Origin of the sequence: Neolewinella lacunae (assembly GCF_014349155.1) — a bacterium.
Classification (GTDB): domain Bacteria; phylum Bacteroidota; class Bacteroidia; order Chitinophagales; family Saprospiraceae; genus Neolewinella; species Neolewinella lacunae.
Genome location: NZ_JACSIT010000034.1, coordinates 1 through 104,737 on the forward strand (window position 1 = coordinate 1; position 104,737 = coordinate 104,737).

Below are 104,737 nucleotides of genomic sequence, written 5' to 3' on the forward strand. Positions count from 1 at the left end.
CGCCCCACCACCGGGTCCAGCGTCCGGTAGAGGGCCATGTTTACGTCCAGGTCAAAAGCGTCCAGGTGCTCAATGCCGTTGTATTGGTAGGCGGACTTTGCACCTGCGGTCGCGCCCATCCAGGGGCCGGTCATCTTCATCCCAAATGGGTAATAATGCTCCTCCTGAATAATCTCGCTCGGCACCTCGGGGATGCCGTTGTTGTTCAGGTCGGCGTACATTATTCTGGTATTTCCCAGATGGTCCGTCAGCACATATTGCCATTCCTGGGCCGCGCCCGTGAAGCGGATGCGCCCCTCGGCGTGGTGGATGGATTCGAGGGTTTTGGCCCCCACGCCATTTTGCAGGTATTCAATACCCCCGACGTAATCCCGCGTTTCTTCCGGGCTCCCAAAACTCGTTTTCTTTTCCCGCCTCAGGAGCGTGCCCGCAGCATCGTAGGTGAGGTCCAGCCGCTGGTTATTGGCCCACACGATGCTGGTGGGCAGGTCTTGGTGGTTATAGGTAATGGTGATGCCCCGGCTGGGGTCGGTTCTCAGGTTTCCGTTTCCGTAGGTATCGTAAGTATAATTGGGGAGCCCTGGCTTGTAGCCCAGGGTGGTGGAGCCGGGGGTGGTTTCGTTGATGTCACCATCCGCCCAGAACCCCAGCGGGCCCAGCCCAACAACGAGCAACAACAGCAAACGGAGCAGCAGCATGAGACGAAGATAAGGTTTTTTTGGGCGCGGGCGCAGGTGCAAAGTACAGGATGCTAGAGCGATGTGAGCCCCCGGTGAAAGCCCCCGCCTTTTCAGAATCAGAGAATCAGTCCAGCTACGCAAACAACTATAAGTACAGTGCAGGGTCCTCGCTATGGCCATCAATAATGAAAAGAGAATTATGAATCCACTTAACGTTAGACAGAATATATTTCAAATCAACTAGGTCCTAGCGAAATGGGACAAGAAAATATGCCCCTAATACATTACTTTCCGACTTTTGACAAAACTTATGGATTCGACTATTGTATTTTGTTCAGCGTAATTAGGGAACCAGAGTATAGTTGTCATGTCTCTAAACACGAAAGGGCACCCTAATCGGGTGCCCCTTCAATCTTTTTAGCAGTCAAGTTACTTCTCTCTGGCCCAACGGTCATAACCAAAGTCAAAGAGCTCCTTTAGCGCATCACTATTTAATTCTTCATGCTTCTTATAATTTTCATCAGTAAGAAAATTTTTGTTTTTGGCCAAAATTTCACGAGCCGCGCTTGCCAATTTACTGCCATCTATTCCGCTACTCTGTAACTTTTTTAGTAGAGAGACCGCCACTCCTGGCTGATTAACAAAGTCCCGATGCGAAATTTCAGTTAGGTAGAATAACTGGTCTTCTGTCGGAGCGCTCGCTAAAAAGTCAGTATTCTCCATCAAAAAAGAAATCGTAGCCCATTGGAGGTTATCAAAGTAGACTTCCTTACTTTGAGCAAGAACATCCTCTCGATAAAGTTTATCGTACGCACCCCAATCTGTCTGTCCCGACATCATTAGAGTGTTAAGCTTGGAATCTGCGGGGATCCGCTCAGGAAAACCCAGTACCGGAGAAATATCATCCGAAAGTACAGTACCTTCCGTCACTGAGTTTTCGCTTTCGCACGAAAAAAGGGAAAGGGCAAGCACACTGGCAACGAAAAGGTAAAGCAAATTAGATTTAAACATAAAACATGAATTTTTAATTGAGCCAAACAAAAAAATGTTAGTAAATTTAAACCATCACATATTAAATTGTTCGGTTTATGGTATAAGAGATTAGTAGAGATGGGATTCTCAATAATTCTAATTGGGTGCCAGTAAATCAGACGGCCCTCATTGGAATGAATTAATCGGGACCTATTGGAGGAATAGCGACGTCACAGCAATCACTTTGCGCATCTGCCCCACTTACTATGGTCGACCCCGTGACTGACCACACGCCTTCGTTTTCCTCATAAGTGTGTCGAACTCCACTCCCAACTACACTGCCTGAACAACAACCACTTCCGGACACGGTGTAAGCGGTGATTCCGCTAGAGTGGGTGCCGCACTCACAACTTATGTAGGCATTGAGGTAACTGGTAAGTAAAAGCAAAGGGAAAACTAGCAATAATTGTTTAGCAACTTTCATAAAACAGGTTTATAAGTTTTAGTGAATTAATAGCGAAAATCTAAAAGACTACAATTTTTACTTCAAGGCAACCAAGCCCCTTAGAAATTAAGCACCAAAATAATTTCCGCGATTACAATATGCTTCCTCGGTATTGTGAAGCTCGAAAGCTAAAATAGAGATTAAACATCAGGTGGCAAAAAAAATTACCTTTAACAAAATTTTAACATACCATCCTTTTGGTCGGACGCCAACTTACTGGGAGTCTAACATAGACAGCCATACATCAAAAATTACCCCCCCAAAATGACAACGAGCCCCCCAGGGAAATCCCCCAGAGCGCTCGTTGTCATTTTTAGCAACAGCACCGAAGTGCCGGTAAGGATCGATTAATCACGCCGATCACGACGGTCACGATCGCGGCCACCACCACCGCCGCCGCCACTGCGACGGTCGCCGCGGTCACCACGGTCGCGGCCACCACCACGGCGATCACCGCGGTCTCCACGGTCACCGCGCTCGCGGGTTTTGCTGGCTTGGCGCTCTTCCTCGAGCTCCTCGTCGGTCATGATGCTGCCGTCAGCACGGGGCATGATGGCTTTGCGGCTCAGGCGGAGCTTGCCGGTGCGCTCGTCGATGTCGACGATCTTGAAGGTCACTTCATCGCCTTCCTGGAAGACGTCCTCGACGTTGTCAATGCGGCTGTGGCTCATTTCTGAGACGTGGAGCAGGCCATCTTTGCCACCCTCAAAGCCTACGAATACGCCGTAAGGCACAATCGTTTTGACCGTTCCGGTGTAGACGCCGCCCACCTCGGGGGTGAAGGTGATCTTCTTGATGCGGGCAACGGCGTCTTCGATGTTCTCCTTGTTGCTGGAAGCAATGGAGACGTGGCCTTTGCCGTCGATCTCGTCGATGTTGATCGTCGTTTTGGTCAATTCCTGGAGCTCCTGGATGATCTTACCGCCGGGTCCGATGACGGCACCGATGTAGCTCTTGTCGATGATCAGCTTCACGATCCGCGGAGCGTGGGGCTTCAGATCGGGGTTGGGCTTGGCAATGGTTTTGTTCATCTCGCCGAGGATGTGGAGGCGACCAACGCGGGCCTGCTCCAGGGCCTGCTCGAGTTGCTCGTAGGGCAGTCCGTCGATCTTGATGTCCATCTGGCAGGCGGTGATTCCCTTTTCGGTACCCGTCAGTTTGAAGTCCATATCGCCCAGGGCATCTTCGTCGCCCAGGATGTCGGAAAGAATGGCAATGTCACCTCCTTCGGCCACCATGCCCATGGCAATACCGGCAACGGGGCGGGTGATTTGCACGCCACCGTCCATCAGGGCCAGGGAGCCCGCACAGACCGTAGCCATGGAGCTGGAACCGTTGGATTCCAGGATGTCGGAAACGATGCGGATCGTGTGGGTCATCTCGGCGGGCAGTACCTGCCGGATGGAACGGGCGGCGAGGTTGGCGTGGCCAACTTCGCGGCGGCCGGGACCCCGCATGGGCTTAGACTCCCCTACCGAAAAGGCGGGGAAGTTGTAGTGCAGGATGAAGTCGGTGTAGCTGTTCTCGTGGGCGATGTCCACCATCTGCTGGTCGGTCTTCGTGCCCAGCGTAAGGCTGGTGAGCGACTGCGTTTCGCCCCGGTTGAAGATGGCCGAGCCGTGGGCGGAGGGCAGGTAGTCGATCTCCGTCCAGATGGGACGAATCTCGTCAAAAGCCCGCCCGTCGAGGCGCTTCTTCTCCTTGAGCATCATGGCCCGGATGGTCTTCTTCTGGATCTTGTCGTAGGCCGCAGACATCCGGGCTTTGTTTTCCGCCACCCATTCTTCGCCTTTTTCTTCGAGCACGGCGGCTTTGAAGTTTTCCTTCACCTGGCCAAAAGAATCTTTGCGGGTCTTCTTATCGAGGCCAGCGCGGGAAACTTCCATCACGGCGTCTTTGACTTTGCCTTCGACGTAGGCAATCATTTCTTCCAGGTCTTCGGGCTCCTCCACCGGGCGGGTGGTAACCCCAACCATCTCGCGGAGTTTGAGCTGCACCTCGCACATCGGCTTGATGGCGGCGTGGCCGGCCTTCAGCGCACCGAGCAGGGCCGCTTCGTCCACTTCTTTGGCTTCCCCTTCCACCATCATGATGTTGTCCTTATCGGCAGCAACGATGACGTCGAGGTCCGCATTTTTCAGCGCACTCCGGTCGGGGTTAATGACGTACTCTCCGTCGATGCGCGCCACCCGGCACTCGGAAATGGGGCCGGCAAAGGGCACGTCCGAAACCATCAGTGCCGCGCTGGCGGCCAGGCCGGCCAGTGCGTCGGGCATCACCTCGGGGTCGAGGGAAATCAGGTTGATGATGACCTGGGTATCGAACATGTAGCCCTTAGGGAAGAGCGGGCGGATGGCCCGGTCGACGATGCGGCTGATGAGGATCTCGTAGTCGTTGAGGCGGGTTTCGCGGCGGAAGAAGTTCCCGGGAATGCGGCCAGCGGCGGCAAATTTCTCCTGGTAATCGACGCTGAGCGGGAAGAAGTCTTGCCCTTCGCGCACGCTGTGGGCAGAAACTACGGAGCAGAACAACATCGTGTTGCCGCACTTTACTACTACTGCACCGTCGGCCTGGGTGGCCAGTTTGCCGGTTTCGATGGTGACTTCCCGCCCGTTTGGCAGATCAAAGCGCACCGTCATTGGGGTCTTGTTACCCATTGTTGTATAGAATGACTTGGTTAATTATTCAATGTTGGTTCGCGAACTCCCCTCCTTCCGGGGGGATTCCCCTTCGGAAGGGCGGGTCGGACGTCCCTGGCTCCCCCCTTCGGGGGGTTGGGGGGGGATGCCTCACCCTGCACCTGCGGCCGCGCCCATCCTTAAAAAACGGCAGTGGCCGGACAAAAAGGAAGCGCACGGCACCCATTGGGCCCGCGAGAGACAGACAAAACAGCCTTGGCAAGGAGGGGAGGGATGGGGCACGGGAAGCTCCGCACCAGGCAACACCAACGCTGGCGCTGCTGCATTTCTTTACTCCCGCCGGTGGTCCGCTTTGCGACCGGCGGCAGCCACACGTTTGCGGCCTGGTCTTTTTTAGTCTTGTTTCGTCGCAAAGATACGAAAGGATTGCGAGATTTATTGCTCGGCCGCGTGGGGCTTACAAGAGCTTACGCAGGGCCAGCATAGTGCCCAGGTGCATCGCTTCGTGCATATTGTTGAAGGTCAGCGCCTCGTCGATGTTGTGCAGGGTCACACCAAAGCTGGTGGTGTACACCTTGAAGTTGGAAAAATCCAGGCTTTGCAGGTCTTCTTCCAGCCGATCGACGCGGTGGAGGAGACTCTCGCCAATCAGGCCATAATCGCTCTCCGGCTCCTGCCCGTCGGGGCGGCTGCCCTTGCGGTAGCGCGCCACCAGGCCCGGGTCGGAGGGCAGCGGCAGCCCCGCCAGGCCGTAGGTGAGCAGGTCCAGCGTCACCATCACGTGGCCCGCGTTCCACAGCAGGTTGTTGCTTAAACCGGCCGGAATGGAGTTGAGGTGGTCGTAATCGTAACTGTTGTAAATGCCCAGGATGTTGTTCCGGGTCGCGCGCAGCATCGCCAGCGTCATTTGTCTTTGCTCATTCATGGGGGCTAAGGTAATGAGCGAATGCGTGAATGGGTGAATGCGTGAATGAGCGAATGCGTGAATGAGCGAATGAGTGAATGGCTACCGCACGAGGCAGGCTACCGCATTGCTGCCCGATGAGGCGGATAGCTAACGCTACCTCATTATGACTTACTTTAATATGCTTTTCCTTCCATGTTGATACGGGTTTTCGGAATACACTAAAGTCTGGTTGAGGGTGTCCCCACCCGAATGTACAGGTTTCGGGTGTCTCTCCCCTCAGCCGAGAATTTTCGGGAGGGGATACCCACATCCGGGACTTTTGCTTCGCAGTATTTCATGCTCCGGGAAAGGGGTTAACTCTGCCCTACTGTTTCACCGCCTGCCTCGCCTGCCTCTCCTATCTCGCCTATCGCGTGCGGCAGCTCATTCACTCATTCACCCATTCACGCATTAGCTACGCTGCTGCCTACGGCGGTCACTCATTAGCAAAGCGAAACCAAGGCACCACCTCCCGCCGCCCCGCATTCAACTCAGGCAGGCGCAAAAGCGACCGTTGCAGGGGCAGGCTGCTGCCGGTGGTAAAAAAGTGATGGGCGCGGCCGCAGGTGCTCCCCCCCGGCCCCCCGAAGGGAGGAGTTAAGACATCCCCCCGACCCCCAAAGGGGGAGAGCAAGGGAAGGCCGAGCCCCCGCTCCACCAGCAAGCGCTGTACCTGCCGGGCCGCAGCGGGCGAGGGGTCAATCACCCGCACCCCGGGCCCACACACGGCCTGGATGTCTTCCAGCACCATCGGGTAATGCGTACAGCCCAACACCAGGGTATCGATGCCCGCCGCCAACATGGGCGCGAGGATGCTTTCTAACTTGTCCCGCAACAGTAAACTGCCCGGCGCTTCCCGCTCAATAAGGGGCACCAGCCCCAGGCAAGGATCTTCCAGCACCGGTCGCTCCGGCAGGTAACGTGCCCGCAGTGCGTGGTAGCGCGGGCTGGCCAGCGTGGCGGCGGTGGCCAAAACCCCCACCCGCTCGCCCGTACTGGCCGGCTTCACGGCGGGCTCCAGGCCCACGAATGGCACCTCCGGGAAGCCTTCCCGCAGGGCGTCGATGGCAATGCTCGTTGCCGTATTACAGGCCACCACGATGAGCTTCGCCCCCGCCGCCAGCAGGAAGCGGGTAATCTCCTGACTGTAAGCGAGGATATTTTCCGCAGGCTGTGGCCCGTAGGGCGCCCGCGCATTGTCGGCCACGTAGAGCATCGACTCCGCCGGCAATAGCCCAGAAACAGCATTGGCGACCGAGAGGCCGCCAATGCCGGAGTCGAAGACTCCGATGGTTCCGGAAAAATAGTTGCGGGGAATGGGCTGCATCACCGAAAAGAAGGAGGTTTCGGGTTCGGCAAGTCACGCCTTCCCAGCGGGGTTTCCCCCGGCCGGGCGCAACCAGCGCAGGGCGGTTTAGAGGCCGAGCTTGGCTTTTACGTCGGAACTGACGTCGGCAGATTCTTCACCGTAGAGCAGTACCTGCTGGTCGAAGATGAACAGGAAGCCTTTTTCCTTAGCGACGGCCGCGATGGCCTCGTTGACGGATTTGTAGATGGGCTCGAGGAGTTCGGCCCGCTTATCCTGGAGGTCTTTTACCATCTGCTGCTCGAAGTCGCCAATTTCTTTTTGGCGGGCTTCCAGCTTAGCGGCTTCTTCCTGCTGCTGCTTGGGGGCCAGGGTGCCTTCCTGTACTTTCTGCTGGAGGGCCAGGTAGTCGGCCTCGAAGGTCTGGACCATCGCCTGGCCCCGCTTCTGAAGCTGCTTCTGGAGGCCTTCCAGGTTAGACTCTGCCGCCTTCATCTCGGGCAGCTCGGAGAGGATCTCGGCGGAGTTGACGTAGCCGAACTTCTGGGCCGAAGCCGTAGCAGCGGCGGCGAAAACCAGGACGGCTACCAGTGCGATTTGAGTGAGCTTTTTCATTGTTTGCGTTGGTTGAGGAGTAGTTGTCTTAAATACGGGGCGCAAAGGTAACATAATTGCAGCACCCGTTAAAGCGTGAGAAAGAGGTCTGGATGGGCCAGACGGTTGGTGGGATGATTAGTTTTTGAGGGCGCGGAGGATGTCGTCCGTCTTATCGTAGGTGGGGCTGCTGAAGATGATGCCTGCGCTGCCCGCCCGGTCGAAGATGAAATCGTAGCCCCGGGTGGTGGCGTAAGATTCAATGGCTTCGTAAACGGCGTCCTGGATGGGCTTGACGAGTTCCTGCCGGCGCGCAAACAGCGACCCCTCGGGGCCAAAGCGCTCACGCTGCATATCACGAACGGATTTCTCCTTGGCAATGATCTCGTCTTCGCGTTGCTTGCGCTGGTCTTCGCTCAGCAGGACTTGCTCCGCCTGGTACTTGTTGTACATGCCTTTGATGGCGTCGTACTGCTGGTTGATCTCCTGCTGCCACTTGGCGGCCAGCTGGTCCAGTTGCTCCTGGGCGTCCTGGTATTCAGTGATGCTGCTGAGGATGCGCTCCATGTCCACGGAGGCAATCTTTTGGGCTCCGAGGGTGGAAGTGAAGCCCAAAACGGCAAACAGCAGGATGAAAAGGGAAGTACGGATACGCATGACGTGGTTCTTTTTTAGGGTCCAAAAGTAATTCCGGCCCCGCGGACCGGCTGTAGGTAAAGACGTTCGCCCGCTGGCGAAGTTACTCAGGGGCCACAACTTTAATATTTCGATTCAGCCCGCAAAATACTGCTATTCAAACGTTTAAGCCAAAATCACTCCCCCTACCCCACCCCCTGTTTAACTAATAATTAACGAGCGAAACGGCCAGAACTTCTTGCGCCGGAAGAAAAAAAAGAAGGCCCCGCCCGGGTAGATATGCAACCTTCGGCCCCCTCAGGGCGCTTTTCTGGCCAGGCGGCAAGTCCTGACCAGCCCTTATCTTCGCCCCCCGATATGATATTTCAGATCCGCGATAATGAGAGGATGATCTTTGAGGTCATCAGCAAGGCCGCCGCCGCGCTGGGCTCCCCCACCTACGTCGTGGGCGGCTACGTGCGTGATCGCCTGCTGGCCCGGCCGAGCAAAGACCTCGACATCGTCTGCGTAGGCAGCGGCATCGAACTGGCCCAGCGCGTAGGCGATAGCCTGCACCCCCGCAGCCGCGTCACCGTCTACAAGCGCTTCGGCACCGCCGCCCTGAAGTACCGCGACCTGGAAATCGAGTTCGTCGGCGCCCGCAAGGAAAGCTACCGCTCCGACAGCCGCAAGCCCACCGTAGAATCCGGCACCTTGGCCGACGACCAGAACCGCCGCGATTTCACCATCAACGCCCTGGCCATCAGCCTCAACGAGCACGACTACGGCACCATCATCGACCCCTTCAACGGGCTGGAAGACCTCGAAGCCAAGCGCATCATCACCCCGCTGGAGCCCGGCAAGACCTTCAGCGATGACCCGCTGCGCATGATGCGGGGCGTAAGGTTTGCCGCCCAACTAGGCTTCGAAATCGATCCTAAGACCCTCCGCTCCATCCGCGACAACAGCGAACGGCTCAAGATCATCAGCTGGGAACGCATCGCTACCGAGCTCAACAAGATCCTGCTCTCCCCCGTACCCAGCGTCGGCCTCAGGTTGATGTTCGATACGGGCTTGCTCAACTACGTCCTGCCCGAACTCGCCGCCCTCCACGGCGTCGAAACCCGCAACGGCCGCAAGCACAAAGACAATTTCTACCATACCATCAAAGTGGTCGATAACCTGGCCGAACGCAGCGATAAACTCTGGCTCCGCTGGGCTGCCCTCCTGCACGACATCGGCAAGGCCAAAACCAAACGCTGGGAAGATGTGGCGGGCTGGACCTTCCACGCCCACGACGCCGTAGGAGCCAACATGGTGCCCCGCATCTTCCGCCGCCTGCGCCTGCCCAACGAACAACTCAAGTACGTCCAAAAGCTCGTCGCCCTCCACCAGCGGCCCATCTCCCTTACCCAGGAAGAAATCACCGATTCCGCCGTCCGCCGCATCCTCTTCGATGCCGGCGAAGACATTGACGACCTGATGACCCTCTGCCAGAGCGACATCACCAGCCGCAACCCCGTCAAGGTCAAAACCTTCCGGGAAAACTACGATTTCCTCCGCCAGCGCATGGCCGAGATCGAAGCCCAGGATCACCTGCGCAACTGGCAGCCCCCCATCACTGGCGAGTACATCATGGAAACCTTCGGCATTCCCCCCAGCCGCCAGGTAGGCCTCATCAAAGACGCCGTCCGCGAAGCCATCCTCGACGGCGAAATCCCCAACGAATTCGAAGCCGCCAAAACCCGCATGCTCGCCGCCGCCGAGGCGATGGGGCTGGAACCAGTTGGCGGATAAAAAGAGCAAGCCCGGCACCAGAGTGGTGAAGAACGCAAGCCCACTACCGCTGAGCCGTTCCAACGGGTTCGCCCCTGCCCTACCCTCCAGCTACCGGAAGTAGCCGGAATATGACCCACCGACAGCAATTCTTAGTTTAGTCATTTCTAGTGTACTATCCTGCTACAACCAAGGGGAAACCCTCCTCTACTGGTTGTAAAAGCTACCCTGGCGAAATAAAATTTTGCTCTTTGCCAAAATTTAGCTCGAAAGGTCATCCCTCTCCCTTGGAGAGGGACCGAGGGAGAGGGATCAAAGGCTAAACTGAGTGCACGAAGTACTGCAACGCAAATTACAGCTCTACCGAGCACTTTTTCAAGTCAACCAACTTGAACAACTAAACGTTTTCCAAGTCAACTGACTTGAAAATGGACAGACTAAAGCTATTGAGCGCTGCTGCGGCCAGGCGGGTAAGCCTGGACTTTGTCCGGCCACTCTACCACAATATCGACTGGGAAGGCAACCTCACGGCACTACTTGGCGCACGGGGTGTAGGAAAAACCACCCTGTTGCTCCAACGGCTCAAAGTGCTTGACTTGCCGCCGGAAACCGCCCTGTACGTGGACCTTGGGGATCTTTATTTCCAGGAAAATCGCTTGCTTGACTTCATCGTCTCCTTTGTCGAACAGGGAGGCCGCTATCTATTTCTCGACGAGGTACACCGCTACGGTTATCAAACCTGGGCCCAGGAACTTAAACAGGCTTACGATCTCTACCACGGCGAACTGCGCATCGCCTTTACGGGATCTGCGGCCATTCGCATCCTCGACCAGAAAGCGGACCTGAGCCGGCGCGCGCTTCAGTTTCGGGTGCCGGGCTTATCCTTTCGGGAGTACCTCATTTTAGTACACGGCATTGAATTACCAACTTACACCTATTCGGATATTTTACAGCACCATCAGGCTATCGTCCAACAACACCTCGGCCTGACGGGATTTCATCCCCTCCCGCTCTTGCAGCGTTACTGGCAAGAAGGGTACTATCCTTTTATGTTAGCCGACCCGGCGGGCTATCTGCGCCGCGTCAACGTAATGATTCAACTGGTGCTCGATAGCGATCTCCCCGCGGTAATCAAGACGGGCCGGGTGGACTACCAGAAAATTAGCCGCTTGCTGTACGCTATTGCCTCATCCGTACCCTTTACCCCCAACATCGCTAAACTGGGGGAGCGACTCGGCATGGCACGGGAAACCATCCTTCAGTACCTTCACCTGCTAGAACAATCGGACCTGATCAGCACCCTGCGCAGTGAAGCAAAAGGCATCTCTTTCCTGACCAAACCCGATAAGATCTACCTCAACAATCCGAACCTCATGCACGCCCTTGCTCCCGGTCAAGTTGAGGTCGGCACATTGCGGGAAACCTTCTTTTTAAACCAGTTGCTTCATACCACCTACGAATCCCATATTTTACCACCGGAAATCCGCCTGCCAAAAGTTGGTGATTTTGCCTTGCTGGATAAGGAAACGCATTTCCTTTTTGAGGTTGGAGGACCAAACAAGTCCAGTAAACAGATCGGCCCCGGCGCTAACCATTTCGTGGTGCGGGACGTGGAAAGCAGCGTCGGGCAGCGCATCATTCCGCTGTGGTTGTTTGGCCTGTTGTACTGAGCACCCTGCGCAACTGGCAGCCCCCCATCACCGGCGAGTTCATCATGGAAACCTTCGGCATCCCCCCCAGCCGCCAGGTAGGCCTCAGCAAAGACGCCGTCCGCGAAGCCATCCTCGACGGCGAAATCCCCAACGAATTCGAAGCCGCCAAAAAACGGATGCTCGCCGCCGCCGAAGCGATGGGGCTGGAACCCGTGGGGTAGATAGCCGCTGATCACCAACGAGAATACCTATGGATAGATCATCCACAGGCATCCCAAAATTTTCTCGGCAAGAATTAGCAGCTGCACTTATTGTTGGTTGCCGCCCTCACATTTCTTGCGTTGCGCAGGGTACGCATTAAATGCTGCGTTTGTGTAGGTCCTCTGCCGCTAGCCCCCTACCCTTGGCTAAACCAATCCCAATAGCGTTCGTCACGGGTAAATTGGCAATCACCTCATCTTTACCCGTGGTATTTACGTGGAAATAGTAGACTTTCTTTCCCGCCAGGTCGTCAATAATCAATTGGTTTTTCAGAAAAACCACCTTGACATTTTCGAGGTGGGTTGGAAAATCCATTGCTTCGTCCAGTTGCACCTCAAAGATGGCCGTTCGCACCAACTCTCCTCCCTGGTTTTCCTTCATTGCCATCCGGAGGAAAGGGGATTGCTGTTCCTCATCAAAGCCACGGTAACTCTCCAGCACTGCGTTGCGCTGAAAGGCGGCGTTTGGATCATCTGGGCTAGCGGGTCTTCCGCGGTTGGCTTGGGAAACCAAAGTCTCGACTTCACCCGTTGCAAGGGGCTCGTACTGAGAGGAGATGGAGGTTAGCGTTTTAGCTCCCCCACAAGCGAAGAGGAACAAAGAAAATAAAGGGATACATAAAAGAGCACGCATGCGAGAGGGTTTGCGGGGTGAGCGTTTTTGGAGCGTTTGCCCTAACCATACCCCTGGTGATCAGATGTCTTCAAAATTAGGACACCAACCCATTTAACGCAAAAAAAATGCTAAGCGGGGCACTTTAACAATTCGCAAAACTCACTTCGCCCCCCCTTCACTCCCGCCAATTCCACACCACCAGCAACCAGTCTTTACCACTGGCCCCGGTAAAGCGGTCTAGCTCCTCAAAACCCGCCCGCTCGTGTACGCGGCGCGAGCGCAGGTTGCGGGCGTCAATGGCCGTCACCAGGTAAGGATAATGCAGGCTGTAGCAGGAGCGCATGTAGCGGTACATCCGGTCCACCAGTTTCTGGCCCCGGGCTTCTTCCGCTACGCACACCTGCCCCATTACCAAGTAGCCCGCGTCAATCATCCGTACGCCGTTGTAAGTGGCATTGTCTTTGCGTTCAAACAGCTCGGTCAGGGCGGGCACGTCTTCGGCAAATTCCCGCTTCATCGTCAGGGCGTAGCCTACTACACGCGTGCCGTCTTTGGCAATGACGGAGGCCGCCGCGTTGTTCATCCGCGTCAACACGTCGAGGGTGTGAACGGCGGTGACAAAGCCTTGCTCCTGCGCCACCCCTTCGGATACGGCAGAAAGGTGATTGCTTTTTTGCAGAGCGATGATCTGCTCCAGTTCCGTCTTCTTACGCGCCAGCGTGATGCGGATGTCCATCATTGGTCCTTATTCTGGTTTTGGGCCCATGGAGTTACTTGGAGTTGAGCATGGAGTTGCATGGAGTTTTACTGGATCTTGACCTTCGGTCAAGCTTTTCATACAGGTTCCGAACCTCCGGTCCGGCACCCACCCTCATCCTGCCGCCCCCCAACAATTAGGCTTTGCCCAGCGCCCGCTTGGCGGCGGCGATGATGTCTTTGACGCCCAGTCCGTATTTTTCCAGCAGCTCTTCCGCTTCGCCCGATTCGCCGAAGGTGTCGTCGGTGGCGACAAATTCCTGGCGGGTGGGGGCGTGCTTGGCGAGGCATTCGGCGATGGCGCTGCCCAGCCCACCGTACTTATTGTGCTCTTCGCAGGTCACTACCGCGCCGGTCTTTTTGGCGCTGGCTACTACGGCTGCTTCGTCCAGGGGCTTGATCGTATGAATATTGATCAGGTCTACGCTGATGCCTTCCTTGGCCAGTTCGCGGGCGGCTTCGATGGCGTACCAGACGAGGTGGCCGGTGGCGAAGATCGAGACATCGGTGCCAGCGTTCAGGTGCAGGGCTTTCCCGATCACAAATTCCTGGTCTTCGGGGATGAACACGGGCCAGCTGGGCCGACCGAATCGGAGGTAAACCGGTCCGTGGTGCTCCGCAATGGCCACTACGGCCGCCTTGGTCTGGTTGTAGTCGCAGGGGTTGATGACCGTCATGCCGGGCAGCATCCGCATCATGCCGATGTCTTCCAGGATCTGGTGGGTAGCACCGTCTTCGCCCAGCGTGAGGCCGGCGTGGCTGGCGCAAATCTTGACGTTCTTATCGCTGTAAGCCACGCTCTGCCGGATCTGGTCGTAGACGCGGCCGGTGGCGAAGTTGGCAAAGGTGGTGGCCATGGGGATTTTCCCGGCGGTTGCCAGGCCCGCCGAAACACCAATCATGTTGGCTTCGGAAATGCCGCACTGCACGAAGCGGTCGGGGTAGGCATTGATGAAGTCTTCCGATTTCATGGAGCCGCGCAGGTCGGCCGTCAGCATCACCACGTTGTCGTGGGCGTCGCCAGCGGCTTTCAGGCCAGCGCCGAAGCCATCGCGGGTGGCTTTTTTGCCCGTTGATTGAAGTTTATCCAGGTTCAGCATCGCTGTAGTATTCTGTAAAGGTTAAGGAAAAAGGGCGCGGCCGCAGGTGCTGCGCGGTGGACAAGAAGGAGCAAGGACCGGCTAGATCCCCTCGGCGGGAAAATCTCCGAGGGTTTCTTCCAACTGGGTCAGGGCTTTTTGCGCCTGGTCTTGGTTGGGGGCTTTGCCGTGCCAGTGGTGGGTGCCGACCATAAAGTCTACCCCCTGGCCCATTTCGGTTTTCATCACGATGCAGGTCGGTACGCCGTTGCGCTTGGCCTGGGCCTCCTGCAGGGTCTTGATGGTTTGCTCCAGGTCGTTGCCGTCCATGCGCATCACGTCCCAGCCAAAGGCGGCGTATTTCTCGCCGAAGTCACCCATGCGGAGCACTTCCCTGGTGGGGCCGTCAATCTGCTGCCCGTTGTCGTCGATGATGAGGACGAGGTTGTCCAGCTTGTGGTGGGGGGCAAAAAGCGCGGCCTCCCAGATTTGTCCTTCCTGCTGTTCGCCGTCGCCGGTCAGTACGAAGACCGTGCGGTCATCACCGTCCATTTTCTTGGCCAGGGCCACACCACAGGCGGCGCTCACCCCCTGCCCCAAAGAGCCGGAAGCGATGCGGATGCCGGGCAGCCCCTCGTGGGTGGTGGGGTGCCCTTGCAGGCGGGAGTTGAGGGCGCGGAAGGTTTTCAGTTCCTCTACGGGGAAGTAGCCGGCGTGGGCCAGTACGGAGTACCAGACGGGACTGATGTGCCCGTTGGAGAGGAAGAAGACGTCTTCGCCCTTAGCATCCATGTTGAACTTCGGGTCGTGCTTCATTACCGCAAAGTACAGCGCCACTAAGAGATCGGTATTGCCCAGCGCACCACCGGGGTGACCGCTTTGGCACAGGTATACCTGGCGAATGATGTCGCGCCGCACCTGGCTGGCAATGCGCTTGAGTTCCTGAATATCTGCCATGAATGGGGATTTTTTATGGGTGCCCTCCCGCAGGAGGAATAAGTTTAGTTGCAAAGCTAAGCTGTTCTGACTTAACCGTTGGGAGAATTTTGGCCAATCTATCGGGTCCAGACACCCGGGGCTCTTGCCGGTTTGGACCTGGGAACAAACCTTGGAGCAGCTGCTTACGTATGCCCCGTGTCGAGTCTGGAATGTGCAGCCACCGCTTAAACCCACTGTCCAAGCTCAGGGTTCGTTTAGCGGAAGCAGGTCCAAACCGGTGCACAAGGACGTCTCCTCCCGCCCGAAACTAGGCAAATTCTGTACAGCGCCCAAGTTAAATCTTCCGCCACGTCTTTCCCCTAAACGAAAACGACCCGCCCGGGTAAGGAGCAGGTCGCACATTTTCAGCGGTTGCTGGAATCTTAGTTGATGCTGTCGGTCAACTTCTTGCCGGGCTTGAACTTAGCGACGGACTTGGCAGCAATCTTGATCGTTTCGCCGGTGCGGGGGTTACGACCCTCACGGCCGGGGCGCTGGCTCACCGAGAAGGTGCCGAAGCCTACGAGGCTGACCGTGTCACCGTCCTTCAGGGCAGTTTGAATGCTATCAATAGTGGCGCTGAGCGCGGCTTCAGCCTGGCTCTGCGTGATGCCGGCTTTTTCGGCGATGGACGCCACGAGATCTCCTTTATTCATTGGTTCAGGATTTAAATTGGATTAAGGGCGGCAAAGATTGGTCGGGAGCTACTCCCTTGCAACATTTTCGCCCGGAAAAATGAGTTTCTCAGGGGAATTCGTGCGTAAACGAACGATAATTGCGTTTTAGTGCTTACGCAGCAATCCTTCCAACGCATGAAACAGTCCAAAGTTTACCTTTTTTCCCTCCTCCTTTTTGTGGGCATCCCGCTGATTTCCACGGGTTGCGCCCGCAAATCAGGCTGCGCAGCCATCCAGAGTACCGTGCGTCAGGATCTGCGCAAAGACGGTACGCCCAAGCAAAAGTCGTCGTCCAGCTTGTTCGATAAGAAGACCACCCGCAAAATGGGGCGTGGCCGCTAAGCGCATGGCCTACCCCGGGTTAACGGGATAGATGGGGCGTTCCAGATGGGCCTCGGTCGCCGTAGGGTCCGCCAGCACCACCGCGCTCCCCCTTTTGATTTCACGGATGCGGTAGGGTCGCTTGTTCTGGCTTTCGTAGTAGGTCCGCATCAACACTTCCACGATGATGCCGACCGTGACGAGCTGAATGCCCGCCAACACCAGCAGTACGCCTAAAATCAGCAAGGGCCGACCCCAGACATCGTTGCCAAAAAGCTTCAGCACCAGGAGGTAGACGTTAATGGCTGCCCCGACGCTGAAGAGCAGGAGCCCCGACTGCGCAAAGAGGTGCATCGGCTTCTGGAGGTACTTCTTGAAGAAGAGCATCAGGAGTAAGTCGCTCACCACCTTAAACGTCCGCCCCAGCCCGTATTTGCTGACACCGAATTGCCGGGCGTGGTGCCGTACGGGAATCTGGGTAATCCGCGCACCTTCGAGGCTGGCCAGGACGGAGATGAAGCGGTGCAGCTCCCCGTAAATGCCCATGTCTTTGGCGATTTCGGCCCGGAACACTTTCAGGGCACAGCCGTAGTCGCGCAGGTGTACGCCACTCAGGTTGCGGATGATCCAGTTGGCAATGCGGCTGGGGATTTTGCGGAGCAGCGCCCCATCCTGTCGGTTGACGCGTTCACCGACCACGAGGTCCCACTCGCCGTGGGCGACCAGTTCGAGCATGGCCGGAAGGTCCAAAGGGTCATTTTGCAGGTCGCCGTCCATGGTGGCGATGTAATTGCCGCGCGCCACGTCAATGCCCGCCATCAGGGCCAGGCTTTGGCCGTAGTTTTTGCGGAATTCCACGACTACCAATCGCGGCTCATCGAGGGACTTCAGCTCCTGGAGGGTGCCATCGGTGCTGCCGTCGTCGACGTAAACGATCTCGTAGTCCATCCCCGCCAAAGCAGCATTGATGCGGCTGATGAGGGGCCGGATGTTTTCGCGCTCATTGTAAACGGTAACGACAACGGATAGTAGCATGACCGCAAAGGTACGGGACCTGGGGGGGAGTTTTGTAGTTCAGTAGTTCATAGTTCATAGTTCATTGCATTGACTAGTGAACTAACGACTAGTGAACTAACGACTACTGAATTAGTGAACTAACGCCTCCCCAAGCCCCGTCCCCATGCCATCGCGCAGGGGTTCTTCCAGGGGGATGGGTCCGGCGGGTGGGTTGGGGAGCGTGCCCAGGGGGTAGTAGGTGCGCAGGTGCCGGAGGTAGATGCTGTCCTGGGGCAGCACCTCCACGCCGGGATACTGGAGGGGTGAGATGATGTACAAGGTCTGGGGAGCAAAGTCTTGCCACTGCCGGGGAATGACGCGGCCCCGGGCCATGCTCAGGTAGTAGCCAGTGGCGGGTTCGATGAGGGTGTAAGCAAAAATGGCGACCGAATCCTGGGGGTGCGCGCGCATGGCGGCGGTGGCCGTTTCCCGCACTGCCAGGGCCCGTTCGCTGCTGGCCGCGCGGGTGGGCAAGACGAAGAAATTGAACCCAATCCGCAACAAGAGCAGGAAAATGGCGAAGAGCAGGAGCAATTGACTTTCCTTGCGCCACGCTGCGACGCACACCGCACCTGCGGCCGCGCCCACCGTCAAACTCTTGACCCAGGCCAGCGGTACCCCTTGCGTAGCCTCCAGAAGGGGAACGAAGGGCATCACCACCGCGCAGAGCGTCATCAGGCCCAGCAGCAGATAGCGCAAGGCCCGGTACGTGCGCGTACGGCGCGCCTGATGGCCCACGTGCAGGTGCAAAAGGCTGCCAAACAGGAGCGGAAAGAGCATCAAAAGGTAGCGGGGGTACACGTTGGGCGAAAGCCAGTACACGGGTAGATTGGCCAGAAACACCACCAGGCAAAAGGCCGCAAAATCATTTTTCCTGAGCCGCCGCCAGCTACCCCGCTGGAAGAGATAGACCAGCAGAAGGGTCCAGGGCAGAAAATGGTAGCTCATCTCGAAGGGAAAAGCCAGCAGGTGCTGCACCAGGTCACCCACGCCGTGGGCGACGGCCGTCCGCTTCCCACTTTCCAAAAAAAGCCGTTCGAAGACCTTCGGGAGATCAACGTAGTAGCTGTACTGCCAGTAGTAAAGCCCCAGCACGGCCAGGCAACCCAGGCCGCTCAGCAGGTGGGCGGGCCGCAGGAGTTGCTTCCACGCCCGCGTCCAGGCCAGCAGCGCCAGCAGCGTAATGCCCTGGAAGACGAAAGCGGGTAAGCCCTTGAGCAGGAAGCCAACCGCCGTCAGGGCGTAACTCCAGGCAAAAGCCCTGGTCCACTCCCCCCGCCGGCCGTAGGTGTACAGCAGCATCACCTGGGCGTACACCACGAAGCTGAAAGTGACGTCGATGAGGGCCAACATGCTGTCCCAAAACAACATGCGCCCGCAGGTGATGACCGTCAGGGCGTGCACGGCGGCCAGGTACTGCGAAAAATGCTGCCGGCTGAAGTGGTAGGCAGTGGCCGCAAAAGCCACCAGCGCCAGCGTCGTAGGCAGGCGTGCAGCCCACTCACTCGCCCCACCGTGGAGGTAGAAACTCAGGGCCAGCACCCAGTTCCAGAGCGGGGGCTTGTTCAGGTAAGCGTCGGCGTGCAGGGTAGGAAAAATAAAGTTGCCACTCCAGAGCATTTCCTGTGCGACCAGAGAACGGATGGCCTCATCATCGATGAAGACCACCGCCCCGAGGTGAATCAGCAGGGCGGCGGGCAGCAGGAGCAGCGCAAGGAGAAAGAGTTTCTGGCGCACTACTTAACCATTACTTCGTAAAGATGACTGGCGCTGACCAGCTGTCCTGTGGCGGAGCGGGCCACCACCACTACGCGGTAGTTGCCATAATCGTCGGTGGCCGGAAGCTCAAAGGTGGCCGAAGCGGTACCGCTGCCCGTCGTCCAGTACAGCAGCGGGGAAAGGGCCGGGACGTCATCCTCCGCCGGACGGCGTACGGGAAAGTCGAGCGAGGGCTGAAGGCCTTTTACGGTCAGCAGATCGTCGGCATCAGCGGCGGGGAATTTCTGGGCGGGCCGCAGGGTTTCGATCTGAACGACCCCGTTGTTGCCCAGGGCCGGGAAGTCGCGCCGCAGTTCGGCACCCACGTAGTAAAACGCCAGGTAGCTGACCTCGGCGGGCGAGAGGCGATTGACGTAATTGTCGTCCCGCGTAAGCTTTCCGTCGACGATGTAAAGCGGGTTTTCGGCGAAGAAGCGCTGGTTGGGGGCGTTGTAAAGTTGGGCGGAGTACTGTTCTTTTTTCAACCGCACGCGCAGTTCCCCGGCCACCTCTTTAAAGAAAGTGTACATATCGGGGAAGGCCTTGTAGTCCTGCACGGCAAAATCGCGGTTGGGCTTGAGCGACTTGCGTTTTTCGGCCGCCGGGCTGGCCTCGAGTTCCGTTTCGACGGTGGCGAAGAGTTGGTAGATTTTCTGTCGGCGGCGGTAGAGATCGAGGTAGGTGGCCACGGTTTGCGTCAGCGGCGGAGCCTGGGTCAGGGCGGGCAGGCGGAGGGTCAACAGGCTTGGGCGGAGATCGATCCCCTCCAGGGCCCGGGCCTGCACCGTCTTTTGTCCTTCGAAGCCGGGCAATTCCAGGGAGAAGTCGCCGTTGGCTTCCGTTTTTGCGAAGCCGAAGGCGAACCTTGCCGGGTCGAAGACGGGCAGCAGGTTGGTTTGGAAAGGTTCAGCAGCGGCGGTCAGGGCCCGGGCGGGGTAAAAGAGGGTGTCCCGCCAGGGTCCGCTGCCCTGCGTGGTGCTTTCTACGACGGTGGCGGCGTTGGTTCCCAGCAAATCGGCGTTGAACACACTGACGCTATAGGCTCCGTTTTCCAGTCCGTCAATCGTCACCCGGTTTCCCGCTAAGGTCAGTTTAAGGGCACCAGCCGTCGGGGGCACGGGAGCCGGGTCGGCCACCAAAGCCCCGGCCTCCGGGCGTTTGTTTTCGTAGACGGGGTGCTGAAAGGTGCCCAGATCGGCCGTCGTCGCGGCGCCGGTGCGCGCACTCAGGGCCAGGCGGTAGTAGCCTGTTTTCAGGGCGAAGGGCCAGCGGTAGTGGCCAGCGGCGCGGCCGGCGGCGTCGGTAGCCAGGAAAAAATAGTCGATCTCGCTGCCGTCGGGTGCATAAATCCCCACGCGCACCTTCGGAGGAGCGGGCTGGGGCAGGTAGACGGAGAACCAGGTGACCTCACCGGCAATGTGGAACGGACGATCGAGGTGGAGTGCCGACTGGGCCGGCAATGCCGCCGCAACCAGCAGCAAAAACAGGAAGAAGACGTAACGCATGGCGGGATATTTTTCCACGGTGGTATGGATGGGTAGGCGGATCAGCTTAAGCCAGGGCTAAACCCCGGCGGCGCTAAAAGGGGAACCAGACCGGGCGCGGTAGTTCCGAACCCTCGATCCGCAGGCAGTCGTCGCAACTGTTGGGCTGGGGGTTGGGCGAGGGCGAACGGACCAGCGGGCAGAAGCGGCCGGGGTTATCCGCCTGGGCCGGAGAAATGGGTACCCGGACTTCCGAGCGGCTGGTTGCGTAGAAAAAGCCGAAGACATTGGAGGTCAGTCCGTTCACGTCGCGGGCGTTGCCGACGATGGGTCCACCGGGTGGCTCAAAGATGCTGGATTCGGTACTCGCGATGCGGCGGACCTGATCAAAGTATTCGTAAGCCGCCCGGCTCAGGGCTTCCTGGTAAATGGTCATTACGTTGCCTTCAGCGTAGCGGAAGTCGCGGGCTTGGGCGGCGAGGGGAAAATTGTCCACCCGATTGGCGGGAACGTCGAGGCTGTTGAGCAGGAAGAGGTCGTTGCCTTCAAAAGGCTGGGTGACGTAGCAGACCTTGGGGTCGTTTTCGTTGAAGGGGAAGATTCCCGGTTCGTCGGTCACCTTCCAGGTTTGCTCCAGGGTCCAGCGGATGAAGGCGGGGCTGCCGTCGGGGTAGCGGATGGGCCCGGAAATGTTGTACGCGAAGCCGGGGACCATGATTTCGTCACCGGCAGCGTTGAGCCGCGTCACGGTGCTTGGTTCTCCGCTGGCGCCGTCGGGGGCGAGGGGGGCGGGTAAGACGTCAAAGTCGGTCTCGTAGGCTTCGCCCTCGCGGGTGGCCACGCGTACGCGGTAGCCCAGGCCCGGCGCGACCAGGAAGTCGGGGTCTCCGGCGGGGATGGTAGCGCGGTAGGCACCGTCGCGGAAGGGAAGGCTCAAAGTCTGCCCTTCGCTGTTCTCCAGCACCACGGTGGCGTTGGCGACTTGGTCCGGGCGGTTGGAGTTTTCGAAGCGGAAGAGGCGTTCGAGGCGGATGCGCACGTCGCTGGGCGCACCCGCGTTGATGCGGCCCTGCAAGACGATGCCCTCGGGGAGGGCGGCGCCTTGGTTGAGGTCAATTTCGTCGAGGCAGGAAAAAAGCGCCAGGGCGAGCAACAGAGCTGGCAAAGCGTGGCGGAGGGCGAAGGGGAAGTGCTGCACGGGCATCGGGAGTTGGGGTTGGGCGCTTAGCGCGTTTCGATGTTGAAGGTGACGGCGGGAAAGACGGTGCCCAAAACAGCCAGCTGGTTGGCCACGTTGGTTTGGTCGGGGGCCTGGGTGTAAAAGACGGAAAAGGCGTTCCTGCGGCCGTAGACGTTGTAGAGGGAGATCGTCCAACTGGTCTGGAAGTTTTTCGTTTTGTTGTAGCCTTTGCCCAGGGTGTAGGCCAGGTCGAGGCGGTGGTAGTCGGGGATGCGCACGGCGTTGCGGTCGCTGTACACCGGAACGGTCAGGCCGTTTTCCACGCGGTAATTCCCGACGGGTGCGGTTACGGGCCGGCCGGTGCGGTAGGTAAAGTTCGCCGTCAGGGTGTTCCGCTGGTTGGGGTTCCAGTTGATGGTGGTCACGAAATTGTGGGGTTTATCGAAGTTGCTGTTGTAGTAGTTGCCGTTGTTGATGCCCGCAATCTTGCGCTGGGTGGAAGAAAAAGTGTAGCTGACCAGGCCATTGAGCACCCCCACCTTGCGCTTGGCGCTCAGCTCCAGGCCGTAGGCACGCCCTTCGCCGATCAGGATTTCCGTTTCCAGGGTGGGGTTGACGATCACCTCGGCAAAGTCGCGGTAATCCCAGAGCTGGTCGATCCGGCGGCCGTAGACTTCAGCGCCCAGCTCAATGTTGTTGTCTTCCTGGTTGAGGAAGTAGCCCAGGGAAAAGTTGTGGGAGAGGAAAGGCGGAATGTAGGTCGTACTCAGCTGGTACTGCGAACTGGGCGTAGGGGAATCGCTGACGAAAATCTGGTTGAGGAACTGGGCAGTGCGGCTGTAGCCCCCCCGGATGGAAGCGTTGGCGTTGAGGCGGAAGCGCAAGCTCACGCGCGGTTGCAGGCTGTTGTAGGCCGCCATGACCTCACCCGCACCGTAGCGGATGGAGTCGGTCAGCCGCCCCCGCCGCGGAACACCGTCTTCGTACTGGAATTCCGTGCCCGGCCCCAGAAAGCGGTAATTGGTAAAGCGCAGCCCGCCGGAAATGCTGAAGCGGTTCGAGACCGTGTAATCCGCACTGGCAAAAAGGCTGGCTTCCATGCCCTGCTCTTCTTCCAGGGCCTGCCCGGGCGTCAGGGATTCGGGGGTGGCCGGACTGCGATCACCGGGGTTGACCCAGAACTGGTTGATGTCCAGCCCGCCCTGCAATTGCAGGTCTTTGGAGGCTTCGTAAAAGAAAGTGGGTTTCACCGTCAGGTAGCGAATGCCGTTGTTGACCACTTCGGCCGTCAGGCTGCGCAGGTCGCTCTGGCTGCTCTGGTAATCGTTGTACACCAGGCTGAAATCGGCGTAAAACTGGTCGCTAAAGATCTGCTTCCAGGTGGCCTGGCCCATAACCGTGCCGTAGTCGAAGGCAAAAGTATTGTTGTAATTGAACTCATCCTGCGAGCCGTAGCCCTGGAGGATGAGGGTGGATTTATCGCCAATGCGCTGCGTCAGCCGCAGGTTGCCATCGAAGAAAAACGTTGCGCTGTTCTTCACTTCTTCTACGCTAGCCAGTTTGATGGCCCAGTTGGCGTAGCTGGAACGCGCGCCGAAAATGAAGCTGCTTTGGTCTTTCACGATGGGCCCTTCCACCATAATCCGGCCAGTTACCGGCCCGATGCCCGCTTTGACGCGGTGGCGCTCGAAATTGCCATCGCGCATTTGCACGTCGAGCACCGAGGCCAGCCGCCCCCCGAAACGGGCGGGAATGTTGGCCTTGTACAGGTCTACGCTCTTGATCAGGTCGGCGTTGTAGGTACTGAAAAAGCCCAGGGCGTGGCTGGAGTTGATGAGCGCGCCGTTGTCCATCAACAGCAGGTTCTGGTCAATTTCACCGCCCCGGACGTTGAACCCCGAAGCGCCTTCGCCAATGGAGCTGACGCCGGGGTTGAGCAGCAGGGCCTTCACCACGTCGGTTTCCCCCATGAAGGTGGGGAGCTTTTCGAGCTGGGCCATATCCAGGCGTTGTACGCCGGCCTGTACGCGGCCGACGTTGGCATCGACGGCCTGCTCGGTAACCACAATTTCGGTCAGGTTGGTAGCGCTGGCACCGAGCGCAATATCGAAGGTTCCGCTGCCCTGGACGCGTACCGGACGCAGGTTAGTGCCGAAGCCGACGTAGCTGATGACCAGGGTATAGTCTCCCGGGCGGAGCCGGAGTTCGTAATTGCCCTCCGCGTCCGTCACCGCCGCCGTGGTGCTGTTCTCCACCTGAATGGTGGCCCCGATGAAGGTTTCGCCGCTCTGCTGGTCGGTCACTTGGCCTTTGACGGTGGCCAGCCCGTCGGTTTCCAGCGTTTCCAGCGCGCCAATGTAGGCGGGGCCTTCCTGCCCTTCGCGGGTGGGCGGCGCGGCGGTGCGGGCGGCCACGGCGGCGTAGTAGGCCGCGTCAAACTCGGTACCGATGGTGATGGCCGGGCCAACCACGAAGATGCGCTCGCGGTAGTCGATAAAATCCAGCAAGGTGCCCTTCAGGATGGCGTCGAGGGCCTCGCGGACGGTCGCCTGCCGTAAGTCCAGGTCAATAGCCCCCTTCGGCACCTGGTCTTCCTGGAAAAAGATCGTCACGGGCAGGCCGTCGTTGATCGTCCGGAGCGCCTCGGTCCGGGTAATGGCCGTGCGTTTCAGGTCCAGGGTCAGGGCTTCCTGGGCGCTGACGCAGGTGCAGAGCAAGGTGACAAGAGCAAGGCAGAGAAAGTGTTTCATACTAGTGCGGGTGGGGCTATTGGTCAATGTGCGCGATCTGGTCCACGCGGATGGAACGTCAGGGGGGTATTGCTCCCCGCCGGGCGGGCCAGCGGAACCCCCTCCCCGGAGCAGGGTACCCGGCAAAGCTAAGGATTCATCCGGGCTATTTACGCCGCAGGCCCCACCCGCGTGCCTCTTTGCGTACGGCGACGGACGAAACTACCCGCCCCAGACCCTTTCATCGCCGTTCAACCGGGCCCCGGCACCTGCGGCCGCGCCCGTCCAGCGCGGAGTAAAATCTGGTTAAAACGCCGTTAAAGCCAGGTGACTTCCCCGCCTTACACAACCCAAACCCCCTCTGAAACATTTAATATCCGGATTTTGCAAAGACCGCTACCGATTGGGTTGGCCAAGCCGCCGCTGCAACTTAAATTTGTCGCAGCTGGCTCCAGACCGAATAAAGATGGTCGTCTTTGCGTTCTCTCGTTCCGTACCCCAGCCTTCTTTCGTTGGGTAACCGGCCATCCATCCGCTACCCTTTCAAAAAAAGCACGTATGAAATTTCGCGGCACCATCCTTTTTTCTGCCCTCTTTGTTGTCGTAGCCGCTTTCTACGCAGCCTACCTGCCCCAAGCGACGCCTCCCGGAAACAAAGACGCCGTCATCATCCAAACGATGATGGCCAATCTCCAGCGTTTTCACTACCAGCCCAAAGCGATCGACGACGAGTTCAGCCAGAAGGTTTTCGATTACTACATCGATGACATGGACGGTGCCCGCCTGTTCTTCACCGCCGAAGACCTGGCCGCCTTCGCCCCCCACAAAACGCGCATCGACGATGAGGTGAACGAAGGCTCTTACGCCTTTTTTGACCTCATGCAGGAGCGCTGGACCGCCGCGCTCAACAAAACCCAGGGCTACTACCGCGAAATTCTCGCGCAGCCCATGGACCTCAACCGCGGCGGCGAGATCAGCCTCCGCGACGAAAAATCGGACTGGGTTAAATCCGACAAGGAACTCCGCCAGTATTGGGCCGATTACCTCAAGCGCGACGTCCTGAACCAGGTCGTAGACAAGCTCGAAGAAAACGAACAGGACGAGGAATTAACGGAAAAACCGACCGCAGCCGAGATTGAAGTGGAAGTCCGCGCCAAAACCCTCGAACGCTACGACAAGTGGTTTGAGCGGATGCACAAGGCCAACATCTCCATCCGCCGCAGCCAGTACCTCAATGCCCTGACGGCCATGTTCGACCCCCACACGAGCTACTACCGCCCGAAAGACAAAGAGAGTTTCGACATCTCTTTCAGCGGTCGCCTCGAAGGCATCGGGGCAACGCTCCAGACCTTCGAAAACTACACCAAGGTAGCCACCATCGTGGTGGGTGGCCCCGCCTGGAAAGGCAAAGACCTCCAGGAAGATGACGTCATCCTCGCCGTCCGCCAGGGCAACGAAGAAGAGTCTCTGGACATCAAAGACATGGAAGTTGAAGACGTGGTCCAGTTCATCCGCGGCGACAAAGGCACCACGGTGCACCTGAAAGTCCGCAAGCCCGACGGCACCATCAAAGAAATTTCCATCGTGCGCGACATTGTGGTGATTGACGACCGCTTTGCCAAGTCGCTCATCGTCGATGGCCCGGGCGAAGGGGAAAAGATTGGCTACATCAATCTGCCCAGCTTTTACGCCGACTTTGAGCACGAAGACGGGCATTTTTCCGCCAAAGACATCAAACTGGAGCTCGATAAGCTCAAAGACCGCGACGTAGACGGCATCATTCTCGACTTGCGCAACAACGGCGGAGGCTCCCTGAAAGATGTGGTGGACATGACGGGCTTCTTCATCCCCCAGGGCCCCATCGTGCAGGTAGCCGGCCGGGGTGGCCAGAAAGAAGTGCTGCGGGACACCGACCCGAAGGTGTACTACGACGGTCCTCTGGTGGTGCTCGTCAACCAGTACTCCGCCTCCGCCAGCGAAATTTTGGCGGCGGCCCTGCAAGACTACCAGCGGGCCGTGATTGTGGGCAGTACTTCCACTTTTGGCAAAGGCACCGTCCAACGCTTCATCGACCTTGACCGCACCATCCCCGGCCTGGCCGAGGTAAAACCCCTGGGCACTGTCAAACTGACCATGCAGAAATTCTACCGCATTGACGGAGGCTCTACGCAGTTGCGGGGCGTGGTGCCCGACATCGTCTTGCCCGACAGCCGCTCGCTGATCGAAACGGGTGAGCGCCAGCAGACCGGGCCGCTGGCCTGGTCAAAAATCGATGCCGCCGAATACTACCAGGATGTGTACCGCATTGACTTTATGGATGACCTGCGTGAGCGCTCCAACAACCGGGTAGCACTCAACCCCACCTTCCAGCGCATCCAGGAAAACGCCAAGCGGGTTAAGCGCCAGAGCGACCAGAACACTTACCCACTGTCGCTGGCCGCCTACCAGGCGCTGGAAAAAGCCAACCAGAAGGAAGCGGAGCAGTACAAAGACCTCTACGACCAGGTTGTGATCCCCGGCGTGTACAACCTCGACGTTGACCTGGAAGAGATTCAGGTGGACGAGAGCAAAGACGCCCGTAATACCGACTTCAAGAAAGGCGTCAGCAAAGACGTTTATATCCAGGAGGCGCTCAACATCATCCACGATATGCGGCAGTTGCGCAAATAAACAGCGCGGCTTTTTCCGCTCCTGGAAACGGCCGGACGCTCCCCGCAGTGGGGGGCGTCAGGCCGTTTTGCGTTGGGGCCAGCGGGAAGCGACGAGGGGGGCGGATAAAATTTGCCAACGGTTGCCCCGGCCGTCTGCTACCGGTGGAATGGTTTATCTTCGCCGCCACTTATGACGGACTTACTCTTACAGATCGGCCTTTTCATCGTTAGTTTAGCGGCCTTGTTGTGGGCCAGCGACCGCTTCGTGGAGGCTGCCGAGCGCATTGGCCTTTCCCTGGGCATCTCTCCCTTCATCATTGGGGTAACGATTGTGGCTTTTGGCACTTCGTTGCCGGAGTTGGCCACGAGCATCGTAGCGGTTTTGGATGGCACGCCGGAGATTGTAATTGGCAACGTGGTAGGGTCCAACATCACCAATATCGCCCTGGTCTTGGGGCTTACGGCCGTGGTGGTGAACAACATTGAGCTGGAGTATAACCTGTGGCACATCGATATCCCCTTCCTGTGGGGCAGCGCCTTTTTGCTCTATTTTGCGGTATCCGACGGGAACCTTTCGATGTTTGAGTCGCTCCTCTTTCTGGGCGGCATCGCTATTTTCCTGGCCTACAGCCTCAAAGACCAGGACCGGCCCAGTAAAGAAGACCGCCCCTTGGCTTCCTGGAAAGATTATCTGCTGCTGTTGGTTGGCGCAGCCATCGTCAGTTTATCCGCAACCGGAGTGATTGAGGCCATCACCAACATCAGCACCATCCTGAACATTGCGCCTACCGTGATCGCGCTTTCGGCGGTAGCCATTGGCACGAGTTTACCCGAAGTGGCCGTCAGCCTCGCTGCGGCCCGGAAGGGCAAGGCCTCCATCGCCGTAGGCAACGCCATTGGCTCTAACGTTTTCAATACCTTCGTGGTAATGGCGATCCCGCGGTTTTTCGGCCCCCTGGCGATCCCTACGGAGATCCTCAGCATCTACCTCCCCTTGATGATTGCGATGACAGTGCTCATCGGGGTGATGAGTAATAACCGCAAAATTACCCGTTGGGAAGGCTGGATGCTGCTGCTTTTCTTTGGCTGGTATTTGGGGGTTTTAATTGGAGGACCAGCCTGATTGTCCGCCAGCGCGTGCATTTAGACGGATTCTAAATTCAGGACAACAATTCGACCTTTCCGTATTATATGGTGTTCAATGGCCGAAAAGATTCTGCTATCGGAATAAAAAATATCCTTTCCGATATTTTGCGCACTATAATTTTGTTTGCCATAATTTTTCCCTTGCACCGTTGAAATGGTTCCAACGTTTAATATAACCGATTCGTGACAGAATCAAGGGTGCCCTCAAATTACCTTTGCGCCCAGCGTTCACTGCTCTATGCTCAATCACGTTCACTTACTCACCCTTTCCCATCGCCACGCCAAACTCAAGGAGATTGGGGAGATCGTCGCGGCCTTTGAAGGAGGCGGGCGCTTGCGGGACCGGCTGACGGCCATCCGCCAAAGCCAGAAGGTTGATGAGTTGCTGTATCTGGCTACCTGCAACCGGATTGTCCTGCTCTTCACTACCAGCCGGGAGGTCAACGCTGCCTTCCGCCAAGGCTTGCTGGGCGAAGAGTCGGTAGCGGCCATGGCCGAAATGCAGCACCTGACGGGCATGAACGCCATCTACCACCTTTTCGAGATCAGTTCTTCGATAGATTCGCTCGTCGTAGGGGAGCGGCAGATTCTCGGCCAGTTCCGCGATGCCTACCAGCAGTGCCGCGATTGGGACCTGGTGGGCGACGACCTGCGCATCATCTGCGACCGGACCGCCCTGGCGGCCAAAGACGTGTACAACAACACCCGCATTGGCGAGAAATCCGTTTCCGTCGTTTCCCTTTCCATGCAGCAGTTGCGCAAGTTCCGTCCCGCCCCCGCGAGCCGGGTGCTGATGATTGGGGCGGGACAGACCAATGTGCTGGTCGCCAAGTTCCTCAAGCAGGCCGGGCACCAGCATGTGACGGTAGCCAACCGCGACCGCCGCCGCGCCGAAACCCTGGCCAGCACTTTCCCCCACGGTGAAGGCATCGCCCTGAGCGACCTGGGCAGCTACGCAAAAGGCTTTGACATTCTGGTCATCTGTACCGCCGCCGCTGAGCCCATCATTACCCCCGAAATGTTTCACTGGCTTTTGGCCGGAGAAGCCCCCGAAGACAAAATTGTCGTTGACCTGGGCGTACCCGCCGACGTCTGCGAAAGAACCATCGCCACCCACCCCTTCCACTACATCGGCATGGAGCAACTGCGGGTTTTAGCCGACGAAAACATGGGCTTCCGCCGCGAAGAAATCAAACGCGCCCACGGCGTCTTGCACAAGCACCTCGGTGAACTGGAAACCACCTACCGGCAGCGCCTGCTCGAACGCGCTCTGGCGCACCTCCCCGAGGAAATCAAAGCCGTCAAGGATTCCGCCGTCAACCACGTCTTCGCTAAAGAGCTCGGCCAACTGGACCCTGCCACGCACGACCTGATGTTGCGCATGCTCACCTACATGGAAAAACGCTGCATCGGCATCCCCATGAAGGCCGCCCGGGAGGCGATTCTGGGGTAGTTTATAGTTCACTGGTGCATAGGGCACACTGGACGCCTATTTTATCACCACCTCCTCCAAATACTCTTCGCCAAACTCCTCGTTGAGGCGGGTGCGGATGCCTTCGCGCACCATCAGCAGTTGATTGCGCAGCGGAGCGTTGGAGACGTAGACGTAAAGCTTGCGGTTGCGCACCATCAGATCGCGGGTGTTATCGGCTACGTGCTTGCCGAAAAATTTCTCCCACACCAGGCGGGTACGGGCCTTGAAATAACCCGCCTCGTTCTTGTTCGTCCGCAGCAGGCGCATGAAGGCATCCTTCAGGGCGGTGGTATTATCGGGGGCTTTTTTCATCGTTGCGGGGTTGGGAGGGTGGCGGAGGAGCTTTCCCGCCGCAGCTAATTTACGGCGCTTTAGTGGCTTAGGGCTGCTTAATTAGCTACCTTTTCGGGGGGCTTTGACTGGAGTCCCGTAGCCCCACCTTGCTCCCAATCCAGACTCCCCCCTTCGGGGGGTTGGGGGGGAGCACCTGCGGCCGCGCCCAAAAAATCCAGGGGCCTTATCCCGTCACGCGTCCGTCCGCTACCAAAAAGCGCCGCCAATCGAGCGCTGGGTTGCCCTCAATGAGTTGTGTGACGCGCTCGGGATCGGTGTCGGAGATAAAAACCTGCCCGTAGGCGGAGCCCAGCACGAGGGTGAGGAGTTGGCGTACGCGGTCTTGGTCGAGCTTATCGAAAATATCGTCGAGCAGCAAAATGGGCGTGCGTTGGGTATCGCGTTCCAGCAGGCGGTACTGGGCGAGTTTGAGGGACAGGACGAAGGATTTCAACTGGCCCTGGCTGGCTACCCGGCGCAGGGGGTGGCCGTCTTGGCTGAAGACCAGATCATCGCGGTGGATGCCCGCCGTAGTGCGTTGCAATACGCGGTCTTTTTCGCGGTTGGCCTCCATCAGGGCGGCCCAGGATTGCTCTTCCAGTTGGCTTTTGTAGCGGAGTTCGACCTGCTCTTTTTCGCCGCTGATGGCCGCGTAGGCTTCCAGCAGCAGTTCCGTGAAGGGGCCGCTGAAGCTTTGGCGGCGTTGGTGCAGGTAGGTGGCGGCGGGCTCCAGTTGTTGGTCATAGACGGAGAGCAGGCCCGAGGTGTCGCTGCGGCCGGCGAGTTCCTTAAGCAGGGCATTGCGGTTGGCCAGCAGGCGATTGTAGTGGATGAGGTGGTTGAGGTAGGCGGGGTCGGTTTGGCTCAGGCTGTTATCGATCAGGCGGCGCCGCACCTCGCTGCCCTCCAGAACCAGGGCACTGTCGTCGGGCACGATGATGACTACGGGGTAGCGGCCAACGTGGTCGGCCAGGCGATCGTAAGGGGTGCCGTTGCGTTCGATGACCTTGCGCTGCCGTTTGCGGAGTTTGACCACCGTCTTATCGCGCTCGCTGGCGTCCAGCAGGAAAATGCCCTCCAGACGGCTGCCGTCTTCGCCGTGGCGGATGGCGTACTGATCGGGGTTGCCCGTGTGGCTTTTCCCCATACAGAGGTAGTAAACGGCCTCCAGCAGGTTCGTTTTCCCCGCGCCATTGGGGCCCACAAAACAGTTCAGCCGCGGGCTCAGCTCCAGTTGCTGGCTGCCGTAATTTTTGAACTGGGTAAGCGTCAGGGAAGAAAGATACACGGGCGTTGGATGCGGAAATGGATAATTACCGGGCAAGTTTGGGCGCTGCCGCAGGTGCAAGGTAGGGCGTTTAACAGCAGGGGGAAGTCCGCGCCGGCCTACTCCATCTCCATGCCCAGAATGCGTCGCTTGCTGCCCACCCCTTCAATGCTCTCCAGCAGGCCTTCCGCCTTCTCGATTTCCCGCAGGCTGTAGAAATTGAGCGTCAGGGATACGGATAGAACTACCCACACCACACCGTACAGCACCAGGTAACTGAAAGTTTGCAGTATCACATTGAAGTTATCAATCGTGACGGGGTCAGCGTACACTATCCAATCCAGAAAAGCAAAGAGCAGCCCCCCGATCGCCGTATCCAGCACCCACATCGAGGGGATGGCCATGGTGAGGATGAGCAGAAAGTTGCTGTACGAACTGCTCAGGTTGGTGTACACAAACTGGAAGGTCTCCTTGGTCGTGGCCAGGCCGGAATAACCAGCGTAAGCCCAGGTCATCACAAAAGGCAGGGTGAGAAAGGCGAAGAAAGACGCTACCACCCCGTTGAAGGCCAGCCCCACCGCCAACACCAAAGACACCAGGTACAGGTAGGCTTCCGAGCGCCAGTTAGCGGGGCGCAGCCTGGTCTTCAACGCCCGCCAGAATACTTCAAAAGCCAGTCGCTGGAGCGCGTACAAAACCCCCGCTACCAGGAAAAGGTACAGCAACCCGCGGTTGCGCGAAAAGGTCGTCAGCAGCTCGTGAAAATTGCTGAAGTCAGCAAAAAATGAACCGTCAATGATGTTGGTCCACGGCGTCCCCCCAAAAAAGTAACGGGTGGCGGGGGCAGCATCGTAGAACCAGAACGACAGGACGCAGGTTCCCAGGGCAATAAGCCCAATCCACCGGAAGAGCATCCCCGGACTGCGTCGCAGCACGCTGAAAGTCAGCGATAGGTTTTCTCCCGCCGTCCGGACTTTCCCCAGCTCTAATGCCTCTTCGCCCGCGTCGGCTCCCCGCGCCAGGTCTTCCTCCTCCAGTTGAGGGCGCCGGGCTACCCGCCGCGGGTAAAGCACGTAATACCAAAGGATAAAGGCAAAGCAGAGCAGGATGAAGAGCGCCCGCACCGCGTCCGGCAACTCCGTATGCCGCGTGAGGTAGCCCTCCAGAAAGCCCGCGATGATGAAAAGGGGAACCGTCCCCAGCATAATTTTCAGGCCATCCCGGGCCGAAGCCTTAAACGCCGTAAAGCGGGAAAGGGTACCGGGAAAAAGCAAGCCCTTACCCATGGCCAGTCCCGCACCGCCCGCAATGACGATGCTGCTGATTTCCAATGCACCGTGGATCCAGATGGTCAGAAAGCTTTCCCGGAAAATCCCCTGGTCGTAAAAGAAGTACTGGAATACCCCCAGCATTACTCCGTTGCGGATCAGTTGCACAATTGAACCCACCGCAAAAAAAGCCCCCGAAACGAAGGTCAGCAGCGCCACAAAAATATTGTTGAGCGTGATGCGCAACGACATATTGAAAGGGGCCATCTGTTTGTACACCGCCATGGGGTCTCCATTATCGATGTTGGCCCGGGTCATGTTCATGTACTGCTCGCCCATGATCGTTTCCGCAAAGCCCGGGTCGATCCGGTAGCTGATCACGCCAACGAGCATCGCCAGGCTGAAAACGAGCAAAGAAATGACAAGCGGCCGCCGCTGGGCAAAGACAACGCGGGGCAGTTCGTCCGTCCAGAAGGAGAAAAAACGGCTGCTTTCGCCCCGCCGCCCGCGGTAGATCTGGAGAAAAGTGCGCTGCGCCAGGCTGTTCAGATAAACCCGCACCGAACGGTTGGGGTAGAAAGTACGCGAGAAGGAAAGGTCATCCGTGGTATGGACGTACAACTGGTTGAGCAGCTCGGGATCTTGGTCCGCCCGCTCCAGGGCCCGCTCGTAGCGCTGCCACTTTTCCTTGTTTTTCTCGATGAATTCGGTTTCCCGCACGGGCTCGGTGATTATGGCGTAAACGGAGGCCACCAACGGCGCGCCCCGCAATGGCGTGAAGATACGTTCCGCCGCAGAATTACCGAAGCACGCTTACAGGGTGCCCGCTGCCTCCCGGTAAACGACGGCCAGGACGACCTGCCCGACGGCCTGTAAAGTGTTTCGATCGATCACGTCGAGGCCATCGTCGCCCGTATGCCAGTGCGCGACGAAACCCGTTTCGGTATCGGCCCGGTAGTTGATGATGTCAATCATCGGGATGCGGGCGATGGTGTTGACGAAGTAGTGATCGTCCGTTACCCCCTTGCCCTGGATTTTGGGAAAGTAGGTGCCGTAGTTCATCCGCTCTGCGAGGTTCCATACCTTATCGACGATCTGCGGAGCGCTATTGAGAGAAACCAGTTCCTGCGCAAAACGGGCGTCCTTGGCCCCAACCATATCCAGCAGGATGCCGTAGCGCGGGCGATTGGGAGGGAGGTTGCGGGAGTAGTACTGCGCCCCCAGGCCCCAGGAATCGAGCTGGCCGGAGTCTCCGTAATCTTCGGCGTCAAATAAGACGATGTCCACCCCAATGTAGGGCGTTGAGGCTCCCAGTTGCCGCGCGATTTCCAGCAGCACCCCTACCCCACTGCCGCCGTCGTCGGCACCTTCTACCACCGCCCCGGGGTCAGTTTCCAGTGGGCTATCCGCCACGTGGCGCGTATCCCAGTGAGCGGCCAGCAGGACGCGGTCCGTCAGGTCGGGATTGTACCGGGCAATGATGTTGAAACTTTTCAGGGTCGTTCCGTCGTAGGCCGTGGCGGTGAAGTCCTGCCGGGTCACTTCTGCTCCGAAGCTTTCCAGCTTGTTGATCAGCCAGGCCCCGGCAGCGTCGTGGGCGGCAGTATTCATTACCCGCGGACCGAAGGCCACCTGGGCGGCCACGTACGCGTAGGCACTATCGGCCACGAAGCGGGGGACGGGTTTGGCCTCCGGGCGCGGCACGGGGGCGGCGGCCGGTTCAGTGGTGCCGGCATCGGGTACGTCAGCCCCGCAGGCGCTCAACAGCAGAAGGAGCAAGAAGGCTCCGGACAACGGAAAAGGGAAACGGAGGAACAAAGTCAAAGCATTTTCAAGAGAAGGAAAGCCCGGTGCATTACCGGTGTGCTGCTCAATTCCCGGCGCTGTCTCCGTTGCCCGTCACGAGCTCGGCGTCAATGAGCACGTACATCAGGCGGTTAATGTCATCGTCGTTCAACAACAGTTTACCGCGCAGGCGGATGCGCTCGGTGCTGTATTTCACTGGCGCTTTGCTGGTCACTTCCATGACCGTCTCCGGGCCAGCGCCACCGCAGAAAAAGCACATATTGTAGGGGTAGGCGCTGAAGACAAATTCCGTGTGGCTCTTGTAGCCTTCTACCGGGACGATGTAGCCCGTCACCTCCACCACTTTGCCTTCCAGCGCTTTGATCTCCGGCGCAAACACCGGAACATCTACTTTGAAGCCCAGCAAATCATCAAAACGTTTCTCGTAGGTGATCTTGGCCAGGGTCGTCCAGAGGTTGTTGCTCTGGGCGGAAAGCGTCGCCTGACCAGCGAACAGCAAGGCGCAAAAGAGAAGGAGGGTACGCATGAGTGGGGTAGTTTGATGAACTTCCGCAGGGGAGAAGTGATGCAAAGATAACAACGTCAGAAGCGCTGGATAGATGTATAAGGTGGCGTTAAAGTCGGGCCGATGCTCAGTTGCCGCAATTAAAAGTCCACCCTCAGTCGCAGGTTGATGCGCCGGCCCGTCAGGCGGTTGGGCACCGCGTACTGCTGTTGGCCGATGGTTTTGATCCAGGTATTGCCCGCCTGGTTGGCCACTTGCATCAGATTGAAGACTTCCAGGCTAAGGAAGGTCGAGCGGGTAAAGCGCAGGAAATGCGTGCTGGCCCGGCGGCTTTTTTCCCGGTCGTAGAGCCGGAAGCTGAAGCCGATGTCAATCCGGTGGTAAGTATCGAAGCGCAGCGTGTTGCGAAATTCCCGGTTGTTGTTCAGGATGCCGAAGGGCAGCCCGCCGCCCACCGTCAGGTTGACGTGCGTGCGGAAGGCCTCGTTATTGCGCAGGTAATCCTGGAAAAAGAGGCTCAGCTGAAAGAGCTGGTCCGTAGGCCGGGGCACGTACTCAACCACCTCACTCAGCGTCTCCCCTTCCGCGCTCCGTCCCGTCACTTCACGGTGTTCCACCCCCAGCAGGCGTTCCCGGGCCTGCAACAAACTCAGGTTGAGCCACGAATCCGCCCCGGGTACAAACTCCCCATTGAGCCGCAGATCCAGCCCCGCTACGTATCCGCTGGCGTCGTTGAGGCCAGAGTAGCGGATGCGGACGTTCTCGATTTCGTAACTCACCAGGTCCCACAAGGATTTGTAGTAAGCTTCGGCAATGAAGCGGAACTTCTTAGGGTTGCGCCGGCCGTAGTAGAAATCGGAAGTAAAGCCACCAACGATGTGGGCTGATTTCTGGCTCCGCAGGTTCGTATTCACGGTGCCGTCCGCGCCGCGCATCTCCCGGTAAAACGGCGGTTGGGCGTAGAGTCCACCCGCCAGCTTGTAGGTAATGTCGGCCGTCCCCCCCAGCGGTTTAAAGAGGATTTGGGCGCGGGGACTGATGAGGAATTCCTCGTTCAAATCCCAGTAGGCCGCCCGGAGTCCCGCGCTGATCCGCCAGTCTGCCCGGTCTTCGCGCCGCCAGGTCCAGGTATCCTGTAAAAAGGCGGTGTAGCGCAGGCTGTTGAGCTCGTTTTCGGTTTTCAGGACGGAGAAGAGTTCAACGGCATCCTCGTTGTAGGGCAGGCTGTAGCCCGCTGAATCGAGGCGCTCCCACTCGTTGATGAAGTCATTTACCCGTTCGTTCTGGATCTTCAGGCTCCACTGTAAAAAGTGGGCGGTACTGAGGTCACCCCGCTGCTGGTTCATCTCCAGTCCACCGCGCAACTCAGCGTTGTAGACCTGGATATCGAGGAAGTTCCGGACGAATTGCTGCTGCGTCCCCGCGCCCAGTTCATTGATGACTTCGCCGAAAGTGCTGCTGCCCAGGTCGGTGTCCAGCTGCCCCAGCCGGTACTGCCCACCGATGGAAATGGCCTCGTTTTCGTCGCTGCGGAAGGCCGACGTCAGGAGCTTAAGGAACAGTGGGTTGCGTTCGCGTTCGGGGATGAAGGTCAGCGACAGTCCACCCATGCGGGTCAAAAAATCGTCCCGCTCGCCCCCTTCAAAACTGGTGAAGAGTTGCAGCGTTTCGAAAAATCCCCCGAAGGCGGTGGTCCGCGAAACGGGGTCAAAATCATACACGCTGCGGTTGTAGTTGGCCAGGAGCCCGAGTTGAAGCTGGGGGCTGAAGTCGTACGTCAGGTAAGTCTGGACGTCGGCAAAGTTGGGCAGGTATTCGCCCGTTGTTTCCAGGCTGCCCAGGAGGTAGCGCGTCGTTTTGTAGCGGGCTCCAACGAGGTAGCGGAATTTCTTGAGGCCTACGGCGTTGGCCCGGGAGCTGCCTTCCAGGTAGGCGGAGCCCCCCAGAAAACTCGCCTGCAGGCCCGCCCGGAGGCTGTCCGGCCGCTTGTACTTGATGTCGAGCACCGAGCTGAGCTTATCCCCGTACTGCGCATCGAAGCCGCCGGAACTGAAACTGAGGCTGCGCACCATATCCATATTGGCAAAGGTTAGCCCTTCCTGCTGCCCGGCGCGGATGAGTTGAGGACGGTAGATTTCGAAGCCATTGACGTAGACGAGGTTTTCGTCGTAGTTCCCGCCGCGCACGTTGTACTGGCTGGTCAGCTCTCCGCCGGAGCCGCTGCTGACGCCGAGGGCCAGGTGGGGCAGCAGGCTTTCCAGGTTGCCCGTTGTGGACGGCAGCAGACGCAGCGCCTCGGGTTGTTCCCGTATCATCCCGCCTTCCTCAATCTTGCTTTCGCGCACGATGACCTCCAGGGTCGACTCGGTCGGCGCCATGGCCACGTCAATTTGTTTAATGCTGCCTTCGGGCAGGGCGGCAACGTTTACCGCCGTTTCGCGGTAACCCAGGCGACTAAAAACCAGCACGAAGTCCTCCCCCGCCGGCACGTTAATCAGGTAGCGCCCCGTATTGCCGCTTTCCACGGCCCGCATGGTGCCCCGGATGTAAACCGTCGCAAAATCCACGGGCTGCTCCGTGAGCAAATCCGTCACTTTACCGCTGATGGAGGCGGTGGCGACCTGGCCCAATAATCCGGCGGCGGGCAAGAGCAGCGCCAGGAGCAGGCACAGGCGGGCAGCAAATGCTTTTTTGGGCGCTAAGACGCAGGTGCGGGGGGAGGTAGCCGCAGCAAAGGAGGTCAGTACATTCATCGGGGCGGGCTTAGCCGGAAAAGGGGAGCAAGAAGATGGACAAAGGTAGCGCGGCAAGATTACCTTTTTTGCCCGCTCCCTGACTTTCTGAGCCACCTGGCCCATTCCTTGCACTTGTCCTTTCCCGTGCACCTGCGGCCGCGCCCTAAGCAATAAAGAGGCTGGTTGGCCTACTAGATCTCTGACATCACCTCCCGCAGCGTTTGCTCCAGCATGGTTTTTTCCGGGAAGTCTGCAGTAGCCTGCAAAATGGTGGTCGCCTTTTGGAGCATCAGTTTGCGGTATTGCTGGCGGCGGATCTTTTCCTGGTTGAGGGACCGGCGTTCGTCGGCCTTAGCCAGGGCGTTGACCACGCTGCGTTCCAGGGCTTCCAGGTGATCTTTCAGTACGTAACCATTCGCCCCCTGCAGGATGGCCTCGGCCGCCTTTTGCTCGCTGTTGAGCGTGCCGGTAACGAAAATGAAGGGGAGGTAGGGGAAGTGCTCGCGAACGTGCAGCAGCGCCTGCAAGCCATTATAGCCCGGCAAATTGTAATCGGCCAGCAGTACATCGTGTTCTCCCCACTGGATTTTTTGCAGAAACTCTTCCTCCGTAGCCGCCATAGTGAACATGGCATTGGGGGCAAATTGGAGCACTGCCCGTTTGGTGAGCTCTGCTTCCATTGGCTGATCTTCCAGGATAAAGACTTTGAGAAGACGGTCTTTCATGCGTATAAACTTCGGGGAATAGGGATAATGGTAAGTGCGCGGAAACCAGGGCCAAAGAAAGAAGTCTGGGTGACCCCTACAAGCACCCACGTGGCCACCCTTTCGGCCAGATCAGTTCTTGAAGATGATAGCAGCCCCATTTGTTCGGTGTCGGGATGACTTAATTTTACCATGCTACCCCCCTTTTTTGTGGTTTGGTCGCCAAAGAATGCGTTTGGCTTCGCTTTTTGCAAGCCTGGCTGGCGGACCGAAAATAAGGCCCAGCCACTTACCCTGGTATGCGCGCGTGATTTATATTTTTCCTATCCCCCCCCGGCTCGTGGGCAAGGGGCTGCGCAAAACCCGGAGAACGTTCCTGGGGAATAGCGCTGATTCACTATTAAAAATTGTGTTATGCGCACAAAATCAACAGTTTGCGTTTTTTAGCCTGGTGGCAACCACTCGTTCATCCGTTGCATCACCACTTCCATTCCCGCGCTTCCGCCCATTTCCAGCAGGTGGATATTTCGGCGCCGGCGCAGTTCATGACTGATGGTTGGTCGGGGGTCGATGTAGATGATGGGCGCGTCCGCAGGTGCATAGTCCACCAGGCCAGCGGCGGGATAAACCTGCATGGACGTCCCGATGATGAGCAACAGATCGGCCGCCGCCACCGTCTGAGCAGCGCGGGGGATTTCGGGCACCTCTTCACCGAACCAGACGATGTGGGGCCGGAGCTGGTTGCCCTTGTCGTCGGTATCGCCCAGGTTTAAGTCGCCCGTCCAGGGCAGGATGGGCCAGTCGGCATTGACCGGGCGTACTTTTTTAAGCTCGCCGTGGAGGTGGATGATGTTGGTGCTTCCCGCTCTTTCGTGCAGGTCATCAATGTTTTGGGTGACGATGTGGACGTCGTAATCTTTTTCCAGCGCGGCGAGGAGTTGGTGGCCCCGGTTGGGCTGGACGGTGAGGAGTTGGGCGCGGCGCAGGTTATAGAAATTGAGGACGAGGGAGGGATCGCGGTAAAAACCCTGGGGGCTGGCCACGTCCTCCACGCGGTGGTTTTCCCAGAGGCCATCGCTGGCCCGGAAGGTGGGGATGCCCGATTCGGCGGAGACCCCAGCACCGGTGAGGACCACAATTTTTTTCCTTTCGCGCAGCGGTTTAGCGGACATAGGAGGGCTTATTTACCTTTGAATTTGGCCAAAGCGGCGCGGGCCTCGGGGGTCAAGACCAGTTTACCCGAAACTTCCGCCCTTTCTTCCAGGAGTTTGGGCCAGTGGCTGGTGCCGTGCCAGAGGGTGGTTTTGAGTTGGCTGGATGCCTGGGGGCTGTAGGTGGCCAGCTTAGTGGCCAGGGCTTCGGCGGCGGCGTACATTTCCTGGGGGGTGGCGAAGACGCGCTGGTAGAGGCCCGCAGCTTTGGCCCAGTGGGCATCGTGCCACTCGGCGTCCAGGCTGAGTTCAGCGGCGGCGGCGGTGCCCATCTTGCGGATCAGGGCGGGGAGAATCACGAACGGGCCGATGGCAATGGCCAATTCGCTCAGTTTGATGCTGGCCGCTTCGGTGGCCAGGCAGTAGTCCGCCGCAGCGGCTATCCCGACTCCCCCGCCGATGGCTTTGCCCTGCACGGCAACGACGATCGGCTTGGGGCAGCGGCGCATGGCCAGGATGAGGTTGGCAAAACCCATGAAAAAGGCCCGCCCCCCGCGTTCGTCCTGGATGGTGAGCAGTTCATCGAAGTTGGCTCCGGCGCAGAAGGTACCCTCCCCCTGGCTGCGCAGCAGGATGCAGCGGGTGTCTTCGTCGTCTCCCGCCGCGTCAATCGCTGCAACGGTAGCCGTCAGTTGCCCCGCCGGGAAACTGTTGTGCGCCGGGTGCCCGAAGGTGATGGTCCGGACGCCGGTAGGATGTAAGATGCTGGAGAGTTCGCCACTTGCTTTCATGGGGGCGAAGATAAGGTAAAGCCCCGCCGTGGCCCAGTTGCCTTCGGAGGCCGCCCCACGTAATTTTCGTCGTTTCCGTACCGTTTAGCATTATTCGCTCTGCCAGCAGGAAGCCACGGAACATTTCAGCTCCGGGTCCACATTTAAAATGTACACATGCACGAAAATGCGCTGCGCGGGCTTATTTTACCGGCCGTTAATCCCAAATTATGCACGTTTTTACACTGAATCGAACACTGCTCATCTGTTTATTTGTCTTGCAATCCGGTTTTTCCCTCCAGGCCCAGAAAATGGAGGGGATCGCCAGTTTTTACGGCGACCGCTTTGACGGGAAAAATACCAGCACGGGCGAGACCTTTCGCCAAAAACTGTACTCTGCGGCCAGCAACGACTTTGCCTGGGGGACCATCCTGGAGGTGACCAACGTAGAAAACGGTAAACAAACCCAGGTGCGGGTCAATGACTGCGGCCCGCACAGCCGGGGCCGGATCATTGACCTGAGTAAGGCGGCGGCCAAGGACCTCGGTTTCATCAAGCAAGGCGAGGCCAAGGTGCGCTTGCGCGTGGTGCGCGACAGCGACGCCGGGCCAACCTGCGGGCGCTCCGCCTGGGCCAAAAAACTGAAAGCGGCGGGCAAGCCCATCCCCCCTCCTCCACCGGCCTGGGACCCCAAAGAAACGGCCGAACTAAAGAACGCCGCGCTCTTCGTAGTCCCGGAACCTAAAATTTTGGACCTCGGGCCGCTGCCAGCGGGAGCCGTTGAAGGCATGGCCACCTACTACGCCGATCGCTTCGACGGCCGGCCCACCAGTACGGGCGAGACCTACGATAAGGACGCGCTTACCACGGCCAGCAAAACTTATCCCTACGGCACCGTCCTTCTGGTTACCAACGTAGTGAACGGCAAACAAGTGGAAGTGCGGGTCAACGATTGCGGGCCCCACAGCCCGGAACGTATTTTAGAACTCAGTCGCGCGGCAGCGGCCCGGATCGATATGCTTTCGGCCGGTACTGCGGCGGTACGGGCCACGGTAGTAAAGATGGGCACCGATGGCCCCACCTGCAACCGCGCGGATTGGGCCAAAGCCAGGCAGGAAGCCGCCGCACCGGCCACTACGCCCACCCCCTCTGGCCAGGTACAGCCACCACCCCCTACCGTCCCCGGAGCCAAAGCTGCCACCACGCCCCCCAAAACTGCGCCCGCCAAACCAGCTCCCGCCCAGCCTGCCCCCGCAGATGTCCCCACCGTCATGATTTACGGCATCCAGGTAGGCGCGTACGGCAGCGAAGTCAACGCCGATCGGGTGGTTAAAGAGCTGGCGGATAAAGGCTTCTCTGCGGGTTACGCCCAGCGCAAAGACAACCTGAGCCGCGTCTACGTCGGTAAATACCCCACCGAAGCGGAAGCCGAAAAGGCCTTGGCCGACGTCCAAAAGGCGGGATACCCCAAAGCTGCGGTGAAGGAAGTGTCCGTCCCCGCCAACCAGGTGAGCTTCCCCATCCCCGCCCGGACCAGCAGCCCGGCCCAGGCGACCAAGCCAGCTACGCCCGCCAGCCAACAGCCTAAGCAAGCAACGCCCGCCAATCAGCCAACCACCTACGGCAGCACCGTCCAGCCACCGCAGCCCGCTCCCCTGCCCAGCCCCAGCGTTCCGCAGTACGATCCTACGGACATCCTCTTCGGCGTACAAATCGGCACCTTCACCACCCAGGCCAATGCCGATAAGGCCATGGTGGGCCTGCGGGCAAAAGGATTCACGGAAGTGTACAGTGCCCGGGTCGATAAAAAGTACCGGGTATTTGCGGGCAAATTTTTCTTCCAGCACCAGGCCGAAGAAGAAAAGACCAGATTGCGCGAGGCGGGGTTCAATGACGCCGTGGTCCGGCGCGTCCAGTAAACATCAGGCACTCACCAGCGAGAGCAGCAGTGCAGGCGTAATCAGCAGAAGGATGATGACGAGTAATCGCCAGGTTTTTGCCGTAGTATTCATGCGGGTATTTACGTTGGCGCTTACCCCTAAGTTACTTTCCAATGACCATTTAAACCTTTGCTAACGCTCCGTTGTCTAGCCTTAACGCCCGTTTAACGACGGCGGGCCAACGCACACTTCCCCCAATCTCCAGCGATGATTCTTTACAAAACCAACGGCGACTGGTTCGGCGACATCCGTCACCTCTTCACATCCTACACGATGCAGAAGATCGTGCGCTCGGTCATCGGAATAGGGATTTACGCAGCCGTCTTCGTGTGGCTGGTGGAATTTTTCCGGTTGGAGGATTTTCTGGTGATGGACACGATGATGTTTTCGCTGCTGGGGGTGATCCTTTCCTTGTTCCTGGGCTTCCGGACCAACACGGCTTACGACCGCTGGTGGGAGGCCCGCAAGCAGTGGGGGGCTTTGGTCAACAACTGCCGCAACCTGGCCATCTACGTGGACAGCATGTGGCCTGAATCCGATACCGGCATCCGCCGCTTCATGGCCAAGCACATCGCCAACTTTTGCATCGGCCTGGCCTGGCATCTCCGGGCGGGGGTGGATCTGGATAAACTCGTCTACCTTAGCCCCGAGGAAGAAGCCTACTACAAAACCAAAGACCACGTTCCCAACTTCATTGCCCTGCGCATCTTCCAACGCATTGCTGCGGCACACCGGGACGGGACGATCAGCGAGGGCGACTACCTCAACATCAAGGCCCAGCACCAGAGTTTGCTCGATATCCTCGGGGCCTGCGAACGCATCAAGAAAACGCCCATCCCCTTCAGCTACAACGTCTACCTCAAACTCTTCATCTCCGCCTACGGCCTGCTGCTGCCCTGTGGTTTGCAGGAAAGTTTTGGCTGGACAACCGTGCCGCTGACCATGCTCGTCTTTTTTGCGCTGCTGGGCATCGAACTGATGGGTGAAGAAATTGAAGATCCCTTCGGCCTGGATTGTAATGACCTCCCGACGGGAGACATTGCCCACACCATCAAGCGCAACGTCTTCGAAATCCTGGAAGACCGTACGCCCGCCGACCGGGAAAACAAAGAACTGTACACCAAGGTCTTTTGAGGCCCAGACGGGTTTTCTCAAGCGAAAGGGCTTCGCTGCTCGCAAGGGCATTCCTTGCTCCTTACGACGGCCCCCGCACCTGCGGCCGCGCCCCGTTCCCCGCTGCCGGTCTTCACCCCCAAGGGCCCTGCTCGGTTGTTTCCCCGCCGAGCGGTTCGAGGTGATCGAGGAACTGCTGGCGGGTGATGGGCTGCCCCCCGAGGCTGCGCAGGTGCTGGGTTTCCTGCTGGCAATCGATGAGGCGGTAGCCGCGCTCCCGCAAGCGATGGACGAGGGTGATGAAGCCAAATTTGCTGGCGTTGGAGCGGTACTGGAACATGCTCTCCCCGAAGAACACCCTCCCGAGGGCCAAGCCGTAGAGCCCCCCCACCAATTCTTCCCCTTCGTAAACCTCCACGCTGTGGGCCAGGCCCATTTCGTGGAGTTTAACGTAGCTGGCAATGAGGTCTTTGGTGATCCAACTGCCCCACTGCCCGGGCCGGAAGCGCTGTTTGCACTCCTGCATAACCCGTTCAAACTGGGTATCGTAACGGACGGTAAACTTACGCTGGTTGAAGTAAGGCCGCATGCTTTTGCTGACCTTCAGTTCCGCAGGAAAAAGCACGAAGCGGGGGTCGGGGTGCCACCAAAGTATGGGTTCCCCCTCACTGAACCAGGGAAAATAGCCGAGCTGGTAGGCGTAGATCAGGCGCTGGGGGGAGAGGTCGCCGCCGAAACAGGCGGGTCCGTTGCCACTGGTCTGGAGAGGATCTGGAAAAAGTTCGGGAAATCGTGGGTCGAGGCGAAACAGGGGCATGCCGTTTAGCGTCCTTCGATCACGGCGGATAAACCGCGGTCCACGAGGGCCTCCCGTTTGGGCCGTAACTCCGCCATGGCGGCAGACTTTACGGTTGCCTTGCCTTTAAAGTGGATCAATAGCGCCAGTTGCTCGCTTTGGGCGGAGCTGTGACCGAGGATTTCGATGAAGCTTTTCATCACCCAGTCAAAGGTATTGTGGTCGTCGTTGTACACGATCAGGTCGGCGGGGTCGCCGGTCCCGATGTCGATGTCTTCTTCGAGCAATACGTCTTCCTGTCCGTCGTGCGCGTGCAGCATACCTGTTATCCGTGGTAAATTTCCTATTGCCTGAGAAACGGCTACAGCGCAGCCAAAGTTTCCCGGATGGCCGTAAAGTTAGGCAAATCCCCGGCAGAATCCAGCACTTCGGCGTAGCGGATAACCCCTTCGCTGTCTACTACGAAGGCGGAGCGTTTGGATACGCCCTCCATGCCGAAGACGAAAGTATCGTAGAGGGAACCGTAGGCGCGGCTGACGTCTTTATTAAAATCGCTCAGCAGGGGGAAGTTGAGGGATTCGCTTTCCTTGAACTTGGCCAGGGTGAAGGGGGAATCTACGCTGATGGCCAGCACATCGGTGTTCATGCCATTGAAGTCGGCCAGCGCATCGCGCATGGTGCACATCTCTGCGGTGCAAACGCCGGTGAAGGCCAGGGGAAAGAACAAGACCACCACGTTTTTGCCGGCGTAATCGCTCAGGCTGACGGGCTGGGTATCGGAGGCGTGGAGGGTAAAGAGTGGGGCTTTGTCGCCAGCTTTCAGGGCCATGTTGGATGCTAGATTAATGGATTGTAGTGGATACACAGCCGGCGGAAAATTGTTGACCTCCGCCACTGGAAAACCCGGTAGAGTGTGGCAAAAAAAATCGCCCGCCGGGGTACTACTTTTGCCCCGCCGCCCTGCCCCGGGGAGGAGCGGCAACCATTCTCCCGCCCCTCAGAACTCCCGCCGCCATCAAGCCTGCTTATTCCGATTCCCGCGCCTACGTAGAACTCCACCTCACGGTTGTATTGTGGGGCTTTACCGCCATTCTGGGCGACCTCATCCAGCTTTCGGCCCTGCCCCTGGTATGGTGGCGGGTTCTGCTGACCAGCCTGAGTTTGGTGGCCTTCGTGCGGGTGGGCAAAATGGTGCGCGAGCTGGGCCGCCGGCAGCTCCTTGTCTTTACGGGCATCGGCATTCTGGTAGCTGCTCACTGGGTGACTTTTTACGGAGCCATTAAGCTGGCCAACGCCAGCGTGGCGCTCATCTGCCTGGCCACCACTTCCCTTTTTTCGAGTATGCTGGAGCCCTTGATCGTCCGGCGGCCCTTCAATTGGTACGAGTTGTTGCTGGGCCTGTTCATACTTCCGGGCATCTGGCTGGTCATCGATGGAGTAGAAGCAGGGATGAACCAGGGCGTGATCATCGGCTTGGTATCGGCCCTGCTGGTGTCTGTTTTCACCTCCCTCAATAAGCGCTACGTGGATAAGACCGACCCGCTGCGCATTACCTTCGTGGAACTGGCGGCGGCAACGGTTTTTCTTACGCCTTTTCTGCTCCTCCTCGGCTCAAACGGGTTCTGGCCGACGCCCCTGGACTGGGTTTACCTGATTGTGCTGGCCCTGCTTTGTACGACCCTGACCAACATTCTTTTCCTGCGGGCGCTCACCCGCCTCTCCGCCTTTGCGGCCAACCTGACGGTTAACCTCGAACCCGTCTATGGCATCTTTCTCGCCTATTTCCTGCTGGACGACGCCCAGGAGTTGACGCCCAGGTTTTACCTCGGTACGCTGCTCATCCTCATCGCCGTTTTTGGCTACGCCGCCGTCAAGCGCTGGTTCCGCCTGCGGGGTACGGTACCACGGGGATAAATGGCCGTGGCGGACCGGAACTCCGCCCCCCGGCAACACTGTGTACCAACAAGATTATACCTTTGCGGCATGGAAAAAACTGCCTTTGATACCTACCTGGAAACTGCCGGGACAATGATCATCGAATACGCGCCCAAGGTAGCGGCCGCCCTGGTCATCCTGCTCGTGGGTTTCCGGATCATCAACCGCCTGGTGCGGCTGGCGGTCCGGTCAATGGCGGCCCACCGGATGGGTTCGGACCTGGCGCCGTTCCTCGGTTCGGTCATCGGCATCGGGCTTAAAATCATGCTGTTGTTTACCGTCGCGGGCGTGTTGGGCATTGACGTGGCGTCTTTCGTGGCGGTGCTGGCTGCGGCGGGTTTTGCCGTGGGCCTCGCCCTGCAGGGCAGCCTCAGCAATTTCGCGGCGGGCATCATCATCGTCCTTTTCCGTCCCTACCGGGTGGGCGACTGGATCCAGGTGCCCGGCGAATTTTTCGGACAGGTAGAGGAAGTCCAGATTTTCAACACCGTTTTGGCGACGCCGGGTAAGAAAACCCTCATCGTTCCCAACAGCGAAGTGATCAGTGGCGTCGTCACCAACTACAGCCGCAAGGGCCACATCCGCCTCGAACTTACCGTTTTGATGGGCTACGCCGAAAGTTTCCCCCGCATCAAGGCCATCATTCTGGAAAGCCTGCGGGGCATTGACCTCATCCTGCAAGACCCTCCCCCTCAGGTGGGCATCGAGTCTTACGACAGCCACAACCTCATCATCGCCGTGCGGCCGTTCGTGCGGCCCGATGACTTCTGGCTGGCCACGTTTGCCGTCAACGAGGCCATCAAAGCCGCCCTTTCGGCCAACCAGGTGAAAATGGCCTACAGCGAAGGGGTCGAGCTGGGCGACATCGGCAACTGATCATTTTTTGGCTGCGCAGTAAATTCCGCCGGGCGCGGCCGCAGGTGCAAGGCCCGGGACCCGGAGCAAGGGAAGTTCCCAGCCGCAGGATAATCCCCCATCCTAAAAATTATAGTTGATGCCCGTGCGGAACTGATACGGGCTGTCTCCGATCCGGTCCGCCTGCGTAAGCCGAAAGAGGATCAGGATTTCGAAGCCCGTCAGGCCCGGTCCGCCGCCCTGGCTGATGCCGCCTCCCAGAAAAGGGATGGCGCGGGTGCTGCGCAGGGGGTCGCCGTTGATGTCGAAGCTGTTTACCTCGCTGAGCAGGCTGTATTCGGCGTGGGCAAAAAAGGTGAACCCGATCTTCGCCCGGGCGAAAGCTCCGGCAGACCAGGTCCAGTACTTGGCCTTAAAATCGGGGACTCCGCCGCCCAGGGTTTGCCGGTAGGCATTGTAAGCGAAGCTGCCCCGTGGTCCTACGCTAAAAATGTTATTGATCTTGTAGCCCACAATCGGGGAAAGGCCGATCTGAAAAATGCTCTCAAAATTATTGGAGAAAAAGCCGAGTTGAGCTCCTGCGCCGTACCACAGTTGGCCGCCGAAGCTGCCGCCGTTGTCGCTTACCTGGCCGTTCCGGTCTTGGTTGTAGTAGTCCAGGTCGCGCTGGGCTTCCCGCTCTTCGGTCGTTTGGGCGCTTAAGGGGAGCGCAACGGCGCAGAGTACGAGGAGAAGGAGTAGTTGCTTGAGCATGGGTATTTTGTCGTTTGTTGCAAAGATAACGGAGGGCCTTAGCACGGAGTTTAACCTTAAGATTTCGCTAACCTCGGGTGTTGGGTGAACGACGTTTCGCGCCTATCTTCGTCCGGATGACGGATCGTAAAAAAACGGGCATAATCGGCGAAGCCATTGCCCGTGAGCACCTGGAGGCCCTGGGCTACACCATTGAGGTGGCCGGCTACCGTTACCGGCGGGTGGAGTTGGACCTCGTTGCCCGCCTGGGGGAGTGCCTGGTGTTTGTGGAGGTAAAAACCCGCCGTGGCCTGGACTACGGGCATCCCTCGGCGGCGGTCTCCCCGGCGAAGGAGAAAAACATCTGCCGGGCGGCGGCGGCCTACCTGGAGGAAGTCAACCACACCTGGGAGATCCGTTTTGACATCATTGCCATCCTGCTGCACCCCGACGGCAGCCACGCCCTGGAGCACATCGAAGACGCCTTTTTTCCCGGCCTGTTCTGACCTTACACCGCCACGTCGTGCTCCCGCAGGGCCTGGTTGAGGCTGGTTTTTTTGTCGGTGCTCTCCTTACGCTGCCCGATAATGAGGGCGCAGTTGACCTGGTAATCCCCGGCGGGGAAAGTCTTGGTGTAACTGCCGGGGATGACGACGGAGCGGGGTGGCACGTAGCCGCGGTGGATGACGGGTTCGGCACCGGTTACGTCGATGATGTGGGTACTTTTTGTCAGCACCACGTTGGCCCCCAGCACTGCCTCGTGGCCTACCCGCACGCCTTCCACGATGATGGAGCGGGAGCCGATAAAGCAATCGTCTTCAACGATCGTGGGGGTTGCCTGGAGCGGCTCCAGTACGCCGCCGATACCGACGCCGCCACTGAGGTGGACGTTGCGGCCGATCTGGGCACAGCTGCCCACGGTGGCCCAGGTATCGACCATCGTCCCACCGCCTACCCAGGCACCGATGTTGACGTAGCTCGGCATCATGATGACCCCGCTTTCCAGGTACGCGCCGTAGCGGGCAACGGCCGGCGGAACTACCCGGACTCCCTGGGCGGCGTAATCTTTTTTGAGGGCCATCTTATCGTGAAATTCGAAGGGGCCCAGCTCAATCGTTTCCATTTGCCGGATGGGGAAGTAGAGCACTACGGCCTTCTTGATCCACTCATTGGCCTGCCAGGATCCATCGGGGGTCGGTTCGGCGACGCGGAGGCGGCCTTTGTCCAGCGCTTCGATGACTTCGTTGATGGCGGCCTGGGTGGCGGGGTCTTTGAGGAGTTCGCGTTGTTCCCAGGCGGCTTCGATGCGGGCTTGTGCGTCTTGCATGGCGTTGATTTTTTTTTGCGGGGCGAAGATAGTACCTGGCTCCTCCACCGCTCTATGTCTTGACTCCCCCCTTCGGGGGGCCGGGGGGGAGTACCTGCGGCCGCGCCCGATACTTATGGCTGAACTACCCAAGCTCTGCGGGTTAGAACGTATCTTTAAGCCCCCCTTCCTAGTTGATTTGCTCTTTCCCTATGAAAAAAACGTACCGTTGCACCGGTCGGCCGTGGGTATGCTTGCTGCTGCTATTTCTGGCGGGGCCCTTGCTGGCCCAAACCCCGGAATCCCTGCTGGCCGCCGAGGAATACGCGGCGGCGGCGCAGGCATTTTCCGCCCGCGGAGCGCGGCCCGATCACCTGGCGGCGGGGGAAGCCTGGCTGAAAATCGACTCTTTTGACCGGGCCAGGGACGCCCTGCACCGCGCCGTGGCGGGGGCCAGCGACAGCCTGAGCGGACTGGCCTGGCACAAGATAGGCCTGAGCCATTACTACGAATTTGACGATGCTGCGGCCAGCACCGCCTACCTGAAGGCCATTGCCGTACGCGACCGGATTTTCCCCGCCGACCACCTTGACCGTGCGCACACGCGCAGCAACCTGGCCGGCTCCTACCTCTTTCTGGGCAAGGTCGATTCCGCCGGCCTCCTCCTGCGCGAAGCCATTGACATTTACGCCGCCGCACCGCAGTCCGACACCCTGAACTGGCTGCGCAGCCTGATCGACCTGATGAACGTCTCGGTCCACCTGCGCGATTACCAGGTGGGCGTCAGCTCCGCTGCCGCTGCCCTCGACCTGGAGGGCCGGGCACAGGACTTGCGACCGCGCGACCGACAGAGCACTTTCTACAGCGCGGCCCTGACCTACCTTACCTTCAGCCAGGCTACGGAGGCCCTGCCCTACGCCCAAAAAGCCCTCGCCATGGCGGAAGATTTACAGCGCCCGGAAGACGTCGTTCAGTCCCTCAACCTGTTGGCGGCCATCAGCGACCAGCGCGGGCGGACGGACGAGTACATTGCCTTCAGCGAGCGGGCGGTGCGGGTTTGCCGGGAGAACGACCTGGTTTCGGCGGAGCTGGGTCTGCTCTACTTCAACCTCGCCCGGGCCTACGGTGCGAAGGGGAATCTGGACAAAGCCTTCGCCAACGCCCGGTTGGCCGAAGCCATTTTGGTGGATGCGGAGCCCGACCGCTTACCCGGCCTGTACAGTGTCCGCGGCAGCCTGGAACTGCAGCGCGAGGCACCCGCCGCCGCCCTGGTGGCCCTCAATCACGGCTTGAGTCTGCTGCCCGGAGCCCGTCCTTTGGACGCCCTGCCCCGCCCCCTCCCCGATAGCCTGGAGGGCAACCTGCTGGAGGTGAGTGCCAACTTGCTGGGCGACCGCGCCAAAGTGCTGGCCCTCCTCGGCCGCCCTACCGAAGCCCTCCAGGATTACGCCCTCCTGTTTACCATCCACGATCTGCTGCGCGGGCGGGTAAGTACCGACGCCAGCCGCCGCTACCTGAGCAACAACCTGCGCCCGTTTTTCGACCGGGCCATCGACCTCCACGTAGCTGCCTACCGCCAGGACGGTTCGCCCGAGCACCTCTGGCGGGCTTTCCACCTCAGCGAACGCGCCAAGGCCTACAGCCTGCTCACCGCCCTCCAACGCGACCGCAACAGCATGCCCAAACGCGAGGCCGCCCTGCGCGCCCGCATCGCCGAACTGGAACGGCAGGCCAGTGCCAATGCTCACCAAAACAGCGCCTTAGAGGCCGCCCGCCTCCAATTGGATCGCCTGCTGCTGCTCGACAAAAACCGCCCGGTTACCACCACCCCAGCCTTGCCCGATAAAGATGAAATGCTGGCCCTGCTCCGCGCCCGGGGCAGCGACCTGATCGCCTACCACCTCGGGCAGGAAAACGGGCACCGCTTTATCCTGCGTCACGCAACGGGCGGCATTGAATGGGCGGCCGTTACGGACGTCGCCACGCTCGGCGAGCGCGTAGAACGGTGGCGGGCCGCGCTGGTAGGCAGCGCCTTTCGCCGTAAAAGCCTGCGCCCGGCTGCGGAGCAAATTGCGCTGGACCGCGCCTACCTCACGGAGGGGCTGGCCCTGAGCCGGGAACTCCTGAAAGGCACCGGGGCAGCCGCAGAAAAGGTGATTATCGTGCCCGATGGTGCCCTGAATTTCCTCCCCTTCGCTGCCCTGCCCCTGCGGGAGGCCCCTTTTCCGCTGGACTACGCTGCGCTGGATTATTTCCAGCGCGACCGGCAGATCAACTACGCCTATTCCGTCAGTTTCCTGGTGCGACTGGCTGGCGTGCCCCGTGCCACGTACGCCAGCAATGTGGTAGCTTTTGCCCCCGTTTTCAGGGGCGACGCGGCGATAGGTGGCATTACCCGGGCCAGCTTGCCGGAGCGGACCCGGCTGGGCGAGCGGGCCATTGCGGGCTTGCGCCCCCTGCGCCACAACCGCGAGGAGGTGGAAGCGATTGCCGGCATCATCCCCGGTACCCGCGTTTTGCTGGCCGCGGATGCCGACCGGGCCCACTTTCTGGAACTGATCGGGCAATCCCGCATTCTCCACCTTTCCACCCACGGCATGGTAGATGCCCTCGACCCGGGCCGCAGCTTCGTGGCCTTTTCCCAGCTCGGCGACAGCCTGGAGTTGGAGGAAATGCTCTACTTCAACGATCTCTACGCCCTGCCCCTCAACGTGGAGCTGGCCGTGCTTTCGGCCTGCGAAACCAGCCTGGGCCAGTACCTGCCCGGCGAAACGGCGCTCAGTCTGGCCAGTGCCTTCGCGGCGGCGGGAGCACGCAGCACCCTGACTACGCTGTGGCAGGTCGACGATGCCGCAACGAAAGACCTGATGGTCAGCTTCTACCAAGGCGTCATGCGCGGCCTCGACCGGGGGGCAGCCCTGGCCGAAGCCCAGGAAATTCACCGCCGGGGCACCGAGTACGCCCATCCATATTACTGGGCAGCGGTCACCCTCTACGGCGAGAGCGACCAACTGGAGCTTTCTTCCACTGAAAAGACTTTCCAAACCCGCTGGATAGGCCTGGTGGGCCTGGTGCTGGGCCTCTGCTTTATGGTGTGGCGGCGGCTTCGCTTCTTGTTCGTGCTGCTTCCTTTGCTGGGCAGTTTGGGCGCCGGAGCGCAGGATGCAGGGTTAGGGACGGAAGAGCAAAGCCAGGACCCCGTAGCCGTGGCAACCGCCAAACTGGCCTACGTGAAAGCGGCCGGCCAGGCAGCCAGCGATACCCTGGTACAACTGCTGCAAGAAGCGGTCGCAGTCCTGGAAAAAGCGCCGGCCCACCACCAGGACGAACTCGTAGACGCCTACGTGTGGCTGGCGGATAAGGCCGCAGGCTTACGCAACTACGATTTGGCGGAGAGTGCGCTGCAACTGGCCCTCCCGACCCTGCAAGCGGGAAAACTGGCACGCGGCAGGCGCTTCCAACTTTACCTCCTGGCCGCGGGTGCCCAAACGAAAATGTACAACTTCGAAGCATCCATCACCCTGAGCAAAAAAGCGGTGGAGCTGGCCAGTACCCCCAGGGAAAAGTTCGACGCCCTGAACCGCTACGCCTACGGCTACCTGGGGACGGACGACATCCCCCGGGCCCTGACCATTCTGGAGCAAGCGGTGGCCCTGGCCGATCAGCTGGACGCTAAGGACGTGGCGCGGGTGAGGAACAACCTGGGGATTCTGCAAACGGGCCAGGGAGACTGCGCCGCCGCGCTCCGGAATTTCACCGCCGCCATCGAGGGCTATACTGCCGGACGAGACCGTGCCCGGTGCTACCTTAACCGTAGCCAGTGCTACCTCAAAGATGGTGACCGCGCTGCGGCGTTGCGGGAAGTGGAACTCGCGCTGCGGGAGTTCATCCCAACCAGCCAAAAACCATCCCCCCTGGGCCAGATCCGCTACGACCAGGTGGAAGACCGCCGCGCCAACGAACTGATCCTGACGCTGCTGAGCGAACGTGGCCGGCTGCTCTTCGGCTTCGGGCGGGCCCCGGAGGCCATCGAAACCTACGCCCAGCAGTACCAGTTGCTGAAACTCGACCGTGAGGGGCTGCGCAGCGAAAACAGCCGCCGCATCCACAATGGCATCAACCGCTGGGCTTTTGACCGTATGGTGAGCTACGCCCTGGCCGCCGCGCAAAACGAACCCTCCGCCGGCTACTTTTGGGATGCCCTCTGGGCCAGCGACCTGGCCAGGGCCTACAGCCTGCAGCTTACGCAGGAAAGCGCCTCCCGCCAGCTCAGCGCCAGGGAAACCGAGTTGCTGCGCCGCATCGCCGCCCTGGAACGGGGCAATGCTGACCCCCGACAACTCAGTGCCGCCCGGCTGGAGCTGGAGCAGCAACGGCGCCTGCGCGATAAAAAAGGGCTGGCCGACCTGGCTCCGGCGGAGATCCGCACTTCCCTTCAGGACTACCTGCGGCGCGAAGCGGCCGAATTGTTGGTCTACCACGTTTCCGATACCGTTGCTTTTGCCCTGCACATCCGCACGGACGGGCAGACGGCAGCCTGGCGCATTGCTACCACCGACTCGCTGTTTCAACTCACCGAAGCATGGCGCAGCAGCATTCAGGAAGGCGCGTACCGCAAGAAATCCCTCCGCAGCGCTGCCGTGCAAGACAGCCTCGATGCTGCCTTTCTGCGCAATGGCCGGGCGCTGGCTACCATGCTCTTGCCCGAGCGCTTGTCTGCCCGCAAGCTGGTAGTTATACCCGACGGCCCGCTCAACTTCCTGCCTTTCGCCGCACTGCCCCTGGAAGAAGCCGGATTGCCCCTGGACTACCGTGCGCTCGCCTACCTCCACCACGGCCGTACGCTGCACGCCGCCTTTTCCGTCCGGTCCCTCCTCCGGCAGCGGACCCGCCCGCCGGTGGACAGCCCCTACGACCTGGTGGCCTTCGCGCCAGAGTTCTCCGGAAAAAGCGGGCCGCTGGCCCTGACGAACCAGATGCGTGCGGCCCAGGCGGGAACCGACAGTGCCGCTTTGCCTGGCTTGCTGCCCTTGCAATTCAACCGGGAGGAAGTAAAAACCATCGCCCGCCTGGTGGGCAAAAGCCGTACTTTCCTGGGGGAAGACGCCGACCGCGCCGCATTCCTGACCTCCGTAGGCTCAGCCCGCATCGTGCACCTCTCCAGCCACGGGATGGTCAACACCAACGATCCCAACCTCAGCTTCCTCGCTTTTTCCCAACGCGGAGACAGCCTCAATACGGAAGAACTGCTGTACTACAACGACCTTTACAGCCTGCCCCTCGACGTCGACCTTGCCGTGCTCTCCGCCTGCGAAACCAGCCTGGGACAATTGGCTCCCGGTGAGATGCCCCTCACCCTGGCCAGCGCCTTTGCCGAGGCCGGAGCCCGCAGTACGCTGACCAGCCTCTGGCAGGTGGATGACGCCGCCACCATGGAGTTGATGGTTCGCTTTTACCAGGAGTTAACGGAGGGAAAAGACCGCGTGACCGCCCTGACCACCGCGCGGGAGGCGCAACTCAAGTCGGAGGACTTCGGACATCCCTACTACTGGGCCGCCATGTCGCTGCAAGGAGATGAGGGACCTCTCTCTCTGGCGGAGCCCCGCGGGCTTGGGCACCTCCTTTTGCCGGTCGCAGGGGTTTGCGCCCTGCTGCTGGCCATCTGGGCCTGGTTCCGCCGCCGTCCCGGGCATCGGGCTTAGCTCCTTACAACTTCCCCCGCACCTGCGGCCGCGCCCGAATAAGCACCAGGGCTAGCACCGTGAGCAGCGTGGCGAACGACATTAGTGCTGCCAGCTGGTGGCAATTCCGTTACTTTTGCACCTAAACCAACGTCAAGAGGCCACGCCAAAGGCCCACGTGCACCGGGCCCGTGCCCGGCCGCGTTCACCAAAATCTCGATTCCCATGTTACGCAGATTGCTTTTCATTTCCCTGCCTTTCTTGTTTTTCGCCTGCACTACGCAGCAAATTAATGATACGCTGAACACCGTGCTGAGTGGCAACCTCAGTTCTGCCGACATTGCCAATGGCCTGAAGGAAGCCCTCCGCCAGGGTGCCCAGAAGGGCTCCAGCGAGCTCTCCGTTGAAGGCGGCTACTTTAACGACGTGGCCTACCGCATCCTCCTCCCCGAGGAAGTGCTCAAAGTTACCGACCGCCTGAAGGGGGTGCCGGGCTTCCAGAATCTGGAGGAAATCATCATCCGCAAGATCAACCAGGGCGCCGAAGATGCCGCGAAAACTGCCGGACCCATTTTCGTGGAGGCCATCCGGCAAATGACCATCCAGGACGCGCTGGGAATTCTGAAGGGCGACAACAACGCCGCGACTTCGTACCTCCAACGCACTACCTACCAAAACCTCTACAACGAGTTCAACCCCGTCATCAGCACTTCCCTCGATAAATTCGATGCCCAAAAGATCTGGGCCGACGCCGCCAACGCCTACAACAATTTCCCACTGACGCGGCAGCCCGTAAATACCAACCTGGCGGACCACGTCACCCAGCGCGCCCTCGAAGGTCTTTTCCGCAAGGTGGCGCTCGAAGAAGAAAACATCCGGCAAAACATCTCCGCCCGGAGCTCAGAGCTCCTGCGCCGGGTGTTTGCCCTGCAGGACGGGGAAAGGTCTGGCCAGTAAGCTAACTTCCTCTTAATTTGCCACCCAAAGCACAACTACTTTATTACTATGAAACTAGAAGGAAAAGAAGGCAGCAGAAACATCGATGACCGCCGGGGCAGCCGGGGCGGCATGAGCCGGGGCACCAAAACCGCTGGCGGTTTCGGCCTCGGTACCCTCATCATCGTCATCATCGTTATGCTCCTGGGCGGCGACCCCTCCGAATACCTCGGCGCAGCCAACACCGGGGGCTCCCCCGCCCAGTCTACCTCCCCCAGCGCCCCGGCGGGCAATCTGGAAGAGGACACGCCCAACATGCAGATCGTTTCCAAAACCCTCCGGGACACGGAAAAACTCTGGGGACGCGTATTCCCCCAAGAGTATGGCCGCCCCTACCAAGAGCCCATTCTGGTCGTTTTTGAAGGGCAAGACCAGTCGGCCTGCGGCTTCGCCAGTGCGGCTACGGGGCCTTTCTACTGCCCTGCCGACCAGAAAGTCTACATCGACCTTTCCTTCGCCGATTTGCTCCGGCAGCGCTTCCGGGCCCCCGGCGACTTCGCCCTCGCCTACGTCGTTGCCCACGAGGTAGGCCACCACATCCAGAACCAGCTGGGTTACAGCGGGCAGGTCAGCCGGGCCCGCCAGCGGATGAGTGAGGCAGACGCCAATGCCATGTCCGTTCGCCTCGAACTGCAGGCCGACTACCTCGCCGGCGTCTGGGCCCACTACGCCGACCGCACCTCGGGCCTGCTCAGTGACGGAGACATTGAAGAGGCCATCAAAGCCGCTTCTGCCATTGGCGATGACGCGATCCAGAAGCAGAGCCAGGGCTACGTCGTTCCCGACAGTTTTACCCACGGCACTTCTGAACAGCGGGTGCGCTACTTCTCGGCGGGCTACAAAAGCGGCGACACGAGCAAAAAGACCCTGGATTATTTCTTCCAGGCCCCTGATCTATAGCGCCTGCCAGGCGGAATACATCGTTGCCAGTACTTCCCCATCGCGTAGTAAGGCGTGGCGAAAGTGCGTGCCCCCATCCGTAGCGGGTTCGCTTTGGGCGCTCAGCGCATCGCCGTAGCGGGCTTCCTGCTGGAAGGAAATATCAACTTCCGTCGGGAGGTGTGTCTCCAAAAACGCCAGCCCGAGGGGTTCAATCATCAATTCGGGGAAGACGGGATTGGTAAGGTGGCCGTTGAAGTCCAATTGATAAAAAGCTACATGGCTGCTGCGTTCAGCGTTGGGGCGGGCGGGTGGTGGCAATTTACCGATGGGTCTTTTGAGGTGCGCGGTCGCAGGTGCCAGGTCCGCTGCCAGCGCAGCAATGTGCGGGGGGATGGCCTTGATGCGTCGGGTATGTACGTCCATCAAAAGCCATTCCGTAGTGGCGGAGATGCAGGTTTTGCCCTCCGCGTCCAGCAGGTGGAAGTCGCGGTAAGTAAGCAAGCCCCGTTCAAAGCCCGTGGGGGCGGTAAGCACGCGCACCCTTTCTCCGATGCCGGGCCAGCGCAGGCAGTGCAAAGACTGCCGTCGTAACACCCAGGTGCAGCCGTGCGAGAGCAGCAACTCCGGGCTGGAGATGCCCAGGCGGACCGTATTGCGCATCGCCGCTTCTTGCAATAGCCGGATCAGGTGGGGCAGGGTCAACCGCTGGTGTGGGCCCACCGCCGAGGCGGCAATCTGAAAAGAAAGATCGTCGTGGAGGGGAGAAGCGCTGAGCAATTAAATGTTTTGTTTTATTTTTGTTTCAAACTTTAAGCAATGACTAAGCAGACCGTAGCCAGGCTGGGAGGAAGGCCGGTATTCTTGGCCAGGTACGAGCCGGTGGTTCCTCCGACTGATTTCCCGGCAACCGCGCCAACTGCGCGTGCAGAAGAGGAGGACAAAGCCTCTGCGTTCCGCATCCGGGAGCACTTTCCTGCCGTGGGTCCGGATTGCGATGGCCATTGCTACCGCATTACTTTCGCCGCTGGCCGGCTGGAGCGAACTTACGACATGATCCTAACTTTCCTGCAGGAACAGGGCTACGCCAACGTCCCCGTCCCCGGCAATATCCAGGAACTGCGCAAATTCCGCTTGCCTCCCAAGCTTCGGCACCAACTCTCCCTTTTCGGGGAGGATGGCTACGTCCATAACCCCATCAAAATCCTCTTTCCTTCCCCCGCTGGCCGCCGTGGCGAGCTCTGCCTGGAGTTGTACAACGAGGCGGCCCCGGACCACCTTTTGAAGTTCCACCGCCGGATTTGAAGCGCGTTTTTCCCACAAAGTCCCCTTTTAGCCGAAAAAGTCGAGCAAAAACACAATGTTCCCCAGCAACATTATGAGTTATCCGATTTAAACCAGTAAAATTGTACCTTGGTAGCGGTCTTCCCGAACATTCTTGAAAAAAATGCGATAGGATAGCTGCTACCGGTACCCTTGTAAAACCGGATTTCAACAAAATTTCAACTTACGTCAAACTCAGCGCTAATGTTAAAGCACTTATTACTAGTATCCGCAATGCTGACCTGCTTGTCTCTCGCAGCTCAGGATTCTCAGTATCCTTGGGAGTTCGGCATTCGATTAGGGACCTCCTCCATTGGCGGAGACATGATCGAGAACGACATCATCTTCCTCAACCAGCCCAAGTTCAGCGCTGGTCTTTCTTTGCGCCGCCGCCTGGGCACCACCTTCGCGCTGCGGGGTAGCTTCGATTACGGTACGCTTTCGAGCGACGACACCAAGTCTGATGACGCTTCCCAGGTTGCCCGTGGCTGGAAATCCGAAGCCACCATTCTGGAGCCTTCGCTTTCGCTTGAATTCGAGCCCTTCGCGGGCAAGCGTTTCAGCAACGGCACCTTCAAAAAAATCCTCTCTCCCTACATCAGTGCGGGAGTTGGGTACGGCATCTGGGGCGAGGTAGACACGGACTTCAACGGTGCGTCTAACGCTGCCATCGTCCAAGACCAACAAGAGAACCTCGACGACAAAGGCGGAGTGGTTTTCCCCGTTGGTGGTGGTCTTAAGTGGTACGTTTCCCGCAAGTCTTCCATTGGTCTTGACCTTGCCTACCGCATTACCGGTGCGGACTTGATCGACGGCGTAAGCCAGTCTGGCAACCCTGCCAAAGACGACAGCTATATCTTCACCGGCCTGACCTTCGCTACCGGCTTCGGTAAGCCCGATGCCGACAAAGACGGCATCTTCGACGAAGACGACGCCTGCCCCACCGAGCCTGGCCCCGCCTCTACGATGGGTTGCCCCGACACGGACGGCGACGGTGTAGCCGATAAGGACGACGCCTGCCCACAAGTTGCCGGCCTCGCTACCCTCATGGGTTGCCCCGATGGCGACGGTGACGGCGTTGCCGACAAAGACGACGACTGCCCCACCGAAGCCGGTGTTAAGGCCCTCAACGGTTGCCCCGATGGCGACGGTGACGGCGTTGCTGACAAAGACGACGAGTGCCCCACCGAAGCCGGTGTTAAGGCCCTCAACGGTTGCCCCGATGGCGACGGTGATGGCGTTGCTGACAAAGACGACGACTGCCCCGCCGAGCCCGGCACGAAAGCCAACCGCGGCTGCCCCGACACCGACGGTGACGGCATCATCGACAAAGAAGACGAGTGCCCCACGGTGGCCGGTGTAGCTTCCCGCAACGGATGCCCCGAGCCCAGCGAGCGTCCTGAAAACCTCCAGGAGCGCATCGCCCGCTACCGCGCACTGCTCGATGGCCAGGACTTCAAGCACATCCGCGTGGATACCGTCACGGGTACCATCGCCATCGATCGGATTTACTTCCCGACCGACGTAAGCAGCCTGAACCGCCCCGACCGCGTCATCATCGAAGAAATTGACCGCTTCCTGGAACTGCCCGGTGCCTCTGAATTCAGCATCCGCTACGAAGGACACGCCGACCGCCGTGCTTCTGACGAGTACAACCAGGCACTCTCCGAGCGCCGCGCTGGCTCCGCTGAAGCCTACACCGCTGAAAAAGGCGCTCCGGCTGCCAAACTCAGCCAAATTGGTTTCGGTGAAAACCAACCCGTTGGCGAAACCCTCCGTGAAAACCGCGTAGTCATCCCCGTAGCTACTGAGCCTACCCGGATGGTCTCTGGCAACTAATTTCCCGAGCCGGTAAAAACCCGGATCACGTTAGCGGGCTGTTTCCTCCCACGGGGGAAGCAGCCCGCTTTCTTTTTGGGCGGAACCCACCGGGAACGCAAGTACTCGTCCCAGGGCCAGGTAGCCATAAGTAGCGGAGGGTCACCCCCTTGTGAGAAATTTATTGCGGCATTTCCTTTGCCGTTCGCGCAGAAAACCGCACTTTTGTAGTCCTGCCTATATTTTGCGAAGTAAACGGCAGGTTCAGTCGATACCACCGCTAGTAAGTCTTATTCATGCCTTACGTCCGGTTTCTTCCCGGGCACAGGCCGCACTACGATCAATCCGCTCCGAATAGCGGACCGGACGGAAGGCCTCTATTTGTGTCGGCTAAGCACATTTTGTCTTTCATTCTTGAACCACTGGGAAAAGCACAGGGATATGTCAGATTACAGGATCATCATTGCGGGACAACTCGAATTCGGCTCCGAGCGCGTCTTCCGGCAGGTTTTTGACCAGTACGTTCACCGGATGGAGAACTACTACAAAGGAGATATTCTGCTGAAGCCGGAAGATTTCTTCAAGGAGCAGGACCTTATCCTCGACGTACCCCGCACCGTTGTCAATGGCAGCGAACGACACTGGCTCAACACCCTTAACCTCCTCGAAAGGGTGGTTTCTTTCAGCATTGCCGGCAGCCTGAATCTTTGGCGTTTGGATGCGGGGACCATTCTGGATCACCACCTTTTGGAACCGCAGAGCGACCGGACCACAGTGCAACTCTTCAACCAGGGCCGGCAGTTGGTCAATCAGGAGGACAAGGAAGAAGAGGCCCTGGCGATGATGACTACGGTAGTAGACCGCTTCGCGCGCCACGCCCAGGCCTACGAACGCCGCGGCTTCGTTAATTTCCGTCTCGGCAACCTCAAAGACGCGCTCTACGACTACGACAAAAGCCTCAACATCTACCCCGCCATGCCCGAAAGCCACTACGGCCGTGGGCTCACCTACTCCCGCCTGGAGCAGTGGGAACAGGCTGCCGCAGACTTTGAAGCAGTAACCAACAACAGCATCCCCCACCAGGCCATTTACTGGATGGCCCAGGTGGCGCTGGGGGACACCTACCTCCGCCTCGGCCGCCCGGCCGACGCCCAACGCCTCTTCAACCTCTTCTCCAAGCGCAAGCAACGGATTGGCAGCCTCGACCGCTACGACCGGCGGGTAAACTACGACCTGGGCAAACTCCTGGCCAAAACGGGTCGGTACCCAGATGCCCACGCCGCCTTCGAACTGGCCCTGAAAGCAGTGCCCGACGAGAAAGCCCCCTCCGAAGCCAAAATCCACTACCACTACGGCCTTTCCCTTAAGGCCGCCGGACAGGTCGATAAATCCGTCGAACACCTTACCCTGGCTGCAAAGGAACTTCCCGAAGCCAACGAGGCGCTGCAGCAAGGCCGGATCGGGGCCTGAGGCCACCGTTGCCAGAAAAGCAATTACGATAATTGAAGCGGACGCCCCAGCCCGGCGGCAGTTCCGTAGGGCCAGCCGGGTAACATCCCACCCTTTCCCTGCGTTATGAGCGGAAAGTAATTTCCCTTGACTTTCTCTCGCTGCTTACTGCTTTGCTTTACTGTTCTCTGCCTGTTCTCGTCCTGTGCGACGGCCCAAACGGCCATGAAGAAAAAGGACCAGGAAAAACTGGTGGCGGCCCGTTCTGCCCTGGACCTCGGAAAATTTTCCGATGCCCGCAGCGTACTTTCGGGCCTGGTGGCCAAATACCCCGCCGAAAAAGACCTCTATTACCTGCGGGCCCTGGCCGCTAAAGGAAGCTATGACCTCCCGGCCGCAGTTGCCGATCTCCGGCAGGGACTGGCCCTGGACCCGAAGAAAAGCCCAACGGCCTACCGGGAATTGGGCGAAGCACTCAGCCTGCTGGAAGACTTCACCGGGGCCCGGAGCGCCTACGAGCAGTACCGCGCGGCGCTGGGGGAAAACGCCCGCCCCGAAAGAAAACAGGAAGCCGAGCGCCTGGTGAACACCGCCAATACGGCCGTTCAACTGGCGGCGGAGCCCGTGCCTTTCACACCCGTTCCCGTTCCGGGGGGCATCAACACGGCCGAGCACCTGGAATACTTTCCTACGTTAAGCATCGACGGGCAGCGGATGATCTTTACCCGGCGCGTCAACCGTGAGCAGGAAGACTTTTACTTCAGCGACAAGCTCCCCGACGGCACCTGGCACACCGCCGAGCCCTTGGCCGGGGCAAATACGGACTTCGACGAAGGCGCCCAAAGCATCACCGCCGACGGTAATTACCTGGTGTTTACCGCCTGCAACCGTCCTGACGGCGCGGGCAGTTGTGATCTGCTCTACACCGAATGGCTGGGAGACCGTTGGACGCCAGCCAAGTCCCTCGGTCCCAACATCAACACGAAGTACTACGAAGCCCAACCCAGCCTTTCGCCCGACGGGCAATTTCTCTTCTTTACCAGCAACCGACCGGGCGGCCAGGGCCAGAGCGATCTTTACGCCAGTGGTCGGTTATCCGACGGCGGGTGGTCTGTCCCCACCAACCTGGGCCCCCGCATCAACACCAGTGGCCAAGACCAGTACCCCTACTGGGCGGCCGATGGGCAAACCCTCTTTTTTACCAGCGATGGGCACCCGGGCATGGGCGGGGAAGACCTTTTCCGAAGCGTGCTGGGCCGCGACAATGTATGGAGCCTGCCGACCAACCTCGGCTATCCCATCAACACCGCCGCAGATGAGACCAACCTCTTCATCGCCCTCAACGGCAGTACGGCCTACTTCAGCAAGCGGGAGGTGAACCCCGGCAGCGGAGTGGTGGACGTGAATATCTTTACTTTCGAGCTGCCCGCTGCGTTGCGGCCCGTGGCAGCCACCTACCTGCAAGCCTTCGTGACCGATGCCACCACGGGGATGCCGCTGGCCGCAACGGTGCGCCTGCGGCCCCTTGACGCTGCGGGGCCAGCCACCCAAAGAACCAGCAACGAGGCCGGGCAATTTCTGGCGGTTTTGCCCGCCAACCGGGATTATGCCCTGACCGTAGACCACCCGGGCTACGTCTTTTACGCCGACCGCTTCAGCCTCAGCGACGGTTTTGCGCCGGAGGAGCCCTTCCGCCTCGAAGTGCCACTGGTGCCCGTGGAAAAGGCCCTGGCCGACGGAGGGCAAGAGGCCGATGGCTCGACGGCCTTCCGCAATGTGCTTTTCGCGACGGGCAGTGCTGCCCTGTTGCCCGTCTCTTCGGAAGAACTTGACCGCCTGGCCGAGCTGCTGCGCAAAGCTCCAGACTACCGCGTGGCCATCATCGGGCATACGGACGACGTGGGCAGCGAAGCCGACAACCTGGCCCTGAGCCAACAGCGGGCCGCAGCGGTAAAAAGCTACCTGGTAGAACAAGGCATTGCCGACGCGCGAATCACTACCGAGGGGCTCGGGGAAAGTAGGCCGGTAGCTGACAACTCCACGGAGGAAGGGCGGGCGAAAAACCGCCGTACCACTTTCCGCCTTTTCCGGTAATGGATCAGCCTTGGGAGGACGGGCATTGCTCCTCCCCCTTTGGGGGCTGGGGGGCCAACCTTCTCCCCCCTTCGGGGGGCCGGGGGGGAGCACCTGCGGCCGCGCCCTAAACGACCTCCCGCAATGGAGTCGTGCGCAGGCTCTACCTTTACGGCATGGACGATACTCCTCTGCCGCCCCGATCCTTGCCGCGCCCCTACTGGGCCCTGGCCCTGAGCGTCTTGTTCCACCCTTTGCTGGTGCCGACGTACATGTACATTTTGCTCCTACGGATTAACCCGTTCCTCTTTGGCTCCAATGGGTTTGGGGACGAGCGAGCGATGCTTACGCTGATCATGCTGGTCGTCTACACCTTCGTAATCCCGGTGGTGTCGGTTTTGCTGATGATCATGCTCAACATGGTGAGCAACGTGATGGTGGAAGACCGGATGGAGCGCGTGGGGCCGCTGTTGCTGGTGATGGTACTGTATTTCTGGATCTACTACAACCTGAGCAAGAGCAACGATGTGCCGACCATTTTCTCGGCTTTTTTGCTCGGCGTAGTGGTGGCGCTGGCGGTATCTTTTGCCGTCAATACCCTGGAAAAAATCAGTCTCCACGCCGTGGGCATGGGTGGGCTGACGGGGATGGTGATGATCACGATGGCGCTGTTTGGCAGCCAGGGACTAGTGGTGGGGGGTGCGACGTATAGCCTGGGGCTGCTCGTGATGGCGATTGTGCTGCTGGCGGGACTGGTGGGGACGGCCCGTTTGGCGCTGGGTTCGCATACGCTGGCCCAGGTAGTTGCGGGCTACGTGGTGGGCTTTGTGGCGCAGTGGGTGGGCCTGAAGTTCTATTTTTAGTTTTGGCAAGCGCAGTTACATGGGAAACAACGAACAATCGGCCCGCATCATCGGGCACTTCAGGGGGGAAGAAATGGGGCCACTGGTGGTGGCCATCGGCGGTATTCACGGCAACGAACCGGCGGGGGTGCTTGCTTTGGAGCGCTTGTTTGAACTGCTGGCGGAGGAGCCGCTGGTGAACCCAGGCTTCAACTTCCGCGGGGAATTACTGGCCCTGCGCGGCAACCTGGCGGCGCTGGCGGCGGGTAAGCGCTACATCGATACGGACCTGAACCGCATCTGGCGGGTGAGGAACAGCGACCCCGAGCAATTTACCACTTCCGAAGACCACGAACTACACGAGCTATTGGCCGCCATTGAGACGGCGCTGGAAGAATCGCCCCTGAGCGAGCTGGTTTTGCTGGACCTCCATACCACCACGGCGGGCGGGGGCATTTTTGCGGTTACGGGCGACGATGAGCCCAGTCTTTCGCTGGCCGCCGAGATGAGTGTGCCCGTGATCAAAGGGATGCTGAGTGGATTGCAGGGGACGACCCTGCACTATTTCCGGGGCAATCACTTTGCTACGTCTTTGCCCGTGCGGGCAATTTCCTTTGAAGCGGGATTCCACGAAGACCCCGCCTCGGTGGAGCTGGCCCTGGCCGCGACGGTCAACCTGCTGCGGGCCCTGGGCTGTGTGAAGGAAGAAGACGTCAGCACCCACCACGACGCCCGCCTGCGTGAGGCGGCCCGGGGGCTGCCCCGCCTGACGGAACTGGCCTACGTGCACCGCATTGCCCGCGACGGCAGCGACCAGTTCAGGATGCGGCCCGGCTACCGGAATTTCCAGCCCATCGTAAAGGGGGAACTCCTCGGCGAAGACTGTGGTGGCCCCATCACCGCGCCAGCCGCCGGTTACCTGCTTATGCCGCTCTACCAGGCCCAGGGTGACGAAGGATTTTTCATCGTCCAGGACTACCAGTTGCCCTCCGCCTATTAAACTTAGTCTCCATGGCCCCGCGCAAAACCGGTCTTTTTTTCGGCTCTTTCAATCCTGTGCACGTCGGGCACATGATCATTGCCAACTACATGGCAACGCGTACTGAACTGGATGAGGTGTGGCTCGTGGTGAGCCCGCAGAACCCCTTTAAAAAGGCGGGGAGCCTGGCGCGGGACCACGACCGGCTCCACCTGGTACAGCTGGCCATTGGCGATACGCCGGGCTTACGGGCCAGCAACGTCGAGTTTGACCTCCCGAAACCCTCTTACACGATCGACACCCTGGCGGTCTTGCGCGAGCGCTACCCCGAGCGGGAGTTCAGCCTCATCATGGGCAGCGATAACCTGCCGACCCTGCCGAAGTGGAAAAATGCGGACATCATTCTGCGCGACTTCACCATCCACGTCTACGAGCGCCCGGGCTATCCGGCGGGCGAGCTGGGCAGCCACCCCAGCGTGCGGCGGCACGAGGCACCGCTGATGCACCTCTCGGCCACCTATATCCGCGAGTGCATCCAGGCCGGACACAGCATCCGTTACCTCGTGCCGGCGGCAGTGGCCAAAGAGCTGGACGCAACGGGCATGTACCGCTAGGGGGCGCGGCCGCAGGTGCTCCCCCCCGACCCCCCGGAGGGGGGAGACCGGATGTAGGAGCAAAGAAGGCCAACAGCACGGTTGTAGCGGTGTACATTGTGAAAGGAATGCGCTACTTTAGCCCTTCTAATCAGCTCACCACACTTGAACATGCGCGTACTCAGCCTAGGTTTACTGCTCCTCTTAGGTCTTACGGCCAATGCCCAACTGACGAAGCCCGGCGACTTCCTGCCCCACCAGCTGGGGGAGAACTTCACGCCCCACCACTTGCTCGTGGATTACTACGAGCTCATTGCCGAGCAGAGCAGCCGGGTACAGCTGGAAACTTACGGACGTACGAATGAGGGCAGGCCCCTCCTGCTGGCTACCGTGAGCACGCCTGAGAACCTGGCCCGCCTGGAGGCCATCCGGGAGAATAACCTGAAAAACGCTGGTTTGCTGCCCGGCGCGCCGGACCCCGCCCTGAACGACATTGCCATCGTGTGGCTCTCCTTCAGCGTCCACGGCAACGAGGCGGCGGGCAGCGAAGCCAGCATGGGCGTGCTCTACGACCTGGCCAATCCGGCCGACAGCCGCAGCACCGCCTGGTTGAAGAACACCGTCGTCTTACTCGACCCCAGTCTCAATCCCGACGGCTACAATCGCTACACCAACTGGTACCGGCAAAACGCCACCTTGGCCCTGGACCCCTACCCCGGTGCCCGGGAGCACAACGAGCCCTGGCCCGGCGGCCGCGTCAACCACTACCTCTTCGACCTGAACCGCGACTGGGCCTGGCAGACCCAGGTGGAAAGCCGGCAGCGCATGGTGAAGTACAAGCAGTGGATGCCCCAAATCCACGCTGACCTCCACGAGCAGGGCTACACCAGCCCCTACTACTTTGCGCCCGCTGCGGCACCTTACCACGAGTACATCACCGACTGGCAGAGCGACTTCCAGGTAGAAATCGGGAAGAACCACGCGGGCTATTTTGACCGGGCGGGCTGGCTGTACTTCACCCGCGAGCGCTTCGACCTGCTTTACCCCAGCTACGGCGACACCTGGCCGACCTTCAACGGCGCCATCGGGATGACCTACGAGCAAGGGGGGCACAGCCGCGCCGGGCGGGCCATTGACCTGCCCAATGGCGATACCCTGACGCTTTACGATCGCGTTGCCCACCACCGCACTACCGCCCTGAGCACCGTGGAAATTGCCAGCCGGGAGAGTGGCCGGCTGACCCAAAACTTCCGCGACTACTTCAAAAAGGCCACCTCCGCGCCGCAGGGGGAATACCTCACTTACGTCATCAAAGGCAGCACCCCCCGGGGCAAAATGCGCAACCTGATCACGCTGCTCGACCGCAACGGCATCAGCTACAGCCGGGCGGCGGGTTCCTACACCGGCAAACTCTACGACTACCAGCGGGCGGCGGACGACAGCAAGGGCAGCGTCGAAGCGGGTGACCTCCTCATCAGTGCCTTCCAGCCCCGCTCCGTACTGGCCCAGGTGTTGTTTGACCCCAATGTCTACGTAGAAGATTCGGTGACTTACGACATCACCGGTTGGTCCATTCCCCTCGCCTATGGCCTGGACGCCTACGCCAGCAAAGAAAAACTGAGCGTCAAGACGGAGGCTTTTGCGCTGCCGACTTACGTCGACCCTCTGGCGGGCAAAGACCTCGCCAATGCCTACGCTTACGTGGTTCGGTGGACGGACCTTTCCTCGGCCCGCTTTCTGGCGGCGCTGGTGGCTGCGGGGGTAAATGCCCGGACGGCGACGACGGATTTCACCTTTGGCAAGCAAAGCTTCGCGGCGGGCACCATCGTCATCACCCGCGCCGACAACCGCAAGAAGGAAGATTTTACCAACGTGATCCGTCGCCTGACCCAGGAACACGAAGTAGACCTGAGCATACTGGAAACCGGATTCAGCACGACGGGCGGCGACCTGGGCAGCAGCAACTACCAGCTGGTGGGCAAGCCCAAGGTGGCCATCCTGGGCGGTGAGCGGGTCAGCCCCAACGAATTTGGCCAGGTGTGGTACTACTTCGAGCAAGACCTCCAGTATCCGGTCAGCATCTTCTACCCCGATGATCTGGGGGCCGTGGCGGCGGGAGATTATGACATCCTGGTCTTGCCCGAGGGCCGTTATAGCCTGAAGGGCAGCGAAGAGGTGCTGAGCAACTGGCTCCGCGCCGGCGGTACCCTCATTGCCATCGGGGACGCCAACGCCAGCCTGAGCAGTTTAGCGGGCTTTTCCCTGAAAACCAAGGAACAAGAAGAGGGTAAAGACGCAAAAAAAGAAGATGCGGAAGATGAGCGCCTGCTCCCCTACGGAGGCTCCGAGCGGCGCTTCATTGCCGGCTTCAACCCCGGCGCGGTGGTGGCCGTGGAGATGGACACGTCTTACCCGCTCTGCTTCGGCCTGGGCGAGCAGTACTTCAGCCTCAAGACGGGCAGCGATGCTTACGACTACCTGGAAGACGGCGTCAACGCTGGCCGCATCCGCAAAGACCCCTTCATCTCGGGCTTCGTAGGGACCAAGGCCAAGGCGGCGCTGGAAGAGACCCTGGTCTTCGGGGTGGAACCCATCGGCCGGGGCCAGGTCATTTACCTGATCGATAACCCCCTCTACCGGGGTTTTTGGGAAGAAGGGAAACTGCTGTTTGCAAATGCTTTGTTTCAGGTGCGGTAGCCTTCCCCAGCTCCTTATCCCCGGAATAGCACCTGCGGCCGCGCCCGAAAACGCCGCAAAAATTGCTATGCGTAGATGGTAGCGATGAGCCGGCGGCCGCTGGCCCGGTTGCGAAATTCGCAGAGGTAGATGCCCTGCCAGGTGCCGAGATTGAGCTGGCCGCCAGTGATGGGGACGGTGATGCTGTGCCCGATCATGGCCGCCTTGATGTGGGCGGGCATATCGTCGGGGCCCTCCAGGGTGTGCACTAAAAAGGGCATATTTTCCGGGACGAGGTGGTTGAAGACGGACTCAAAATCGGTGAGCACATCGGGGTCGGCGGCCTCATTGATGGTGATGGCGGCCGAGGTGTGCTGGATGAAGAGGTGGAGCAAACCCACGGCGGGCAGTTCGGGCAACTGGCTGAGCACTTCGCGGGTGATGACGTGGTAGCCGCGCTGCCGCGGGGCCAGGGTGAAACTTACTTGGGAGACCATGGAGTGATCAATTGGGCGTGGGCAGGTCTAGCGGCGACGGCGGCGGCTCTTCTTGTGGCCGTAGTCCGGGCAGCGCACGTCCCCAAAATAGTAATTGATGCCGAGGCCGACGAAAAAGTAGGTATCCTTCAGGGTATCGTCGCCGCGTTGTTCGCCTTGGCGGTCGATGCGGTTCCCCTCGGGCGTGCGCATGAGGCCACGGTCGTAGAGCTCAGCGGCCAGGGGGCCGCGGCTGCGGCGCAGGTCGGATTGGTCGGGGTAGACGGTGCTGACGTCGTCGAGGTAGTCCGTATTGGCGTTACGGAAGCCGATGTTGGCGTCCATGCTTAGTTCGTAGGTCAGGTCCCACTTGATGCCCAGGCCGTAGGCGAGGGCACTGGAGAGGACAAGGTATTCCTCGCCGCGCAGCTGCCCTTCGGTGCCCAGTTCGCGGAGGTTAACCAGTTCGCCAGCGTCGGTTTCCGTTTGGGGGTTATGGCGGAAAACGGAAATGCCGGCGAAGGCGTAGGGCGTGAAAAAGTACTCGCGGTGGCCGTGGAAATAGGGCAGGAAGTTGAACTCCAGCTGGGCCGTGCCATCAAAAATGATGGATTGAAAACTGAGGTTGCGGTTGCGCTCGAAGGGGTTGTCGCTGTCGCTGTCGTAGGCTTCAATCTTGCCGTAGTTGAGGCTGACGCGGGCGGCCAGGCGGTGGTTGAAGTTGTAGCGCGCGCCGAAACCGCCCGCCAGGTTGACCCGGTCGAGGCGGTACTCCGTGTTCAGGTCGCCGAAGTAGAAGGAGGTCCCGACCCAGGGCCCAACTTCCAGTCCGCGCATCTCCAATTGGGCCCGGAGGCAGGTGCTGGCGAAGGCCGTGAGTAAGAGCAGGGTAAAGGCAGAACGAAGGATGCGCATGGTAAAAAAAACTAGCGCGACGATTGTTGAAAATCGTCGCGCTGGTGAGACTTGCTTACTTAACGTCGGTCACCCCCGGCTGGTACGTAGGGGGGCGAAAAAGTTGTTACACTGGGCTTAGTTCCCGTAGCCTTGGTAGATTTCCTTCAGGTCGGCCAGGGTTTCGGCGGCCTTGATCTGTTGGATGGCCGTACCGAGGGTAGCAATCTGGTCGGCGGGGGCACCGGCTTCTTTAAGTTCTTCGCGCCAGTCGTGGAGGGCCTTAGTAGCGGCCAGGCGACGCCAGGGACTGCCCGCCTGGTTGAGCCCCAATTCGGTTAATGTTTTGATGCCAGCGGTGATCTGGGCGTCGCTGCCCTTTTCGAGGAGGATTCGGTAGGATTCGAGCAGGCCGATGGCCCCGTAGCCATCCGCCTTTTTGATCTGCTTTTCGAAGAAGGGAAGCTTGCTGACGTCGCCCGCCCCGGCGTAGATAGCGGCCAAGGCAACTTGGATGTCGTCATTTTCAACCTGCTCCAGGTCGGTAGCCGCTTTGGCGGCGGCGGTGGGATTGACGTTGGCCAGCACTTCCAGTCCCTTGGCCACTACAGCGTAAGATTGGGCCTGGAGGGCCAACTCGGCGGCCGCCTGCCGGGTTTCGTCTTCGGCCAGGGCCAAAAATTCGAGGGCAGCAACGCGGGGGGCCGTGTGCGGATCGCCCTGGGCGATTTTCCGGATCAGGGCCAACTGCTCGGCCGTGGGCTCCTCGCCGATCACTTCAACGGCCATTTCGCGGATGGCGTAGAAAGGGTCCTGTAAGGCGGCGGTGTAGGTGGCGGTACGGGCACTGCCGCCTTCGTCCTGGTTGGCCAGGCGCTGGATGGCCAGGTAGCGGTCCACCAGGCTGGGCGCTACCCGGAACTGGGCGGCGAGTTCCTCCTCCGACTTCGTATAGTCGTACTGGGCCAAAATAGCGTGCTGGGGGTCGAAGATGACCACGTCGGGGCGCACGGAAGTCTCAAAAGTGAACGTCTGGGTGCGTTGCTCCACCCAGATGCGCTCGCGGCGGGGCGTGCTGCTGCCATTGAGGTAGAGATCCACGTCAACGGGCAGGCGGAAGATGGCGGGCACGTTGTTGTCCGTAGACTGGGTTTGCTCCACCGTCAGGGTCACTTTGCCGTCGGCGTAGCCGGTCGTTAACGCCAGTTTGGGGTGGCCCGCCTTGAGGAACCATTGGTCGAAGAACCAGTTGAGGTCTTCGCCGGTGGTGTCTTCAAAGGCCATGCGCAGTTCATCCACTTCCACGGCGCTGTACTTGTTGTCGGAGAGGTAGCGCTCCAGGGAAGCGAAGAAAGCCGCATCGCCGAGGTAGGCCCGCAGCATGTGCAGCACGGAGCCGCCCTTGTTGTAGCTGTGGGCGTCAAACATCTGCTCTTTATCGTCGTAGTCGAGCCAAATTAACTCGTGGGGCTCGCCGCGCTGTACGGAGCCGAAGTAGCCCGAGCGTTCGCCGAGCATGTGGTGGTCGGCGGCGTCCCGGCCGTGTTTTTTCTCCATCCACAGGTATTCGCTGTAGTTAGCGAAGCCTTCGTTGAGGGTGAGGTTACTCCAGCTTTCGCAGGTCACGTAATCCCCAAACCAGTGGTGGAACATTTCGTGGGCAACGATCTTTTCGTTGATGTCTACGTCCATCAGCTCGCGGGCCGTCCCGTGCATAAATTCACCGAAGATGACGGCAGTGGTGTTTTCCATGGCACCGGAAACGTAGTCGCGCACGGCAATCTGGCTGTACTTAGGCCAGGGATATTCCGTGCCCGTCAGCTCACTAAAAAAGCTGAGCATCTCCCGGGTGTGGGGATAAATGGCTTTGGCGTGGTCTTTCCAGCCTTTTTCCATGTAGTAATTGACGGGCTTGCCGTTCCAGGGCTCATCTTTGACGATGTCAAATTCCCCGATGGCCACCATAAACAAGTAGGGCGCGTGGGGGAGGTCCATTTTCCAGTAGTCAGTCCGGGTACCGTCGGCGTTTTTGGTTTGGTTGACGAGGCTGCCGTTGGAGAGGGTGACGTACTGGTCGTCGACGGTCAGGTACATTTCCTGGGTGCAGCGCTCGTTGGGTTTATCGATGGTGGGGAACCAGCGGCTGTTGTTTTCGGTTTCGCCCTGGGTCCAGATTTGCCGGGGCTTATCGCCCTCCTCGCCGCGGGGGTTGATGAAAAACAGGCCTTTATCGGAGGTGATGGCTTCCGATCCGCCGGATTCAGCGGGGATGGCCGTGTAGTCAATCACCAGGGTATAGGACTCGCCTTTTTTGTATTCGCGGTCGAGCGTGATGCTCACCTGCTGCTTTTCGCCGCCGTAGGTGTACTTCAGGTCCTGGCCAGAAGCGGTTTTGATGGATTTGAATTCGAAGCCCTTGGCGTCGAGGACCACCTCCTGGCTGGGGTGAAAAATGGGGCTCAGTTGGAGGGTGGCCTTGCCAATGACTTGCTCCTCGGCCCAGTTGAAGCGCAGGTCCAGGCGGGTGTGCAGCAGGTCGTGGGTACGGTGGTGAGCGGCTCGGTAGACGGGCAGTTCGTTGGGGATTTCGGCTTCGGCCAGCAGGCCTTCCAGGTCATCGATGACGCCGTTCGTCTCGGGCGTGATGGTCATCGTGTCGAGGTTGCGGACCTCCATTGCAACGGGTTGGTCGGCCACCGTAGGCTTAGAGGTATTGCAGGCGGTGGAAAACAGGGTGGCCACCAGGCCAAGCAGAAACAAAGAATTGCGCATGCAGCTAAGGAATAGTTAGAACAGATAGGACGCTGTGAGCGGGCAAAAGGTTTTGTCAGCTCTCTTGCGCTTGTTCTTGAGGGCTGAGAAGGATTGGGCGCGGACGCAGGTGCGGTGTAAGTCTTCCAACTACCGGTAAGTCCCCCAACCATCCAGCGGACCTGCCAGGCGGGGCAAGACAGCGGGGCTTACTCAACAAGCTGAGGAAGAAGCCCAGCCAGGCCCACACCGGAAGCTTTATCTTCGCCCCATCTTTCCGCCCAGCACTTCACTGCCATGCCCCAACTCCCCTGCCAAGCCCTCCTTTTTGACCTCGACGGTACTCTGGTGGATAATATGATGGTCCACCACCGCGCCTGGCAACGCAAGCTGGCGGAGCTGGGCCTGGATTACGACCTGGACCGCGTAAAAGCGGAAATCCACGGCGTCAACCTGGAAATCCTGGCCCGGCTTTTTGGCGACCGCTATACCCTCGAGGAGCGCCACCAGATTGCCTGGGAAAAAGAGGCGGCCTACCGCGACATCTTTGCCCTGGAGTTGTTGCAGCGGGTGGTGCCGGGGGCGCTGGAGTTCATTAACCGGGCCCACGCGCTCGGTCTCCCCATGGCCATTGCTACGGCTGGCCCCGAAGAAAATGCCTACTTCGCCACCGATGGACTCGGCATCCGGGCGATGATGGGTCACATCGTTCACGCCGGTATGGTCAGCAAGGGCAAACCCGATCCGGAAGTCTTTCAGCAAGCCGCCAATGCCTTGGGCGTCGACTTGGCCGACTGCATCATCTTCGAAGATTCCGTCACTGGCGCCCAGGCCGCCAACAACGCCGGTTGTCCCGTGGTAGTCATCACCACCACCCACGCGGAGGAAGAGTTTGGGGGGCAGCGCGTGGCTGCTTTCCGGCCGGATTTTACTGGGCTGGAGTTGGGGAAGGGAGCGCAAGGTTTTTGGTTGGGGCTGTAAGGCCCCTCGCAGAGACGAGCGGTGGCTCCGACAAAGACCAAAATTGGCTATCTTTGTAGACCATCTCTAGCCACCATCAAACGCCTGACCGTGAGTGCTTTGAAAGACAAATACATCCATCCTTTGACGGATTTCGGCTTTAAGAAACTGTTCGGTTCTGAACGTCTGTTCGAAGCGGCCGAAATAGCGAATTTTTCTCCCGGTGAACGAGACGCCTACGAAGACAGCCTGAAATACTACCGCGATTTGAAAAACGTAGTAGATACCTCGCGGGAGGAAGGCGTTCAGGAGGGAATGGAGAAAGGCATCGAGCAAAGTAGGATCGAAATCGCCCGAAAAATGAAACAGGAGGGCGAGCCGATCGAAAAAATAATGGCCTATACCAACTTGAGCCGGGAAGAAATTGTAAAGTTGTAGGTCCGTAGCGGGCGGAGGATGAGCGGCTGTTCTGGCCTAACCCCTCCCCCCGCTGCTCCCCCATTGGGGGTTGGGGGGAGTCCTTCCCACTGCACCTGCGGCCGCGCCCCATTACCCTCAACTCTTACTAAAAACCGCTAACTTTGGCGAATGGCGAAGAGCCCCTGGACCATCACTTTCCTTTCCTTTGCCGCCCACCTCAAACTGAGCTGCGGCTACTCCGACCATACGGTGAGCGCCTACCGCAGCGACCTGGAAAAGCTGCCCGCTTACCTGGCGCTGCGAAACTGGGATCTCCACCCACAGGCCATCGAGCGCTTTCACCTCGATGACTTTATCCAGTTTCTTTCGGAACTCGGCCTGGCCCCCCGCTCCCAGGCCCGGCTGATCTCCGCCCTGAAAACCTACTTCGGCTTTTTGCTCGACGAGGGCCAGATTGTTACGGACCCCACGGAACTGCTCCGCGCCCCAAAGCTTGGCCGCAAGGTGCCCGAGGTACTCAATTATCCCGAGGTGCGGGACCTACTGGCCCAAATTGACCTGAGTACCGACCACGGCCTGCGCGACCGTGCGCTACTGGAAACGCTCTACGCCTGCGGTTTGCGCGTCTCTGAAGCCACTGGCCTGAAGCTGACCCACCTGTACCTGGAGCAGGGGTTCGTCCGCGTAACGGGCAAGGGCAACAAAGAGCGCATTGTCCCCATCGGTCCCGAGGCCGTCAAACATCTGGAAATTTACCTGGAGTACGTCCGGCCCCACCTGCCCATCCAGCCCGAGGCCGAAAACCTTGTATTTTTAAACCGCCGGGGCGGCGGGCTGAGCCGCATCAGCGTTTTCACCTCCGTAAAAAAGTACGCCGAAGCGGCGGGGATCACCAAAAATGTGAGTCCACATACCTTCCGCCACTCTTTCGCCACCCACCTGATTGAGGGCGGGGCCGACTTACGGGCGGTCCAGGAAATGCTGGGGCACGAGTCCATCCTGACCACCGAGATTTATACCCATCTGGACACCGAGTTCCTCCGGGAAACCATCATGAGCTACCACCCGATGAACCAGCGCGGCTGAGTGCGGATCCCGAAGGACCGTCTGGCAGCGCTCTTACAAGAAGCTGGTAACCTGCGGCAAGAGAAAAAGGCAGGCGTACAGCAGGAGCAGAAAGGCTAAAAAAGTGAGGCGGCCGAGATTTTCACGAAATTCCATGGGGTGCTTGGTTTGGCGGGGTAATTGGGAAAGCCGAGCGGGCGATTATTGGCCCATTTACGGCTTAAACGTGCCGACAGATTTATGGGTTCAGGAAAAAAAGTGCTCCGCAGTGTAACGGCATCGAAGGCCGGGGCATAAAATTTGCGTAACCAAGTCATTCAGCCCGCTCCGGCGGGGCTCTCAATAAAACCATTTCACCATGCAATTCCGTTTCCTCTTCACTTTTCTCGCCCTCCTCATGTGTGTGAGCCTCAGTGCCCAAAACCCCGCCACCCGGGCCACCAACCGGGCTAAAAACCGGGCCGAAAGCCGCGCCAACAGCCGGGTAGACCAGAAAATTGACCAGGCCGTAGACGATGCCTTCAACTCCCTGTTCAAGAAAAAGGCCAAGCCAGCCCCCGAAACCAGCAAAGGATCCGAAGACAGTGCCGACAGCACCCAAGCGAGCGCCGACGAAGCCACCGCTAACGTTTTGAGCAGCATCATGGGCGGAAACAGCGGCCCCTGGGAACCCTACACCAATCCGTACACTTTCAGCATGACCATGCAAATGAAAGAAGTCAAAAAGAACGGCAAGGAGGAAAATATGACCATGGATATGGCCGTGACCACCAACCGCTTCGGTATCCGCGCCAAAGACAGCGAAAGCAAGGAGGTCAGCCGCATGATCCTCAACACCGAAGACGGCAAAACCACCATGATCACCATCGATAAGGACGGCAACAAAAACGGCATCCGGATGCAGATGCCCGGGATGCGCGCCGCCTTCGAGGACGCCGCCGAGGACATTGACAACAACCGCTTCACCTTCTCCAAAACCGGCGAACGCAAGGTAATCGACGGCTACAACTGCGAGAAGTACATCGTAAAAGACACCCAGGAAGGCACCACCACCGAATCCTGGGTCACCCAGGATCTCGGCATGAACGCCCAAGACCTCTTCGGCAGCATGATGGGTATGTTCGGAGCCAGCAAGCAGCGCCAAACCGGCCCCGCCAACGCCCTGGCCGGCGGTTTTACCGGCTTCCCCATCCTGTCCATCAGCGACGATGGCAAATCAACCTACGAAACCCGCTTCACCAACATCAAATTCGGTGAAGCCAAAGCCGACCGCAGCATTCTGGACACCACCGGAGTACCCATCCAGGAACTCGGTTTCTAAACACCCACCTCAACCCCCAAAAGCATTCGCATAGCATCGCATCGTAATCCTTGAACGAAGCCCGTCCGGTCGTCATGATCGGGCGGGCTTTTTTGTGGCGCTTCCCTCGGTGGGGTTAGCAAAATCGTCTTTATCCCCCAACCCCCGAAGGGGGCTTTTGAGGGGTTTCATCCTTTGCGCTGAAGTTGGTCTTACGCATACGGCCATGCCACGCTCCGGCAGCCCAATCAAATACCAGGATTCGTCTGCCGTCGATCCCTGGCACAATAAAAAGGCCGGTCCGCCCGCAATTGGGGGACCGGCCAATAATCGTAAAACTGGGCCAGCGCGAGAACGCCGCTGGCGAAACGGGAGTGGGCCCAGTAGGATTTGAACCTACGACCAACGGATTATGAGTCCGCTGCTCTAACCGCTGAGCTATAGGCCCGCACGTTTTGCCATTTCCAGGGTAAAGGTAAGGGCCACGGGTAAAAGTTTCTTGTTGCCCTGCTCATCGCCGGGGAAAATTCTTTGTTTAGCCGTAAAGCGACCTCAGAAAAATCAGCCGTACAACTCCGCAATGACCTGTTCCGGGGCGTAGCCCAGGGCCAGCAGCCGCCGCTTGGCCTCGTCGACCATCTCCGACCAACCGCAGAGGTAGAAGCATACGTCGGGCCGCACCGCCGCGTAATCCCGTTCGTAAACGGGGTGTACGTAGCCCCGGTGAAAATCAATGCCATCTTCAGCGAGCACGTCGGAGCGGCTCAGGGCAACGGAATAGGTAAAATTGGCGTACTGCCGGGCCAGGGCAGCAAATTCTTCCCGGTAGAGGATGTCCTCGGCAGTCCGGCAGCCAAAAATCAGGTGAAAATGAACGGATTCCCGGCCCAGGCGCTCCTGGAGCATGGCCCGGAAGGGAGCCACGCCGGTGCCGGTGCAGATCATCACCACGTTCTTGGTCAGTGGGCCTTCGGGCAGGGTAAACACGCCGCCGGGTTCCTTGGCCAGTAGTTCCGTACCCACGTCAGCCCCTTCAAAAAGATACGACGTCCCCTTGCCATCGGGCAGTCGCACGATGCAGAGTTCGGCCTGGTTCGAGCCGTCGGGGGCGGCGGCGATGGAGTAGCTGCGCCAGCCATCGCGGCGGCGTTCGCTCACGGGCAGCTCCAGGGTGAGGAACTGGCCGGGACGAAAATCCAGGCTGGCGCGATCGGGCATTTCGAGCCAGAAGCTGCGGACGGTAGGGGTACGCTGCTCAATGCGGCGGATGATGGCGGGTTTCCATTTCATGGGCGCGGCGGGTCAACCCACCATTTGCTCGTAGGCAATAACCGTAGGAAAGCCCCGGCCGTTGAAGTAAGCGTGGATTTTTTCTGCGGGCGCTTCGCTCAGGGCCCAGATAAAATCGCCGCCCCAGGCCCCGAGGCTTTTGGTCTGGCCGGGGAAGTCTGGGAAAAGGGCCGCCTGCACGGGTTCCATGCCGAGGGCCGTAGCTACGAGGGCTTCGTGTTGGGCCAGGATTTGGGCGCCGGAGCGCAGGTGCAGGGTTGGGGACAAAAGAGCGAGGGTAGCCGCGGCAATGGCTTCGCGCTGGGCGGGGAGAACCTGGGCCTGGCGGTAGGCCCGGATGCCGTCGCGGCTGTTCTGCTTCTGGCCGCGGTAGACGAAGTAGGTGTGTTTGAGCCAGGCGGGGTGCCAATCCAGGGGCGTCACCAGGGGCTGAGAATCGGTGCGTTGGTAGAGGATGGGCCCTTCGGCGACGGCGCAGGCCAGGTCGTAGCCACTGCCCCCGAAAGTCAGCTCCAGCAAAGCGTAGGGATCCACCGCCAGCCAGCGGGCCACGGCGGCCACCAGGGTGGAGCTGGAACCCAGTCCCCAGGCCCGGTCAAATTCCAAAAAAGTATCTACCGCCAGTCCGCTCAGGGCGGTGGTGGCGCCGGGGCGAAGGCTTTCGGCAGCGTGGAGGAGCTGGCTGATCCTGGCTCTTGGTTCTTCCCCCGGCACCTGCGTGCGCGCCCAATCCTGCTCGGGCAAATGGGCCGTAAACCAGCAGTCGCCCCGGTGGTCGAAGGCCCGCCAGCGCAAGCCGGGCTCGGGGCTCCGCACCACGCGCAGGCGCTGCCCGAGGCGGGTGGGTACGGCCAGCGCGGGCACGCCATCGAGCACAAAATACTCGGCGGTGAGCAGGAGTTTTCCGTGGGCAGTGAAGTCGAACAACACCTCAGGCATGGCGGATTTTTTTGACGCCCCAGAAGGCGCCGAGCAAGGCAAACAGTGCCAGGGCGGCGTAGGCCCAGGGGCTTTGCCACCACGGGTAGGCATCCTCCCAGCGGGGGATGCCCCGGCCGCCGTAGCTCTCAAAAGCGGCCCAGCGGCTGGGGTGGGCCTCGGGATGCCTGGCCAGGTAGGTCCGCCGGGCGGTGCGCAGGGCAGCGGGCGGCGACTGCCCGGCGTCGATGGCGCGGTAAAAAGTTTCCATGAGCTCGGCCGTTGCGCGGTCATCTACCGCCCAGTTGGAGGCCACCACGCCACGGGCACCGGCGGCGATGAAGGCCTTGGTGAGCCCAACGGTGCCTTCCACCACGTGCTGGCTGCCCGCCCCGGTTTCGCAGGCGCTGAGGGTGACGAGGTCGGCATTCAAGGTCTGGTTGCCGATGTCGGCGGCGTAAAGCGAGACGGGCTGGCCGGCGTCGTCGAGCAAATACACGCGGCTGGCCAGGCCATCGACCTCACTGGAGATGGCGTGGGTGGCCAGATGGATGATGCTGTGGCGGTCGGCGTGGCGGAGAAAATTCCGGAGCGTTGCGCGGTTGGCAAGGTAAAAGCGGCCGGGCCCGATGGATTGGAGGGTGGTGACTTCCTCGGCATTGTAAAGCAGGGGCGGCAGTTGAAAGCCCGCTTGCCGCAGGGCACTGGCCTCCAGCAATTCGTTTTCGAAAACGGGGGCCAGGGCCAGGGGCTGCGCCTGCACGTCCGGCAACTGAATGTCTTGTAAAAGTTCCATGCTGCGCAGGGAGAATTGCCGGCTCAGCGTTTTCTCCACGCCGAGGTAGCGGGGGGCCTCCCCTTCCCGGTCTTGCCGCAGGGCCGAGTAAGGGATTTGCTCCAGGTAATCGTTGGCAATGATGTGGAGACGCTCGGGCAGCAGGCCATCGATGCCGCTGAAGAGGTGACCGTAGATCTCGCGCAGCGCCGCGTGGAAGGGGGCGGGGTCGGCGGCGTTGTCCCGCAGTTCAGGAAGTTGCTCGGAAAGGGTACGGACCCGGTCTTTGACGTCGTCGAGAATCGTCAGGTCAATGGTATCGGCGCTGACGAAGAGCCGGTACATGATCTGGGCATTGCCGTAGAAACCGATGACGGCCGATGAATCGGCAGCACGGGCACGCTGGATTTGCCGGAGATCAATGGAGTAGTCAGACTTTAAATCCGCGTAATGCTCGGGGTATTTGTCCCGCATTTGCTGCCGCTGGGCAGCGAGTTCTTCTCTGCGGGCCTCGATTTCGGCGATGGAAAAGTCTTTGCCGCGGTCGCTCAGTTCGCGCACGAGGGCTTCCAGGCGGTATACGTCGGCACTGAATGCCGCGTTATTGCGCATCCGTTGCCGCGTCTTTACCCAGTTGTAAACCGCGCCGCCAAATGCTCCATCCGCCACCGTGATGGCCCGGCTGAGGTAATCCACCTCGCCAGTGTGCTGGTAGAGGTAGGTGGCTATGATGAGGAGGTTCAGAAAGTCTGTTTCTTTAGCTGAGTTCTTTTTGGAAACTAAAGACTCAACAAATAGAGTCCTAGTATTTAACCTGTTTCTTTCAACCGCTTCAAAAAGGCTAAAAGCGTCTTTCACTACAGACATATCTGCCCCTGTCCGTGTCAAGAATAGGTTTGCTTTCGCAAATCTTGAAACATATTCTAACTGAAGATCCGTCTCCTCAAAATCTTCAACTTTCTGCAACAAATCTTCAATTTTTTCAAATTTCCCTAATTTTTTCTCCAAGGCAATTTTGGAATACTCCCAAGATTTTTTATAATCCCCCTTTCGCTCTTCAATTTTTTGCATGGCCCCAAAATGCATTGTAGCCAATTCACTAGAAACATATTTGTATGAATCTTGGAGCACACTGCTTATCATATCAAGGTCTGCCCCTAGACTATTAGCATAATGGAAACCTAATACGTGAGTAGTTATGAATCGAAGCCTAGGGGCTTGAATGTTATTTGCCATTTTAAAATACTCACTATACTGACCAATTAAGACAGTATTTGGAACAGCTTGTGTAAACTCCTGAAAAATAGTAACCTTCTCCTCAAGTGTTAATTTTTCGCCTAATAAAGCTTCCTTAACACGAACCTCAAGTGACTCATTCAAACCCGAATTATTTTTCCCATTGGCGATACCAATTTGAGAAAGAATATGCAAGGCATCTTCTTGGTTCACAATACCAATAATCTTACTAAATAATGCATTAGCCTGAACGAAATCCCCATAAATCTCTAAGTATTTTGCATAGCGGTACATTAGCCTAAGACGAACTTTCTCATCAGGTGAATCATCTAAAATCAAATTATACGCTTTATCGAAATAATATCGAACGGAATCCCGTTCATCTTGTCTCTGGGATTGAATCATCCTATAGAAATAAAAATACCTTGGATTACAGCTTAATTTTTTTGAGCAAATCTCCATTTCTTCACTCGAAGGCAAATCTGTGCCATCCACGATAAGAGAAATTTCAAATTCGCAACATTGCCCTGATAGGCTCGCCACAACCGACAGGCAAAGCAACCCTACAAAAATAAGTTTCTTTACCCAAGAACAAAATGAGATCAAATTTCTTTCCATGGCAATTAAGGATAATTAAAAAGGCCACCTTCCCAGCGTGGAAAGGTGGCCTTAAGATCGGAAGAAAAGCTGAGAATGTTATTCTCCGTCTTCGTCGTTGTTGCTAAGCTGCTCGCGCAGGAGGCCGAAGGCGGAAAGATCACCCAGGGTGGAGGGCTCGTTGCTGGCGCTCGTTTTCTGGATGGCTTTACGAATGGTTTCGCGCTCTTCCTGCCGTTCCTTAGACACCTGGTCTTTGGCTTCGCGGCGGATGTCGTTGACGTAGCGGCTGTGGCTGACGGTCAGGCGCTTGGATTCGCGATCGAATTCAATCACCTTCACGGTCAGGGTCTCGTCTACTTCAGCGATGCTACCGTCTTCCTTGCGCATCAGCTTGATGGGGCCGTAGGCTTCCAGGCCGTAGGGCATCTGTACGATGGCGCCGCGGTCGTCCTTGCGGAGTACGGTTGCTTCGTGGTAGCTGCCTTCGGGGAATACGGACTCGAAAGATTCCCAGGGGTTTTCTTCGAGTTGTTTGTGGCCGAGAGACATTTTGCGGTTCTCTTCGTCCACTTCCAATACCACCACGTCGATTTTCTCGCCAACTTTAGTGAATTCGGAGGGGTGGCTGAAGCGCTTCGTCCAGGAAAGGTCGCTGATGTGGATCATCCCGCCAATGCCTTCGTCGAGTTCCACGAAGACACCGTAGGGGGTAAGGTTTTTGACTTTACCGGTGTGGTTGGAACCTACACCAAATCCGCTGTTGATCCGCTCCCAAGGATCGCTGGCCAGTTGTTTGATGGAGAGGGACATCTTGCGGTCGTCGCGGTCGATGGTCACTACCCTGGCCTTCTTCATCTCGCCTACGGTGAAGTACTCACGGGCGTTGATGGGCTGGTTGCTCCAGCTTACTTCGCTGACGTGAACGAGGCCTTCTACGCCGGGCTGGATTTCGAGGAATGCGCCGTAGTCTTCGATGTTGACCACTTTGCCTTCCACGGTGCTGCCCTCGGTGATCGTCTCGTCGAGTACTTCCCAGGGGTGTGGGAGGAGCTGCTTGAGACCGAGGCTGATGCGTTTCTTGTTCTCGTCGAAATCGAGTACGGCCACGTTGACTTTCTGGTTGAGGTCCAGTACGTCGCTGGGGTGGTTGATCCGTCCCCAGCTGATGTCCGTGATGTAGAGCAGGCCGTCAACGCCACCGAGATCCAGGAATGCACCAAAGTCGGTGATGTTCTTAACGATGCCTTCGAGAACCTGTCCACGTTCGAGGGAAGCGATGATGGCTTCGCGCTGCTCGGCCAGGTCGCTCTCGATGAGGGCCTTGTGAGATACGACGGCGTTTTTGATGGTCTCGTTGATCTTTACGACCTTGAACTCCATCGTTTTGCCTACGTAGGCATCGTAATCGACGATCGGCTTGATGTCGATCTGCGAACCGGGGAGGAAGGTTTCGAGACCGCCGCAGTCGGCGATGAGTCCACCCTTCGTTTTGCTGATTACGCGGCCGTTGATGACCGTTCCGTTGGCGTAAGAATCGCGGATGCGATCCCAGGCGCGGAGCAGCTTAGCCTTGCGGCGGCTGAGCACCAGCTGGCCACGCTCGTCTTCCTGCTGTTCTACGTAGACCTCTACGGTATCGCCTACTTTCAGGTCCTGGTCGCGGAATTCGGAAAGCGGCAGGAGGCCGTCGCTCTTGTAGTTCAGGTCGAGGATAACGTCGCCATCAATAATGCTGGAGACTTTGGCCGACATGATCTCTGCCTCGGCGATGTTGGTCATGGAAGCTTCGTATTCCTGCTCCAGCGAAGTCCGCTCGTCGGCGGAGTAACGGCTGGCGGCAGAACGCGCGCGCATGTTCCAGTTGAAATCGTCGTGGGCTGAACCCGTCGCACCGCTGAGGTCTTCCTCTTCGATTTCGACGCCTTCTTCCTTTACTTCTTCTGCTAAAACGACCTCTACCCGGGAGGCTTCCTTGCGGATCACCTTTACGGCGGGTTGGGCTTCTTCTTCGTCTTCAGCGACTTGTTCCGTTGGAGCACTAGCTTCAACAGTTTCTTCGCTGGCCTCCGGTGCCGCATTGGTCACGGGAGTTTCTTCAGTTCCACCGTCAACGGTTGGATCCTTGTCATCATCCATCATCATGGGATGCAAAATTTAAATGGTTAAATACACACAACCACTTCGGGGGTGGTTTTTCCCCACTTTGCCAGACGGGTCCGGCAAAAGCCGCGCAAAGGTAGTAATTCCCCTATTAAGAAACAAGTTTTTCACCGGAAGCTTTTGCCAGAGGACACGCAAAGGCAATCCCAAGGAATGGGTTGTAAGAGAATCTAAGAGAACATGAGCGAATCAGGCCCCGAAGCGACGGTGCAGCAACCGCAAGGTCTTGAGCTTTTTGCCCTGGGAATCGTAGATGGATACGAGGTAGAGGCCATCGGGCAGGTCCTGGATTTCGTAGCCATCTTTGCCCATCGGCCGTTCGAAGGTACGCAGGCGCTTACCCAAAGTATTGGCCACCTCGATCTTCCCCAGTTTCACGCCCGGCGGGGCCTCCACAAAAAAGCGCTCGTAGGCGGGGTTGGGGTACAGCCGCACGTCAGTGGGAACGGGACGATTGGCGGCCGCAGCCTCGTAGGCGGCGGTGGACAGGGGCAGGCTGGGGGGGGTGGCGGCATTCACCCGGGGCCGACGGATCACCTTGGTGGCAAAAGTCGACGTTGCCAGGATGTTCCCCGGTACGGTCAGGTCAGAAAAGCGCACTTCAATGCTGCCTTCCCCGCTGATGCCTTCGGGCTGGAGGACAATATAAAAGGATGCAGATTCCCCGGGGGCAAGGCGAACGGGGATGTCTCCCTGCCCGTCGTCCTCCGAAAGGACGTAGGGAGCCGTACGGCTGCGGCGGCTGAAAGTGCCGTATTTCCAGGCCCTGGGTTTGTTTCCCACCAGTTGTTCCTGTACCAATTGGATGGTCCGCCCCGAAATGTTGGTGACCGTCACGTTGGTAATGTCCTGGTAGTCCTCGTCTAAATCATCGACGACTACTTCCTTGACGACATTGCCTGGCTCAACGCGAAGAACCGTTCCTTGCGCAAGCACGTAAAGGCTGAAAAGGGAAAGCAACAAGAGTAACGGTGACTTCATCAAAGCGGGTGGGAGAACTTGTATTTGCTCTTGGGGTAACTGCAAAAGTATTTTGAAAGTTAGCAAAGATGACAAAATAATACTAACCCAACCGGCTTATTCTGTCCGTCACCGGCCAATTTAACGCTTTAGTAGCATTTTGGAGGGCTTTCGGTCGGTCCGGGTAAGGGAACGGCGGAAAATTTCAGCGACCTGTTTTCCCTTCCCGGTCGGTTTGGCTGTCCTATCTTTGCCGCCCTATGAAAGTATCCCTGAACTGGTTGCGCCAGTACCTAGATATCGATCTCGAGCCCGCCCAAATCGGCCAGATCCTCACGGGCACGGGCCTGGAGGTGGAAGGCATCGAGAAAGTGGAGTCCATCCCCGGCGGCCTGGCGGGCGTGGTGGTTGGCCACGTTGTGGAGTGCGGCCCCCACCCCGGTGCCGACCGCCTTTCGCTGACCAAAGTTGACCTCGGCGGCGGCGAACCGGTCTCCATCGTTTGCGGAGCGCCCAACGTTGCGGCGGGCCAGCACGTCTTGGTCGCCACCGTCGGCTGTACCCTGCACCCCCTTAACGGGGAGCCCCTGACCATCAAAAAAGGCAAAATCCGCGGCGAAGTCTCGGAGGGCATGATCTGCGCCGAAGACGAACTCGGCCTGGGCGAAAGTCACGCGGGCATCATCGTGCTGGAAAAACCCTACGCGCCGGGCACCCCCGCCAGCACGGTCTTCAACCTGCAGGAAGATTACGTCTACGAAATCGGCCTCACGCCCAACCGCTCCGATGCCACCAACCACCTCGGCGTAGCCTTCGACCTGGCCGCCGCCCTCAGCGTCACCCAGGGCAAGACCATTGCCCTGAAACGGCCCGACGTTTCGGCCTTCCGCGCGGGCAGCAAGCCTCCGCTGCCGGTGCAGGTCCAGGACCCCACCCAGGCACCCCGCTACGCTGGCCTGACCATCGAAAACCTGCAAGTGGCTCCGAGCCCCGACTGGCTGCGGCAGGCCCTCCAGGCCATCGGCGTACGCCCCATCAATAATGTGGTGGACGTGACCAATTACGTCCTCCACGAGCTGGGCCAGCCGCTGCACGCTTTTGATCTCGATAAGATTGCGGGCGGGGCCATCTTCGTCGAAAAACTACCCGCCGGAACACCATTCGTAAGCCTCGACGGGCAGGTGCGCAGCCTGAGTGACGACGACCTGATGATCTGCGACGGACAGCACCAGCCCATGTGCATCGCTGGCGTTTTTGGCGGTGCGGGCAGCGGGGTTACGGACGGCACCACGCGCATTTTCCTGGAATCCGCCCACTTCGAAGCCGGCACCACCCGCCGCAGCAGCATGCGCCACGGCCTGCGCACCGACGCCGCCCGGGTCTTCGAAAAAGGCAGCGACCCTAACATTACCGTTTACGCCCTCCAACGCGCCGCCCTCTTGCTGGAACAAATTGCCGGCGGGCGGGTGAGCAGCCAATTGCTCGATCTCTACCCCCAGCCCGTGGCTCCGCAACAAATCACCGTGCGCGACCAACGCGTGCGCGACATCATCGGGGCCGATCTGGCGCGGCCGCAGGTGCAAAGCATCGTTGAAAGCATGGGGATGAACATCGTCTCCTCCGGACCGGAGAGCTTCGTCGTAGCCGTACCAACGAATAAGACCGATGTCCTCCGGGAAATCGACGTCATCGAAGAAATCCTGCGGATCTACGGCTTCGACAATGTCCCGACGCCCACCATGATCACCACGGCCATGATCGTTGCGCCGCAGCCCGACCCCCACTACCTGCGGGAGCTGGCCGGCGACCTCCTGAGCGCCAACGGTTTCCACGAAATGATGGCCCTCTCCCTGAGCGAGAGCCGCTTCTACGAACCAGGCGAAGACGGGCAGCCCAACCCCTCGCTGGTCTACATCAACAACACCAGCAACGTCCACCTCGATGTGATGCGTCCCGGCCTGCTGATGAGTGCCCTGGAAGCCGTGGCCCACAACCACAACCGGCAGCAGCACGATTTGCGGCTCTTCGAATTCGGCCGCAGCTACCACCTCGACCGCGAGAAGCCCCCCGGCAAGCAGTACCGGGAGATCAACCAACTCAGCCTGACCATGACGGGGCAGAAGCGGGCGGAAAGCTGGCACCCTGCGCCGGCCGGCTCGAAAAACGTTGGGTTCTACACCCTTAAGGCAGCGGTCGAACTCCTCTTCCAACGCTTCGGCATCGAGGGGTACCGGACGGACGAAGCGCCGCCGGAGGGCTACAGCTACGGCCTGCGCTACAACAAAGGCCCGCTGGTACTGGCAGACTTTGGCGCTGTCCATCCCCGGCACCTGCGTAAGCGCCAAATAAAAACCGACGTCTTTTTCGCGGAAATTAACTGGGACAATGTGCTGCGTGTCCTGCCGCGCAAGCCCGTGCAGGTAACTACCCCGGGCCGCTATCCTTCCGTGCGGCGCGACCTGGCGCTGATCCTGGATAAGGCCGTCTCTTTTGCCGAAGTGGAACGCCTGGCGCGCAAGGCGGAGAAAAGCATCCTGCGGGAGGTCAACCTCTTCGACGTCTACGAGAACGCCGAGCAGCTCGGGGCGGGTAAAAAAAGCTACGCGGTGAGCTTCCAACTGGAAAGCGAAGACCGGACGCTCGACGATAAGGCCGTGGACAAAGTAATGAGTGCCATCGAAGGCACCCTGACGAGACAACTTGGGGCCGAAGTGCGGCGTTAAAGCCGTGGTTTGACGGCAGGTTACGGCATATTGCCCAAGGTACAGTATCTTGGCAGCCGGTATGTGGACCTCCGCGTACGTCTACCCTATTCTGCATCCCGAAACACATTAAAATGGAGCCGTTAGCCTTACTTGACGGTTTAGAAATAAAACTTCGGCAACTTGCCGCTAAAGCAGACCGCCAACGGGCGGACTACGAGCGGACCATTGCCGAAAATCAACAACTCAAGCGGGAGCTCGATCGCCAGACCGGCATCGTCAACTCGCTGAAGGATAAACTCGAACGCAGCCGGCCGAATGCCGAAACCGAGGCTTCCGCCCCGGCTTCTGGCCTCGCGGAACCGCGGGAAACGATTGAATTTTGCCTCCGCGAAATTGATCGTTGCCTCGATTGGCTGCAACGGAATTGATATATGGCGGAATCTGCCCAGGATAATAACCCCATCATCGTGGTCATTGCAGGCCGCCCTTATCCCCTCCGCGTAGCGGCGCGGGACGAGGAAGGGCTGCGTGAACTGGTCAAGGAAATCAACCAACGTTTTAACGATTTCCAGATCAAGTACAGTGACCGTGATAAACAGGATTGCCTGGTCATGACCCTCCTGACCTACGCCGATGAATTGCGCGGCGTCCGCACCTGGTCTGATACGGGCCAGAGCGGTGAACTGGCCCGGCGCCTGGATGCCCTCAACACCTTGGTGGAGGGGATGCTTTAGCGTTCGGATGGATGGTTTTCCGGTGGCCGCTGCCACCCTGGCCGAGGGCTTTTCGTTAAGAGTTTACCTTTCTATTCCCGTTGTTGATGTTCACCTTTTTTTTAACCCGCTGCTCGCCGGATGGTCAGTTGGGCAAATACCACGTTGTGCCCTTTTTTGCCTCCACTGGTTCCGGTGGATCGAAAACTAAAGCACAGACTGGTAAATACCCCAATCCTCCAGTTCAGTAGCCGCACTCAATCATCAAAACAATGGAATATATTCTAGGGGCGGTTGGCCTCTTACTCGGTGCCGTCATTATGTATTTTGTCGGGGCCGGACAACGCAAAAAAATCCTGGAAGGGCAAAGCCAGCAGGACCAAAGCTACAAGCTCGAAGCCGAGAAAGTGGTCTCCGACGCCAAGCTTAACGCCGAGAAGATTATTGCCGAGGCCAAACTGACGGCCGAGAAAACCTTCAGCGAATTCAAAGACAAGCAGGAAGAATTCAAGCAGGAAAAAATCCGCGAAAGCCGGGAGAAATTTCAACGCTTCAAAGACGAATTCAAGCAGGAGAAAGAAGACGAGCTGGTAGAGCTCAAGGCCAAGCGCGAAGCCCTCAAAGAAGAACAGGCCGCCATGAAGGAAGAGCGCGCCAGCTTCAAAGCCGACCGCGACGAGATCCTCAAACTCCAGGAGGCCGTCAAAATCCAGGAGCAACAGTTGGAGCAGCGCAACAAAAAACTGACCGAAGAAATCGAGCGGGCCCGCCAGAAGCAGGAAGAGCTGGAGCACCAGCACGAACGCTTCACCAGCGAGTTGGAAAAAATTGCCAGCCTGAGCCAGGAAGAAGCCCGCGTGCGGCTGATGGAAGACGTACGCGGCAAAACCGAGAACGAGGCCATGGCCCTGAAGCGGGAGATTCTCGAAGCCGCCAAGGAAGACGCCGCCAAGGACGCCCGCAAAGTGGTCATCAACACCATCCAGCGGATGTGTTCCGAGATGACCATTGAAAACACCGTCTCCGTTTTCCCCCTCGACAACGACAATGTGAAAGGGCAGATCATTGGCCGCGAAGGACGCAACATCCGCGCCATCGAAGCCGCCACCGGTGCCGAATTGGTCGTAGATGATACGCCGGAGACCATCGTCATTTCCAGCTTCGACCCCATCCGCCGTGAAATCGCCCGCCTTTCGCTCAAGCGCCTCGTCACCGACGGCCGCATCCACCCCGCCCGCGTAGAGGAAGTTGTCGCTAAAACGAAGAAGGAGCTCACGCAGCAAATCATGGAAATCGGTAAGAAAACGGTGGTGGAACTCGACATCCACAACCTGCCCTCCGACCTCGTCCGCTACGTAGGCCGCATGCGCTTCCGCAGCAGCTACGGACAAAACCTCCTCAAGCACTCCATCGAAACGGCCCACCTCTGCGCTACGATGGCCGCTGAAATGGGGATGAACAAAAACCAGATCAAACTCGCCAAACGCGCTGGCCTGCTCCACGACATCGGCAAGGTGGCCGAAGAAGACAGCGAACTGAGCCACGCCCTCTACGGCATGGCCCTGTGTGAAAAGCTCGGCGAAAACCCCATCGTCGTCAACGCCGTCGGGGCGCACCACGATGAGATCGAGATGAACAACCTCATCTCCTGCATCGTCCAGGCCTGTGACGCCATCTCCGGTGCCCGGCCCGGTGCCCGCCGGGAGATCCTGGACGGCTACATCAACCGCATCAAGGAACTCGAAGAAATCGCCAAGAAGAACCAAGGCGTCTCTTCCGCCTTCGCCATGCAGGCGGGCCGCGAGCTCCGCGTCATCGTCGAAGCCGATAAGGTATCCGACCAGCACGCCGACGAACTCAGCTTCAAGATCAGCCAGGAAATCCAGGAAACGATGCAGTACCCCGGCCAGATCAAAGTGATGGTCATCCGCGAAACCCGCGCCGTGGCGTACGCACGGTAGGATATTCCCGCCACCATAAAAAAGGCCCCCGGCAGATCGCTACCGGGGGCCTTTTTCGTGGTGGAGAAAGCAGTTTTACAGTTTCAGGATCTTCTCCGTATCGCTGTAATCGGTGCCATCGGCCTTTGCCATTTCGATGGCTTTGCGGGCGGTTTCCTGGGCTTTTTCCTTATTGCCCATTTTGCTGTACAACCAGGCCAGGGTATCGAGGTTGGCGTAGTTGGCGTTGAGGGCGACGGATTCCTGGGCCCAGCTTAAGGCCATTTTCAGTTGGTTCGGATCGTCGCTGCTTTCGTAGACGTTCCAGGCGGCCGTGTTGAGTTCTACGTAGTCGGTGCTGCCGTAGGTGCCCAGGTAGGCGATGGCGGCGGGGACGTAAGCTTCCATGTTCTGCGACTGCTGGGCGTGGAACATAGCGTAGTGCAGCATGAGGCGGTCTTTCTGCGCGGCGGCGTACCGGGTGTAGTAGGCTTCCATTTTTTCCTTGGGGGGCAGGACGCGGGCACCGGCGTCTTCCATGTACTGCGTGACGAGGGAGCGCTGGAGGGTCATTGCGTACTTGCCGGGGCCGACCATCGCAATGGCGGCGTCGGCATTTTCCAGCAGGTAGGTCAGGCCTTTGTCTCCGGGTTTGCCGGGGTTGGCGATGATGAGGCCGATGGTGGCAGGGTCAGACCAGTCCTTGAGGCCATCGAGGTAATTGCTGATGACCGTGGCGGCGCGCTCGTTTTCGTAGACGGCGTTGAGGGTTTCGGCGTAGGCCAGCACGAACTCGCTGCCGCGTTCGCCGGCGTCGTAACGTTTGTTGAGGGCACCGAGGCTTTGGGGGCCAACGGCGGCATCGGCCAGCGCCAAAAAGGCATCCTGGGGGATGTAACCGAGGCCCTTGTGGACCAGGTCTCCGTTGCCATCAATGAACAGATAGGTGGGGTAAGCCGCTACGTTGTAGCGCCGGGCCAGTTCGGGGCCTTCGCCCTTTTCCATGTCGAACTTGGCGTTGATGAAGCGTTCGTTGTAGACTGCGCCGACGGCCTCGAGGGGGAAAACTTTGGCGGCCATCATCTTGCAGGGGCCACACCAGGTGGTGTAGGCATCGACGAAGATCACCTTGTTCTCGGCCTTGGCCTGGGCGATTAGATCAGCGAATGGCTTCTCGACGAAGGTCATGCCGGTGGTGGCTGCCTCCTTCTGCGCACCGAGGCTCAGGGAAAACAGGCAAAGCAGAAGGTAAAAGGTAAACTTCATTGCGTTTTTTTGTAGATGAGGTTCAAAAATACGAAGATTGTGGCTCCCCTCCCTAAACGCGCTGCGGGTGGGGATAATTGCCGGGCTGCTTTGCGGGGCGCGGCCGCAGGTGCTCCCCCCCGGCCCCCCGAAGGGGGGAGTCAGGACAAGGAGCAGTGGAAGGCTCCCGAGACCCAGCTTAATCAGGTAAAAGGAAGCACCCTTCTTACCACAAATATTTAATATTTTTGTGATTTTGGCACAAATTGATTTTTTTAGTCCGTTTTGAACCTACTTCCCCCGCTCATCATTCGTACCTTTGCACCTGCGGCCGCGCCCTTCTCCACCTCCGGGCGTCGCCACGTACCAACCGCTCAATCTCCCGTCCCTTGTCCCGGAATACCGACCTTAGCTCCGCCGATCTCCGCACCTCGATCTTCATCAAAGGTGCCCGCGCCAACAACCTGAAGAACGTCGATCTGGTCATTCCCAAAAACCAGCTGGTGGTGGTGACGGGCGTGAGCGGCAGTGGCAAATCGAGCATCACGATGGATACGCTCTTCGCCGAGGGGCAGCGCCGCTACGTGGAATCCCTGAGCAGCTACGCCCGGCAGTTCCTGATGCGGATGAAAAAACCTGACGTCGATTTCATCCGCGGCATCTGCCCGGCCATCGCCATTGAGCAAAAGACCACCACGGCGAACGCCCGTAGTACAGTGGGCACCCTGACGGAGATATACGATTTCCTGCGCCTGCTCTACGCCCGCGCCGGCCACACCTACAGCCCCGTGAGCGGCAACGAGGTGAAGCGCCACAGCGTGACCGACGTAGTGACCCACATTCTGGGCCTGCCCACCGGCAGCCGCGTTTACCTCTACGCCCCCCTGACCCGCACCTACGAAGACCGGACCCTGCGCCGCGAGCTGGAACTGTTGCAGCAAAAAGGCTACACCCGGGTGCTCGACGACGACGAGGTGCGCGAAATCGAAGAGGTGCTGGCCGAAAATGGCCCCTCGCTCGCCAAGACCCTCAACGCCCTGGACGACCACGAGGAACTCATGGTCTTGATCGACCGCTTCGTGGTAAATACCGAAGACGAAGAAAACAACAAACGCATTGCCGACTCCGTACAGACGGGCTTCAGCGAGGGCAGCGGCGAGGTGATCGTGTACCTGGACCACCAGAACTGGACGGCCTGGAACAACCGCTTTGAGCTCGATAACATGAGCTTCCTGGAACCGAGTCCGGCGCTGTTCAACTACAACAATCCCTTCGGCGCCTGCCCCACTTGCGAGGGTTTTGGTCGCACGATGGGCATCGACGAAGACAAGGTCATCCCCGACCCCAGCAAATCCGTCTACGAAGGCGCAGTTGCTCCCTGGAATGGCGCGACCTACGGCAGTTGGGAAAAAGACTTCCTGCGGCAGGCCAATAAGTTCGATTTTCCCGTCCACACCCCCTACGCTGACCTGACGCGGGAGCAGGTGCGGGTGTTGTGGGACGGCAACCAGCACGTGGGGGGCATCACCGATTTTTTCGATGACCTGGGCAAGAAGCTCTACAAGATCCAGAACCGCATCATGCTGGCCCGTTTCCGGGGGCGCACCACCTGCCATACCTGCCGGGGCGGCCGCCTGCGCCGCGAAGCGGAGTACGTAAAAGTCGGCGGCGTAGCCATCACCGAATTGCTGGACCTGCCCATCGATCTGCTCCAGAAACACTTCCTGGAACTTAAGCTGAACGAGCACGACAGCACCATCGCCCGGCGGTTGTTGCTGGAGATCAACAACCGCTTGCAGTCGATGATGGACCTGGGCCTGAGCTACCTCACCATCAACCGCCTGAGCAGTACCCTGAGCGGGGGCGAAAGCCAAAGGATCAACCTGACCCGTACCCTGGGGAGCAACCTGACGGCGAGCATGTACATCCTCGACGAGCCCAGCGTGGGCCTGCACCCCCGCGACACCGAGCGCCTGGTGAAGGTACTCTACCGCCTGCGCGACCTGGGCAACACCGTACTCGTGGTAGAGCACGAAGAAGGAATCATTGCCGCGGCGGATTACCTGATTGACGTCGGTCCTGCAGCCGGCGTGCACGGCGGGGAGATCGTTTTCGCCGGTCCCTACGCCGCCATTTACGACGAAGCGACGGAGAGCCTGACGACGAAGTACATGACGGGGCGGATGTCCGTCCCCGTACCCGCGCAACGGCGCAAGCTCACCAACTGGCTCACCATTGAAGGCGCGCGGATGCACAACCTCAAAAAAGTGGACGCCCGCATACCGCTCAATGCCCTTACGGTAGTTTCGGGGGTCTCCGGAAGTGGAAAGACCAGCCTGATCAAGGGCATCCTCTACCCGGCGTTGCGCCGCGAGCTGGGGGAAGGCTCCAGCCAGGCCCCCGGTCCCCACAAATCCCTGGGCGGCGATCTGAAGCTCCTGAGCCAGGTGGAGATGGTCAACCAAAGCCCGATTGGTAAGTCGAGCCGCTCCAATCCCGTCACCTACGTGGGTGCCTACGACACGATCCGCAACCTGATGGCCAGCCAGCAGTTGGCCAAGATCCGGGACTACAAGCCGGGGCACTTCAGCTTCAACGTCGATGGTGGTCGGTGCGACACCTGCAAGGGGGAAGGAGAGCAGATGGTGGAAATGCAGTTCCTGGCCGACGTTCGCCTGGTGTGTGAAGAATGCAACGGTGCCCGCTTCAAGAAAGAGCTTCTGGACGTGCGCTACAACGAAAAGAACATCACGGAGATCCTGGACCTGAGCGTGAACGAAGCCATTGGCTTTTTCGCTGGTGAGGAATCCATCCAGAAAAAGCTGCAGCCGCTGCAAGACGTGGGCTTGGGCTACATCACGCTGGGGCAGTCCTCCTCTACCCTCTCCGGCGGAGAGGCGCAGCGGGTCAAGCTGGCCAGCTTCCTGACCAGGGAAAAGCAAAACGAGCACCTGTTCTTCATCTTTGACGAGCCGACCACGGGTTTGCACTTCCACGACGTAGCCGTTTTGCTGGACGCGCTCAATGCGCTGGTGGAGCGGGGGCACACTGTTTTAGTCGTAGAACACAACCTGGACGTCATCAAATCGGCGGACTACGTCATTGACCTTGGCCCGGAGGGTGGGCGCGATGGGGGGCATATTGTTTTCCAGGGTACGCCGGAAGCTTTGGTGGCGCACGGGGTGGGGTATACTGCGCAGTATTTGGCTGGGGTGTTGTGATTGGGGAGCTTCCCTCTTTTTTGAACCACGGTTTTGGGGGAGCTTCGCTCCTCTTTTTGAACCACTAAGGGCACGAAGAGGTACTAAGAATTTGGGGGAGCTTCGCTCAGTTTTGTACCACGGCTTTTTGGGGAGCTTCGCTCCCCTTTTTTGAACCACTAAGGGCACGAAGAGGGGCTAAGAACGCCTCCCCTATGGTACCCGCTCTGGTGAAAAAAACTTAGTGGACTTAGTGTTCTTAGTGCCCTTAGTGGTGAAAAAATGCTGCGCAGCAGCAACTGTCTGACCGGAATCAATTAAAATGGGCCAGTTACGATGAAGTCATCAAAAGTGGCGAGGTCTTGGAATAGATAAAACTCATTTTTATCCAGGTTCACCGCCAGGTATTTTTCCAGCATGGTATCGTACAGGTGGAAATTCTTGTCTTCACTTATTTTGATCCTCAATCCGGTATTGATCAAAACATCCGCCAGGCTTTCGGGGACGATCATAACTTCATCGGAACTGTGGGGAACCAGGTGCTTTTTGTCTATCGACGCCAGCGCCGAGTCTACCTCACCATTCTCTATCCTCCAGGCCCCATAAGCCTCCTCGTGCTCAAACAAATAGGCGTCACTACTAAAAACAATCGCTATGCGTCCATCCTTTATTTGGTACGTATCAACTGGCGGACCTGTGGAGAAAAAAAGCCTATCATCTTCATCCATCGGGACAGTTTCTTCATCTTCTAAGACATCCACAACAGTCTTATCCTTTTTGTAATGAATGTTATAATAATATGACATTCCATTACGGGCAGTGAAACTCATTTCCAGCATCGTATTATAGTTGATCTTGGCACAATTCTTCAGCATTAGGTGGTATGCTAACTGGAACAAGATATGTTTGAGCAAAATTCAACGTAGGGAGAGAAAAATCTAATCTTGCAACATCGTAATTGAATGTATTTGACAAACATTTTTCCATGCTTCTTTTTAAGAAAGACCTAGGCATCTTCAGATAATTTGCTAACAACCCTGGATACCGAAGACCTGGCATATTCTGAACAATGGAGGTAATAAGGGGTGCTGAATTTCAAACCCGCAGGACTGCTAATTGCAGACTGCGCCCGGAAGGCAAGATACTGCAAATTTCGCGACGCTCCTTGAAGTACGTTGGTGCGTCACATAAACGGGGGTGTTGCTGATTACCCATCCTCATTTACGCAGCACCAGCTCCACCCGGCGGTTCAGGGCGCGGCCCGCATCGGAGTCGTTGGTGGCTTTGGGGGCCAGGAAGGCGAGGCCTTCGGGGAGCAGGCGTCCTTTGGTAATGCGGTAGTGGCTTTCCAACCTTGCTACTACTGCGCTGGCCCGGGCGAGGGAAAGTTTGCGGTTATAGTCGAGGCTGCCGGTCATGTCGGTGTGTCCTACGACAAACAATTGCACCTGCGGCCGCGCCCGCAAATACGCTGCGATTTGGTCGAGAACGGCGTCGGCATCAGCTTCCAGCGTGGCCGAATCGAAGCCAAAATTGATGCCGTAGATGCTTACGCTGCCCCGGGCGGTGAGTTCGTCGGCCAGGTAATCAGGGTTGATGCTGACTTGCCCCAGTTCGGCTGAGTTGGTTTCGATGATGTCCACCAGGTAATTCACCAGTTGGTCGCTGTGGCGCTCGCCGTAGATGGCCACTAAAACGGGACCGGAGGGGCGCTCCAGCCGGCCTACAATGGCAAACTTTCCGCCCGCGGTGGAGGTGCCGGCGAAGAGCTTGCTGGCGGCCGAGTGGGGCGGCTGCTGCGGTGCCAGTGCTACACCTACCCACTGGTTTCCACCGAATTCATTGGCCTTGGGATCGAGGGCCTTTGCCAAAACCTTCACGCCCGCCCGCTGGAAGGCCTTGAGGTAATCGGCGTAGACTTCGCCAATAGACACTTCTTCAGGGCCACCCGGCACTTCGTAGTAGATGCGGTACACCTGGCCCGCGTGCTTTTCGCGTTGACCGATGGTCCGGTAGCCCGTGATGGGGCCCGTGGCCAGGTCGTATTCCAGGTACTTTTCCGTCTGGTACCAGGCAATGTGTGCGCCGGGATAGCGGGTCAGCAGCGGGTGATCCGTGGAGCCGGGCACGTCGGTCTGGGCGAAGACGGCGGTGGACAAAAAGAGGAGGGCGAAGCAGAAAAGAGAAGGGTTACGCATGGCCAGTCGATGGTTTTGTGGAATAAAACTAGGCCCCTCCAGGCGGGCGCGCCATCCCCCAAAAGCGGGATTTGCTATTTTTAGGCGGAATAACCGCTGGCCGGGCCGTTTGCCCACCGTTGGGAATGCTCTCCATTATGCGCCTTTTCCTCTCCCTGCTGCTTTACTGCACTTTGCCTGGAACGGCGGAGGGGCAACCCCGCATTTTCCATTATCCGGAGGGGCACGACCTGGCCTACGGGACGGTGCAAGACCTCCTGGTGGGGTCGGATGGGTACCTCTGGGTGGGTGGTCAAACGAGCCTGCGGCGCTACGACGGCAGTACCACCGAAAATTTTGGCCACCGGCGCGAAGTCCCGGGCAGTCTGAGCAACGATTACGTGCAGGTTCTCTACGAAGACCCTTACGCCCGCCTTTGGATCGGCCACCAGCGTGGCCTTTCCTGGCACAATCCCTCCGACGAGAGTTTCCGAAATTTCCGTCCGCCAATCTCCCCCGGCACCGACGCCAGCGCCGGCTTAATCGTCTACCGCCTCCTGGCCCAGGGCCGGGACAGCCTTTGGGTGGCCAGCGGCGGCGGACTACTCTTGTTCGACGTGGGTACGGAAACCTTCCGGACCGACAGCCTGCTGCTCCGGCGGCAGCGCGCACTCGGCATCGGGGCTATTCGCGACCTGGCCCGCAGGACCGACGGGCAGCTCCTGTTGGCGGGAGACTTTGGCCTGGCCAGCCTGCATCCCTCCAGCGGCGGGCTGCAGTTGCTGCTCAAGGAGCAGTGCTACGGGGTGGCCCAGACGGCCAACGGAGACCTGGTTGTGGCCCGCGCTGGGGCCTTGGAAAGGTACCGTCCGCACGGCAGCGGTCTGGTCCTGCTGGGCAACGTACCCCTGCCAGCCAGCACGGGCGAGCGCCTGTTACCCATTCGTTTGCTGGGAACGGGGGGCGATGTCTTTTACCTGGGCAGCACCAACGGCCTTTTTCGCGTGGATTGGCAAGACGTCTTGCAGCCCCGCCTGCACCACTACTTCCACGACCCCGGAGACCCCAACTCCCTGGCCCACAACAGCGTCTTCAGCCTCGCCATTGCTCCCGCAGACATCCTGCTGATCGGCACGCGCAAAGGGATCGACCGGATCTCCCTGCGCAAGAGCCCCATCCGCATTGTTCAACGTCAGCCCGGGGTGGTGGACCTTTGCCACAACCTCACCAAAGGCTCTGCCTACGACCCCGTTCATCATCTTCTGCTGCTGGGTACGGAGCAAGGCTTATCGATCCTGGACTTGCGGACGGGCAACGTGCGCTGTTACACGCCGGAGACCTTGCCGGGGCTGCGGAAGCACTACATCTTTAACGTGGACCCTGGTCCACGGCCCGGTACTTTCTGGGTGGGCTACCGCCAGGGCGGCGGTAATCTTTTGGTGCTCGATGACCCCGCCGCTCCGCATTTCGAAGCGCTTGACCTGAGCCCCTACTCCCTGGACGGCGAGGCCCTCTACCAAACTGCTCAAGACCCCACCGGTACGCAGTGGCTGGCCACCAGCAATGGCCTTTACGCCTGGCAACCGAGCAGCGGCAACACCCGGGCCTACCTGCCCGATGCGGCCGACTCCAGTGCGCTTTCCAGCGCCAGCCTTTTCAGTGTCTTGTACGACCGCCGGGGGCGGCTCTGGGTCGGCACCCGCAATGCCGGCCTGTGCCTACGCCGGATGATGGACGGCAAGGAGGGCTTCCAGTGCTTCCGTTACGACGAAACGGACCCCGGCAGCCTGCCCAGTGACATGATCCTCCACCTTTTCGAGGACCGCCGCGGGCGCATCTGGGTCAGCAACCCCGAAGCCCTGGCCGTTTATCAGGAAGACGGCACTTTCCGGTCTTTCGGCCTGGCTGACGGCCTGCCGTACGCGCTGTGCTACGGCGTTTTTGAAGATATGCAAGGGCGGCTTTGGGGGTCCTTCGGCGGCAATTTCACCCAGTTTGCGCTTTCCGACGACGGCAGGTTCTCAGTCCAGAATGTCGTCACGCGCCACGATGGTCTCGCCGGGCAGTCCAACGCCCAGTACGGGTGGACGGTGTTGCCCGACGGGCAACTTGCCCTGAGTCAGCGCGACGGGCTCAACCTTTTCCACCCCGATAGTTTACTGCGGGAAGACCATTTCCCGCCCGTCATCCTCACCGGTTTCGAACTTTTTGACCACGTGATCGGCACCAGCATTTCCCAGGACCCCAGTGCGCCGCCCGTGGTTTTGCCCGACGACATCAACCGCCTGGAAGAAATTCGTTTGCCGCCCGGCCAAAACTTCATCAGCCTTTCTTTTTCAGCGCCCGAATTCCGGCCCCACCACTCCACCTATTTTGCCTACCGGATGCGGGGTATCCAGGAAGAATGGACGGACACCGACGGTCGCAATTACCTTTCCTTCCCTCACCTTCCGCCGGGCACCTACACCCTGGAGCTAAGGACGGGTGATGCCCAGGAGCGCTACTCCGACCAGATTCGCCGGCTAAAAATTTACCTGGCGGCACCGTGGTACCAGCGCTGGTGGGCGCTGGCGCTTTTCGCCCTGGCGGGAGGGGCGGTCTTGGGCGCAACCTTCCGTATGCGGGAGCGGCAGCGGCGGCGGGTGGAGGCCGCCCGGATGGCCGAGCGGGAAAATTTTCGCCGGCGAAGTGCCCGTGACTTTCACGACGAAGCGGGCAATCACCTCAGCCGCGTCAGCCTGCTCACAGCCCTGGCCGCCCGGCAGGTAGCAGCGAGTGAGGGGGCGCGGCCGCAGGTGCAGGGCCTGTTGGAGGATATAAGTTCGAACGTACAGGTCGTCCGCGAAGGAATGCGTGATTTCATCTGGGCTCTGGACCCCGACAACGACAATGCCTACGAATTGGCCCTGCGGCTCAAGCGCTTCGGGCAGGATCTTTTTGCCCATCACCCCGCCACTTTCATCAGCAGTGCCATTTCACCAGAATTGGAGGCGATCTCCCTCCGGCCGGATCAACGGCGCCATCTCATCCTCTTGTTCAAGGAGGCGATGCACAATACCTTTAAGCACGCTGCTAGGGCAACCGAAGCGCAGCTTAGCTTCGGGGGGGCGGCCGGGCAACTTCGCCTGGAGTGGCAAGACAATGGTCCGGGCTTTGACCCCGGGCTGCATTCGGAGGGCAACGGCCTGAGGAACATGCGGGAAAGGGCGGAGAAAATCGCCGCCCGGCTGGAGATGCTCCGTTTGCCTGCGGGGGGCTGCCGAATTAGGGTGGAGCTTGCGTTAAAGAGTGACCGACCGGCAGCAGGGAGGGAATAAACCTTGCTCTTTGCGGGTGGCCTGAAAGGGGGCAGCCGTAGGGCCGGGCGGCCGAGAAAGTAAATCCTCCAAACGGGGGATTGGCGGGGCGCGGAGCTTTGGCCTATATTTAGCGGATGCTAAGCCAGCGCAACACTACTGAACGTCCCTTGGAGTTGGTCATCGTGGAAGACGACCGCCGGCAGCGCGAGCTGCTGGAGCTGCTGTTGAACGGCACTCCGGGATTTTACTGCCGGGCGGCTTTCCCCGACGCCGAAGCCTTGCTGGCCGAATTACCGGGCTTGCACCCCGGCCTGGTGCTGATGGACATCGACCTGGGCAGTGGCCGCAACGGGGTGGCGGCGGTGGCGGAGATCAGGGCCCGACGCCCCGAATTGCCGGTGGTGATGCTAACAGTACACGAAGACAGTGACTACGTATTTGCGGCCCTCTGCGCCGGGGCTGTGGGATATCTGGTGAAGGGCATTGCCCCGGCTGAACTGCTGGCGGCGGTGCAGGATGCAGCATCGGGCGGATCGCCGATGAGCCCACAAATTGCCCGGCGGGTGGTACAGACCTTCCACGTTGGCCCCGCCAACCCCCTGACGGAGCGGGAGAAAGAAGTACTCGCGCAGCTTTGTGCGGGAGAAAGTTACCGCAGTATTGCCGAAGCGCTTTTCATCTCGGGGCACACGGTGCGCAGCCACATCAAAAACATTTACGAAAAACTGCACGTCCACACCCGGGCGGAGGCGGTCGTAAAAGCCCTGAAGGATCGGCTCATCCAGTAGCTGAAGCACGGCGTACAGATAATAGCGACGCGGTGTAACGACCATTCCGCGTTGAGACACTAAGGAGGGGCGGGACTGGAAGCTTGCCCCAAAAAGACTAAGTTTACACACGGGGCGGGGTCATTCTCTGCTCTTTTATTCATTCTTTGCACCTGCGGCCGCGCCTAAAAAAGGAGGAGCCCGCACAAAATTTCCTTCATGTTACGGATTACCACAGTATTGATTTTAGCGGGCACCTTGCTGGCCTGCGGCGGAAAAAGCGCCGAACAGGCCGCCGTTGAAGACCTTTACGCCAACGCGACGGAGCAGCTCAAAAACCTGCAGGAAGGGACTACGGAACGGCCCGCGCTGACGCGGGAAGACCTGGAGGCGATGGTTCCCGAAACCCTGCTGGGCCTGGCGCGGACGAGCCTGAGCGCCAACCAGACCGGGGCTATGGGCTTCACGATTTCTACGGCGACGGCGGAATTCAAGAACGAGGATTCGTCTCGGCGGATCAGCCTGACGATCACCGACGGAATGGGGGGCAACCTGCCGGGTATGTCGTTGGTGAACAGCATGACGGTTGACCAGAAAGAGGGGACGCGCATCACCAAAACCACCAGCATCGACGGGCAAAAGGCCATTCTTACCTGGGATTCGGAAACGAAAGACGGGGAGCTGACGGTGATTTTTCCGCAGAGCATTCTTAAACTGGACGGCCATGACCTGAATGCAAAGGAAGATTTGGGGGAGGCATATGGGGAGCTTAGCTTGGGTAAGCTGAAGTAGTTTTGGGGAGCTTCGCTCCTCTTTTTGAACCACTAAGGACACGAAGAGGGGCTAAGGTTTTGGGGAGCTTCGCTCATCTTTTTGAACCACTAAGAACACGAAGAGGCACTAAGCGTATTTCTCTTAGTGCCTCTTCGTGTTCTTAGTGCCCTTAGTGTTGAAAAAAAAGCGAAGCTTGCTTCGCGGGAAAAAATGCCCAAAATGGAGAAAGCCCCACCGCTTTGTAGCGATGAGGCTTTCATAAAAATTGGCGGCGACCTACTCTCCCGGGATCAAGTCCAAGTACCATCGGCGCTGGGCAGCTTAACTTCTCTGTTCGGAATGGTAAGAGGTGATCCTGCCCGCAATAGCCACCAAAGTCTTTTGGTTGGCACTTCAGTGCAAACCACGTTCTTTAGTGAAACGATCAACAAGTGGGAAAGAGAGTGTTCAATAACTTTGCAGCGGACTTTGCTGGCCACGTAAAGACCTGGTTTTGCTGATTTAAAATTTATCATCAAGCGTCAGCTTCAATTTACTTACTCATAAGTTCTAGGGCAATCTATGTTGACCTCGTTTGCTTATTTTGTAGACTTTTCTTAACCGTTTGCCCTACTACACGTAGTACGGCTTTGATTAAGAAAAAAAGGAAGCTGTCGGGCGATTAGTATCACTCGGCTCCATACGTTACCGCACTTCCACCTATGACCTATCAACGCAGTCATCTTCTGCGACCCTCAATGGAATACTCATCTTGAAGTTGGCTTCGTGCTTAGATGCTTTCAGCGCTTATCCATTCCGCACATAGCTACCCGGCACTGCAGCTGGCGCCACAACCGGTACACTAGAGGTGCGTCCATTCCGGTCCTCTCGTACTGGAAACAGATCTTCTCAATATTCCTACGCCCGCAACAGATAGAGACCGAACTGTCTTGCGACGTTCTGAACCCAGCTCGCGTGCCACTTTAATGGGCGAACAGCCCAACCCTTGGGACCTTCTTCAGCCCCAGGATGTGACGAGCCGACATCGAGGTGCCAAACCTCCCCGTCGATGTGAGCTCTTGGGGGAGATCAGCCTGTTATCCCCGGAGTACCTTTTATCCTTTGAGCGATGGCCCTTCCATACGGAACCACCGGATCACTTGAGCCTGCTTTCGCACCTGGTCGAATTGTCTTTCTCTCAGTCAAGCTCCCTTATACTCATACGCTCTTCGCATGATTACCAACCATGCTGAGGGAACCTTTGCGAGCCTCCGTTACGCTTTAGGAGGCGACCACCCCAGTCAAACTACCCACCACACACGGTCCTCCTGTTTTGCAGGAGTTAGTGTCAAAGTATAAGAAGGGTGGTATTTCAAGGACGACTCCACAAGCACTGGCGTGCCCGCTTCGTAGTCTCCCACCTATCCTACACATCTTATACCCTAACACAATGTGAAGCTATAGTAAAGGTTCACGGGGTCTTTTCGTCCCGTTGCGGGTAATCGGCATCTTCACCGATACTTCAATTTCACCGAGCTCATGGCCGAGACAGTGCCCAGATCGTTACACCATTCGTGCAGGTCGGAACTTACCCGACAAGGAATTTCGCTACCTTAGGACCGTTATAGTTACGGCCGCCGTTTACTGGGGCTTCAGTTAAGACCTTCGGATTGCTCCTAAGCCCCTTCCTTAACCTTCCAGCACCGGGCAGGTGTCAGACCCTATACTTCATCTTGCGATTTAGCAGAGTCCTGTGTTTTTGCTAAACAGTCGCCTGGGCCTCTTCACTGCGGCCCCACATCACTGTGGGGCGACGCTTCTCCCGAAGTTACGCGTCTAATTTGCCTAGTTCCTTAGCCATGATTCACTCGAGCGCCTTAGGATACTCTCCTCAACTACCTGTGTCGGTTTACGGTACGGGCCGCTTCACTCGCTATTTCTTGGAAGACGCTTCGGTACACTATCAAATTCCCCCGAAAGGGTCTCTGTACTATCGGCCAGTTTTACCCAGCCTTCAACGTACTATTCCGTCAGTACGCGATACCTACACTACTCCGTCGCTTTCATTGTGAGCGGGTACGGGAATATTAACCCGTTTGCCATCGGCTTCGCCTGGCGGCTACACCTTAGGACCCGACTAACCCGATTCTGATTAACATCGAATACGGAAACCTTAGTTTTACGGCGAAGGGGTTTCTCACCCCTTTTATCGTTACTCATGCCTACATTTGCTTTTGTAGCCGCTCCAGCATACATCGCTGTACACCTTCGGCGCTGACTACAATGCTCCCCTACCACGTACAGACAAGACACGTCTTGTCTCCACATCCATAGCTTCGGTACTGGACTTATGCCCGAGTATTTTCCGCGCAGGAACGCTCGACTAGTGAGCTGTTACGCACTCTTTAAATGAATGGCTGCTTCCAAGCCAACATCCTAGCTGTCTTAGCATCCCCACATCGTTCAATTCAACTTAGCCCAAATTTAGGGACCTTAGCTGATGGTCTGGGTTGTTCCCCTCTCGGCAACGGACCTTATCACCCGCTGCCTCACTGCTGCTACTGTTATGCTGGCATTCGGAGTTCATCAGGGGTTGGTAGGCGGTGAAGCCCCCTAGCCCTATTGGTAGCTCTACCTCCAGCACACATTACACAACGCTGCACCTAAATGCATTTCGGGGAGTACGAGCTATCTCCTGGTTTGATTGGCCTTTCACCCCTACCCACAGGTCATCCGAAAACTTTTCAACGTTTACCGGTTCGGTCCTCCATTCCGAGACTATCGGAACTTCAACCTGCCCATGGGTAGATCACCAGGTTTCGCGTCTACCCCCACTACCTTGACGCCCTGTTAAGACTCGCTTTCGCTCCGCCTCCGGTTCTGAAAACCTTAAACTTGGTAGTGAGGAGTAACTCGTAGGCTCATTATGCAAAAGGCACGCCGTCATCCCATAAGGACTCCGACCGCTTGTAGGCGCACGGTTTCAGGGTCTTTTCACTCCGCTTCTCGCGGTTCTTTTCACCTTTCCCTCACGGTACTTGTTCACTATCGGTCTCTCAGGAGTATTTAGCCTTAGCGGATGGTGCCGCCAAATTCAGACAGGGTTTCTCCGGCCCCGCCCTACTCAGGATACCCAACTCAGCATTCACCGTACCTGTACGGGACTTTCACCCTCTGTGGTCACCTTTTCCAAAGATGTTCCAATTGAGTGAATACTGATTATTCGGGTCCTACAACCCCAAAGCGACGTATCGCCTTGGTTTGGGCTCTTCCGCGTTCGCTCGCCACTACTTGCGGAATCATTAAATTATTTTCTCCTCCTCCGGGTACTTAGATGTTTCAGTTCCCCGGGTTACCTTCCTTGCGGATACTTGGTCTTCAACCAAGTGGGTTACCCCATTCGGACATTCAGGAATTAACGGTCGTTTGCACCTCCTCCTGACTTTTCGCAGCTTACCACGTCCTTCATCGTCTCTGAGAGCCTAGGCATCCCCCGTACGCCCTTATTTCACTTCCTAATCTTAATCCCTAACAACTCTCTCCGAAGAGAAAATTAATTAGCGACAATTCTTACGAAACAAAATAAAGTTATCGAGTAACATTATTTGCCTAAAACTAATGAGTTAGTTATTAAAATATCCAACAGACGCTTGAGAAATGAATTTCTCTCGCAACGAGATCTTATGTGAACATAAAATCCGTTTTAAAATTACTGTTGCTCTCTTTTCCCAACTTGTCAAAGATCGTCACTAAACCCT

At 58.8% G+C, this 104,737-nt stretch carries 76 protein-coding genes, 1 tRNA gene, 2 rRNA genes and 2 pseudogenes; 35 read left to right on the top strand and 46 right to left on the bottom strand.

Annotation, left to right across the window (positions count from 1 at the left end; translation table 11 throughout):
- The 7 genes and pseudogenes from H9S92_RS00490 to H9S92_RS00520 all read right to left on the bottom strand — a co-directional run.
- Positions 1 to 698, bottom strand: a pseudogene (locus H9S92_RS00490) (hypothetical protein); the annotation flags it as partial.
- A 411-nt stretch (positions 699 to 1,109) separates the two neighbouring features.
- Positions 1,110 to 1,691, bottom strand: coding sequence for a hypothetical protein (locus tag H9S92_RS00495; RefSeq protein ID WP_187464769.1), 582 nt, complete (start codon positions 1,689 to 1,691; stop codon positions 1,110 to 1,112).
- Positions 1,692 to 2,504: 813 nt separating this feature from the next.
- Positions 2,505 to 4,814: a polyribonucleotide nucleotidyltransferase gene (pnp, locus tag H9S92_RS00500; RefSeq protein WP_187464770.1), complete on the bottom strand. Its 2,310-nt coding sequence runs from the start codon at positions 4,812 to 4,814 to the stop codon at positions 2,505 to 2,507.
- A gap of 439 nt (positions 4,815 to 5,253) precedes the next feature.
- On the bottom strand, positions 5,254 to 5,721 hold the full coding sequence (locus H9S92_RS00505) for a DinB family protein (RefSeq protein WP_187464771.1): 468 nt from the start codon (positions 5,719 to 5,721) through the stop codon (positions 5,254 to 5,256).
- 457 nt (positions 5,722 to 6,178) lie between these two features.
- Positions 6,179 to 7,069 carry a glutamate racemase gene (gene murI / locus H9S92_RS00510; protein ID WP_187464772.1) on the bottom strand — a complete coding sequence of 297 codons (891 nt, stop codon included), beginning with the start codon at positions 7,067 to 7,069 and terminating at the stop codon, positions 6,179 to 6,181.
- A gap of 87 nt (positions 7,070 to 7,156) precedes the next feature.
- Complete coding sequence (locus H9S92_RS00515; protein ID WP_187464773.1) at positions 7,157 to 7,663, bottom strand: OmpH family outer membrane protein; 507 nt, start codon at positions 7,661 to 7,663, stop codon at positions 7,157 to 7,159.
- A 117-nt stretch (positions 7,664 to 7,780) separates the two neighbouring features.
- A complete protein-coding gene (locus H9S92_RS00520; RefSeq protein WP_187464774.1) occupies positions 7,781 to 8,299 on the bottom strand; it encodes an OmpH family outer membrane protein in 519 nt (172 codons plus the stop codon).
- A gap of 336 nt (positions 8,300 to 8,635) precedes the next feature.
- On the opposite strand from H9S92_RS00520, the gene H9S92_RS00525 reads away from it, so the two are divergent.
- From H9S92_RS00525 to H9S92_RS00535, 3 genes and pseudogenes are all read left to right on the top strand, one after another.
- Positions 8,636 to 10,054: a CCA tRNA nucleotidyltransferase gene (locus H9S92_RS00525; RefSeq protein ID WP_187464775.1), complete on the top strand. Its 1,419-nt coding sequence runs from the start codon at positions 8,636 to 8,638 to the stop codon at positions 10,052 to 10,054.
- A 407-nt stretch (positions 10,055 to 10,461) separates the two neighbouring features.
- Positions 10,462 to 11,703 carry an ATP-binding protein gene (locus H9S92_RS00530; protein WP_187464776.1) on the top strand — a complete coding sequence of 414 codons (1,242 nt, stop codon included), beginning with the start codon at positions 10,462 to 10,464 and terminating at the stop codon, positions 11,701 to 11,703.
- Positions 11,704 to 11,708: 5 nt separating this feature from the next.
- Positions 11,709 to 11,906 (top strand): annotated as a pseudogene (locus tag H9S92_RS00535) (tRNA nucleotidyltransferase); the annotation flags it as partial.
- 136 nt (positions 11,907 to 12,042) lie between these two features.
- Here the strand turns inward: H9S92_RS00535 and H9S92_RS00540 are convergent.
- From H9S92_RS00540 to H9S92_RS00560, 5 genes are all read right to left on the bottom strand, one after another.
- Positions 12,043 to 12,579 (bottom strand): hypothetical protein, encoded by a 537-nt coding sequence (locus H9S92_RS00540; protein ID WP_187464777.1) that lies wholly within the window; start codon positions 12,577 to 12,579, stop codon positions 12,043 to 12,045.
- Positions 12,580 to 12,736: 157 nt separating this feature from the next.
- Positions 12,737 to 13,300 (bottom strand): GNAT family N-acetyltransferase, encoded by a 564-nt coding sequence (locus H9S92_RS00545; protein ID WP_187464778.1) that lies wholly within the window; start codon positions 13,298 to 13,300, stop codon positions 12,737 to 12,739.
- A gap of 154 nt (positions 13,301 to 13,454) precedes the next feature.
- Entirely contained in the window at positions 13,455 to 14,408 is a 954-nt protein-coding gene (locus H9S92_RS00550) for a transketolase family protein (RefSeq protein ID WP_406611981.1), read from the bottom strand.
- 90 nt (positions 14,409 to 14,498) lie between these two features.
- The gene (locus H9S92_RS00555) at positions 14,499 to 15,353 is read right to left on the bottom strand and encodes a transketolase (protein WP_187464780.1); all 855 of its coding nucleotides are present in this window, start codon (positions 15,351 to 15,353) and stop codon (positions 14,499 to 14,501) included.
- 404 nt (positions 15,354 to 15,757) lie between these two features.
- Positions 15,758 to 16,030 (bottom strand): HU family DNA-binding protein, encoded by a 273-nt coding sequence (locus tag H9S92_RS00560; protein WP_187464781.1) that lies wholly within the window; start codon positions 16,028 to 16,030, stop codon positions 15,758 to 15,760.
- A 156-nt stretch (positions 16,031 to 16,186) separates the two neighbouring features.
- Here H9S92_RS00560 and H9S92_RS00565 point away from each other — a divergent pair, with 156 nt between their 5' ends.
- A complete protein-coding gene (locus H9S92_RS00565; protein ID WP_187464782.1) occupies positions 16,187 to 16,393 on the top strand; it encodes a hypothetical protein in 207 nt (68 codons plus the stop codon).
- Positions 16,394 to 16,402: 9 nt separating this feature from the next.
- Here H9S92_RS00565 and H9S92_RS00570 read toward each other — a convergent pair whose 3' ends face one another.
- The 5 genes from H9S92_RS00570 to H9S92_RS00590 all read right to left on the bottom strand — a co-directional run bounded on the left by H9S92_RS00570 (position 16,403) and on the right by H9S92_RS00590 (position 24,600).
- The gene (locus H9S92_RS00570) at positions 16,403 to 17,407 is read right to left on the bottom strand and encodes a glycosyltransferase family 2 protein (protein ID WP_187464783.1); all 1,005 of its coding nucleotides are present in this window, start codon (positions 17,405 to 17,407) and stop codon (positions 16,403 to 16,405) included.
- 111 nt (positions 17,408 to 17,518) lie between these two features.
- Positions 17,519 to 19,165 (bottom strand): ArnT family glycosyltransferase, encoded by a 1,647-nt coding sequence (locus tag H9S92_RS00575; RefSeq protein WP_187464784.1) that lies wholly within the window; start codon positions 19,163 to 19,165, stop codon positions 17,519 to 17,521.
- Complete coding sequence (locus H9S92_RS00580) at positions 19,165 to 20,691, bottom strand: hypothetical protein (protein WP_187464785.1); 1,527 nt, start codon at positions 20,689 to 20,691, stop codon at positions 19,165 to 19,167. The genes H9S92_RS00575 and H9S92_RS00580 overlap by 1 nt, the downstream gene beginning before the upstream one ends.
- Before the next feature lie 73 nt (positions 20,692 to 20,764).
- On the bottom strand, positions 20,765 to 21,874 hold the full coding sequence (locus H9S92_RS00585; RefSeq protein ID WP_187464786.1) for a DUF4249 family protein: 1,110 nt from the start codon (positions 21,872 to 21,874) through the stop codon (positions 20,765 to 20,767).
- 20 nt (positions 21,875 to 21,894) lie between these two features.
- Complete coding sequence (locus tag H9S92_RS00590) at positions 21,895 to 24,600, bottom strand: TonB-dependent receptor (protein WP_187464787.1); 2,706 nt, start codon at positions 24,598 to 24,600, stop codon at positions 21,895 to 21,897.
- Between the two features lie 537 nt (positions 24,601 to 25,137).
- Between H9S92_RS00590 and H9S92_RS00595 the strand changes: the two genes are divergently transcribed.
- The 3 genes from H9S92_RS00595 to hemA all read left to right on the top strand — a co-directional run bounded on the left by H9S92_RS00595 (position 25,138) and on the right by hemA (position 29,829).
- Positions 25,138 to 27,249 (top strand): carboxy terminal-processing peptidase, encoded by a 2,112-nt coding sequence (locus tag H9S92_RS00595; RefSeq protein WP_187464788.1) that lies wholly within the window; start codon positions 25,138 to 25,140, stop codon positions 27,247 to 27,249.
- Between the two features lie 171 nt (positions 27,250 to 27,420).
- Entirely contained in the window at positions 27,421 to 28,353 is a 933-nt protein-coding gene (locus H9S92_RS00600; protein WP_187464789.1) for a calcium/sodium antiporter, read from the top strand.
- A 261-nt stretch (positions 28,354 to 28,614) separates the two neighbouring features.
- Positions 28,615 to 29,829, top strand: a complete 1,215-nt coding sequence (gene hemA / locus H9S92_RS00605; protein ID WP_187464790.1) for a glutamyl-tRNA reductase — start codon at positions 28,615 to 28,617, stop codon at positions 29,827 to 29,829.
- Between the two features lie 36 nt (positions 29,830 to 29,865).
- Here the strand turns inward: hemA and H9S92_RS00610 are convergent, their stop codons facing one another.
- The 9 genes from H9S92_RS00610 to H9S92_RS00650 all read right to left on the bottom strand — a co-directional run bounded on the left by H9S92_RS00610 (position 29,866) and on the right by H9S92_RS00650 (position 40,410).
- The gene (locus H9S92_RS00610) at positions 29,866 to 30,162 is read right to left on the bottom strand and encodes a DUF721 domain-containing protein (RefSeq protein WP_187464791.1); all 297 of its coding nucleotides are present in this window, start codon (positions 30,160 to 30,162) and stop codon (positions 29,866 to 29,868) included.
- Positions 30,163 to 30,367: 205 nt separating this feature from the next.
- Positions 30,368 to 31,471: a DNA replication/repair protein RecF gene (gene recF / locus H9S92_RS00615; RefSeq protein ID WP_187464792.1), complete on the bottom strand. Its 1,104-nt coding sequence runs from the start codon at positions 31,469 to 31,471 to the stop codon at positions 30,368 to 30,370.
- 98 nt (positions 31,472 to 31,569) lie between these two features.
- Positions 31,570 to 33,438, bottom strand: a complete 1,869-nt coding sequence (locus H9S92_RS00620; protein ID WP_187464793.1) for a stage II sporulation protein M — start codon at positions 33,436 to 33,438, stop codon at positions 31,570 to 31,572.
- A gap of 93 nt (positions 33,439 to 33,531) precedes the next feature.
- Positions 33,532 to 34,536, bottom strand: a complete 1,005-nt coding sequence (locus tag H9S92_RS00625; RefSeq protein WP_246463568.1) for a M28 family peptidase — start codon at positions 34,534 to 34,536, stop codon at positions 33,532 to 33,534.
- A gap of 52 nt (positions 34,537 to 34,588) precedes the next feature.
- Complete coding sequence (locus H9S92_RS00630) at positions 34,589 to 35,050, bottom strand: hypothetical protein (protein WP_187464795.1); 462 nt, start codon at positions 35,048 to 35,050, stop codon at positions 34,589 to 34,591.
- A 119-nt stretch (positions 35,051 to 35,169) separates the two neighbouring features.
- Positions 35,170 to 37,782 carry a TonB-dependent receptor gene (locus H9S92_RS00635; RefSeq protein ID WP_187464796.1) on the bottom strand — a complete coding sequence of 871 codons (2,613 nt, stop codon included), beginning with the start codon at positions 37,780 to 37,782 and terminating at the stop codon, positions 35,170 to 35,172.
- Positions 37,783 to 37,955: 173 nt separating this feature from the next.
- Complete coding sequence (locus tag H9S92_RS00640) at positions 37,956 to 38,489, bottom strand: response regulator (RefSeq protein ID WP_187464797.1); 534 nt, start codon at positions 38,487 to 38,489, stop codon at positions 37,956 to 37,958.
- A 422-nt stretch (positions 38,490 to 38,911) separates the two neighbouring features.
- Positions 38,912 to 39,640, bottom strand: coding sequence for an SIR2 family NAD-dependent protein deacylase (locus tag H9S92_RS00645; RefSeq protein ID WP_187464798.1), 729 nt, complete (start codon positions 39,638 to 39,640; stop codon positions 38,912 to 38,914).
- A gap of 8 nt (positions 39,641 to 39,648) precedes the next feature.
- Positions 39,649 to 40,410: an enoyl-CoA hydratase/isomerase family protein gene (locus tag H9S92_RS00650; RefSeq protein WP_187464799.1), complete on the bottom strand. Its 762-nt coding sequence runs from the start codon at positions 40,408 to 40,410 to the stop codon at positions 39,649 to 39,651.
- 209 nt (positions 40,411 to 40,619) lie between these two features.
- Between H9S92_RS00650 and H9S92_RS00655 the strand changes: the two genes are divergently transcribed.
- Together H9S92_RS00655 and H9S92_RS00660 are read left to right on the top strand one after the other, a co-directional pair.
- Positions 40,620 to 42,308: a septal ring lytic transglycosylase RlpA family protein gene (locus H9S92_RS00655; RefSeq protein WP_187464800.1), complete on the top strand. Its 1,689-nt coding sequence runs from the start codon at positions 40,620 to 40,622 to the stop codon at positions 42,306 to 42,308.
- Positions 42,309 to 42,536: 228 nt separating this feature from the next.
- The gene (locus H9S92_RS00660) at positions 42,537 to 43,463 is read left to right on the top strand and encodes a bestrophin family protein (RefSeq protein WP_187464801.1); all 927 of its coding nucleotides are present in this window, start codon (positions 42,537 to 42,539) and stop codon (positions 43,461 to 43,463) included.
- Positions 43,464 to 43,575: 112 nt separating this feature from the next.
- On the opposite strand, the gene aat is transcribed toward H9S92_RS00660, so the two are convergent.
- Genes aat through H9S92_RS00675 form a run of 3 tightly spaced genes read right to left on the bottom strand, consistent with a single transcriptional unit; the run spans position 43,576 to position 45,067 of the window.
- Positions 43,576 to 44,259 carry a leucyl/phenylalanyl-tRNA--protein transferase gene (aat, locus tag H9S92_RS00665; protein ID WP_187464802.1) on the bottom strand — a complete coding sequence of 228 codons (684 nt, stop codon included), beginning with the start codon at positions 44,257 to 44,259 and terminating at the stop codon, positions 43,576 to 43,578.
- 5 nt (positions 44,260 to 44,264) lie between these two features.
- On the bottom strand, positions 44,265 to 44,558 hold the full coding sequence (locus H9S92_RS00670; protein WP_187464803.1) for an ATP-dependent Clp protease adaptor ClpS: 294 nt from the start codon (positions 44,556 to 44,558) through the stop codon (positions 44,265 to 44,267).
- A gap of 41 nt (positions 44,559 to 44,599) precedes the next feature.
- Positions 44,600 to 45,067 (bottom strand): redoxin domain-containing protein, encoded by a 468-nt coding sequence (locus H9S92_RS00675; RefSeq protein WP_187464804.1) that lies wholly within the window; start codon positions 45,065 to 45,067, stop codon positions 44,600 to 44,602.
- Between the two features lie 242 nt (positions 45,068 to 45,309).
- Between H9S92_RS00675 and H9S92_RS00680 the strand changes: the two genes are divergently transcribed.
- A complete protein-coding gene (locus tag H9S92_RS00680; RefSeq protein ID WP_246463569.1) occupies positions 45,310 to 46,152 on the top strand; it encodes a DMT family transporter in 843 nt (280 codons plus the stop codon).
- 69 nt (positions 46,153 to 46,221) lie between these two features.
- Complete coding sequence (locus tag H9S92_RS00685) at positions 46,222 to 47,049, top strand: mechanosensitive ion channel family protein (RefSeq protein WP_187464805.1); 828 nt, start codon at positions 46,222 to 46,224, stop codon at positions 47,047 to 47,049.
- 102 nt (positions 47,050 to 47,151) lie between these two features.
- Here H9S92_RS00685 and H9S92_RS00690 read toward each other — a convergent pair whose 3' ends face one another.
- The gene (locus tag H9S92_RS00690) at positions 47,152 to 47,781 is read right to left on the bottom strand and encodes a hypothetical protein (protein WP_187464806.1); all 630 of its coding nucleotides are present in this window, start codon (positions 47,779 to 47,781) and stop codon (positions 47,152 to 47,154) included.
- A gap of 116 nt (positions 47,782 to 47,897) precedes the next feature.
- On the opposite strand from H9S92_RS00690, the gene H9S92_RS00695 reads away from it, so the two are divergent.
- On the top strand, positions 47,898 to 48,266 hold the full coding sequence (locus H9S92_RS00695) for a YraN family protein (RefSeq protein ID WP_187464807.1): 369 nt from the start codon (positions 47,898 to 47,900) through the stop codon (positions 48,264 to 48,266).
- Between the two features lie 2 nt (positions 48,267 to 48,268).
- Here the strand turns inward: H9S92_RS00695 and H9S92_RS00700 are convergent, their stop codons facing one another.
- On the bottom strand, positions 48,269 to 49,087 hold the full coding sequence (locus tag H9S92_RS00700; protein ID WP_187464808.1) for a 2,3,4,5-tetrahydropyridine-2,6-dicarboxylate N-succinyltransferase: 819 nt from the start codon (positions 49,085 to 49,087) through the stop codon (positions 48,269 to 48,271).
- Between the two features lie 191 nt (positions 49,088 to 49,278).
- On the opposite strand from H9S92_RS00700, the gene H9S92_RS00705 reads away from it, so the two are divergent.
- From H9S92_RS00705 to ypfJ, 3 genes are all read left to right on the top strand, one after another.
- The gene (locus tag H9S92_RS00705; RefSeq protein WP_187464809.1) at positions 49,279 to 54,768 is read left to right on the top strand and encodes a CHAT domain-containing protein; all 5,490 of its coding nucleotides are present in this window, start codon (positions 49,279 to 49,281) and stop codon (positions 54,766 to 54,768) included.
- A 204-nt stretch (positions 54,769 to 54,972) separates the two neighbouring features.
- A complete protein-coding gene (locus H9S92_RS00710; protein WP_187464810.1) occupies positions 54,973 to 55,704 on the top strand; it encodes a DUF4197 domain-containing protein in 732 nt (243 codons plus the stop codon).
- Between the two features lie 48 nt (positions 55,705 to 55,752).
- Entirely contained in the window at positions 55,753 to 56,643 is an 891-nt protein-coding gene (gene ypfJ / locus H9S92_RS00715) for a KPN_02809 family neutral zinc metallopeptidase (protein ID WP_187464811.1), read from the top strand.
- Here ypfJ and H9S92_RS00720 read toward each other — a convergent pair.
- The gene (locus H9S92_RS00720) at positions 56,638 to 57,402 is read right to left on the bottom strand and encodes an acyl-[acyl-carrier-protein] thioesterase (RefSeq protein WP_187464812.1); all 765 of its coding nucleotides are present in this window, start codon (positions 57,400 to 57,402) and stop codon (positions 56,638 to 56,640) included. The genes ypfJ and H9S92_RS00720 overlap by 6 nt on opposite strands.
- Before the next feature lie 39 nt (positions 57,403 to 57,441).
- Between H9S92_RS00720 and H9S92_RS00725 the strand changes: the two genes are divergently transcribed.
- From H9S92_RS00725 to H9S92_RS00760, 8 genes are all read left to right on the top strand, one after another.
- Positions 57,442 to 57,927: a hypothetical protein gene (locus H9S92_RS00725; RefSeq protein ID WP_187464813.1), complete on the top strand. Its 486-nt coding sequence runs from the start codon at positions 57,442 to 57,444 to the stop codon at positions 57,925 to 57,927.
- A 252-nt stretch (positions 57,928 to 58,179) separates the two neighbouring features.
- Positions 58,180 to 59,784 (top strand): DUF6089 family protein, encoded by a 1,605-nt coding sequence (locus tag H9S92_RS00730; protein WP_264757891.1) that lies wholly within the window; start codon positions 58,180 to 58,182, stop codon positions 59,782 to 59,784.
- 420 nt (positions 59,785 to 60,204) lie between these two features.
- Complete coding sequence (locus H9S92_RS00735) at positions 60,205 to 61,233, top strand: tetratricopeptide repeat protein (RefSeq protein WP_187464815.1); 1,029 nt, start codon at positions 60,205 to 60,207, stop codon at positions 61,231 to 61,233.
- A 204-nt stretch (positions 61,234 to 61,437) separates the two neighbouring features.
- The gene (locus tag H9S92_RS00740) at positions 61,438 to 63,306 is read left to right on the top strand and encodes an OmpA family protein (protein ID WP_222935920.1); all 1,869 of its coding nucleotides are present in this window, start codon (positions 61,438 to 61,440) and stop codon (positions 63,304 to 63,306) included.
- A gap of 155 nt (positions 63,307 to 63,461) precedes the next feature.
- Positions 63,462 to 64,148 (top strand): hypothetical protein, encoded by a 687-nt coding sequence (locus H9S92_RS00745; RefSeq protein ID WP_187464817.1) that lies wholly within the window; start codon positions 63,462 to 63,464, stop codon positions 64,146 to 64,148.
- A gap of 19 nt (positions 64,149 to 64,167) precedes the next feature.
- Positions 64,168 to 65,127: a succinylglutamate desuccinylase/aspartoacylase family protein gene (locus tag H9S92_RS00750; protein ID WP_187464818.1), complete on the top strand. Its 960-nt coding sequence runs from the start codon at positions 64,168 to 64,170 to the stop codon at positions 65,125 to 65,127.
- A gap of 11 nt (positions 65,128 to 65,138) precedes the next feature.
- Complete coding sequence (nadD, locus tag H9S92_RS00755) at positions 65,139 to 65,720, top strand: nicotinate (nicotinamide) nucleotide adenylyltransferase (protein ID WP_187464819.1); 582 nt, start codon at positions 65,139 to 65,141, stop codon at positions 65,718 to 65,720.
- 150 nt (positions 65,721 to 65,870) lie between these two features.
- Positions 65,871 to 68,396, top strand: a complete 2,526-nt coding sequence (locus tag H9S92_RS00760; RefSeq protein ID WP_187464820.1) for a M14 family metallopeptidase — start codon at positions 65,871 to 65,873, stop codon at positions 68,394 to 68,396.
- 65 nt (positions 68,397 to 68,461) lie between these two features.
- Here H9S92_RS00760 and H9S92_RS00765 read toward each other — a convergent pair whose 3' ends face one another.
- The 3 genes from H9S92_RS00765 to H9S92_RS00775 form a co-directional block, all read right to left on the bottom strand.
- Positions 68,462 to 68,872 carry a secondary thiamine-phosphate synthase enzyme YjbQ gene (locus tag H9S92_RS00765; RefSeq protein ID WP_187464821.1) on the bottom strand — a complete coding sequence of 137 codons (411 nt, stop codon included), beginning with the start codon at positions 68,870 to 68,872 and terminating at the stop codon, positions 68,462 to 68,464.
- Positions 68,873 to 68,899: 27 nt separating this feature from the next.
- On the bottom strand, positions 68,900 to 69,766 hold the full coding sequence (gene porG / locus H9S92_RS00770; RefSeq protein ID WP_187464822.1) for a type IX secretion system protein PorG: 867 nt from the start codon (positions 69,764 to 69,766) through the stop codon (positions 68,900 to 68,902).
- 117 nt (positions 69,767 to 69,883) lie between these two features.
- Positions 69,884 to 72,517 carry a M1 family metallopeptidase gene (locus H9S92_RS00775; protein WP_187464823.1) on the bottom strand — a complete coding sequence of 878 codons (2,634 nt, stop codon included), beginning with the start codon at positions 72,515 to 72,517 and terminating at the stop codon, positions 69,884 to 69,886.
- 276 nt (positions 72,518 to 72,793) lie between these two features.
- Here H9S92_RS00775 and H9S92_RS00780 point away from each other — a divergent pair, with 276 nt between their 5' ends.
- The 4 genes from H9S92_RS00780 (at position 72,794) to H9S92_RS00795 (ending at position 76,262) form a co-directional block, all read left to right on the top strand.
- On the top strand, positions 72,794 to 73,477 hold the full coding sequence (locus H9S92_RS00780; protein ID WP_187464824.1) for an HAD family hydrolase: 684 nt from the start codon (positions 72,794 to 72,796) through the stop codon (positions 73,475 to 73,477).
- 90 nt (positions 73,478 to 73,567) lie between these two features.
- Entirely contained in the window at positions 73,568 to 73,894 is a 327-nt protein-coding gene (locus H9S92_RS00785) for a hypothetical protein (RefSeq protein ID WP_222935921.1), read from the top strand.
- A 150-nt stretch (positions 73,895 to 74,044) separates the two neighbouring features.
- Positions 74,045 to 74,962, top strand: coding sequence for a site-specific tyrosine recombinase XerD (xerD, locus tag H9S92_RS00790; protein ID WP_187464825.1), 918 nt, complete (start codon positions 74,045 to 74,047; stop codon positions 74,960 to 74,962).
- A 337-nt stretch (positions 74,963 to 75,299) separates the two neighbouring features.
- Positions 75,300 to 76,262, top strand: coding sequence for a DUF4412 domain-containing protein (locus tag H9S92_RS00795; protein WP_187464826.1), 963 nt, complete (start codon positions 75,300 to 75,302; stop codon positions 76,260 to 76,262).
- A gap of 354 nt (positions 76,263 to 76,616) precedes the next feature.
- On the opposite strand, the gene H9S92_RS00800 is transcribed toward H9S92_RS00795, so the two are convergent.
- The 6 genes from H9S92_RS00800 to H9S92_RS00825 all read right to left on the bottom strand — a co-directional run bounded on the left by H9S92_RS00800 (position 76,617) and on the right by H9S92_RS00825 (position 84,201).
- Positions 76,617 to 76,689 (bottom strand) — tRNA-Ile (locus tag H9S92_RS00800).
- A gap of 113 nt (positions 76,690 to 76,802) precedes the next feature.
- Positions 76,803 to 77,531, bottom strand: coding sequence for a ferredoxin--NADP reductase (locus H9S92_RS00805; RefSeq protein WP_187464827.1), 729 nt, complete (start codon positions 77,529 to 77,531; stop codon positions 76,803 to 76,805).
- Positions 77,532 to 77,543: 12 nt separating this feature from the next.
- Positions 77,544 to 78,470, bottom strand: a complete 927-nt coding sequence (locus tag H9S92_RS00810; RefSeq protein WP_187464828.1) for a GYDIA family GHMP kinase — start codon at positions 78,468 to 78,470, stop codon at positions 77,544 to 77,546.
- The gene (locus H9S92_RS00815; protein ID WP_187464829.1) at positions 78,463 to 79,920 is read right to left on the bottom strand and encodes a CHAT domain-containing protein; all 1,458 of its coding nucleotides are present in this window, start codon (positions 79,918 to 79,920) and stop codon (positions 78,463 to 78,465) included. Before H9S92_RS00815 ends, H9S92_RS00810 begins: the two co-directional genes overlap by 8 nt.
- Before the next feature lie 1,236 nt (positions 79,921 to 81,156).
- The gene (rpsA, locus tag H9S92_RS00820; RefSeq protein WP_187464830.1) at positions 81,157 to 83,202 is read right to left on the bottom strand and encodes a 30S ribosomal protein S1; all 2,046 of its coding nucleotides are present in this window, start codon (positions 83,200 to 83,202) and stop codon (positions 81,157 to 81,159) included.
- Positions 83,203 to 83,409: 207 nt separating this feature from the next.
- Positions 83,410 to 84,201 carry a T9SS type A sorting domain-containing protein gene (locus H9S92_RS00825; RefSeq protein ID WP_187464831.1) on the bottom strand — a complete coding sequence of 264 codons (792 nt, stop codon included), beginning with the start codon at positions 84,199 to 84,201 and terminating at the stop codon, positions 83,410 to 83,412.
- A 239-nt stretch (positions 84,202 to 84,440) separates the two neighbouring features.
- Between H9S92_RS00825 and pheT the strand changes: the two genes are divergently transcribed.
- The 4 genes from pheT (at position 84,441) to rny (ending at position 89,559) form a co-directional block, all read left to right on the top strand.
- Positions 84,441 to 86,903, top strand: coding sequence for a phenylalanine--tRNA ligase subunit beta (pheT, locus tag H9S92_RS00830; RefSeq protein WP_187464832.1), 2,463 nt, complete (start codon positions 84,441 to 84,443; stop codon positions 86,901 to 86,903).
- Positions 86,904 to 87,016: 113 nt separating this feature from the next.
- Positions 87,017 to 87,313, top strand: coding sequence for a hypothetical protein (locus H9S92_RS00835; RefSeq protein ID WP_187464833.1), 297 nt, complete (start codon positions 87,017 to 87,019; stop codon positions 87,311 to 87,313).
- Between the two features lie 3 nt (positions 87,314 to 87,316).
- Positions 87,317 to 87,619 (top strand): cell division protein ZapA, encoded by a 303-nt coding sequence (locus tag H9S92_RS00840; protein WP_187464834.1) that lies wholly within the window; start codon positions 87,317 to 87,319, stop codon positions 87,617 to 87,619.
- Between the two features lie 251 nt (positions 87,620 to 87,870).
- On the top strand, positions 87,871 to 89,559 hold the full coding sequence (gene rny / locus H9S92_RS00845) for a ribonuclease Y (RefSeq protein WP_187464835.1): 1,689 nt from the start codon (positions 87,871 to 87,873) through the stop codon (positions 89,557 to 89,559).
- Between the two features lie 75 nt (positions 89,560 to 89,634).
- On the opposite strand, the gene H9S92_RS00850 is transcribed toward rny, so the two are convergent.
- Entirely contained in the window at positions 89,635 to 90,804 is a 1,170-nt protein-coding gene (locus tag H9S92_RS00850) for a thioredoxin family protein (RefSeq protein WP_187464836.1), read from the bottom strand.
- 368 nt (positions 90,805 to 91,172) lie between these two features.
- Between H9S92_RS00850 and uvrA the strand changes: the two genes are divergently transcribed.
- Positions 91,173 to 94,004 (top strand): excinuclease ABC subunit UvrA, encoded by a 2,832-nt coding sequence (gene uvrA, locus H9S92_RS00855; RefSeq protein ID WP_187464837.1) that lies wholly within the window; start codon positions 91,173 to 91,175, stop codon positions 94,002 to 94,004.
- Between the two features lie 296 nt (positions 94,005 to 94,300).
- Here uvrA and H9S92_RS00860 read toward each other — a convergent pair whose 3' ends face one another.
- Together H9S92_RS00860 and H9S92_RS00865 are read right to left on the bottom strand one after the other, a co-directional pair.
- Positions 94,301 to 94,858, bottom strand: a complete 558-nt coding sequence (locus H9S92_RS00860; protein ID WP_187464838.1) for a hypothetical protein — start codon at positions 94,856 to 94,858, stop codon at positions 94,301 to 94,303.
- A gap of 342 nt (positions 94,859 to 95,200) precedes the next feature.
- Positions 95,201 to 96,181 carry an OmpA family protein gene (locus H9S92_RS00865; protein WP_187464839.1) on the bottom strand — a complete coding sequence of 327 codons (981 nt, stop codon included), beginning with the start codon at positions 96,179 to 96,181 and terminating at the stop codon, positions 95,201 to 95,203.
- 137 nt (positions 96,182 to 96,318) lie between these two features.
- Here H9S92_RS00865 and H9S92_RS00870 point away from each other — a divergent pair, with 137 nt between their 5' ends.
- The 3 genes from H9S92_RS00870 (at position 96,319) to H9S92_RS00880 (ending at position 101,018) form a co-directional block, all read left to right on the top strand.
- The gene (locus H9S92_RS00870; protein ID WP_187464840.1) at positions 96,319 to 99,477 is read left to right on the top strand and encodes a sensor histidine kinase; all 3,159 of its coding nucleotides are present in this window, start codon (positions 96,319 to 96,321) and stop codon (positions 99,475 to 99,477) included.
- A 116-nt stretch (positions 99,478 to 99,593) separates the two neighbouring features.
- Complete coding sequence (locus H9S92_RS00875) at positions 99,594 to 100,247, top strand: response regulator transcription factor (RefSeq protein ID WP_187464841.1); 654 nt, start codon at positions 99,594 to 99,596, stop codon at positions 100,245 to 100,247.
- A 198-nt stretch (positions 100,248 to 100,445) separates the two neighbouring features.
- A complete protein-coding gene (locus tag H9S92_RS00880; RefSeq protein ID WP_187464842.1) occupies positions 100,446 to 101,018 on the top strand; it encodes a hypothetical protein in 573 nt (190 codons plus the stop codon).
- Positions 101,019 to 101,263: 245 nt separating this feature from the next.
- Here the strand turns inward: H9S92_RS00880 and rrf are convergent.
- A 5S ribosomal RNA gene (gene rrf / locus H9S92_RS00885) occupies positions 101,264 to 101,376 on the bottom strand.
- Positions 101,377 to 101,641: 265 nt separating this feature from the next.
- Positions 101,642 to 104,497: ribosomal RNA gene (locus H9S92_RS00890) — 23S ribosomal RNA — on the bottom strand.
- Positions 104,498 to 104,737 lie beyond the last annotated feature (240 nt).

What these genes read in the sequence shown, in the direction of transcription:
- H9S92_RS00570 (WP_187464783.1), bottom strand. Translation starts at nt 17,407, where the DNA reads ATGCTACTATCCGTTGTCGTTACCGTTTACAATGAGCGCGAAAACATC.
- pheT (WP_187464832.1), top strand. Translation starts at nt 84,441, where the DNA reads ATGAAAGTATCCCTGAACTGGTTGCGCCAGTACCTAGATATCGATCTC.
- rny (WP_187464835.1), top strand. Translation starts at nt 87,871, where the DNA reads ATGGAATATATTCTAGGGGCGGTTGGCCTCTTACTCGGTGCCGTCATT.
- H9S92_RS00650 (WP_187464799.1), bottom strand. Translation starts at nt 40,410, where the DNA reads ATGAAAGCAAGTGGCGAACTCTCCAGCATCTTACATCCTACCGGCGTC.
- H9S92_RS00545 (WP_187464778.1), bottom strand. Translation starts at nt 13,300, where the DNA reads ATGATGGACATCCGCATCACGCTGGCGCGTAAGAAGACGGAACTGGAG.
- H9S92_RS00675 (WP_187464804.1), bottom strand. Translation starts at nt 45,067, where the DNA reads ATGGCCCTGAAAGCTGGCGACAAAGCCCCACTCTTTACCCTCCACGCC.
- H9S92_RS00850 (WP_187464836.1), bottom strand. Translation starts at nt 90,804, where the DNA reads ATGAAGTTTACCTTTTACCTTCTGCTTTGCCTGTTTTCCCTGAGCCTC.
- H9S92_RS00660 (WP_187464801.1), top strand. Translation starts at nt 42,537, where the DNA reads ATGATTCTTTACAAAACCAACGGCGACTGGTTCGGCGACATCCGTCAC.
- H9S92_RS00805 (WP_187464827.1), bottom strand. Translation starts at nt 77,531, where the DNA reads ATGAAATGGAAACCCGCCATCATCCGCCGCATTGAGCAGCGTACCCCT.
- H9S92_RS00745 (WP_187464817.1), top strand. Translation starts at nt 63,462, where the DNA reads ATGGACGATACTCCTCTGCCGCCCCGATCCTTGCCGCGCCCCTACTGG.
- hemA (WP_187464790.1), top strand. Translation starts at nt 28,615, where the DNA reads ATGCTCAATCACGTTCACTTACTCACCCTTTCCCATCGCCACGCCAAA.
- H9S92_RS00795 (WP_187464826.1), top strand. Translation starts at nt 75,300, where the DNA reads ATGCAATTCCGTTTCCTCTTCACTTTTCTCGCCCTCCTCATGTGTGTG.
- H9S92_RS00565 (WP_187464782.1), top strand. Translation starts at nt 16,187, where the DNA reads ATGAAACAGTCCAAAGTTTACCTTTTTTCCCTCCTCCTTTTTGTGGGC.
- pnp (WP_187464770.1), bottom strand. Translation starts at nt 4,814, where the DNA reads ATGGGTAACAAGACCCCAATGACGGTGCGCTTTGATCTGCCAAACGGG.
- H9S92_RS00765 (WP_187464821.1), bottom strand. Translation starts at nt 68,872, where the DNA reads ATGGTCTCCCAAGTAAGTTTCACCCTGGCCCCGCGGCAGCGCGGCTAC.
- murI (WP_187464772.1), bottom strand. Translation starts at nt 7,069, where the DNA reads ATGCAGCCCATTCCCCGCAACTATTTTTCCGGAACCATCGGAGTCTTC.
- H9S92_RS00735 (WP_187464815.1), top strand. Translation starts at nt 60,205, where the DNA reads ATGTCAGATTACAGGATCATCATTGCGGGACAACTCGAATTCGGCTCC.
- H9S92_RS00640 (WP_187464797.1), bottom strand. Translation starts at nt 38,489, where the DNA reads ATGAAAGACCGTCTTCTCAAAGTCTTTATCCTGGAAGATCAGCCAATG.
- H9S92_RS00835 (WP_187464833.1), top strand. Translation starts at nt 87,017, where the DNA reads ATGGAGCCGTTAGCCTTACTTGACGGTTTAGAAATAAAACTTCGGCAA.
- H9S92_RS00610 (WP_187464791.1), bottom strand. Translation starts at nt 30,162, where the DNA reads ATGAAAAAAGCCCCCGATAATACCACCGCCCTGAAGGATGCCTTCATG.
- porG (WP_187464822.1), bottom strand. Translation starts at nt 69,766, where the DNA reads ATGCGCATCCTTCGTTCTGCCTTTACCCTGCTCTTACTCACGGCCTTC.
- H9S92_RS00595 (WP_187464788.1), top strand. Translation starts at nt 25,138, where the DNA reads ATGAAATTTCGCGGCACCATCCTTTTTTCTGCCCTCTTTGTTGTCGTA.
- H9S92_RS00840 (WP_187464834.1), top strand. Translation starts at nt 87,317, where the DNA reads ATGGCGGAATCTGCCCAGGATAATAACCCCATCATCGTGGTCATTGCA.
- H9S92_RS00780 (WP_187464824.1), top strand. Translation starts at nt 72,794, where the DNA reads ATGCCCCAACTCCCCTGCCAAGCCCTCCTTTTTGACCTCGACGGTACT.
- H9S92_RS00705 (WP_187464809.1), top strand. Translation starts at nt 49,279, where the DNA reads ATGAAAAAAACGTACCGTTGCACCGGTCGGCCGTGGGTATGCTTGCTG.
- H9S92_RS00560 (WP_187464781.1), bottom strand. Translation starts at nt 16,030, where the DNA reads ATGAATAAAGGAGATCTCGTGGCGTCCATCGCCGAAAAAGCCGGCATC.
- H9S92_RS00585 (WP_187464786.1), bottom strand. Translation starts at nt 21,874, where the DNA reads ATGCCCGTGCAGCACTTCCCCTTCGCCCTCCGCCACGCTTTGCCAGCT.
- ypfJ (WP_187464811.1), top strand. Translation starts at nt 55,753, where the DNA reads ATGAAACTAGAAGGAAAAGAAGGCAGCAGAAACATCGATGACCGCCGG.
- H9S92_RS00530 (WP_187464776.1), top strand. Translation starts at nt 10,462, where the DNA reads ATGGACAGACTAAAGCTATTGAGCGCTGCTGCGGCCAGGCGGGTAAGC.
- H9S92_RS00750 (WP_187464818.1), top strand. Translation starts at nt 64,168, where the DNA reads ATGGGAAACAACGAACAATCGGCCCGCATCATCGGGCACTTCAGGGGG.
- H9S92_RS00880 (WP_187464842.1), top strand. Translation starts at nt 100,446, where the DNA reads ATGTTACGGATTACCACAGTATTGATTTTAGCGGGCACCTTGCTGGCC.
- H9S92_RS00505 (WP_187464771.1), bottom strand. Translation starts at nt 5,721, where the DNA reads ATGAATGAGCAAAGACAAATGACGCTGGCGATGCTGCGCGCGACCCGG.
- H9S92_RS00810 (WP_187464828.1), bottom strand. Translation starts at nt 78,470, where the DNA reads ATGCCTGAGGTGTTGTTCGACTTCACTGCCCACGGAAAACTCCTGCTC.
- H9S92_RS00515 (WP_187464773.1), bottom strand. Translation starts at nt 7,663, where the DNA reads ATGAAAAAGCTCACTCAAATCGCACTGGTAGCCGTCCTGGTTTTCGCC.
- H9S92_RS00690 (WP_187464806.1), bottom strand. Translation starts at nt 47,781, where the DNA reads ATGCTCAAGCAACTACTCCTTCTCCTCGTACTCTGCGCCGTTGCGCTC.
- H9S92_RS00710 (WP_187464810.1), top strand. Translation starts at nt 54,973, where the DNA reads ATGTTACGCAGATTGCTTTTCATTTCCCTGCCTTTCTTGTTTTTCGCC.
- H9S92_RS00825 (WP_187464831.1), bottom strand. Translation starts at nt 84,201, where the DNA reads ATGAAGTCACCGTTACTCTTGTTGCTTTCCCTTTTCAGCCTTTACGTG.
- H9S92_RS00590 (WP_187464787.1), bottom strand. Translation starts at nt 24,600, where the DNA reads ATGAAACACTTTCTCTGCCTTGCTCTTGTCACCTTGCTCTGCACCTGC.
- H9S92_RS00725 (WP_187464813.1), top strand. Translation starts at nt 57,442, where the DNA reads ATGACTAAGCAGACCGTAGCCAGGCTGGGAGGAAGGCCGGTATTCTTG.
- H9S92_RS00670 (WP_187464803.1), bottom strand. Translation starts at nt 44,558, where the DNA reads ATGCTGCACGCGCACGACGGACAGGAAGACGTATTGCTCGAAGAAGAC.
- H9S92_RS00645 (WP_187464798.1), bottom strand. Translation starts at nt 39,640, where the DNA reads ATGTCCGCTAAACCGCTGCGCGAAAGGAAAAAAATTGTGGTCCTCACC.
- H9S92_RS00760 (WP_187464820.1), top strand. Translation starts at nt 65,871, where the DNA reads ATGCGCGTACTCAGCCTAGGTTTACTGCTCCTCTTAGGTCTTACGGCC.
- H9S92_RS00730 (WP_264757891.1), top strand. Translation starts at nt 58,180, where the DNA reads ATGCTGACCTGCTTGTCTCTCGCAGCTCAGGATTCTCAGTATCCTTGG.
- H9S92_RS00695 (WP_187464807.1), top strand. Translation starts at nt 47,898, where the DNA reads ATGACGGATCGTAAAAAAACGGGCATAATCGGCGAAGCCATTGCCCGT.
- H9S92_RS00540 (WP_187464777.1), bottom strand. Translation starts at nt 12,579, where the DNA reads ATGCGTGCTCTTTTATGTATCCCTTTATTTTCTTTGTTCCTCTTCGCT.
- H9S92_RS00555 (WP_187464780.1), bottom strand. Translation starts at nt 15,353, where the DNA reads ATGGCAGATATTCAGGAACTCAAGCGCATTGCCAGCCAGGTGCGGCGC.
- H9S92_RS00700 (WP_187464808.1), bottom strand. Translation starts at nt 49,087, where the DNA reads ATGCAAGACGCACAAGCCCGCATCGAAGCCGCCTGGGAACAACGCGAA.
- H9S92_RS00600 (WP_187464789.1), top strand. Translation starts at nt 27,421, where the DNA reads ATGACGGACTTACTCTTACAGATCGGCCTTTTCATCGTTAGTTTAGCG.
- H9S92_RS00740 (WP_222935920.1), top strand. Translation starts at nt 61,438, where the DNA reads ATGAAGAAAAAGGACCAGGAAAAACTGGTGGCGGCCCGTTCTGCCCTG.
- H9S92_RS00580 (WP_187464785.1), bottom strand. Translation starts at nt 20,691, where the DNA reads ATGCGTTACGTCTTCTTCCTGTTTTTGCTGCTGGTTGCGGCGGCATTG.
- H9S92_RS00525 (WP_187464775.1), top strand. Translation starts at nt 8,636, where the DNA reads ATGATATTTCAGATCCGCGATAATGAGAGGATGATCTTTGAGGTCATC.
- H9S92_RS00630 (WP_187464795.1), bottom strand. Translation starts at nt 35,050, where the DNA reads ATGCGTACCCTCCTTCTCTTTTGCGCCTTGCTGTTCGCTGGTCAGGCG.
- rpsA (WP_187464830.1), bottom strand. Translation starts at nt 83,202, where the DNA reads ATGATGATGGATGATGACAAGGATCCAACCGTTGACGGTGGAACTGAA.
- H9S92_RS00520 (WP_187464774.1), bottom strand. Translation starts at nt 8,299, where the DNA reads ATGCGTATCCGTACTTCCCTTTTCATCCTGCTGTTTGCCGTTTTGGGC.
- H9S92_RS00775 (WP_187464823.1), bottom strand. Translation starts at nt 72,517, where the DNA reads ATGCGCAATTCTTTGTTTCTGCTTGGCCTGGTGGCCACCCTGTTTTCC.
- H9S92_RS00635 (WP_187464796.1), bottom strand. Translation starts at nt 37,782, where the DNA reads ATGAATGTACTGACCTCCTTTGCTGCGGCTACCTCCCCCCGCACCTGC.
- H9S92_RS00875 (WP_187464841.1), top strand. Translation starts at nt 99,594, where the DNA reads ATGCTAAGCCAGCGCAACACTACTGAACGTCCCTTGGAGTTGGTCATC.
- H9S92_RS00860 (WP_187464838.1), bottom strand. Translation starts at nt 94,858, where the DNA reads ATGCTGAAGAATTGTGCCAAGATCAACTATAATACGATGCTGGAAATG.
- aat (WP_187464802.1), bottom strand. Translation starts at nt 44,259, where the DNA reads ATGCCCCTGTTTCGCCTCGACCCACGATTTCCCGAACTTTTTCCAGAT.
- H9S92_RS00655 (WP_187464800.1), top strand. Translation starts at nt 40,620, where the DNA reads ATGCACGTTTTTACACTGAATCGAACACTGCTCATCTGTTTATTTGTC.
- H9S92_RS00495 (WP_187464769.1), bottom strand. Translation starts at nt 1,691, where the DNA reads ATGTTTAAATCTAATTTGCTTTACCTTTTCGTTGCCAGTGTGCTTGCC.
- H9S92_RS00865 (WP_187464839.1), bottom strand. Translation starts at nt 96,181, where the DNA reads ATGCGTAACCCTTCTCTTTTCTGCTTCGCCCTCCTCTTTTTGTCCACC.
- nadD (WP_187464819.1), top strand. Translation starts at nt 65,139, where the DNA reads ATGGCCCCGCGCAAAACCGGTCTTTTTTTCGGCTCTTTCAATCCTGTG.
- H9S92_RS00685 (WP_187464805.1), top strand. Translation starts at nt 46,222, where the DNA reads ATGGAAAAAACTGCCTTTGATACCTACCTGGAAACTGCCGGGACAATG.
- H9S92_RS00870 (WP_187464840.1), top strand. Translation starts at nt 96,319, where the DNA reads ATGCGCCTTTTCCTCTCCCTGCTGCTTTACTGCACTTTGCCTGGAACG.
- xerD (WP_187464825.1), top strand. Translation starts at nt 74,045, where the DNA reads ATGGCGAAGAGCCCCTGGACCATCACTTTCCTTTCCTTTGCCGCCCAC.